Origin of the sequence: Psychrobacter sp. 78a-MNA-CIBAN-0178, from assembly GCF_040309625.1 — a bacterium.
In the GTDB taxonomy this organism is placed as follows: domain Bacteria; phylum Pseudomonadota; class Gammaproteobacteria; order Pseudomonadales; family Moraxellaceae; genus Psychrobacter; species Psychrobacter okhotskensis.
The window spans coordinates 1-115,343 of record NZ_JBEOOZ010000005.1; the positions used below are offsets into that span (position 1 = coordinate 1).

Consider the following 115,343-nt stretch of genomic DNA (forward strand, 5'->3'; position numbering starts at 1 on the left):
AAACACGTCGCTGGTGGAGCGGTGAATGCAAGCAGCACGGATGCGGTGAATGGCAGTCAGTTGCATGCCACTAATACAGAAGTGACTAATAACAGCACAGCCATTGGTTTAGGCCTAGACTTTACCGGTGACAACACAGCGACAACTGTCAACCGTCAATTGGGTCAGAAGCTTACCGTCAAAGGGGGTGCAACCACGGCATTATCGGACAACAACATCGGTGTTGTTGCAGATAACGTGAGTAACACCTTAACTGTCAAACTGGCGAAAAATATAGATCTAGGTGAGACAGGTAGTGTAAAAATGGGTTCGAGTTTTCCTATAGGGTTTGGTAATACTACGACACTTGATCGTTCTGGACTCACAACTGGCAATATACTGACGAAGACTACAGTCGATGGCTTAGGTGTTAGAACAGGCAACGCTCTAGTTAATACTACCGTTACTGGTGTAGGAATTGCTGTATCAAGCCCTCTGTCTACCACTCTCATATCTAGCAATGGTCTGAACATTCTAAATGGTCCAAGTATCACTAAGAGTGGTGTTAATGCCGGTAATAAAAAAGTCATCAATGTTTCTAATGGTACGGTTAGTCTAAATAGTCAAGACGCCATCAATGGTGGTCAGTTATTTAATACCAACCAACAAGTCACCAGCAATACTGGCAATATCTCGACCAATACCACCAATATTGGCACCAACGCTGACAATATTGCTAAAGGCATCAAATTTAATGTGAACGATGTAAGCAGCGGCGGCACGCTCAAAAAAACCTTTGCCTTAGGTGAAGAGATTAAACTTGATACGGACAGCAATTTAACGACCACAGCCTTGGCTAGTGGTGATGGTATAGCCCTCGGCTTGTCTCCAACTTTGACTGGACTCACCAGTGCAGACTTTGGCGGCGTTAATATCTCTATTACTGGCATCAATGCCAATGACACCCAGATCAAGGGAGTAAAAAGTGGTGGTGATACAGTAAGCAATGCGGCAAACATCGGTGATGTACAGATGGCTGCTGCAGGAGCGAGAACCAAAGTGGTTAAAGGAACGAATGTTGCCAGTGTTGATTTTTCAACCGATAGCGATACTGGACAGGACGTCTACACCGTCAATGCCAATGGCGCCAGTGTTTCTACTGCAGATGCAAATGCATTAACAGTAACCGCCAGTATCAAAGATCCTGATACCAATATCACTGATTACCAAGTGGATTTAAGCGAAGGCAGTAAAGCAAGCTTGGGCAAAGCCGATAGCGCGATGCAAACAGTAGTAACGCAAATCAATGGTTCTGATGTCAAAACTCTGAATAAGGACAATAACACAGCCAATTTTATTAGCGGTGACAATATTGTCTTAACCGCTGACGAAGGGGGTATTAAAGTTGCCACTGCTGCTAATTTAGTCTCAACCAGCTTGACCACAGGAACTACCGTTATTAACAATGACGGTGTCACCCTCACAGGCGGCAGTAACCAAACCGTCACGCTCAGTAATAACGGTCTAAATAATGGCGGCAACCAAATCACCAATGTCGCCGATGGATCACTAGATACTGATGCCGTTAATATTAGACAACTAAATGCAACGACTACAACGATAAATAAAGGTCTCGACTTCGATGGTGATACGGGTACTACCGTTAATCGTAAACTTGGTCAAAAACTCACAGTCAAAGGTGGGGATACTATCAATGCTGATCCAGCAACGAAAAACATTAGTGTCACCGCTAATGGAGATGATACCTTGACTGTTAAATTGGACAAAGATATTAATCTTGGTAATACAGGCAGCGTTACCACTGGAAATACTCAAGTTAATAATGCAGGTGTTACTTTATATAATGGTGATAATAACCAAGTAGCACTCACTAACAATGGTCTGAATAATGGCAACAACAAGATTACTAATGTCGCTGATGGATTGTTGAGCGCTACTAGTAGAGATGCGGTTAACGGTAGTCAGTTGTTTAAGACTAATGGTGAGATTGCCAAAGGCATCAAAATCGGTGATGGCAATAGTGCCAACGACCAGCAGTTTGCTTTAGGTGATACCATCAACGTCACGGGTGATAGCAATATTACGACGATGGCCTCGGCAACGGGTGTTCAAGTAAAACTGAATAACCAGCTGAACTTAGGCAATGAGGGTAGCATGCAGATTGGTGATAGCATTATGAACAGCAATGGCTTTACCTTTACTGACAATGGTCCCGGTAGAACGGTTAGACTGAGTAGTGGTGGTCTTGACAATGGTTTTAATAGAATCACCAATGTAGCTGCCGGTATGGCAGACACAGATGCGGCGACTGTGGGACAGTTGAACGCGACGACGTTTGCCTTAGACAGAGGTTGGGCATTAAGTGCACAAAGTGATACCGCTACCATGGTAAAACAGGGAAGCGCTGTTGATATGAACAGCAGAGATGGAAACATTACTATTTCTAGAACGTCGGCAAATGGTGGTGTAGCAAGTCAAGCTGGCCGAGCGGTAGACGCAAATGATATTAGCTTTGATTTAAACCCAGACCTAAACGTAGATAGCGTCACAGCGGGTGACACCGTTATTGACAATAATGGTCTGACTATCGCAGGCGGACCTAGTGTCACCAAAGCCGGTATCAATGCTGCCGATACTCAGATTACAAACGTGATGAATGGTGCTGTCTCTGAAGGTAGTAAAGATGCCATCAACGGTGGTCAGCTCTACGCTCAAGGCACTGGTATCAGTAGTATTATTGGAGGAGATACAGTCTACAATCCTGTAGATGGAACCTTTACGAACAATAATATTGGTGGTACTGGTCAAAATAGTATCGATGGTGCAATAGCTTCTATCAAGCAAGGTGAAGTTATAATCAATGAAAGCATCCAGACCAATACTACGAATATCCAAACCAATACCACGAACATTGCCACCAATACGGCCGATATCGTAACGAATACCACGAATATCGAAACCAACACGACCAACATTAAAGTGAATAAGGACAAAATAGATGCGGGTCTCAATTTTGGTGCAGATAGCGGCGCTACCATCAACAAACCAGTAGGCGATGACAGTATCCTCACCTTCACAGGTGGCAATAACATCAGCACTACAGCAGCAGGCAGTAGTATTAAGTTTGATCTAAACGGCAACATCAACGTAGATAGTGTCAAGACTGGCAATACATCCATTAATAACAATGGCGTCACGATTGTCGGCGGACCTAGTATGACTGCAAGCGGTATCAATGCAGGCGATAGCCGCATTACCGGGGTTGCCAATGCTACAGAAGCCACAGATGCCGTCAATTTCGGTCAATTAAGTGCACTTGATAGCAGGCTCAATAATAACATGAGCGATCTAGGCTACAAAATTGGTGAAGTCGAAGATGATGCAAACGCGGGTATCTCGGCAGCCATGGCCATGTCTTCATTACCACAAGCCTTTATTCCAGGTAAGTCATTAATCGGCGGTGGTATTGGTACTTATAACGGAGAAAGCGCAGTGGCGATTGGCTTCTCGAAATTGTCCAATGATGGTCGTTGGGTCATGAAGGTAAACGGCACCGCTGATACCCAAGGTAATGCTGGCGGCTCGATTGGTGCTGGTTTCCATTTTGATTAAAGAAATCAAGCGCAGTATCGAATAAAGCAATTCGTTAATCATAAAAAAGCAAGGCATTAGATGTCTTGCTTTTTTGCAACCTGAGAATTCATAAGTTTTTAGAGTGATGATTTGGTAGCCACTATATAATTTTTAACAATGATTTTTTTTCTTTGGCTGAATAGCAAAGCGATAAAAATCCCTCATTTTATGAGGGCTTGTCTATTATCATAAAAGCAATTTTATACTCTGAACATGGCGGCATTTGGGGTCAGTCCGACGTAAGCCATACCGGCTTGATCCATCCAATGTGGCTGAATAATCCCATGCTGTAAAATAGCATGAATGTCTCGATGCGCTCTCTCTATCCTATGTTTTTTATATAGCGAGACCGTACCAGCAACTGCGTAAATCTCCGATATCATGGCTCGGGCTTCTCGTGCTGCCTCACAGGCTGCTGCCCACACATCAGCCAGCTGTATATCGGTAAAGCTGTTTTGTTGCTGCGCTGCATCCCATATTACCTCGACACTATTGTGTAATTGCACGCGCCTAGAGGCCAAAAGTGTTTTGCTCTTAGCGATAGTCGCTTGTACCGCTGCTCGATCACGCAAATCTGGGCTTTTACCGGGCGTTACTTTCTCTAGGCAAATTTGGATTAACTCATCTGTCGCTGCTTTTAAGACGCCCAGTGCCATCGCTGCACAGCCAGCTGCATTAATACAACCAATCGGTAGGCGATTATAGGCGTTGTCGATGGCAACCGGACTATCAAATCCGACCGCATAGTCCGATTTTACAAAAGCGTTTTTAACGACGATATCGTGACTGCCTGTACCGTTTAGGCCGCCAACATGCCAAGTATCAATCACTTCAACATCTTCTTTTGGAATAAAGAACAGTTTTAAATTTGCGCCCGGCCCAAGGGTGGTGGGTGAGCCTTCGGAAATTACCAAGCAACGTAGCACAAACCAGTCGGCCAACTCACACCCTGATACTAATGTCCATTGACCTGAGACCGTATAGCCTTCTGCTGTTTGTTTAGCAACACCTTCAGGGCGAGCTGAGTTGGCATAGACATGAGAGGGGTCACTGTATATTTCCTGCATACTAGGCTCGTCCAAAAATCGTCCAAATGTGCAAGCCAAATGATTGTTCCAAACAATCCATGATACTGAGGCCTCAGCACTGGCCAGCGTCTCATAAGCTTTTAGCGTTTCTACAGGATTGCCTTGCCATCCTCCCAACGACTTTGGCAACCCCATTCTAAATAGTGATAGCGCTGACAGTTTTTTGACCACTATCGGTGCAATTTTTCTACAGGTTTCTGTTTCCTCTCTGGCCGATATGGCTAAATCATAAACATCTTCAGCGGCATCGGATGGTAGAGCGTCTTTATTATTATTTGATGAAGGTGTATCACTCATAATTTTCAACCTTATTTTAATGAATAAAACAGTATGTTGATTTAGAATTAATAAATAAAAATCAATTCTAAATTTGAGATATAACAATGCCTATACCAAGAATAGCCAACAGTTGACCGCTATACAACCAATAATTTGCATATATAAAATATTATAGTGAAATAAATGTTAGAAGCGATCCTGCGATGAAATATTTACAGCACATCGCTCAGTTGTATGTGTCATTGACAGCGCCTTAGCCTGTCATTTTATTTTTTAGTTACTTAGATTAACACATGAAGTGCAATACCAAATGTGAGGTGAAACTGATTTTAAAGTCTTTCTGGATAGAAATACGAATACTAAGAAGCTAGAACGGATGAGCATACTGCAGTGAGCGCTTTAAAATAGTAGTTTTTTAGCATTTAAATGGTCATCGATTGAATTAAAGATGTGCCCCAATGTTATCTAAGTGCAGATGCATTCATAAATGCAAAAAGCCGAGCAATGGCTCAGCTTTTTTAGTAAATAGTTCTATTAAAAATTTGGCTACCAAGCCTAATCGGTTGAGGTTTCTTGTAAGACCTCTACCATGGCATTGGCTACGTAATCAATGTTACTGACGTTTAAGCCTGCCACACACATACGTGAGTTAGAGACTAGGTAAATACCAAATTCGCTTTGTAAGCGCTCGATTTGCTCAACTGTTAAGCCGGTAAAGCTAAACATGCCGTTTTGACGAGTAATGTAATCAAAATTACGCTCAGGTAGTTTGGATTCTAATACCGATTTGAGCTTTAAGCGCATAGCTTTGATACGGTCGCGCATTCCATAAACTTCACCAACCCACTGCTGATATAGTTCCTCATCATTCATGACGATATCAACCACGCGGCCGCCATGGGAGGGTGGACTGGTATAGATACGACGAACAATAAAGTTCAACTGACCAAAGACGCGCTCAGTTTCGTCTACTGTCGGACAAACGACGGAAGGACCGCCAACACGCTCACCATACAGTGATAAGTTTTTGGAGTAGGAGTTACTCACGAACACCGTCAAATTCATCTCAACTGCTTTACGAATAGCATACGCGTCGCTGTCCATATCTTCGCCAAAGCCTTGATAAGCGATGTCCATAAATGGAATTAGCTCACGCTGCTTTATTACCTCTAGCACTTTATCCCATTGCTGCTTTGTCAAATCCATACCGGTTGGGTTATGGCAGCAAGGGTGCAACAACACCACATCGTGTTTATTCAAGGTTTCAAAAAAGCGGATCATCTCATCGAACTTGATGCTACTGCTGGCTTTATCGTAGTAAGGATAACTGCCAACCTCTACGTCACAACCTGCAAAAATAGCAATATGATTGCTCCATGTTGGGTCGCTGACGTAGCACTTCGACTGAGGTAGCCACTGATGTATAAATTCAGCACCAACTTTTAGTGCACCAGAACCCCCGAGAGTCGCTATCGTCGCCACACGGCCCTCAGTCAATACCTGAGCCCCTTTACCAAACAGTAAATTCTGACAAGCGCTACGATGTCCAGCCAGACCTGCCATCGGCAAATAAGGGCGCGGAGAGATTGAATCTGCAATCTGCTGTTCGGCAGTTTTGACGCAGTCTAATACGGGCAATACACCTTCTTCATCGTAATAGATACCGATGCCCAAATTGACTTTATCGGGATTGGGGTCAGCAAAAAACTGGTCCATCAATCCTAAAATAGGGTCACCAGCATAATACTCTACATGTCTAAACATTCTGTGTCCTTACAAAAATATGAGTCTTGCGGACAAAAAGCATAATCCAAATCAATAATTAACTCAACGCAAGATTTATTTTTAGCCCCTTTAGAGACAAGCGCTTGAATTGAGGACGCGCCCTAGAGTTGATAACGATTTAAGCAGCCTGCCAGTGGCTTATGTCAATCACTGTGAAAATTATCGAAATGATCATCAAAATACGACTGTAAAAACTGCTTAAAAGCAATGGTCACTTGTTCAATAAATAGCCCTTGTAAAGTAATAAGTGGAATGTCTACCAAATAAGGTTTGCCTCGCAATGATTTTGTCATGGCCGCGAAGACTGATAGCCTACTGGGTAAATGATGAGGGTAGCAATAATCATTGCAACTCATTAAACTTGTCCAACCCAAAGCCAACCCCAACGCCAGAATCCACTGGCAAGCTAAGGATGTGTGATGCCACCAAAAATACTCACCCAAATTTCACCGCAACTGGCGTTTATGATTTCTGCCATTGTCATCGCCATCATGGGCGTTACCATGATTGGCTTTGGCTGGGTGCCGCATTTATCATTGATACTCGCCATCTGTGTGCTACTAGCCATCGGTCTGTTCAAAGGTTTAAGCTTCGATGATATGCAAGCGCAAATGGCGTCTGGCGTCATGCGCGGTATCGGTGCGATTTATTTATTCTTTTTTATTGGTTTGATGATCGCCGCCTTGATGATGTCTGGTGCCATTCCGACGCTGATGTATTTTGGTTTTCAGCTGATATCGCCAGAGTATTATTATATCTCAGCCTTTGTGTTGACATCTATTATCGGTATTGCCTTGGGCAGTAGTTTGACCACGGCCGCCACCCTTGGCGTGGCTTTCATAGGGATGAGCAATGCCTTTGATGCCAATGTGGCGATTGCCGCTGGTGCGGTGGTATCTGGAGCATTTTTTGGTGATAAAATGTCGCCATTATCGGATACTTGTACCATTGCCTCATCGGTTGTCGGCATTGATTTGTTTGACCATATTCGCAATATGATGTATACCACTGTGCCGGCTTGGATAATGACGGTGATATTGTTTTGGTTCTTCTCTGGGCAAACGGCTGGCTCTGACTTAAGTCAAGTAAGAGTGCTGCAAGGACAGTTAATTGAAAGTGGCTTGGTACATGGTTACGCCGTATTGCCTTTCGTCGTGCTAGTAGGACTGGCGATATTCCGCGTCAATGCCATTTATACCATCATCTGTACCATCGCTGCGGCATTGATTATTACTTACTTACATAGCTCGCCAAGCTTTGGTCAGTTGGGTGGTTATCTGTTTGCAGGCTATGCCCCTGCTGAGTCATTAGAGTTGGGCGAGGTAGGCGGCATGCTATCGCGCGGCGGTGTCCAAAGCATGTTCTTTACCCAAGCGATTGTGATATTAGCGCTCAGTCTTGGTGGCTTGCTGACAGCATTGGGTATCTTGCCAGCATTATTATCAGGTATTAAAGACAATTTAACGACAGCAGGGCGTGCTATTTTTGCTGCTGCCATGTCGGCTTTAAGCATCAACGTACTTATTGGTGAGCAGTACTTGAGTATCTTATTATCAGGAACCGCCTTCCGACCAACGTTCGAGCGTTTAAACCTACACCCAAAAAACCTATCGCGTACGATTGAAGATGCCGGCACAGTTATCAATCCATTGGTACCTTGGAGTGTGTGCGGCGTGTTTATCAGCCAAGCGTTAGGCGTTCCCGTACTTGATTATCTGCCTTATGCGTTCTTCTGTTATTTGTCGCTACTGCTAACAATTCTGTTTGGCTTCACAGGGGTGACTATCAGTCGAATACAGCCCCATCAAACTCATAAGAAGACAGTGATGTCAGATTCTGCTCCTATGGGTTAAACGCTTATGCTTCTTTCCTATGATTTGATGGTATTTTTTTAACACTCTGTACAAATGCTATCTAATCCTAATTATTTTGATTCAAATAAAAGAAACCTCGTAGCGCAACGCTTACGTGGTTTTTTTAAATTCTGAGCAGTTGTATCGTGTTTAAGTGGTTGGTTGAGACTTAATAACAGCATTATGATTTGCTATTTATATCGAGATAAAAGCGTGGTGTAATTTATGAACATTATGTGGGTTTAACTTTTTTCTATATTTTATACGTTTCTTCCACTAGTTTAGTCTTGCGTACGCAGTGCCTAAAATCTCGTTTATGTTATCGAGGTTTAATGGTTTTGCTAGGGCTAGTGTGGTAAATTGCTAAAGTCGCTGAAATCAAAGCGCATGGTTTGTGGTAGTAAATAACCGTAAGTTAAAAGACCAATATCTTAATTTTTATGATAATAGATAGTTACTTCAGAAGATAATAGAGACATTACCCTCAAAGCAGTGTGACTGCTTTGCCAACTAATTTGATGAGAAGGTCAAGGATGACGATAGATAATAATGTATTACGTGAGCGCACGAGCTTATTAGGCTCTTTCTTAGGGGCTGCGATTTCTCGCCAGTCTGGTGAACAGACGGTACATACCATCGAAAAATTGCGTAAAGGTTTTATCCAACAACGCCGCGAGCCTAACGACGCACAAAAGCAGGAGCTTATTGACTTTATTGCCTCTTTAGACAATCAAGCATTGAAAAATGTCATACGTGGCTTTTCTATCTATTTTTTCTTAGCAAATTTAACGGAAGAAAATTACCTACGTGAGCAGCGTCATAACCTGCGTGCGCAGTCTGAGCAAAGCTGGGAAGGGTCGTTTCGTCGTACCCTGCTTGAGTGTCGTGAACGTAATATTGAACCTGCCCAAATGCAAGAGCTCATAGATCAACTCAAATTTATTCCTGTCTTTACCGCACACCCTACTGAAGCGCGTCGCCGCACGACGATGAATATCTTGCAAAGTCTATTTACTCATAGCGATGCCTTAAACAATCTTAATGAAGACAGTTTCGCCTACGAGCAAGCGAAAGAACAAACGGCGCAAACCATTGATTTGTTATGGTCATCTGATGAGGTGCGTACGCGTAAGCCTTTGGTTTATGACGAGATAAATAATGGTTTACACTATTTTAACGCCAGTTTATTTAATGCCATTCCCAAGGTTTATCGTAATATTAAAAAAGCCATTATCGATATCTACCCAGAGCTAGCGGACAACCCATTACCAGCGTTTATGAGCTTTGGCTCTTGGATCGGTGGTGACAGAGATGGTAATCCATTCGTGACTTTTGAGACCACAGAGCTTGCTGTATTAATGCATGCGGATACCGTGTTGCGTCACTATCAAGTACTGCTCAAAAAACTGCGCCGCCAGCTCATTCATAGTGATACTACGGTTCATGTTGCTCCTGAGGTCTACGCCAAAATCAAAAGTTACGATGAGCTCGATAGACGAGTATTTGATTATAATCTCGATGATTATGGCAATGAGCCTTATCGTAGATTGCTTTCTTTAATCCTTACTAAAGTCAACGCTACTAATCGCCTGATTCAAAGTAAAGGCAGTGATAGTGACGCTAAAAAAGATGCCTACGCCGACCCACAAGAGCTGTTAGAAGACCTGCGTATTATTCGTCAGAGCGTGAATGGCCATGATACTGCTCATGCAGAAGGCTTATTGCTTGACGTTATTCGTCTGGTGAAAACCTGTGGCTTTCATTTAGCCGCGCTGGATATCCGTCAAGAGTCGTCTTATCATAGTGAGGTGATTACCGATATTTTTGCCAGTGCCTCTAATCTGCCAGATTATCAAACTTTGAGTGAAAGCGAGCGCCAAGAGTGGCTGACTCGTTTGCTTGCAAAGCCTGGTACACCGCTCATTTATACTGATAACTTGACTGATAAAACACGTGAACAATTGGCATTGATGAACTCAGTGGCGACATTACGTAAGCTGGTAGGGCAAGAGACTTTTGGCAGTTATGTTATTTCGATGACTAATAATGCCAGTCAATTATTAGAAGTTTTATTATTGATGCGGTTTGCTGGCCTGTGCAGGGTTGATGAGGCAGGACAGTTATCTGCTGATTTGCCCGTTGCACCCTTGTTTGAGACCATTGAAGATCTTAAAAATATTGACAAGATTCTACCTGCCGTGTTGGATAATCCACTGTATCGAGGACTGCTTGCGCACTCAGATAACACCCAAGAAATCATGCTTGGCTATTCAGATTCATCAAAAGATGGCGGTATCATTACCTCTGCATGGCAGCTGTATAGCGCGCAGCAAACTATCAATCGTATCGCTGAAGAATACGGCATCAAAACGCGCTTGTTCCATGGTCGTGGTGGCTCAGTGAGTCGTGGTGGCGGATCAACGCATAACGCGATTGCCGCACAACCAGCGGGTACATTGCATGGAGAAATTAAAATCACTGAGCAAGGCGAAGTGCTTTACGCCAAGTATGCCAACACTGATACGGCTGTATTTGAGCTGACCATGGGCATCACTGGTACATTGAAAGCCTGCTCTACCAGATTCGTGGTGCAACCGCCTGAACTGCCAGATTATGAAGCACTCTTTGCGCGTTTGGCAGATGCTGGTGAGCAGCGTTATCGTCAACTGACTGATAATACTGAAGGGTTTTATCAGTTCTACTCACAGGTGACCCCTGTGCAAGAAATCTCTTTATTAAATATTGGCTCACGTCCCGCGCATCGCAAAAAAGGCTTGCCGAGCAAAACGACTTTACGGGCAATTCCTTGGGTATTTGGTTGGTCATTAGCGCGTTTCACCTTACCGGCTTGGTATGGCGTCGGCAGTGCGTTACAGAGCGTTAAAGCAGACGAAGACTTAATGAGGGAGATGAATAAACATTGGCCATTTTTTAGCGTATTTATCAGCAATATCGAAATGGCTTTTACCAAATCTGAGATGAATATCGCTCAGGCTTATAGCCAGTTATGTGACGATGAGGCGTTACGTGAAAAAATTATGCAGGCGGTCATCGATGAGCACCAGCTGACCTCTTCTGGTTTAAATTCCTTGCTTAACCAAACATCGTTATTAGAGCACCAGCAGAATCTTGCCGCCTCACTACAGTGGCGAAACGCTTATTTAGATCCGATTAATTATATACAAATCGAGCTGTTAAAACGTGCCAGACAAAAAGACGTTACAGGCGTCATCAATCATGATGAGCTTGATGTTGAGGATCCATTAATCCGTAGTATTAACGCTTTGGCAGCAGGTTTGCGCAATACAGGTTAATTATTAGAGCGGCATATTCTTCGGTTAAGATTAAATATATAGTCAAAATATCCTAAAAACATTAGGGCGTGTCCTCATTTTAAAAATGGTGATAAAAATGAGGTAAATTGCAGTCAAACAAGGAAAATAGTGCAGATAATATCGAGATATTACCTAGCTATTTGACGATGTTTGGCAAGATTTAACCATTTTTAGCCCATTTAGATTGCTATCGGTTGAATTGAGGACACGCTCTAGGGTATTGCTGATATTAATTTTTTGTCGCCTCTGTCTGCGCAGGCACAGCAAGCAAGAAAAATTGATATCAGCAGGGCGTCGTGTATCGATATTACTTTTCACTGACTATAGTTTCGTTGATTAAATATAATCAACCAGTACTGGATTAATAAAAAAATCTTCAAGCTATAGTATATAGAGCTTGAAGTTTTTTATTTTAAGGAGATGCTTTCACTGTTGTACTGAAATAGACAGACAGTCTATTATAAAAACGTGACAGCATTCATCTCGTTTGAAGTATCATATAGCCCTCTGCAATCAAACATGGGTACCACGAATAGGGTAGTCGTTTTTTCGAACAAAAGACAATCCGTTGGCAAGGGCTTCAAGCTCAGGTCTGGCAAATGGGGCATTAGAGATGTCAATGATTTGAATCTCTTCTTTAGCATTAATAACGAAGACACCAGGCTCTGCAAAAGGATGATCGGTTTCTTTTTCAGAACGTGGGTCAGAGATATAAAGCCCCAAGGTATTCATCTGCTCAACAGTCAAGCCATAAGCTATTGGAAAGCTGATATCCAGCTCTTCTAAATGCGCCTCTAGCTGCTGTTTACTATCACCTGATACAGCAATGATGTCGACGCCAGCATCAGCGAATGATGATTTTACCGTTTCTAATTGATTGAGATATTTAGTGCAGATCGGGCAATGTTTACCGCGATAAACCACCACTAACTTCCAATCGTGACCATTTTCAGGCTTGCCTAAGGTTTTCATTTCACCATCTAACATTGGTACTTGTATGTCAGGGAATTGACTACCGGCGCGGAGTTTTTGAGTATCTTTTGCTTGCATCATATTATCCTTTGAGGTGTTGTATTAATGTGAGTGATGAGGGTTAAAAAACTTATTTAATTATTGGGTAATGAGTGTTTGTGAATAAGTTAGCGTAAACCTTGCTAAGCATTCCATTAAAGGCTGGTTACGCCTACTTTAACTGGACTTGAGCAATCATTCAAGATAAAATTGGCTAATTACTCAAACGATACAGCCATGCTGACTTCATATAGAGGTCATGGCTTTGAGAGGTTGGAAGATATTATGTCACGTACCACACTATACAATCGTCACGAAGCCTTGGAGCGTGCTATACAGCTGTTCTGGCAAAAGGGCTTTCATGCCACTTCCTTAAAAGATATCGAACAAGCTCTCGATATGCGGCCGGGAAGTATCTATGCGGCGTTTGGTAATAAGGATGGGCTGTTTCAAGAAGCACTCGATCATTATGCTAACGCTTCGCTGACTGAGCTTGAACGCATATTCGCCAGCCACGAGTCCCCTTTATTAGGATTGGCGGCTTATATGCGTCAGCTTGGCGGTATCTGTGATCAAAAGATACCGAGTCGAGCTTGTATGTTGGTCAAAAGCTTACTCGAGCTTGGTGCTCGTGAGCAATCAGCGTTAGATAAAGTAGAAAAATTACTGGCTGGCATGGAAACACGTTTTACAAAGTGTTTCGTTGAGGCGCAGCGCCTAGGCGAGCTTGATAGTGATCTTGATGCGACTAGGCTGGGGCGACGCTTGCAGGCTGAAGTGATGGGCTTGCGTGCCTTTGCTCAGCGTGATGTTGATAGTGCAGCGGTGCAAGCATTGGCTGAAGATATGGCATTGTCTATAGAAAACATGCGTAATGGCGCGTTTGTTAATTAGACTGCTAACTGGTTTAGGCAAGAGTGATCTTTAGGATAATTAAAAGCTAAGCTGAGAACCAAGCAATATGCAATAAGGTCAATTATTGGTATGAATAAATGAGAAAAGGGCGGCTCAAATATTAAATTTTGAGTTGCCCTTTTTTATATCTGGATTTTAATAACTGATTTTGCCAAATCAATTTTGAAATAATCAAAAATGCGTCTTACTCTGGTAGTTCTGCTAAATGCTGCAAGATACTTTTGAAGTTCTCTACCCCTTGTGCACCGCTAACCAAGTGTTTTTGATTAAAGATAAAGGAGGGCACACTTTGGATACCTTGCTGCCGCCAGTGCTGCTGCGCTTGACGTACTATTTCGGCAAAGCGTTGATCCTCTAATACCGCGAGTGCTTCACTACGATCTAAGCCAATCTGTGCTGCAATATCTGCCAATACATCTCTTTTAGAGAGATCTTTAGCATAGGTGAAGTGAGCCGCGAATAACGCTTCTTTTAACTCATGCATATGCCCTTGCTGATCTGCCCAGTGCAGCAGTTGATGCATATCAAAAGTATTATAGGTGAGAGTCTCTTCAGTAAAGTTAAACTCAAATCCCACTTCTGCGCCCGCCTGAGTGATTCGGACGCGACTGCCATCAGACTCCTCTCTACTAGAGCCGTACTTTTTAGCAATATGCTCACGCCAATTTCTCCCTTCACTTGGCGTATCAGGGTTCAATTCGAACGGATGCCAATGAATCTCATGTTCAGTGTCCGTTTGCTTTAGTGCTTCAGCCAACTGTCCATAACCAACGGCGCACCAAGGACAAACCACGTCCGATATGATATCTATTCTAAGTGGAGTTTTTGAATTGGTCATAACGTATTCCTTCCTCATTATTGTGCAGGCTCTTTTATTCAACTGATACTAATCTTTGAATGACTTATTTATAAAGGCTTTACTTTTAAAAGGCATTACGAGCAATCCCCATAGCGAGGCGTTTTGTTTGGGTGATGGATATTCTTTTAGCCCGATATCTAGCTTTTCGTCAGGCTTCTGCGCAGCGTCTTTATAGCTACCAAAAATCCAATCCCACCAAATGACGCTAAAACCATAGTTTGAATTGGTTTCACTGCTGCGTTGGCTATGATGAATACGGTGCAGAATCTGTGTCATCAATATTAAGCGCAGTGGCTTTTCAAGGGCGGGTGGCAGACGAATATTAGCATGGTTAAACATCGCTAAGCCATTTAGAGCAATCTCAAAAATCAGTACTGCGATGGCAGGGATGCCCAATAAGCTGACGGCAACGAGCTTCACTAGAATGCTTAAAACGATTTCAATCGGATGAAACCTCAGACCTGTACTGGCATCAACATGCGCATCAGCGTGATGGACTTTATGCAAACGCCATAGAATAGGCACGCGATGGAATAATCGATGTTGCCAGTAAATAATGATGTCGAGCAATATTAAGCTTAATATGATGACAACAATGTTTGGTAAATTGACAGTATTGAATAGACCAATCCCATGCTGCTGATTATAAAGCGCCACAGCGGTTAGACCGACAGGCACGGCTAGACGAGCAATAACGGATGACGCAAACACCAAGCCAAAGTTAGCGAACCAGCGTTTGCTGCTTTTGATCGGCGCGGTGCGTGCAGGCATGCGCCATTCAATCAGCATCATGATGACTAAGATGCTAAAAAAGAACCCAAGCCGCCACCATACTTCGTTAGTCATTACTTACCTCTTGAGAGTTTAAACCAGCTGAGCTACTAACATTCGCCTCTAGCTGTTTAAGGGTATGATAGCCACCATGGATACGGGTAAAAATCGTAATCGCGCATGCCGTGGCAAAAATGCTAGCGAGTAGTACAAAGTGCTGTGGCCAAATGCAAAAGGCCACGAACAGCGCAATAGTCTCAGTACCTTCAGTCAAACCGTTTAAATAATAAAAACTTTTATATTTGAACTGTGGTTTATCCAGTTTAAACTTTTCCGCGGCGATGGCAAACGCCAAAAAGCTAGAGCCTGTGCCGATAAAGGTAGCAAGTAATAAAGCGCCAACAATAGCGTTCTGTTCAGGATTTGCCAAGATAAAACCCAGCGGCACTGCTGCATAAAAGATAAAATCAAGCGTAATATCTAAGTAGCCGCCTGCGCTTGAGCTTTGCTGTGCATAGCGGGCAAGCGCGCCATCAAGACCATCCAAAATGCGATTTAATACAATCACCGCAAGCGCGCCATACCACAATTCAAACGCCAGTAATGGTAAGGCTAACATGCCGATTAAAAAGCCCGCCACCGTGAGCTGATCAGCTGTAATACCACGCTTGTGCAATACAACGACCACAGGGGCTAGTATCGGCTTAATCATGGGCGTGAGAAATTTGTCTAGCATGCGCTTGCCTTTTATATGGTAAGTTCTAAATAAAATCGATACGCTAATATCTGCATGCTACCGGAATGAATTTTGCGCAGCCTCTGTCAGCGTAGACACAGCAAGCCAGTAAAAATTATTCCAGTAGCACCGTACCGGTTTTAAAGTGAATCAGCTATACTTTGTTTTGATTTTTAAGTTTTAAATCTAAAAGCATAGGCCTAAAACTATAGCTCTAAATGAATAACTTTACCCTTTGCGGCCTCAGCATCGCTATGATCGTGCGTGACCATGATGGCGGGGAGTTTATGAGTACGAATTTGCTCAAATATCAATTGGCGCGTATCTACTCGCAGCTGGGTATCGAGCTTGCTAAAAGGCTCATCGAGTAGTATCGCTTTTGGCTCGCTGAGCAAGGTGCGCAGTAGTGCCACTCGTGCTTGTTGTCCGCCCGATAGGTTGTCAGGATGGCGATTTCCCATGCCTGCTAATCCAACCTGTGCAAGCGCTTGTTCTATTTTTTCATGGCGCTGTTTTCTATCGCCCATTTTATTATTTTTAGGCATCGCAAAAGCAATATTACCCGCTACCGATAAATGCGAAAACAGTAGGGCGTCTTGATACAGTACCCCAATATGGCGCAGGTGCGTCGGCAGGTGGCTTACATTTTTATCATTTAGCCAGACCTCACCAGTAGCGGTAAAACCATTTGGTAAGGTACCTGTCAGCCAATTCAATAAGCTCGATTTACCACTGCCAGATGGGCCCATGACAGTCAATATTTCACCACCAGCAATCTGCTCGTCTAGGCTTAGTAATAGCTTGCCTTGTCGATATAACTGTAAGTTTTTTATCTGTAAAGATGATTGCATCAAGGACCCTTTTTTGTGTTTTTAACGACTGATATTTTCACAGCTACCTGACTCTTAACTTAGTATGGACGAACGTAGGCTGTGGCTTTAGCCCAGCATTTTGCTTTTGCAAAGATTTAAGCTGGGCTAAAGCCACAGCCTACGCCAACTGTTTCTTTAAAGTGGAGCGCTTATAGATGTTATTTCTAACGAGTGCCACTTTTAAAGAAATACTTCGGCAATACCCACGCCAATATAAAGCCAATTAACGGCAGTGCCATTTGGATGATGGCGTACACCGCACTGGTGCGCCTACTGGCACCATTTGCGAGAGTCACCGCTTCTGTGGTGATGGTGGCGATTCGTCCGCCGCCTGCTAATAATGTCGGCAAGTATTGACCAAAGCTAATCGCCAAACCAAGGGCGATAGCAATTAACAGCGGCGCAAATAATTGTGGCAATTTCACCTGCAAAAATACTTTTGCTGGGGTCGCACCAAGGCTTGCGGCTACATGAGCAAAACGAGGGTCTAGACGCCTGTAGCTACTGGCAAGCGATAAAAACACATAAGGCAGTACAAAAAGCAGATGGGTAAACGCCACATTAAAAAACGCCGTTTGGTTATTTACCAACTGCTGTAGCCATACCAAACCAAATAGAAAGGCAATGCTGGGCACTAACAGTGGTAAATAGATAATGAAACTGGTAAATGTTGAAAGTGGTTTTTTACTTAATTGTTCAGCTTCTAGACATAATAAAGTCAGCACAATGGCAAATACGGTGCTCACGATACCGATTGTGATGGTATTAAATAATGGCGTACCCATTTGCGTAAAGGCACTTTGAAAATGTAATAACACCAATTGCTCTGGCAATACGGCGGGAAAGCGCCAAAAACCAGCTACTGACCACATGACCAGACCAACGAGCGCCAGCAAGATAAAGCCAATCACCACAGTGGTCAACGCGGCGGTGATTTTTTGCCATAATGCATCGGCATAGTGGCGCTTGCCATTTATCAACGTGCTGTTAAAACAAGTTTTTATCGCTCTCTCGCTACCAAGCCACAAGGCGATTAAGCTACCCGTCAACGCCAGCTGTAATAACGCGCCCGCCGAGGCCTTTATACGTAAGTTTAAATCCACATCGTTAAACCATTGCATGATAGTAACCGCCAGTGTTGGCGGTGTGTTTGGACCCAATATCAATGGCATCTCTACGCTGGCACTGGCATAGGCCAGCACGGCTAAGATAGGCAAACGTAAAAAAGGATAGAGGACAGGGAGTACGGCTTTAAAAAAGGCAGTGATGGGATAATAACCGAGATTTAGCGCAACTTTATATTGCTGACGTAGCTTTTTACCAAGCTCTGGTTGCGCCAAAGCGCCTAGTGCCATGAGTAATAAAAACGGCAGCTCTTTTAACGTCAAACCTAAAATAATACTGATGCCGTACGGGTCATGTGGAAACATACCGCCTGGCGCCAACTCCCAGCCACTTAGCCACGGTGAAATAAGGCGCGAAAACATACCAGAAGGCGCAATCAAAAAGCCAACCGCGATGGCTGCCGCTGCATGAGGAATGACCAAGATTGGACTCAGCAAACGCTCAATACGGGTCAGCCAAATACTATTAAAAAATGCCGCCAATATCATTAAGGCCATGACAAAAGCGAATAGCGTGCTGATTAATCCAGTAGCGATGCTCAACGCTACCATTTGGATAAGACCAGGCGTCTGCCAAAGATCGTTAAAGCCTTGTAGACCAAAAGTCGTTTGCTCAAGTGCAGGCACCCAGCTAAAGGCAGGTAACAGCACGCTGAGTAAACCACCGAGTACCGGTAATATCAGTAGCAGCAGTAAAAATGTCGGACTCAAGGAGACGGTACGCGTAAATAGATCTGTTTTATAAGGCGCGGTTATGCCAGTGCTTGTTGCGGAATTGACGTTTTTCTTCTCCCTTTTATTATTAGAATCTTTACTCATGGGCTGACTCCATAACGTGTCTGCCAGCCTTGCATAATGGCATCAACCCAGCTCGGATGTGGTTCATTCACGGTACGTTTTATAGCGTCAACAGGTAGGGCGCTCGGATGCGGTTTGTTAGTCTTGAATAGCGCTTGTTGCTCAGGGTCGAGCGTCGATTGGACGAGTACGGTTTTATCACCCCACACAGCAGGCGTTTGCTTTCTAGCCTGTGCTTCTGGGCTTAGCAAGAAGTTTGCCACTAGCTGCGCGGCTTGTGGGTGGCTGGCGTTATAAGGAATCGCCACAAAATGGGTGTTGCTTAAGCTGCCATCGCTCATGGCATAGCTACGAATGCTCTTGGGTAAGTCATAACGCTGCACGGCCGCAGGAATTTCAGGCGCGGAAAAGCTAAAGGCTAAGCTAAGCTCGGTATCATCGACCAAACGCCGCATGTGCGCGCCCGTTTGCACAAATTGGTCACCCTTGCGCCATAAGGTGGGATGCAAATCATCTAAAAACGTCCATAAAGGGGCTAATATAATATCTGTATTTTGCTCAGTGGCTGGCAAGTTGAGCTGTGCTTTGATATTTTTGCCTGTATTCGCATCTTGCTGCTCGTGCAGCATGACTAAAGCGTATTTTAAAAAGCTCATGCCTAAAAAGTCAGGTGGCTTTGGATAGCTAAAACGCCCGGGGTTTTGCGCTGTCCAATTGACTAGCTCATTTAAAGTGGTTGGTGGCTTGTTAGTTGATAAGCTGTCGTAATAAAAGGTCAGCGAGGCTTGTCCCCATGGTGCTTCCATACCATTAGTCGGTACACCAAAATCAAAGTTAACGGCAGGATTATTCTCTGGATCGGTCAAGGCAAAGTTAGGCAGCTTGTTCGCCCATTGTTTCAGTAATAACGAATTCTCACTCATGGTGGCAAAGTTTGCGCCATTTATCCAGATGAGATCAACGCTGCCTTTATCATTGTTGTTGGCAGACTTTTCCGCGAGTACGCGACTAACGGCTTCACTGGTGTCGCTCAATTTGACATGAACCAAATTAATATTATATTTGTCATCCACTTCTTCAGCGGCCCACTGTAGATAGGCATTTATTTGCGGGTCACCGCCCCATGCATAGAAGTAAACGTCTTGGTTTTTACCTTGGGCTTCTATCTGCTGCCAAGATGATAAAGTTTGATTAAGGTCATCGGTAGTGGGTGAGGCAGTGCTTGCTGATATGCCAATGCAAACGCTAAGCACCATAGCATAGGTGCTATAGCGGCTTAGATGTTTTAGCGTTGGCAAAGCTAGTAAAGATTTAATAACGTACATTTATGTTCTCGTTATAACCCGTGTTAAACGTCATTCAGTCATATATTCTGAAGAGTGCTGTTGGGATAAATTTTTTGAAGCCTCTGGAGTGACGAAGTCACACAGCAAGCGAAGAAAATTTGTACCAACAGCACTTATTTCTAAAGCAAATCGATCGTCTAAAAGTTGATAAACTAATGAGTGCCAACAGCATTGAGTTTCACTGGAAAGCTAATCACCCTCGACGCCATGTATGATATTTCTCAAGCCAGTTTAATACCGTTTCAGGCGCATGATTGCGTTTCCATTCACCAGCCGCGTATTTATTACCCTCCGCCCATGTCGGGTACATATGAATGGTGCCGAGTATTTTATTCAGCCCTAAGCCATGCTTCATCGCTAATATAAATTCCGGCATGATGTCTCCAGCATGCTCAGCGACGATGGTCACGCCGAGTATTTTATCTTTGCCTTTCGGCGTAATGACTTTGATAAAGCCATCGTTGGCGCTTTCCGTCACCGCACGATCTAAATCTTTAAAGTCATAGCGAGTAATTTCAAAGTCGATGCCTTTTTCAATAGCCTCTTGCTCATTTAAGCCAACGCGTGCGACTTCTGGATCAATAAAAGTCGTCCACGGAATCACGCGGTAATCTACTTTAAACTTCTTTAGATGCCCAAACAAACCATTTACGGCGGCGTACCATGCCTGATGGGAGGCCACGTGAGTAAACTGATAAGGGCCAACGACATCACCAGCAGCGTAAATATTGGGGTAGAGGGTTTCTAAATAGTCATCGGTCTCGATGGTACGTTCAGTTTCAATCCCTAAGGTTTCTAGGCCATAGCCTTCTAAGCGCGCACTACGTCCAACGGCACAAAGCAATTCGTCATATTCAATAGCGATCTCTTGCTTATCTGTACCGCTTTTTTTAACTGTACTGTCGTCTTGCGCTTCAACGATAATAAATTTTTTACCATCGCGAGCTTCACAGCGAATCGCTTGATGCGAGGTTAAGACATTCACGCCACTCTCGACGAGTACTTTGTGTGCAAATTCAGAGACTTCCACGTCTTCTTTTTTCATGAGACGCGCGCCTCTTTCGATTTGGGTAACATTGGAGCCTAAGCGTGCAAAAGCTTGTGCTAGCTCAGAACCGATTGGCCCGCCGCCAAGTACCACTAGCTTTTTCGGTGCTTCTTCTAACTCGGTAAACTTGTTCCAAATAGTATCGCTGGTCACATAGCCGGTTTCTTCCAAACCCGGCAAATCTGGGATAAATGGACGCGCGCCAGTAGCGATAACAATGGAACGTGCGGTGAGTTTTTGCGTGCCGCCATCGTTTAGCGCAATCTCTACCGTCCACGGATCGATGAATTTGGCATAACCTTTTAGCACTTCGACACCCAATTCCGTATAACGCTCGACGCTATCGTTTGGCGCGATATCAGCGATGACTTTATGGATACGGCTCATGACGTTTTTGAATGAGAACTTTGGTGGTGTATTTTCTAAGCCGTAACGCTCAGCATTGCGCATCTGTTCTGCGACTTTTGCGCTTTTAATCAAAGCTTTACTCGGTACACAGCCATAATTTAAGCAGTCGCCACCCATTTCACCCGCTTCGATTAAAGTCACTTTTGCTCGGACGGTGGCTGCAATATAGCTGGTGACTAGCCCGCCAGCACCAGCGCCAATCACAATCATATTACGGTCGAATTGTTTAGGTTTGTTGTAGTTTTTATAGACGCGGCGTTTTTTTAGCATATTTAATATCCCTTTTGCTATTAATGGGAAGAAACCTAACAACGCAAATGAGACAATTAAATTAAACGATAAAATACCTGAAAGGCTATCGATTTTCCCCAACTGTGTACCTGCATTGACGTAAACCAAGGTGCCGGCGAGCATACCAACTTGGCTGACCCAGTAGAATGTCCTCGCTTTAATCGCAGTGACGCCCATGAGTAAATTAATCAAAAAGAACGGAAATATCGGCACTAAGCGCAGGGTAAATAAGTAAAACCCGCCTTCTTTTTCAACGCCAGAGTCAATGGCTGCTAAGCGTTCCGGAAAGCGCTGTTTAATCGTATCACGCAGTAAATAACGTGAGGTTAAAAAGGCCAGTGTCGCACCAATACTAGAGGCAAATGAGGCGACCAATAAGCCTTGCCATAAGCCAAATAACGCTCCAGCTGCTAAGGTTAAAATAGCTGCACCAGGTAAGGATAGGGCGGTGACGACGACATAAAGTAAAAAGAACCCACCGATAATTAATAGTGGTGATTGCGCTTTATAGTCGTTAAATTGCGCCATCGACCCTTTTAAGCCGTCAAGCGTCAATAGTTCGTTGAGGTCAAAGTAAAAAAAGCCAATGACTAACATCAATACGGCTAATATTAAAACTATCTTTTTAATCATGGATTATCCAGCTATATAGTCATGCAAAATAGTCATGCAAAGGGGCGGATGTGGATGACAGCATTTAAAAAAGTCTTACTTCTAGACGCATCGTTATGTCATCAGTCTTACTATAATCTACTTTTTTATTATTCGTCGTTGCATATGGTTTTTTAGTTTGTAGATCAAAATAACTACTCAGACTTACTAGCAGCTGTCTTAAGCTTGAGCTGATAAAGTCTTTTACCCAAACTTAAACCACTCGAATGCCTTATCAAAGATAGGGCAATACATGCAAACAATGTGGTTTAATTTGAGTGAATGCTCAAATGCAAATAAAATGGCTAATATAGGTCTGTTAGGCATTGTAAGGGTTATTGAATGGTTGTTCAAATTTATCTGACAGGTAACAGGTAACAGGTGACAGGTGACAGGTGACAGTTTTATAAAATAGCGATGAACATTTATTATAATTTTCTTAATTGCTCAATTAACCAGCGATGTATACCACTGTCATTAGTACGTGGATGCCAAGCGGCTATTACCTTAAAGGTGGGCGGTAAGGCTTCTACTTTAAGCTCTTTAACTTTATCGTTTGGCAGTAGTCGCGCAGGATAAAAGGCAATCATGTCGGTGGTATGCAGAATATCTGGCACGGCTGAAAAGCTAGGTACTGACATCACGATGTTTCGCTTAAGGCCTTTTTCAGCGAACCATTGGTCATGAGAGCCGCGCAAATTAGCACGCGAAGGCGATACCACCAGTTGCGGCTGTGCGGCGATTTGTGTCAGTGTTAGTGCCTCTGTTGCAAAGGTGTTTTTACAACCAGTAATGCATAAATGTTGCTCTTCAAGCAGCGTCACATACGATAAATTATCAGGAATAAATTCGGGAAAGGTAATGAGTAGATCAAGTTCACCTGCCGCAATCAGCTGATTGATGTTATCTGAAGCAAAGTCGCGCACTATCAACCTCAAATCAGGCGCTTCACGGCGCGTTATATTAAACAGTTGTGGTAATAATGCCTGCGTTGCATAGTCAGTTGCGCTAATCGTAAACACACCCTTATAGGTTTGCGGCGTAAACACCTCGGGCTCTAACAACATTTCTAACTGTTTTAATATATCGTCAATCGGTTGCCGCATCGACAGTGCTTTTGGCGTTGCCACCATACTATTACCTTGACGGATAAACAAACGATCATCAAACAAATCCCGTAGCTTACGCAACTGCTCACTGATCGCCTGTTGCGTCAGTCCCATTTTGCGTGCAACTTTTGAGAGATTTTTTAGATCAAATAGTGACTGAAGCACCCTAAGCTGCTTGATATCAAGCCGGTTCATACCATCCATAATTAATACCATTAATAATTGTATCTTAAACAAGAAACGGTTGTTTCTAATTGTACCTGCAAAACGCTATGCTGACCAACATTGCTTAAGTAGCCACTAAATGAGCTATTAAGCATTAAAACAGGCTCAATACATTCAATAATAAGCCATCAGCTGCTTTAAAAGAGATACTTATGACACAAACTATTCCAGATACAAAGACATTATTTTCCTCTGTAGCACTTGGGCCTTATACGCTCAACAACCGTATCGTAATGCCGCCATTGACACGCTCTCGTAGCACGCAACCTGACAATATCCCTAATGACTTAATGGCCAGCTATTATGCACAGCGTGCGTCAGCAGGCTTTATGGTGACGGAAGGTACGCAGATTGAGCCAAGAGGTCAAGGTTATGCTTGGACGCCAGGTATCCATTCATCAGCCCAAGTTGAAGGTTGGAAAAAAGTCACGCAAGCAGTACATGACAAAGGCGGTATTATTTTTGCTCAGCTTTGGCATGTAGGCCGTGTGTCGCACACCAGCTTGCAGCCTAATGGTGCTCAGCCGGTAGGGCCGTCTGATATTACCGCTGATAACGTCAAAGTATTTATTGAAACAGGTCCAGGTGCAGGTGCATTGGCTGATCCAAGTGAGCCACGCGCTCTCAGTACCGATGAAGTTGGTGAGTTGGTAACGATGTATGCGGCCGCTGCGCGCAATGCATTGGAGGCGGGTTTTGATGGGGTAGAGCTGCATTGTGCTAACGGTTATTTGGTCAATCAGTTTATCTCTGAGCACACCAATCACCGTGATGATCAATATGGTGGGTCGTTGACCAATCGTTTGCGCTTCTTAAAAGAAATCGTCGCTGCTGTCAGTGATGTGGTGGGTGCTGATCGTTTAGGCGTACGCTTTGCGCCATTATTTGCGAGTACGGATGAGACGCGCGTGTATTTAGGCTTGGTAGAGTCAGATCCCCATCATACCTATGTCGAAGCAGTCAAATTGCTTGAGCAAGCGGGTATTGCTTATTTGTCCATTGCAGAAGCTGATTGGGATAATGCGCCTGATTTACCAGACACTTTTTATCAAGCAGTCAGAGCTGAGTTTTCAGGACGTATTATTTATGCGGGTAAATACACTGTGCAGAAGTCGGTCGATATACTATCTAAAGGTTATGGGGATTTATTCGCGTTTGGTCGTCCTTTTATCGCCAATCCTGATCTGCCAGAGCGTATTGCCAATAACTGGCCGTTGAATGAAGTAGATCCTACCACGATGTATGGTGGTACTGATGTGGGCTACAGTGATTATCCTTACTATCAAGAATAGCAAAGTACATAAACAGTGACTGAGATAAGGCCATTAATACTAATGGCCTTATTTTCATTTATAAATTTGTGACTTGTTGGATATTCACAGACAGTCAATCTTTAAGCGACAATTATTGTTTTTGTCGCTTAAAGGTTTTTCTTTTATCGTTTTATCAATAGGTAGTAGGCAATGAATCAGAATTCCAAAGACAGGCTGATACGCATATTAATAGGGTATGTTGGACTTTATCCGACGCTCTTAATCGTATTAACGCTATTAAAGCCTGTGACCCAAGGTCTAAGTTTGCCCGTAGTGGTGTTGATTGAGACAATAATCCTCGTTCCGCTGACACAAATGGTGTCATTCCCACTAGCAGGCAGGCTTATTGAGCGTTTAAGAAGAGAAAAGTAGAGGTCTTAGGTTACTATTTGAATCACAACATTTTCATTACAATCATCGCCATGACGACGGATACAATATAACGCACTTCTAAAAATCAAATAACAACTTAGACCATAAGGACGGCTCATGACTAAAACTATTTTAATTACTGGCAGCACTGATGGTATTGGTAAACTTGCGGCTTTAAAGTTAGCAGAAGCGGGACATCGAGTGTATTTGCATGGCAGAGATGCTGACAAACTTAACAGGGTCATTACAGAAGTCAAAGCAGTGTCAAAAGGTGCAGCGGTAGATAATATTGATGGATTTGTGGCTGATTTTTCAGATTTAAATGCAGTACGTCATATGGCTGTAGAAGTAAGCGAAAAACTGTCAAAGCTTGATGTGCTGATTAACAACGCAGGGATTTATACCACTGCATCGGCCATGACCAAAGACGGATTAGACGTACGATTTGTGGTCAATTATTTAGCGCCTTACAAGCTGACCAACGCCTTGTTACCGCTACTCAAAAAATCTAATAAAGCGCGCATCGTCAATCTAAGTTCAGCAGCTCAAGCGCCGATATCCTATAAAGCATTTGCAGGAAACGAGCATCTCAATGATAAAGAGGCCTACGCGCAAAGTAAGCTGGCGCTCACGATGTGGAGTATGGACTTAGCCGATACCGTCGCAGGCAATAGTATCAGTGTGATTGCTGTCAATCCAGGCTCGTTACTCAATACCAAAATGGTCGATGCGGCTTACGGACAATATTGGTCCTCAGCAGATAAAGGGGCGAATATCCTAGCGGAGTTGGCTATCTCGGATGAGTTCTCTGATGATACGGGCAAATACTTTGATAATGATATTAAAGATGGGGCACATGGCGATGCTAGAGGCGAGTTCGGTCAACCGCATGCCGATGCTTTAAATAAAGAAGCCATTACAGCGCTTAAACGCCAAACTCAGGCAGTATTAAAATCGATTTCTACATAAGACTTATAGTCAGTCGGATCATTTATTGGATACCATAACAAAGTGAATGCACTCAAAATCATCATAGTATATAAACATAGGAAGCCATTATGAACACGCAAGCAAACCAAGCCATCACCCTCGTTGCCACTATTGAGATCAAACCTGAACACACTGAACAAGCCAAATCTGAGCTACTCAAGCTAACCAAAGCGTCACAGGCTGAAACAGGCTGTATTCAGTATAACCTACATCAAGACAATGCCAATCCTAATAATTTTGTCACTTATGAGGTTTGGGAAAATCAGGAGCTGATGGAGCAGCATGGACAAAGCGAGCATTTTCAAAACTTTGTTAAAGTGACAAAGGATATGATCGATAACTTTGTTATCACTGAGATGACCTTTATCGCGTAAATTTTACCTAGGGCGTGTCCTCATTTTAAAGATAAGGATAAAAGTACAGTCCTATAGACTTCAAAACTCCCACAGCTTTAGCTTTTATAAATAAGTGGTTGCAGAGTGGTATGCCATATTTATGCAGTGCAGCTACCACGCAACGAGCGTCAAAAAATATAGTACATGCATTGGTAGCTAATGACAAAGCTCAAAGCTCAAAGCTCAAAAGCCATTAGCTACCAATACTGCCTCTTCGCTAGCTTTCCAAAAGCAGACTGTCCTTTTATTCTCCTATAGTCAATCCCCTATAAAAAAGTTCCGACGTTAACCTCGCTTGAAGTATCACATATACATCGTCACTCAGTTGCTTTGTAGTACTTTTACATTGGATCAACTACAACAAATACGACATCAGCTTCCTCTGTTTGTAGTTGATGACGGCATTAATGACTATATAACCAAATCCATATAAACCCGATGTATTCTCGATAACCCTGCTAATGTATAGATTGCACTTGGTTTCCATGTATGAAAAATATTTGAATTCAACTATATATATCCTATCCTTCATTGTTCACTCCAACGCTGCGTATTAAAGTTTTATTACACCTCATTAAAAACTGAGTTTTTGATGGTGTGCGGCTGTATGAAATTTTTTTATTTTAATAAAGCCGCACTGACCTTTAAAATAATATTATAGTGATAAAGTAATATAAATTACCATTGTTAAAATATGAGTTGCAACCGCATACTTACTATTTTAGTATATCTAGCAGAGTAAGCAACTTTAAATGAATAGATAGTTTTATATTAAGGTAATTATAATTACCTATTCTACTATTATGGTTTTATACAATTCTAAATTAATGACTTTTCACCAAGTAATATCGTCAAGGAAAGACTATATGAGTATCGAAACCTTAGCCCCAAATTGGATGACTGAAGAGCGCAAAATGGTTTACGAGAGTGCGCTTAAAATGTTTAAAGGTTGGGAACCAAAAGATGAGCAATGGCGAAAGAACGGCATGATTGACCGCGAGGCTTGGGAAGAAGCCGGCGAAAATGGTTTTTTATGTGCCTCAATGCCTGAAGAATATGGCGGCGGTGGCGGCGATTTTCGTGATGAAGTCGCGATTATTTATGCGCAAGCAGAATCCAATCAGTCAGGCTTTGGCGGTATTGTGCATTCAGGAATTGTTGCTCCTTATATATTGAACCATGCAACCGAAGAGCAAAAGAAAGAGTGGTTGCCCAAAATGGCTAGTGGCGAATATATCGCGGCTATCGCTATGACTGAGCCGGGCACTGGCTCTGATTTACAAGCCCTGAAGACTTATGCGATAAAAGAGGGTGATGACTATATTATTAATGGTTCAAAAACCTTTATTACCAATGGTCAGCATGCCAATCTCATTCTGCTCGCTTGTAAGACAGATCGCGAAAAAGGCGCGCAAGGCGTCTCACTCATTGTAATAGAGACTGATGGTTTAGAAGGGTTTGCGCGCGGTCGTAATTTGGATAAAGTTGGCCTGACATCCCAAGATACCTCAGAGCTTTCTTTTAGTAATGTGCGCGTCCCGCAAAAGAATCTGCTTGGTCCGATAGAAGGGATGGGGTTTATTCAAATGATGCAAGAGCTACCTCGTGAGCGCTTATTAATCGCCTTGACAGGCATTGGCGCGATGAAATTGGCTATCAATTTGACGCTTGATTATGTCAAACAACGTGAAGCCTTTGGCAAGCCGGTTTGGAAATTCCAAAACACCAAATTCAAAATGGCAGAGTGTTATGCCAATTATCTAGCCGCTCATAGTATGTGTGACTTAGCGATAGATGCCATCATGGAAAAAAGGCTGTCTATTCCTCATGCCTCGTTAATCAAATATTGGGTCACTGAAAAGCAGTGCGAAGTGATCGATGAATGTGTGCAATTGTTCGGTGGCTATGGTTATATGAACGAGTATCCTATTGCGCGCCTATACGCTGATGCGCGGGTACAAAAAATCTATGGCGGTACCAACGAGATTATGAAAGAGCTTGCTGCTCGCTTTATGTAACTCGTTTTGTTCGAGAAGTGCTGCTGGATTTATTTATTGAAGTTTTGATCACTTATAATTCAGCCGACAATTTGATATTTATTAGCAATTATATTTGTTACCTATTTAAAAAAGTAAAAAGGGATTTTTATGACTGAGACCGCTTATATCTATGACAGCATCCGTACCCCACGTGGTAAAGGCAAAAAGGATGGTTCTTTATACCAAGCGTCGCCCATCTGGTTGGTGCGTGGTTTATTAAAAGAGATGGAGCAGCGCCATAACTTGGATACCAGCTTAGTAGATGACGTTGTCCTTGGCTGCGTCACTCCTGTAGGCGAGCAAGGTTCTGATATTGCTCGTATTGCGGTGCTTGATGCCGACTGGGATCAAAGTGTCGCTGGCGTCACGCTTTCTAGATATTGTGCGTCAGGGCTTGAATCCATCAATCTTGCGGCTGCCAAAGTCATGTCAGGTATGGAAGATTTGGTCGTCGCAGGCGGCGTCGAATCAATGAGCCGAGTACCAATGGGTTCTGACGGTGGCGCTTGGTACATGGATCCACGAGTTAACGCTGCAACTGCTTTTGTACCACAAGGGGTTGGCGCTGATACGATAGCCACACTCAAAGGCTTTAGTCGTACTGATGTTGACGAATTTGCTACTGAATCACATCGCCGCGCTGCCAACGCTTGGGAAAAAGGTTATTTTGATAAGTCAGTGGTGCCTGTCAAAGATCTTAATGGCATGCTGTTACTAGATAAAGATGAGACTATCCGTCCGAATACGACGGTTGAGACGTTAGCAGGATTGAATCCTTCTTTTGTGATGCCCGGTCAGATGGGATTTAATAGCGTTATTTTGGACAAATACACTACTATCGAAAAAGTGAATCATGTGCATCATGCGGGCAATTCATCGGGTATCGTTGATGGTGCCGCTCTATGCTTAGTGGGTAGCGCTGCTGCTGGGAAAAAAGCCGGTCTTAAACCGCGTGCCAAGATTACCATGGCCGCAGTTATCGGCTCAGAACCTGCCATTATGCTAACGGGTCCAACACCTGCCTGCAAAAAGGCCTTGGATAAAGCGGGTATGCAAGCCTCTGATATTGATCTTTGGGAAATTAACGAAGCCTTTGCCGCTGTTCCCATGAACACCGCTCATGATTTTGGTATTTCTCTTGATATTGTCAATGTAAACGGTGGCTCTATTGCTATGGGTCATCCGCTAGGAGCTACGGGCGCTATGCTAATGACTACCGTACTAGATGAGTTAGAGCGTCGTGATCTTAAAACCGCCATGCTGACGTTATGCGTCGGTGGTGGTATGGGAATTGCGACTATCATTGAGCGCGTATAAACCCTCTATTTAATGCATAAAAATGATAATTTTGAGATCATTTAAAGGATAAAAAATGACTACAAATACAGACAGCATCGATATTATTAATAATCTAGCAAACTTTTCAGCGCAACGTGATGATGACGGTATCGTCATGGTAACTATCGATCAAAGCGATCGAAAAATGAACGTTATTGGCGATGGTTTTACCGACGCTTTTGCCACTATGACGGACAGTTTTATTAATGATGAGTCTGCTAAAGGCTTGATCCTAACCTCAGCAAAAGACAGCTTCGTTGTGGGCGCTGATATTGATCAACTATCACGTATTGAGACCGCTGAACAAGCGTTTGATTTAGTCGAAGACTTAAAAGGTAGCCTACGTAAACTTGAAACTTCAGGTAAACCTGTAGTTGCCGCTATGACGGGAACGGCTTTAGGCGGCGGACTAGAGCTTGCATTAGCCTGTCACTATCGTATAGCGATTGACTCTCCAAAAACCAAACTTGGTCTACCAGAAGTTAAGTTGGGTCTATTGCCAGGTGGGGGCGGTACTCAACGTCTACCAAGACTTGTCGGCATTCAAAAAGCGCTTGAGCTGATGACGCAAGGAATTGAGCTACGTCCTAAAGCCGCCTTAGATATCGGTCTTATCGATGCTACTGCCTCTGATAATGATGATATGTTAGCGCAAGCGAAAGCGTGGATCGAAGCCAATCCGAAAGCGCAGCAACCTTGGGATAAAAAAGGCTTTAAAATCCCTGGCGGCAATAGTATGCATCCTAAAGTGGTGCAAGTATTCTCTATCGCGCCTGCGATGGCTAATCAAAAGTCGCACGGCAACTATCCAGCGATTACTCATATCATGTCTTGCGTCTTTGAAGGCTGTATCGTCGATATCGACACCGGTCTCGAGCTTGAGTCGCGTTTCTTTGCCGCTTGTGTGCTATCCCCTGAATCTAGAAACATGATTGGCACCCTTTGGACGCAACTGAATAGCATCAAAAAGGGCCAGTCACGCCCTGCTGGTTTTGAGCGCTATAAAACTAAAAAAGTGGGTATTTTAGGTGCGGGCATGATGGGTGCGGGAATCGCTTATGTCAGCGCAAAAGCAGGACTAGATGTGGTACTACTCGATACTGAATTGGCAGGTGCCGAAAAAGGCAAAGGGTATTCTACCAATCTTTTGGATAAAGCGATCACTCGTAAACGCTCTACCGAAGACAAGAAGCAAGCATTACTGGCACGTATTCACCCAACTGTCTCTTATGACGATCTAACAGATTGCGACTTAATCATCGAAGCCGTGTTCGAAAACCGTGAAATCAAAGCCAAGTGTACGCAGCAATCTGAAGCTGTGATTCCAGAATCAGCGGTTTACGCTTCTAATACGTCAACTTTGCCCATAACAGGACTGGCTGAAGCGAGCAAACGTCCGCAGCAATTTATTGGTCTCCATTTCTTCTCGCCAGTCGATAAGATGCCTTTGGTGGAAATCATTGTCGGTGAAAAAACTGACGACGAAACCTTAGCCAAAGCTTTTGATTACGTGCTGCAAATTGGTAAGACTCCTATTGTTGTCAATGACAGTCGCGGCTTTTATACCTCACGTGTATTCGGTACCTATGTATCAGAAGGCGTCGCCATGCTAGGTGAAGGTGTGCATCCACGTAGTATCGAAGTTGCTGGCATGAAAACCGGTATGCCTATGCCGCCGCTAGCGCTACAAGATGAGGTGTCATTGAGCTTAGCCTTGCATGTCATCGAGCAGCAGCAAAAGGATATGGAAGCCGAAGGCAAAACGATGGTGATGCCTCCTTCTTATAATATCCTTAGCGCTTTTGTTAAAGAGCACGATCGCGAAGGTAAAAAGAACGGCAAAGGCTTTTATGAGTATCCAGAAAAAGGCGACAAGCACTTATGGTCTGAGCTGGTGAACTTATACCCAACCACCGCTGAGCAACCATCGCAACAAGATCTTGTGGATCGTTTGATGTTTATTCAAGCCAACGAATCCGCTAAGTGTTTTGAAGAAAATGTTGTACGCTCAGTGGCCGATACCAATATTGGCTCTATCTTTGGTTGGGGGTTTACGCCACATCAAGGTGGTACGTTGCAGTTTATTAATTCTATGGGTGTAGAGCAGTTTGTCGCCCGTAGTCGCGAACTTGCCAAGCAATATGGCGAACGTTTTGAGCCGGCAAATATTCTAGTAGAGATGGCGTCAAGTGGTGAGGTTTTCTCTGATGACTGATTCGATGGCTAATTTAGCTAATGCTATGGATGGCATGAGCGACTGCTTACAAGGATTGCAGGTCATTGATTTGACCCGCAATCTACCAGGACCTTTTGCGACACGTTTGCTTGCTGATTTGGGCGCAGAAATCATAAAAATCGAGCCTAAAGGTGGCGATCCTGCTCGCGCTCTAGGTGGATTGTTCGATGCTTTAAATCATGGAAAAACGATTGAAAAGATAGATTTCCGTAATACTGCAGACATCGAGGCTATTAAGGAGCATCTTAAGAACGCCGATGTCATGCTCGACAGCTTCCGTCCAGAAGTGCTTGAGGGTATGGGACTGGACGCTAAGACCCTGCATGCGATTAATCCAAAGCTGGTCATGGTATCTATTACTGGTTATGGCACTGCTGATAGCGATAACATCACTCATGACTGGGCGGCTAAAGCGGGTCATGACATTAACTTTATGGCGATGAGTGGCGTACTTGACCAGCTCAAGACGGCTGATGGCGATCAGGCAATGCCTAATGTCCAGTTTGCAGACTTAGCAGGCGGTAGTGATACGGCTGTCATTGCCTTACTTGCAGCGGTCTTTGCTGCTCAGCGCACGGGCAAAGGTCGACATGTCGCAGTCAGCATGACGCATAGCTTATACAATCATATGATTATGCCTAAAGCTACGGGGACGCTCGTTAAGAGCTTCTCGGGTCAAAATCCGCCACCACACTATGACTTTTTAGGTGGGTTATTACCATGCTATCGCTTATACAAAACTTCAGATGATCGCTACATGGCGGTGGGTTCGCTTGAGCTGAAATTTTGGCAAGGATTATGTGAGGTTTTAGAGCTGCCGCAGTACAAAGATGCTCATTGGCAGCGCGGAGTTATGCCTAATCTGCCAGCTAGTCAAGAAGCTGCTAAAGCGGTTACTGATAAATTTGCCAGTCAGCCGCTTGATTTTTGGCAACAAGCATTTGAGGCTACAGACGTTTGCGCCACTCCTGTACTGACGTTAGAAGAGGCCAAAGCACATCCACTATTTGCCCATCAGGACGAGCATCACTCAACAATAGGATGGCAAGATATCAAAGAATAATTATCAAAGCTGAATTTTGAAATCATTTATTCTTTAAACTCATTACCAAGGAAGGTAAGTTATGGATAAGTTTTGGACACAGGGTTATCCAAAAGGGGTGAACGCCCAAATAGCCCCGCCGCACAGTACCGTGATTGATATAATCAATGATAAGTTAATAGAATATGCTGATCGAGAGTTCTCTAGCAATATGGGCGTTAGCTACTCTTATGCCCAAATTGACCAGATATCATTAACGATTGCCGCGTGGATTCAGAACTTAGGCTTAGCCAAAGGCTCAGTCATCGGTATTATGATGCCCAATGTTCATCAGTACTTGCCTATTGTTATAGGGATCGTTCGCGCAGGTATGGTGACGACCTTAATCAACCCACTATATAGTCCCCGCGAATTGAGACATCAGTTGATTGATTCTGATGCTGCGGCAATTTTTATCTTAGAGCCTTTCTGCAATACTTTAGAAAAAATAGTCAAAGATACTCCAGTCAAAACTGTTGTCATTAGCAAAATTGGCGACATGCTAGGTACAGCGAAAGGGACACTTGTAAACCTTGCCGCTAACTATGTCAAAAAAGCTATCCCTAGTTATCATTTAAAATCTAACGCTAATTATGAGGTCACTAGCTATAAGTCACTGTTAAAAAACGGCAAAAACTTGCCTTACTCTCGCCCTGCTATAAAACCTGATGACTTATTGATGTTGCAATATACAGGGGGCACTACGGGTGTCGCTAAGGGTATTTTGATTAGCAATAAAAACGTGGTGACGGCGACTTATCAGTTCGTTGAATGGTTTAAACCGGTTTATGCGGACGTTGCTGATAACATCCAGATGAATAGTATTATTGCCCTGCCGCTTTATCATATTTATGCCTTTATCTGCTCGATAGTAGGATTGAGCGTAGGTCAACATCTCACCTTAGTCACCAATCCACGTGATATTCCTGGCTTTATTAAGATTCTAGCTAAACGTCCTTTCCACTTTCTTCCTGGCGTCAATACTTTGTTTCAAGCTTTTGTCAATAATCCCGAATTTAGCAAATTAGATTTTTCAGAATGCAAATTGACCGTGGTTGGCGGTATGGCAGCAACCCCTGAGACAGCAAGGCGCTGGCTTGAAGTCACGGGCTTGCCTATTTTAGAGGGGTGGGGAATGTCTGAGACCCTAGGAGTTGGCACTGCCAATCCATTCGATGGCACCGAGTACACTGGCAATGTCGGCCTGCCACTACCCGGAGTCGATATTAGTATCCGTAATGAAGCAGGGGAAATTATCGAATTAGGTGAAGTGGGTGAGATGTGTATCAAAGGCGATAACGTCATCGCTAGTTATCATAATCTTGACAATGCTGGTTTTTTCACTGCTGATGGTTATCTAAAAACTGGCGATATCGCGTCTATGAACGAGCAGGGCGCTATCAAAATTTATGACCGTAAAAAAGACATGATTATTGTCAGCGGCTTTAATGTTTATCCTAACGAAGTCGAAAACATCATTGAAACTCATCCTAAAGTTGTCGAATGTTCTGTTGTTGGTATTGTTGATGAACGGCAAGGTGAATCGGTCAAAGCTTATGTTGTTAAAGCCGATCAGAGTTTGAATGAAAACGAGATAAAAGCGCTTTGTAAAGAAAATCTAGCAGGCTACAAATGCCCTCGCCATATTGAATTCATAACCGAGTTACCCAAATCTACCGTAGGTAAAACACTGCGCCATGAGCTTAGAAAATCAGCGAGTAGCGTTTAAATCCAGTTTTAATATTTGGTGGTGTATCAAAAAGTATGCTGGGGTAATAAAGGAAGGGTGACAGTCAAAGCAAGATGATATATTTGAGGTTATGAAGACACAAATACAGATCAATTGCCCCGACTGTCACAGTCTTAGTCTAAAGAAAAATGGTATAAAAAGCTATGGTAAGCAAAACTACCAGTGTAAGGACTGCAAACGACAATTTATTGGTGATCATGCTTTAACCTACCAAGGTTGTCACTCTCAAATAGAAGATAAAATACGGCTAATGACGGTTCATGGTTGCGGCGTTAGAGACATAGCGGTTATAGCCTCAGTCAGTATTGGTAAAGTATTGAGCACCATAGGCTCATCTGTTTATAAGATCGCGCCTAAGAAGCGCTACTATGAACGCTTAGAGGTTGATGAGTTCTGGACTTACGTGTATCGCAAGAAGCGTAAAGTCTGGCTCATCTACGCTTATGACCGTGCAACTAATGAGATTGTCGCTTATGTCTGGGGCAAACGTGACCTAAAAACGGCTAAGAAGTTAAGAGCGCGTCTTAAGCAGCTTACAGTCAGCTATGGCTCTATCAGTATGGACAACTGGGACAGTTTTATAACCGCCTTTAAAAGTGATAACAAACGAATTGGCAAACAACATACGGTAGGCATTGAAGGTAATAACTGCCGTCTTAGACACCGGTTAAGACGAGCGGTTAGAAAGACTTGTTGCTTCTCAAAAAAGCTTGATAATCACTTTAAAGTATTCGATCTGGTGTTCTTTTATGTCAATTATGGCTACGTCTAATGCCAGCATACTTTTTAGAACACTACCGAATCATGCATGGCGTTGACCGCTCCGCACGAAGCGGCAGTGGTAATCGTGGCAAACAATGACGTGGCAACAATGCCGAAACGCACTTCTTTGCCCTCCATGTTGCCGCTCACACTGGCATCGGTCAGACCTTGAACTTGTGACGCCAACCAAGGGTTGCCGGCAAGCTCGCTGCTGACGGTCAAAGAATACATCGCTATGAACAAGATCGTCATAGCACTTAAGATAGCGATACCTTGTTTGAGGTTGCCGCTTATTTTGCCAAGACAAAAACAAAGCGACGTTGGGATAAGGAAGATGGCCAACATTTGGATAAAATTAGAAAAGGGCGTGGGATTCTCAAACGGATGAGCAGAGTTAGTATTAAAAAATCCACCACCGTTGGTACCGAGCATCTTAATGGCTTCCTGCGAGGCAACAGGGCCCAAAGCAATCGTTTGCGATTCACCTTGTAGGGTCTGCACATCGGTATACATGGATAGCGTTTGTATGACGCCTTGGCTCATCAACAGCACGGCTATAATTACCGCTATCGGCAGCAAAATATAAAGATTACAGCGCCATAAATCTATCCAAGCATTACCCAAGTGCGTGGTTTTTTTAAATACTAGACCGCGCATTAAGGCAAAAGCCACTACGATACCGGTTGCGACTGATAAGAAGTTTTGCAACGACATACCCATCATTTGGGTCAGATAGCTCATGTTACTTTCGCCGCCGTAAGCCTGCCAATTGGTATTAGTGACAAAACTAATGGCGGTATTCATCGCCAAGTCCCATGTGACGCCTGACATATTGGCAGGGTTTAGCGGCAAGTGTCCTTGCACCAACTGCAACACAAATAACCCCAACAATCCAATGAGATTGAATAGCACAATGGCGAGCGCGTACTGTTTCCAATTCATACCAAAAGCAGGGTTGCCCTTGGTATCTTGACCGATCATACCTAGCGTCGTAAAAATACGGGATTCAAGCCGAGAAACAGGGGCTTGCATCCTTTGCAGCAGGTACCCTGATAGAAAATACCCTAAGGTAAATAGAACGATTAAATAAATAACCAGCTGTGAAAGCGCATATATGGTCATTAAAATGCCTCCGGTTTAATCAGTACATATAACAAATAGATGAATAAACCGAGGGCTAGAAACCCTGCAAAAACTTCCATGACACTCTCCAAAAACGCACAATGAACCATGAATAATGAAGATCAGCGATGGTTAGACTGATCTTTTATTACTTTTTTATTGCTTAGTTATTAATAGGAATAGTATGCCGAGAGAGGTATAAAAGTGTTGTCAAGATAACGCGGTGGGGTATAAAGAAAGTATAAAGATGGGTAATATTTTCCCCTACATTATCTTTATAAATACTAAGATAAATAAAAGGACTTAAATCAGGAGCTGAAATCATGAAAGCAATGACTATCGCCGCCATACTTACCGCAATGACAGTCACTAATATCGCCCGAGCCGAGATCTATAAATGGCAAGATGAGCTATGCGATATGCAGGGTAATTTTGACAATAAAAAATATACCGCCAAGCAAATCAAGAATTCACATTTCGTATTGGAGGGTTTAACGAGGGCAAATCTACAAAGCTTTTTTCCACCGATGAATATTAACGATATAGACAACGTATCGAAGACAGACATAACCAATTTAGATAAAGAGTATGAGTCACTCAAGCGTAAAGTTGAGCCATTAGAAGTCGTACCAGCAGCCCAGACGTATAAGCGTGAGCTACTAAAGTCTATTGAAGGCGAATACGTTCATGATAGATTGAGTATTTTGGCTTATATAGATCCTATACAAGCGATGAGATTGAGCCCGCCGATGTGCAAACAGTATCTTGAACCTTTCTTCAAAAACGAAACTGCCGTACAGCGTAAATGGCGGCAGTTCATTGAACAAAGAATTGAGCAGCAAGCCCTTATGCATAGTGATGGCGGTCAGTCATATCGCAAGTTTGCGACCGAGCGCTATGAGGAAGAAAAAGCCAGCGATCCTGCTAATTATGCCAAAATAAGTTTGTTAACCTTTGGTTTTGGTAACTGCGTCAATAATCAGATTTATCATGCTGACTCTCAAAAAGTCTTTAGTCATTATAATCAACTTAATAAAACCCTCTTTGGCAAAAGTATCAAGAGGGTTTGTGATGAGCCGTAAGCGCTTAACTTAAGCTTAGAAAGTTATAGAACGAAGTAGTAGCGGGTGAGGACTTTACGTATAAAAGCAAAGTTGATTTTATGAATACGATTTAGGATAAGCTCACAGAAAACGAGAGTAGCGCGCTCAAAAGTAGATGACTCGCCCTAACTTTTTATAGTAACTTAACTTTTCGACGAATATAAAATCGATGCTATGTTATTTAACAACCGTGTCGTGGTGCTGCTTGATGATCTTGTAATACGCGTGGCTACAGTATTGACTGCCTCATTCAGAATATGCAAGACAAGTAGCTAACAACCCTATACGTTATAAATTTTTTAATTGCTCAATTAACCAGCGATGTATACCACTGTCATTAGTACGTGGATGCCATGCGGCTATTACCTTAAAGGTTGGCGGTAAGGCTTCCACAGCAATCTCTTTAACCTTACTGTTTGGCAATAGTCGCGCAGGATAAAACGCAATCATATCGGTGGTGTGTAGAATATCTGGTACCGCTGAAAAGCTAGGGACTGACATCACGATGTTTCGCTTAAGGCCTTTTTCAGCGAACCATTGATCATGTGAGCCACGCAAGTTGGCACGCGAAGGCGATACCACCAGTTGCGGCTGTGCGGCGATTTGTGTCAGTGTTAGTGCCTCTGTTGCAAAGGTGTTTTTACAACCAGTAATGCATAAATGTTGCTCTTCAAGCAGCGTCACATACGATAAATTATCAGGAATAAATTCGGGAAAGGTAATGAGTAGATCAAGTTCACCTGCCGCAATCAGCTGATTGATGTTATCTGAAGCAAAGTCGCGCACTATCAACCTCAAATCAGGCGCTTCGCGGCGCGTTATATGAAACAATTGCGGCAATAATGCCTGCGTCGCATAGTCGGTCGCGCTAATCGTAAAGACGCCTTTATAGGTTTGCGGCGTAAATACCTCCGGCTCTAATAATACTTCCAACTGCTTTAATATCTCGTCAATAGGTTGTTGCAGCGATAGTGCCTTTGGCGTTGCCACCATGCTATTGCCTTGACGAATAAATAGACGGTCATCAAATAGATCGCGCAGCTTACGCAACTGCTCGCTAATCGCTTGTTGCGTCAGACCCATTTTGCGCGCGACTTGTGAGAGATTTTTTAGATCAAATAGTGACTGAAGCACCCTAAGCTGCTTAATATCAAGACGGTTCATACCATTCATAATCTGTACCATTAATAGTTGTATCTTAAACAACAATAGGTTGTTTCTAATTGTACCCGTAACGCTCTATGCTTACCAACATTGCTTAAGTCGCCAATCAAACCTGAAAACAGGGTGCTTGGCTCAAAGAATAAGCCTATCCGTTTGCTTCAAAAGAGAGTGTTATGAAACAATCTATACCAAATACCAGTACATTATTTTCGTCTGTAGCGCTTGGCCCTTATACGCTTAAAAACCGTATCGTGATGCCACCGTTGACACGCTCTCGTAGCACGCAACCAGATAATATTGCTAATGACTTAATGGCAAGCTATTATGCACAGCGCGCCTCGGCAGGCTTTATAGTGACTGAAGGTACGCAGATTGAGCCGAGAGGTCAAGGTTATGCGTGGACGCCAGGTATTCACTCACCAGCCCAAATCGAAGGCTGGAAAAAAGTCACGCAGGCGGTACATGCTAAAGGCAGTATTATTTTTGCGCAGCTTTGGCACGTTGGCCGTGTCTCTCATACCAGCTTACAACCGAACCAAGCTCAGCCTATCGGGCCATCTGCTATCACTGCTGACAATGTCAAAGTATTTATTGAAACGGGCCCAGGCGAGGGCGCTTTAGCCGACCCAAGTGCGCCACGCGCACTCAGTACAGAAGAGGTGGGCGAGTTGGTCGCGATGTATGCACAAGCTGCTCGCAACGCATTAAAAGCTGGATTTGACGGGGTAGAGCTGCATTGTGCCAATGGTTATTTAGTGAATCAATTCATCTCTGAGCATAGCAATACACGCGATGATCAGTACGGTGGTTCACTGTCTAATCGTCTGCGTTTTTTACAAGAAGTGGTCGCTGCCGTCAGTGAGGTGGTTGGTGCGGATCGTTTAGGCGTACGCTTTGCGCCATTATTTGCGAGTACGGATGAGACGCGCGTGTATTTAGGCTTGGTAGAGTCAGATCCCCATCATACCTATGTCGAAGCAGTCAAATTGCTTGAGCAAGCGGGTATTGCTTATTTGTCCATTGCAGAAGCTGATTGGGATAATGCGCCTGATTTACCAGACACTTTTTATCAAGCAGTCAGAGAAGAGTTTTCAGGCCGTATTATTTATGCTGGCAAGTACACGGTACAAAAAGCTGTGAACATTTTAGAAAAAGGCTACGGTGATTTATTCGCGTTTGGTCGTCCTTTTATCGCCAATCCTGATCTGCCAGAGCGTATTGCCAATAACTGGCCATTGAATGAAGTAGATCCTACCACGATGTATGGTGGTACTGATGTGGGCTACAGTGATTATCCTTATTACCAAAAATAAATTAGTGAAATAAGACCATTCGTGGTCTTATTTTTTTGCTTATAAACGTAAGTATTTTTATAAGGTGATATAAAGTGATGAGTAAAAATTTTAAAGACAGGCTGATACGCATATTAATAGGGTATGTTGGACTTTATCCGACGCTCTTAATCGTATTAACGCTATTAAAGCCTGTGACCCAAAGTCTAAGTTTGCCCGTAGTGGTGTTGATTGAGACAATAATCCTCGTTCCGCTGACACAAATGGTGTCATTCCCACTAGCAGGCAGGCTTATTGAGCGTTTAAGAAGAAATAAGTAATCGCTATGTATACCGTGATTTTGCCAAATAAGTCTCTATCAGACGACAATATCTTGAATTTGTATTTTATAACTTCATTCAAATACTCATGACAGTTGAAGGTATTGCCCTAGCGACTAAAGCGTCTTGTGTTGTTTGGTTTAATTGATGATACGCCCTAACTAAATAGTACAGCGCATAGACCGACAACCGCCATAACGCGTTGAATAATCAAGCTATCTTGCAGGTAATTGTTTAGATAAGTGGCCACGCCTTTGCCGACAGTATATAGGCCTAGCATAGCAACAATCATACCTGTAAAGAAGCCAGCGGTATTACTGTTTGCAGGCACTTCGATTGCATGAGCTGCACCGTGGAACATAGCAAGCGCACCAAAGCCAATGACTAAGAATTTATACACGGTTTTGACGGACATCTCGTGGCCTTGAGTCAATGCCACATTAAAGTAGCGGCTCATAAGTGCCATGGTCAGGAGTACGATAGAGAGTAAAATACCGTATTCAATAAACAGGCTATTCAAGCTCACACTTAAACTCAGTACAAATCCTGTTACTAGACCAATTAACAGTGCTACAAATCCTTTTTTAAAGCTGTGCATTTGAGTAAATAACATGCCCATACCCAGCGCTAACATAAGATGGTCTAACCCAGTTAAAGGGTGCAACATACCAGATAATATAGAAGTACTAAATGAGCCATCTGCTGCCATCAAGCCATGCCCAGGGTGAGCAAATGCGAGTGTTGGTAGTAATGATAGCAATGCTAAGCCACTGATTATGGTGGTTTTCTGGAAGAGGTTTTTGCGTATCATCGTTTTGGCTGTGTCTGTTGTCATGATAAATCCTTAATAAATAAACAAATCGATATAAAAACTGACTGATAATCCACTGATCCATCAGCGGTTTTTAGAGCACTTATTGATGCCATTACCTAAGGCATTCTACGCCACACTTAACATGCCTTTATCTAAGATAAAAGCAACAATGTCATCAAGACCTTCGCCTGTTTTCATGTTACTAAATACCACAGGCTTATCACCGCGCATTTTTTTGGCATCACGCGCCATTACCTCAAGTGACGCGCCTACGAAAGGGGCAAGGTCGGTTTTATTGATAATGAGCAAGTCAGATTTCATGATGCCAGGTCCGCCTTTACGAGGAATTTTATCGCCTGCAGACACGTCAATGACATATAGTGTCAAGTCGGACAATTCAGGGCTGAAAGTTGCTGCCAAATTATCACCACCAGACTCGATGATAATAAGCTCAAGACCTGCAAATTGCTGCTGTAATTCGGCGATGGCAGATAAGTTAATTGAGGCATCTTCACGGATGGCAGTATGCGGGCAGCCACCCGTTTCGACACCACGAATACGCTCAGCTGGCATGGCATTATTGCGGGTTAAAAATTCAGAGTCCTCTTTGGTATAAATGTCATTAGTCACCACTGCCATATCGACGTCATCACGCAAGCGTTGACATAATCTTAGTGTTAATGCCGTTTTTCCTGAACCAACGGGACCGCCAATACCTAGGCGTAGGGGAGACAGTGTCGTGTCTGAATGTTTGCTTTCGACTTTAGGTGTCAGTGCCATAAATAAATTTCCTTAAGAAGGGTTGTGTTGATTAGCGATTAAGAGCGAAATAAACGGCTGTATTGCCTTTCATGCTGACAAGACAGTATCGCTAAATTGGGTAAATTAGCGGACATGTGTAGCTGTTTATAAAGTAGATTTAGCTTTAATATACTTACATTAGGTGTGTTGAGCTCTAACGGCATGTCTTGAACTTGCAAAAAGCTTTGCTTGACGCTGGTAGCCAATGGATATACCTGCGTGCTTAATAACTGCTGTAATTGCCAAATGATTCGCTGTCCTGCCATTTGCCCAAGCGGTACCGTTTTAACCGCCGCCAGCACCATATTTTCTATTTGACCAAAGGCGTAAGTAGTCATAGCTTGTACAGGGTTAAATTGCCAATGTGAGCTGATATGGGCAAATAGTGGCAAAAACCCATGTGCGAGTAAGCTATCAGGCACGTTGAGCTCAAGAACATTGTCTAGCCATGCAGATAAAGACAGTGCCAATTGGCTCGACTCATAAACGAACTCTTTGCTTTCACGGCTGGCGTGGTAATCTGCACCTAAAGCATCAGCCAGCTCTACGTCATCAACCATAAGGGCTTCAATCATGAGCGCCAGTAGTGGTAGCTCATAACGACATAACGCCAGTTCCAAATAATCACTCATAAACTCTAAAGTACTGCTTTCGTTATGAATGAGACCTGACTCAATAGCGGGTTCTATGCCTTGCGAGTAGGTATAACTGCCAATAGGCAAGTTACTTGAAGCCAACATCAACAGCCGTCCGGTCACATCTGTATTATTCAAGTTGTTTGTACCTTGTGCTGTACTGGTAGTCTGCTGTGAAGGCGTGGCATGATTAGTCATGAGAGTGACCATGCCTGTGTGAATGATCATGACCATGAGAATGCCCGCCATGATTGCCTTTGTATGCACCAGTTTCTGGCTCAAACGGCGCTTGTACGGCTTGGGTACGTAGTCTAAGTTGATTTAACATTGCTTCTAAAACATGGTCAGGCTCAAAATATAGCGCCTTAGGTGTAATCATTAAAGGAACATGACGATTGCCTAAATGGTAAGCGCCCTTCATGAGATCAAAGCTATTATCGGCAGTCACTTCGATTAAGGCTTGCTTGGCAGCCATAATCTGTATTAAGTTGCCTTGATTATCCGCCAGTACACTGCCATTTTTAATGGTTTCCGTACGCGGTAGATCAACACCAACGGCTTCTTGATGTTGAGTTTCTGCTTTAAACCGGCTACGTTGACGAGTATCAAAATCTAGATATAAAAAGTTTTTTGCCTTTTTATGGCTATCAATCAAGGCTTGCTGTACAGCGTTTAGGTCTGATTTATCGAGGCGTTGCGTATAAATTTTCATAAGTATGTCTATAGTCAGTTAAAACCAATAATTTAAGGTTTTATGTTTGATTAGGGGTCATCACTACTAAAATAAAAAGCAGCTAGAATAAAAAATAGCGCTGTGCCATCGGTAGATATTCAGCAGGCTCACAGGTCAACAGTTCACCATCAGCATATACTTCATAAGTCTCGGGATTGACCTCCATCTGAGGACAGTAGCTGTTAAACTTCATGTCTTGTTTGCGTACTTGACGGATGTTGTGTACGGCTTTGATAACTTTTTCTAATCCTAATTGCTTGTCAACGCCCTTGTCTATAGCAGCGCTTGACATAAAGGTAATGCAAGTCTGCGCTACAGTTTTGGGGAAGCTACCAAACATGCTGCGATAGTGCACAGGCTGCGGAGTGGAAATGGAGGCATTGGGGTCGCCCATAGGCGCTGCTGCAATTAAACCCCCTTTAATGATTAGGTCAGGCTTTACTCCAAAAAATGCAGGCGACCATAACACTAAATCTGCCCATTTGCCTATTTCAAGTGACCCCACTTCATCACTAATGCCATGAGTGATTGCGGGATTGATGGTGTATTTTGCGAGGTAACGTTTGATACGAAAATTATCATTGCCGCTATCAGAGTCAGTAGGACTTAGCATGATATGCTCTGAAGATTGCTCGGTTTTAGCTGATTGATCTGGAGCAAGGTGGCCACGTTGGGCTTTCATCTTATCAGCCGTTTGCCACGTGCGAATAATGACTTCTCCCACGCGTCCCATCGCTTGCGAATCACTACTCATCATGGAGATGGCGCCCATATCTTGTAAGATATCTTCAGCGGCAATGGTTTCTTTACGAATGCGGCTTTCTGCAAAAGCCACATCTTCAGCAATGGCTGGGCTTAGATGGTGGCAAACCATGAGCATGTCGAGATGCTCGTCAATGGTATTAATAGTGAAAGGGCGCGTTGGGTTGGTTGATGACGGCAAAACGTTGGTTTCGCCAATAGCTTTTAAGATATCTGGGGCATGACCGCCACCGGCTCCTTCGGTATGGAAGGTATGAATACAGCGATCTTTAAACGCGCCTAGAGTGCTATCCAAATAGCCGCTTTCATTCAACGTATCGGTATGAATAGCCACTTGCACATCATATTCTTCAGCCACACTAAGGCAGTTATCAATGGCTTTGGGCGTGGAGCCCCAGTCTTCATGAAGTTTAAGACCAATAGCGCCTGCTTCAATCTGCTCCACAATAGGCGCAGGCAAACTAACATTGCCTTTACCTAAGAATCCGATATTCATCGCAATAGAATCAGTGGCTTTTAGCATACTATGAATATGATAAGCACCAGGCGTACAAGTAGTGGCTAGAGTACCTTCAGCAGGCCCCGTGCCACCGCCAAGCATCGTAGTCACACCAGACATCAATGCCGTTTCACACTGCTGCGGCGCGATAAAATGAATATGACTATCAATACCGCCAGCAGTCAAGATTTTACCTTCCCCTGCGATAATTTCGGTAGCCGCGCCAATAGGTAACGTCACGTTAGGCTGAATATCAGGGTTGCCAGCTTTACCAATACCACTGATACGACCCTCTTTGATAGCGATATCTGCTTTATAAATACCGCTATAGTCGACAATCAAAGCATTGGTAATAATAGTATCGGCAACTTGCTCACCTATTAGCTGTGACTGACCCATGCCATCGCGAATGACTTTACCGCCGCCAAACTTAACCTCTTCACCGATGCTAACAATATCAGTACTTTGGTCACTATGGTTAGTCAAATCATACTCGACCTCAAGCCATAAATGAGTATCTGCTAAGCGTACTTTGTCCCCTGTAGTAGGGCCAAAGTGCTCAGCATAAATACGTCTATCAATGCGTTTTTGCGAAGTGTCTTTGGTGGCTTTGACTTTGGCTAGTCCCATGACTTTTCCGGCAAAACCATAAATGTGATGTCTACCGGCGATAGCGACTAGCTCCACTTCACGCGTTTGCCCCGGCTCAAAGCGTACCGCAGTGCCAGATAGGATATTGAGTCGATAGCCAAGCGTCGACTCTCGATCAAAGCTCAGTGCCGCGTTTACCTCAAAGAAGTGATAGTGAGAACCGATTTGAATAGGGCGGTCGCCTGTATTGATTACCGCTACCGTTTGAACACAGCGATTAGCATTTAAAGCCATATCGCCTGCTTTAATCTTATATTCGCCTGCTTTCATCGTCATTTTTATTATCCTTAATTGTCTTACGGCAATGGCTTTATTCGCGTTCAATATCGTTTTATACGGTTTTATAGCAAACAAGCTATACGATGGGATTATGTACCGTCACCAGCTTAGTGCCATCGGGGAAAGTGGCTTCAACTTGGACATCCTGTATCATCTCTGCAATGCCTTCCATGACGTCATCGGTAGAGAGATAAGTGGCCCCTTCACTCATCAGCTGCGCCACGGTTTTGCCATCACGCGCACCTTCCATCAGTAACATGCTGATGTAGGCGATAGACTCAGGGTAATTTAGCTTGACGCCACGATTTTTACGACGTTCCGCCACCATACCGGCAGTAAATAGCAGGAGTTTATCTTTTTCGGTAGGGTTTAATTGCATAAAGCTTCCTCGATAATTATTTTACTTTAAAGGTTATTAACCGTTTTTAACCTTTATAAAGCAAATATTTTAAATAAAGTTATTTCGGTTTGACCAAGCGTAGTTTAAGGATGAGATTAAGTGGAAGCACATAATATTAGGTGTCCCAAATTCTCGGTCGATGAGGCTCAAGCGTGTACCATTTAGACCTGATAAGCTCGCGGACTTGGTAAAAAGATTCAAAGCAGGCGCGCACATCTGACCCCAAATAACGGCAATTAATACCTTGATAATTATGAGTACAGTGAATGGGTAGTGACTGCTGATCGATAAGATGGCGTATCTCGGTAATAGTGGTATCTAAATACTGACCAAGCTTGAGCGGATTATTCTGCAGCTCAGGCGCAATAATCTCTGTGCTAGGTATTGCCCAAAAAGAGCCATGAACATGATGATTGTTTAACCCAAGCGGTGAGGTAAACCAGCGCGTATTGGCTTGCTGGGAGGTGCACTCACTGACCAATAAATTGCCATCACGCCATATCTCTAAGCGGTTGGCATAATAACCATTAGCAAAAGTTTCTTGATACGCTTGCCGTCCGAACACCGCAATATCCCAAGTCAGCAAGCTTGCCGTCTTAGCTAAATAAAAGCGATTGTTGGCATTAGAGACGGAATGATCATAATAAATGCTTTCTTGGGGTAGCCATTCAAGAATAGCGTGGTCATCAAGGCGCGCGTCGATATGTTGTTCTGCGCTGACGGTATCGTTGAAAGTGTTGCTAATAGTATGAGAGCAGGAGCTATCATAAAGGGCATGGTCGGAGACGTTGTTTTTTGCTGATGAAGTACCGTTGGTAAATTTTGCGTTGGGTCTAGAGGATCGCAATGACTTGCGTTGTCCGTACCATTTGCCGGCTCCAGGGGTGGTAATCACCGCGTGACTATTAGAGTGTAGATTAAATGCTAACGTTAAGCGGTCATTATCGGCAATACCAGCAGGAGGATACAACACATAAATATGGCAAATCCCTGTTTGACTGTCAGGCTCAGGATAAAGCGCGCGCTGCACCATTAGCGCACCAGTATGGGCACGATGACACAGCCGAGTTTTAGTCTTATCCGCTAAATGGTCGAAATGGAGCTGTAGCGAGGATTGCCAAGTCAAAATATAATATCCTTAAAACTATGCTGTATGTTGTTAAACCCAATTTTGACTATAAGTTTAACTATAAGTTTAACTATAAGTTTGACTATCACAGCTAGTAAAAATATAGCATGTATTACCTTCTCGAAGCTTTATTTAATACGTAGAATCTAGTAGCTGCTCATTAGACTGCCACCAATTCTTGGATATTATTTTCTGCCATATCACATCCCGCTCCATGAGCAACGACTTGCCCTCGAGAAAGCACAGTATAGTTATCGGCAAGCTCTTCAGCAAAATCATAAAATTGCTCGACCAAAATGATGGCCATATCGCCTTTATCAGCAAGACTACGAATGACTCTACCGATGTCTTTAATAATTGACGGCTGAATGCCTTCGGTAGGCTCATCAAGTACCAGCACTTGAGGCTCAGAGGCCAGCGCACGCGCAATAGCTAACTGCTGCTGTTGACCGCCTGATAGATCGCCGCCGCGACGATGTTTCATCTCGTCCAGCACTGGAAATATATCATATAAGTGTTTGGGTACTTTACTTGCTTTTCGTTGAGAGAATTTAGCCATGCCAATTAGAATATTTTCTTCAACGGTCAAGGTGGAAAAGATATCACGGCCTTGCGGTACATAAGCGAGTCCTGCGCGTACACGCTGTTCAGGCGTCATCTTACTAATATCCTTACCGTTTAATAAAATTTCACCTGATTTGATGGGTAGGATACCCATCAAGCATTTAAGCAAAGTGGTTTTACCGACGCCATTACGACCCAGTACCACGCTACATTCTCCTACCGGGGCGGCGAGGGTGACATCACGTAAGATGTGACTGCCACCGTAATATTGATTTATGGCATTGACTTCTAACATATAAATACCTTTATTCTTTTTTAAGTCAAGTTTAAGAGCTACTATTTATTATCGACCTGAATGTATCATCGACCTAAATAGGTCTCGATAACGGCCTCATTGTTCTGTACTTCACTCAATGTCCCTTCAGCCAAAATAGCGCCATTTGCCAAAACTGTCACTTTCTCACTGATGGCATCAATAAAGGTCATATCATGTTCAACCACGATTAAGGTATGATTCTTTTTAAGGCGCAAACATAACTCAGCGGTATGTTCAGTTTCGGCATCGGTCATGCCTGCCACAGGCTCATCAAGTAAGATAAGCTTTGGTCTTTGCATCAGTAACATTCCAATCTCTAACCACTGCTTTTGACCATGAGATAACAGTCCGGCTGGCTTGTTGATCAGGTCTTTTAAGCGAATCTGCTGTAGCGTTGAGTCAAGTGTGTTTTTTGTGTCAGCATCAATTTTAGTAAACCAGCTTTTTGATACCCGCTTATCTTTGGGGGCCGCTAGCATTAAGTTATCAAGGACGGTAAAGTTTTCAAATACCGTTGGTTTTTGAAACTTACGACCAATGCCTGCTTCGGCAATCTCTTCGGTAGACAGCTTGGCCAAATTATGTACTTGACCAAAAAACGCGCTACCTTTGGTCGGACGCGTTTTACCAGTGATAACATCCATTAACGTGGTCTTACCTGCGCCATTGGGACCGATGATGCAGCGTAGCTCGCCCGTCTCAATGTATAAAGATAAGTCATTGAGTGCACGGAACGAGTCAAACCAGACGCTAACGTCTTCCAAATATAGCGCAATACCATGTCTCATATCTGGACCTGATTTAGGAACAGGATGCGCCAAGCCAGCACTATCTCCATAATCTTCAGCCAAAGTAGTGACTGGTCGGGTAGGTGTGGTTTCTGCAGTCGCTATGCTGTTAGCAGATTTAAGAGTCCTAGCTGGGGTATTTATACTACGGTCAGTTTCATTAGGTACTTTTGACATTATTCTTTTTCCTTCTTAAAACGATCGAGTACGCCAATAATCCCGTTAGGTAAAAACAAAGTAACCACCACGAATAGTCCACCTAGAATAAGCAACCAAAACTCAGGGTAGGCCACCGTAAAGTAAGTTTTAATAACATTCACGGCACCTGCGCCTACGATAGCACCGATGAGTGACCCTCTCCCTCCAGCAGCCACCCATACTGCCATCTCGATAGAGTTGACTGGGTTCATCTCGCCTGGGTTAATGATGCCAACTTGCGGTACATATAGAGCACCAGCGATACCAGCAATGACTGCAGACAATACCCAAGCCGAAAGCTTGTACCAAAGCGTGCGATAGCCTAAATACTGCAAGCGATTTTCACTATCACGAATGGCACCGAGCACGCGCCCGTAAGGCTGACTCATCAGATAGCGTAGGCCAAGATATGACACTAGCAGCGCCAAAGCAGTCGTAAAGCACAGCACAGCTCTCGTTGAAGCAGCAGTGATGTCATAGCCTAATAGCGTGGTAAAACCTGTGAAGCCATTATTACCACCGAAGCCTGTTTCGTTACGGAAGAATAATAAGGCGGCAGCGTAGGTCATGGCTTGAGTGATAATCGAAAAATAAACCCCTTTGATTTTTGAGCGAAAAGCAAAATAACCAAAGATAAAAGCGACCAAACCGGGAACTAACACCACTAGAGCCATCGCCCACCAAAAGTGTTGAGTGCCTGCCCAATACCACGGCAATTCGGTCCAACTTAAGAAGCGCATAAAGTCTGGGATACCAGCGCCAGCCGTTTCACGCGTCAAGTACATACCAAAGGCATAACCGCCCAAAGCAAAATAAAGACCATGTCCTAAGCTTAGAATGCCAGCGTAGCCCCAGACGAGATCTAGCGCCAGTGCTACCATAGCCAGTGCCATTATTTTACCGATGAGCGTTATCCAGTAAGCAGACAAATGAAAACTAGAGGTTTCAGGTAGTAGATGGAGCCAAGGCAATATCAGTAACACCAAAAAACATAAACCAATCAAAATGGCATTACGTGGGGAATCAGATAATAATTGAGTCAAACGCATTAGGTTCTCCTTAATCCACAAAACGGCCTTTGAGGGCAAATAAACCTTGTGGACGTTTTTGAATAAACAAAATCACAAGAACCAGTAACACAATCTTAGCCATCACAGCACCAATGCCAATCTCAAGCACCGTACCACTGACGCCAAGACCTAAAGATGCCAATACTGCACCCCATACTTGTCCAACACCGCCAACCACGACGACTAAAAACGCATCAATAATATAAGTCTGACCAAGATCAGGTCCGACGTTGCCTACTTGCGCTAACGCACAGCCAGCGAGACCTGCGAGACCCGAGCCAAGTCCAAAAGCCAACATATCGATACGGGCAGATGAGATACCAACCGCGCGCGCCATTTGCCGGTTTTGCGTCACAGCGCGCACAAATAGCCCGAAACGAGTCTTTTTAAGTAAGTACACTAGTAGCATAAGAATAATGATCGTAAAGCCGATAATAGCGATACGGTTGAAGGGGAGTACAAGGCTAGAGGACACTTGATAGGCACCGCTTAACCAGTCAACATTGCTGACTTCAACGTTTTGCGCGCCAAATATCATCCTTACCAACTGCATAAGAATCAGACTGACACCGAAGGTTGCCAGTAAGGTTTCAAGCTCCCGTCCATAAAGCGGTCGAATAACGATTCGTTCGATAATCATGCCGATAATGGCACTGACTAAAAAAGCAACGGGTATAGCGGCAACCAGATACCAACCTGCCATACCGGGAAAATACGCTTGAAATAAATTTTGCACCATATAAGTGGCGTAAGCACCAATCATAATCAGCTCACCGTGCGCCATATTGATGACACCCAGTAGCCCAAAGGTAATAGCAAGACCAAGTGCTGCTAATAACAAGATACTGGCGGTACTCATACCAGTAAAGAGATGTCCTATCCAAGTACTGATAGTAATACGTCGCTCGATACTCGTCTCAGCGTCTAACAGGGCAGATTTGAGCACAGGATCGATATCGTCCGCCGCCAATGCCCGTTTGACATCGACTAAGACTTGCGGGCTATCACTATCGGCAAGCACGGTAAGCGCGACAATTTGCTTAGCGACGTCGCCATCTCTAAAATCAATCCTCGCTTGTAAAGTGCTCAACGCCGTTTTGACGTCGACATCTTGCTCATTAGTGGCAGCAGTACTTATGAGCGCTGGATCTAGCTGCTCGATATTGTCCGCTAAGATGGCTACTGCCTGCATACGTTGCTTAGGATCGTCTGATTCAAGCTTAACTTTGGCTTGTCCAAACACCAAAGCTGAGCGCAGAGCATTGGTCAAAGTCACTTGCGCCAAGTCGCTGGGCCATTCGGTGGTTAGCTGCTTAGCAGGGTAAGTAAATAGCTCATCTTCGCTATTTAAGAGATACGTCTGACCGTCATTGCCTTGATATAACTCATCGTTTTTTATCAGCTCAATCAAAGTATCTAGACTCTCAACTGACCCTGGCCACTGATTGAGCATGGTTTGGCGCTTGCCAAAGTCTGCGGCGACAAATTGTTCAATAGCATCCTCTTTACTTATCGTCAGATCAGCTGGCGTAGTTAGAGACTTCTCGTTTTGAGCAAGCAAGCTATCGTCTTGAGCAAGCAAAGTCTTATCATTAACAGCATTGGATGTCGCAGCCACCGTATTAGTAGATACTGCCTCGTCATGACTGTGTGCTATTAGCGTCTCGTGAGCATAAACAGACGATGTGGTAGTGATCAGTAATAGTGCTAAAGATAATAGGGTAATGATAAAAGTCTTATTAGAATAATTGGCTGGCGCGTCACTTTTAGAATAGGAATAATAACGTGACATGATGGCTCCTTTTTTACAGTCAACACTCCTCTAACCTCTACTAAAAAAATGTTTTATCAGTAGAGGTGCTAAAGGGTTGCTGGTATTGATACCATTAAGGGACTAAGGATTAGGGGCTAAGGCTTGGGTGACCACAACCTTATTTAGGAATGTACTGACTCCATGGCTCAGCACGAATGACTTTTGGCGTTTTGCTGATCACATCGAACTGACCATCGGCACGGATTTGACCGATCATGACAGGCTTCCATAAGTGATGATTTTCTTCATCCATTTTCAAGGTATATCCTGATGGCGCGTCAAAAGTCTGACCTCCCATACTAATACGCACTTTATCGACATCAGTAGTACCCGCTTTTTCAACCGCTTGTTTCCACATATTGATACCGACGTAAGTGGCTTCCATAGGATCATTGGTCACAACCTTTTCAGCATTCGGTAGCTTATGATCTAGCGCATATTTCTTATACTTTTTGGTGAAGGCGCTGTTAACGGGATTCTTAACCGACATAAAATAATTCCATGACGCTAAATGCCCTTGTAACAAGCTGGTATCGATACCACGAAGCTCTTCTTCTCCTACTGAGAATGCCATGACTGGAATGTCAGAGGCTTTAATACCTTGGTTGGCAAGCTCACGATAAAATGGCACGTTTGAGTCGCCATTAATGGTAGAGATAACTGCCGTCTTTTTACCGGTAGAGAAGCTTTTAATATTGCTAACGATAGTCTGATAGTTGCTAAAGCCAAATGGAGTATATTCTTCCATGATGTCTTTTTCAGCGACGCCTTTAGACTTTAAGAAAGCCCGTAAAATCTGATTGGTAGTACGGGGGTAGACATAATCTGTCCCAAGCAGTACAAAGCGTTCTGCACTACCGCCCTCTGGACTCATTAAGTATTCAACGGCAGGAATGGCTTGCTGGTTGGGAGCCGCACCAGTGTAAAAAATGTTTTCTGACTGCTCTTGACCCTCGTACTGCACAGGGTAGAACATGAGGCCATTTAACTCTTCAACGACAGGCAGCACTGACTTACGTGACACCGATGTCCAGCCACCAAATATCACATCAACTTTGTCTTGGGTTAATAGCTGACGAGCTTTTTCAGCGAATAACGGCCAATCAGAAGCGGGATCTACAACGACGGGCTCTAGCTGCTTACCTAACACGCCGCCATTGGCATTTATTTCATCAATGGTCATGAGGGCAGTATCTTTTAATGACGTTTCAGAGATGGCCATCGTTCCAGACAAAGAATGTAAGATACCCACTTTGATCGTATCGCCATTTGCCGCAGGGGTAGCAGAAGTCGCAGTTGTTTCAGTTTTTGTTGCTGTAGAGTTGGTTTCAGTATTGGTTTCAGCAGGTTTTTGACAACCAATCAGGCTTAAACTTCCTATAATGGCGACTGCTAATACAGATAAACGTGATGTCAATTTTGAATCGATACGATAGTTTGTATTGATAGGAGTAACAGTGATAAGAGTGGGCAACAAAGACATATATTTCTCCAAAAGATAAAGTAGCAGCTTGGTTAGGCTGAATGAACAGCCCATTCCTAACTACTATTAATACCTCAATATTTGTGCCAACCTAAAGTATAATAATTTGCACCAAAATCGTTCTTAATTAGAGGATATGGTTCTTTTTTGCACCATAAGCGTCTGGTTTAGAGAACCAAAGCTGTGCATAAAAAACGATTAGAGGGAAAGTAATGTGCTATTAAGTTTAAAAAGTGTGAACGGATGAGACTTATGCTATCAATCCTATAGGCATTAACTTGGAATATTTCACCTTTAGTCAATACCCAACAAGCCCGCCAGCGTATGTAGATAAAGTGACTCTATCCAAAATACCGACTGCCTCTTTACAGTGCTGAAAACACTGCTCAGCCTTACTGATTAGGCGCAGTTTATATATTGATCGAATAAAAAATAAAGTATTAATATTGTTCTACAAGTATTTAATAGAGGCAATCATGATCGCTGGACAGAGATCCACATGACAGGCATAGGCATAGGCATAGGCAGATAAAGTGTTCATCCGTGCCATTTCTATGAAAATAGGTAAATCCTAAGTGCTTATGAAAATAATGTATCGGTACTGGTCGTTGGTGCAGCAAGCGGCGTGGGCTCAATATTGACGCAACTATTATCAGTACAGCTTAAAGAGATGAGAGCGTATAATGGCTTAAAGACTTGGGCGCGGATCATGTGATTAATTACCGTAATCCTTTATATGATGAGCTGCAAAAGACTGGCATTACTGAAGTAGATTACGTTGTCAGTCTTAATAATACGGAAAAGCATTATGAAGAGATTATTAAGTGCTTAAAGCCACAAGGAAAGCTTGGACTTATTGATGATCCAGTCACACTGGACGTCATACCGCTTAAAATGAAAAGCTTAAGTTTACATTGGGAATTCATGTTTACCCGCTCAATATTCCAAACGCCTGACATGATTAAACAGCATCGTTTATTGATAGATGTAGCAAAAATAATTGATGCTGGCGAGATTAAAACCACCATCGCCCATCATATTGGTACGATAACGGCTGAGCACTTACGAGACACGCATCAAATGTTAGAAAACAGCCAAGCATATGGTAAGGTTGTACTAGAAGGCTGGCCTGTATAAGTTCTTAAAAACAAATGTTTTATACCGTCTAAAACAATCCCAATATTTGAACATAGGAAGCATTTATGAACACACAAGCAAACAAACCACTGACTATCGTTGCCACTATTAAAGCTAAACCTGAGCATGCCGAGCAGGTCAAATCTGAGCTGCTGACACTAACCGCAGCATCACAAGCGGATCAAGGTTGTATTCAATATATCTTGCATCAAGATAATGCGAATATGACTGGTTTCATCGTTTATGAGATTTGGGAAAACAACGAGTCGTTGCAGCAGCATGTACAAAGTCCGCATTTCCAAAATTATGTAAAAGTGACAGATGGGATGGTCGATGAGTTTATCATTACTGAGATGACGGCGATTTCATAAATGTAGCTAATTTTAAGTTTTTAGACGCTACTCAAAATCCATGGTTTTGTTCGATTACATTCGAATCTGATAGAGCAAAATCATGAGATTGACTTATACATGGCTAAGCGAACTACAACATAAAACATTTTCAAACTACAGTACAAATCCGTAAATTTACCCTGCCTAAGTAAAATATTTATTCGCTTATTTGTATCAGTACCAGTAAAATGCGAGACTGTTTTCTACACTAGTTTATGAGTAACCAATGATACGTTTAACTGAAATTAAATTGCCGTTAAATCATGCACCTGAAGATCTAACGACTGCTATAACGACAAAACTTAAAATTTCTGCTGAGCAAATGGCGTCATTTGTGATGTTTAAACGTGGTTATGATGCTCGTAATAAAAGAAATATCCAATTAATTTATACGTTAGACATCACACTGACCGACTCGGAGTTAGCCAATGATTTACTGGTTCAATTTGAGTCAGACAACCATGTTAAAGCAACACCAGATACCAGCTACAAATATGTAGGTGAAGCGCCAGAGAATTTAACTGAGCGTCCGGTTATTATTGGTTTTGGTCCGTGTGGATTAATGGCTGGACTTACTCTTGCCCAAATGGGTTTCAAACCTATTATCATTGAACGCGGTAATGAAGTAAGACAACGCACCAAAGACACTTTTGGCTTTTGGCGTCAGCGTAAATTAAACACAGAATCAAACGTACAATTTGGTGAAGGTGGAGCAGGCACCTTTTCTGACGGCAAATTATATAGCCAAGTGAAAGATCCAAATCATTACGGCCGTAAAGTCATGACAGAATTCGTAAAAGCGGGCGCACCAGATGAGATTTTATTTGTTAGTAAACCGCACATAGGTACTTATAAGTTAGTCACTATGGTAGAAAAAATGCGTGCCGAGATCATAGCGCTCGGTGGTGAAGTCCGTTTTGCTACTCGCGTAGACGACTTGCATATCACTGATTCAAAAGTAACAGGCGTGACACTTAATAGTGGCGAGATCTTAAAAACCAATCATGTCATTCTTGCTGTTGGTCATAGCGCCCGAGATACTTTTGAAATGATCCATGATAAAGGCGTGTATGTTGAAGCAAAACCTTTCTCAATTGGCTTTAGAATAGAACATAAGCAGTCGGCCATAGACAAAGCACGCTTTGGTGACAATGCTGGAAACGAAATACTCGGCGCTGCGGATTACAAACTGGTTCATCATTGTAAAAATGGTCGTTCTGTTTATAGCTTCTGTATGTGTCCAGGCGGAACCGTTGTTGCCGCCGCATCAGAAGAAGGCCGTGTTGTCACTAACGGCATGAGCCAATATTCAAGAAACGAGCGTAACGCCAACAGTGCTATTGTTGTCGGCATTGACCCAGAGCGAGATTACCCAAATCACCCTCTTGCTGGTATCGATTTACAAAGACAACTAGAAACCTTAGCGTTTGAATTGGGCGGCAAAGACTACAGTGCACCAGCGCAAACCATTGGTGATTTCTTAAAAGGAAAGCCAGACTCAGAATTAGGCGATGTAAAACCCTCTTACACACCGGGTATTACCTTAACTGACTTAAGCAAAGCGTTACCTGACTTTGCGGTGGATGCCATACGTGAAGCCATTCCAGCATTTAATAAAAAAATTAAAGGATTTTCATCTGACGACGGTTTACTCACTGGCGTAGAAACCAGAACATCGTCACCAATCAGCATTAAACGCAATAAAGAATTCCAAAGCATTAATACCAAAGGATTATTCCCTGCAGGCGAAGGCGCTGGCTACGCAGGTGGCATATTATCAGCAGGGATTGATGGTATTAAAGTGGCTGAAGCTGTGGCAAAATCGATGTTGAACATAGAGTAAGAGCGGCTGTAAATTGTAAGCAAACCCCAATATTAAAACGCTTACTTAGATAAAGACATGTGATCGGTAAAGCCTTTCAAGCTATAAAATATAAAGCTTGAAAGGCTTTTTTTTGCTTTGAAGGTATGCTGTATGAAAATGCATCGTAAGTTATGCAATGTTATGTTGTGATATATTAAGACATTAAAAACCCCAGAGCGTATAGGCTATGGAGTTCTATGATTGCTTATAAGAATGTTTGTTGGTGCGCCCACCAAGACTCGAACTCGGATCGATCGCTTAGGAGGCAACTGCTCTATCCTGTTGAGCTATAGGCGCATTATGGAGGGACATTGTAGAAAAAAGTAGGCATAAAAGCAATCAACAAAAGATAAATAGAAGCAATTTATCCTTACTCGCCATTACTAAGTGCATCAGCGACATCTTCTCCATTGTCGCCTAATGGTTTTTTGGCTTGTGAGGTAGGCCTAAATAAATCGTCAACACTGTTTTTATAACCTTCGATATTGTAATAATCATATTTTTTTAATATGTCTTGCCCCGTACTTGAGAGCAAAAAGTTACGAAAATTAATCGCCACAGTATTATGCGTCAGGGTAACACCATCAAGCGCATGCTCATCTTTCAAGGCATAGCTAAAAGAACTCAGACGACGCGCTTCGGCATTGTCTGATGTATTTGTAGCAATGTCTGCTTCGCTAAACAGATCACTTACATTCAGGCTAGCATCACTATCTTGATTGGCATTATCAGTATCAATATTGCTCTGATTGCGCTTGTCTTGAGCATCTTTAAGCTTGGTTTGTAAGGGTAGTAGGTGCTCGCTTGGTAAGATATTATCAGCAATAATTATGTCGGCATGAGTGACAACAGGCGCACTCTCATTGCCATTATGATTGTTATTTGGCAAAGTTAATAGTGCTGTAGAATTGACATAATTTGTGAAAACTTGCACATGAGGATAGCGGGATTCGAAACTTGTGATCACATGGTCTAATGGTATTTGTAGACTGTCTTCTATTTGCAAATATAAGGTACGATCAGCGCTAGTATCTGCATCCTCATCAGTGCCTTCTGCTATCGTCTCACTCTCGCTTGCCAAAATAGGCAGTGGATCCATGTTTTTACGGTTGCTACTCCACAACCAAGTAAAAACGGCGATGAGTATCATCAGCAGTAGCAAAAGCAGGCCAGCCAATAGCAGTTTATAGTCTTTCATAGATTATCGTTCTTATTTTGGTGTATTTGATTTAGGCTTAAATGACCTATAGCACATAACTTTTCGGCTAACATTGCTGCTAAAAACTAAGCTATTTATACAATACTTCCTCGACCAAATCCGCTAGCATTTCAGCGAAAACATCCGTTTTTTCTGTTGCTTGAATGCTATCGTTTTGCTTACTTACTTTTTTAGATTCTTGAGTTTGCGTACCGCTGTTCTGCTCAGCGCTATTATCATTATTGGCTGAGGTTGATGTACTGTCTTGCGGCGCAATAGATCTGGTTTCGCTATTTGTAGTCGTGCTTGTCGTAGTATGCGCGGCTAATGGGGATTCACCTATTGTTAATTGGTCTTTTAACCAGTCAAAACCGTGGCTCTCCCACCATGCTTCGAAGCGTGGTAGTGTAATGCCGCGTACTGCCATAGGCAAGTTTAGTGTTCGCAGCTTTTGTGCCAACACTGGATCTTGGATAGCTTGATGACGACTTAGATACAAGGCATCGGGGGAACCTTGATAAGGTTGCCTACGCTGCCACGATAGCTCATCAATTTTCATACGAGGCAATTGCCATAATTCCCCTCGATAGTAGACTACATAGACACGTCGTTCAAGGTGGATAAAGAGGGCATCGATAGGGCGCAGGGGCATAAGATTAAGTTGTCTCGTCGTTAAGAAGCTCATTTAAAAAATCAGCGACATCCGTTGTCGTAGGCTATGTCATCCTTGGTTTATAAACTGGTAAACCACTGGGAACAGTGGCACACTAATCGGGTGATGCGATTGGTGGTTATATCAGCTATTAATTATAACTACTGTCAATGGATTTACTATGATTATGCTAGCAGAAATATTACTCAGTAACGACTGCCAAACATGGATTGATGAGTATCGTTTGTGGCATTGTTATTGTACTCAAAGCTTTTATCATTAACGTTGGTGCGCTATTTTAACCCTATGTTATCTATTAACCCCCTTATTCTTTTATCACTTCAATCAGATTGCCCTTCTATGTTTAAAATAATTCAGTCACACCGTACCGAAAACCTCGTTGATCAACTGCTTGTGCAATATCAGTCTAAGGATCAGCCTGTTTTTGAGCCTTTTATTGTCATTGTGCCTTCAATGGTATTGGGCGATTGGTTGGACAAAACCATTGCTAGCCGTGCTGGAATTAGCACGTTGGTGCGTACTAAGTTTTGGGGTCAGTATCAGTGGACACTCATGCAGGATGTGTTAACCCGTCATAATACGTATTTATTGGCTCAAAATCCTGAAGCGGCAACCTTGAATGTACCAGAAGTGGCGGTGCTGTCGCCCACAGTGATGCAATGGCGCTTGTTTGGCTATTTAACCTATTACCAAGAGGTGATTGTTGCCGATGAAAAGCATCCGGTTAACCCATTATTAGCGTCTTTGATTGATGAGCCGCATGAAGGTGCTCAACAAGGTAATTTAGGACAAGACAATTTAAAACAGAACATGACAAAAGACAAGGCGCAACAAGACGCCCGTATCTGGCAGCTGGCAAGTGATTTGGCAAGAGTGTTTAACCGCTACTTAACCCATCGTGAGGATTGGTTGGCGCTATGGTCGTATAACAAACCTCTGAATGTGGATGAATTAATAGCGGATAAAGATGCATTGTCACTACGCTTTGATAAATATGCGCGTGGCACGCCTGAATGGTTGGTTGAGCATTATGTTGAGTTGGAAGCTGCTCAGCGCTTCTTATGGTCGCATTTATTTGCTGATGTTCATCTACACCGTGTGGCACTTGAGGATGTCTTCTGGTCGGCTTTAGCAGCTAACACCGCGGATGAGCGCGCTCAGTTGCCCAAAGTACTGCGCATTTTTACCATTCAGCAACTGCCACAGACCGAGCTAGATTTTTTGCAGCGTTTATCGAAGTACATGAATATCACGCTATTGCATTACAACCCATCAAAGCTGTTTTGGGCCGATATCGTTGATAAATCTTGGTTACAGCGTCAACAAATTATCAACCCTGAAAGTGTGTTTTTACGGGATTATGGTCACAGTTTACTGTCGCGTTTGGGCAAGCAGTCGCGCGATACCTTTGCCATGCTTGCTAATTTGTCGGGCAATGAGCAGTACCAAGAAGAAATAGTAGAGTGGCAAGATAGCTTCGATGTTGGCGATATTAGCGATGATGGTTTAGATAATGATTGGAATGATGAGTTTGGGACTAGTGTTGATGACAGAGCCTATGAGGAGGCTAACAGTTCTCAAGCTACGCAAAATAGTCCAAGCTTATTAAGACGTTTGCAAAATGACGTTTTAATGCTTGATGAGCAATCGACCCAACAAGCAACGGCCGCTACAGTCTCGCAAGCAGTGAGTCAGCAAATAGCGTCGAGCCTTGATGGAGATAAACAAGAGACGGCTTGGTATGACGATGAGGCTTTGGAGAATAAGCGTTTTGAGAAGAATCGTTTTTGGGCAATCTCTTCGCAAGATAATAGCCTAAGCGTTCATTCGTGCCATAGTTTGCAGCGCCAGCTTGAAGTGTTGCGTATCATGATTGGGCGCTGGTTAAATGAACCTATCAAAGCGAGTGAGAAAAAACGCCATATATCTGACATTGTGGTGTTACTACCCGATGTTGAGCGTCATCATGCGCTGATTGGCTCTATCTTTGTCAATGGCAGAGGTCAAGATGGTTTGACCTTACCTGCTAAAGTCACTGGTGTTGTCGATGCTGATATTCGGCAGCTATGGGACGCGATTATTGGTTTTTATAAATTATTAGGCAGCCATAGTGCCCGTTTTGAAGCGGCTGAAGTCTTAGATTGGTTGATGCTGCCACCTTTGTTTGAAAGTTTTGGGCTGACTCATGAGCAGATGAGCCGTGGCTGTGATTTGTTGGTAGAGGCAGGCTTTATCCGCGGGTTTGATGAGCGGCATCTTAAGCAAACTTTGGATAGCAATGATTACGACTACCGCTTTAGCTTTGCGCAAGCGTTAGACAGATTAACATTAGGCTTAGTGATGCCAGAGGCTGAGTTGAGCGATTGTTTATACCCTTTAAATGAAGATGAATGGCCAAGTACTGCATTACCAGAAATGACCTTGCCATTGCCGCAAGTGAGCCTAAATGATGCGTTGATCGTTGAAGCGCTTTGCCGCATTTATACTGGCTTGGTCGCACGACGCAATGACCATACACAAAAAATGAAAGCGGAAGATTGGCTCGATCAGATTGAGAGACAAGTGATACATCGCTACTTTGGCGATGTGGATCAAACGCGTACCATGCGTGCTATCTACAACGCGATGAACGGCTTTAAATCTAGCTTGCGAGCCAATCGTCACTATAGACAGTACGCCAGTAGCGATAGCGACAATAGAGAAGTAGAGCAAAAGCTGGCAGGTGTGGAGCAGTTGCCACTAAAGCTGAGCTTTATGCTAGACAGTATTGAAAACGAGCTTGAAAGCCAGCAGGTCAGTGCGGAGCCGACTGGGGTGATTACTTTTGGTCGGTTTGGTGCGCTAAGAAACGTGCCGTTTGAGTTGGTGGTGATGCTCAATATGGATCTCTCTGAGTTTCCTGCGCGTGATCGTGATAACCGCTATGATTTGATGAAAGCGACCAATTCACGTCGCGGTGACAGAGTCAGCGAAGACGATGACAATGGTGCATTTTTAGATGCGCTGCTGTGTGCGCGTAGTGCTTGCTGGATGTTTTACAACGGTCAAAGTCTGACGGACACTCATGAGCACCTGCCAGCCAACCCAGTGAGCGAATTGCTACAGTTCTTGCAAGGTGAAGTACAGTGGCAGGTGAACTCGCTTGAAGACTTAGCAACATTATCAGAGAGTATTGATCCTACCACCGAGACTCTCAAGCGCTATTTGCCTAAATTGATTAAGCAATGGCTAGTGACTGAGCATCCTGCACTGCCTTTTCATGAGAGTCTGTTTGAAACAGAAATTGAAAGCAATGATATTTTTGAGCAAGCGTCTCCTGATATTGATGGCAATAACAATGCCAACGTCAATGCTCAGGATTCCAGCCCTGTCGATATGATTGATGAGCTGGATACTTTATTAAATAAAGCCATGCGCAAAACCAAACTGGCGCAAAAAAAGCAGTTTCCGCCTGCGCCGCTTTGGCAGTCAGTGTTTCATACTTTAAAAGGGCGAGTATCTAGTGAGCATGCGCAACTGGTGAGCTTACCCACAAAATCACAATATGAGTCAATCGCTAAGATACTTGGTCAAGGCTTGGGTCAGTTAGGTCGAGTAGACAATCAAACCTTGTCTGCATTGGCTGAAATGTTGGCGCTAGATACAGTTGTTGATGCTAGCGATGTCGGTAGCATGACGGAAGCGCTTACCCAAGCGGTATCTGATAGCATATTTAATATTGGAGAGATAGACATTGAAGGAGTATTGGCGTATCAAGTGCGCCATCCTGCCAAAGCGTTTTTGCGTACTCAAAAGGTGCATGTGGTGCAAGGTGAAGAAGCACTGTCGCAGCAAGAGCCGCTATTTTTAGACAGCTTGACGACCTATCAAATTAAAGCGCATTTGATTAAAGAGCTGGCGACCGATAATACTATTGCCAATACGACTGATGACAGCGCTAATCAAACCTTAATGTACCAAAAAATCATGCCAGCTGGTGTGGCTCGTCAAACCACGCTACCCAATCAACAACAAAAGCTGCAACAGCAATGTCTAGAGTTTAAAGAGCAGTTAATGGCTAATGGCTTTGATGAGAGTAGTATTATTAACGAAGGTGGAGCAGATAGCGCTACATTATTACAGCTACTGACACCAATCACCGAATATCCTGTTCAGATAGAGTTGGCAAAACTGTTCAATAGCACCAATAGCGAATCAAGCAACCAGACAGATATAGAGGGTATGGAAACACTGCTCAAGCTGTTGCCGAAAGTTATTAAGATAAAAGGCTCGGTGCCAATATTAGCATCAGTATCATTACCACCATCATCAGTGCCGCCAGATGCGCATGCCCGCCACACACATCTGCAGGCAGGTAAGACCTATGCTGAGCAATCACCCAAGCAATGGTTAAATATACTGCCCAACTCTGCTAGCCCTAGGCATTTACTCAAATTTTGGTTATCGCACTTGTATTGGCAGGTGGCCAGACGTACCACTGCTGAGCAAGTGGCTCTAAATGATGGTGTGAGTATTTGGCGCTTTAATAAGCCTAGCTCGCAAGTCAAAAAATATGACAAAATAATCGCCTTTAAACTAAGTCCCATTGTTTATGAAAACGCTGTGATAGAGCTGATGAAATGGGCGATTTTTGGCAAGCTAGTCGGTCAAGTGCCCATTACGTTATTGCCAGAATATGCACTCAATTACCTTGATAAGTACCTAAAGTTTGAAGCAAGTGAAGCCGGCAACTATTGGCCAAAACGTGCCGACTTCTCAGATTGGCTAAGACCTAACTATCAAGCAAACACGGTATACGATACGTGCTCTCAGCATGCCATTTGGCAGTACGTACTGCGTGATCAAGATGCGTTCAAAGCATTATCAGCAGCGTTGACTACCTTGGCACGACCATTGTATGAGCCAATGTTTACCGCGTTAATTGACTTAGACGGCTAATTAGAGCGTGTCTTCAATTCATTCTAGTCATTTAGAATCATTAATTTTTGCTCTCTTGCTCTAATAGATAATAATTAAAAGTATCCGCCCTTATGACAGACTTTACCGACCCAACCAGTATCAGTGACCTTTCTACACAGTCTACGCAACCACATTTATTCGATGAGTACTCGGATGAGCTGCCTCACGCCAATCCTATATCTGATCAAAAAGCGGATGTAATACCAGCAGTTGATGTTGCTCTAACAGGCAAGCATTTAATTGAAGCCTCAGCTGGTACTGGCAAAACGTGGACATTAACTGGTATCGTGCTGCGTCTGCTGATTGAAGCGCGGCGTGCGCCAGAGCAAATCATCGCCACGACCTTTACTCGCGCTGCCGCAGCTGAAATGCGTCAGCGTATTCATGACCGTTTGGTAGATTTCTATCAATTATTACAATGGGTCAATAGCCTAAGTGCTGATACTAGCAATAAAGAGCGTTTATACCCCAATATATTGCAAGTTATGCCTGAGGGTAATAAAGACGCACAAGTAGGCAGTAGTTCAGATGTAGATGCAAACGCTGAGACAGGTATTGACGATTTAAATCAAGACCTTGCTGCTGATAAGCAAGCGGCAGCAGAGAAACGTAAACAGGCAAAGAAAGACCGCGAAGATTGGCTGGTTAATCAGGCCAAATATGTGCGTTTAGATGGCATTATGCAAGATCCTATTAACTTGCATCTCGTCGGTTATTTGCTAGATCACGTGTACAGTTACCCTATGGCGGAAGCTATCAGGCGTACCGCATTGGTACTCACCACATTAGATAAGCTGTTCGTAGGCACGCTTGATAGCTTGGCGCAAAAATGGCTGACGGAATATAGTAGCGAGACGGGTCATCAGCAAGGCATGGGTATTATTGAAGACAGCAGTATTGAGCAGGTGACTGACAGTATCATTCATGATGAGCTGCGTCAGTTCCAAAGCAGGTTGTATCACGAGGAGCCAAAGCTGTATGCATTGATGGATCAGCAAGGCAAATTGACTGCCGTTAGTGATCATAAGAAGTATGTGACTCGCTCGCTTAACTTTATTTCAGCACCTATTGATGAGATAAGACATGAGAAAAGCTTTGACTTTGTTGCATATGAAAAGCTAATCAAGGAGTTTTCTCAGCTAGATTTAGCAGATATCCAGCCTTATTTAAATCCTGATTATAGAAAAGCTCAAGGGTTTAATGGGCGTTCTAACTTAACCAACCAATTTGATGCCCTTATTGAGGTGCATCAAAAGATAATAGAACATCAGCTGGCATTTACCAATTATTTAAATGAACGTGAAAACAAGATTCTTACCGCATTGCAGGATTCCAGATATCCTAATGAAGACGGCAAGATTAAGAATTTTAATAAAAATAAAGAAAAAGAGCATCAGACCCTATTTGAGCTAGAGACCATTAGTAAATTAATGGCTCTTTTAGATATGGTTGACGGCTTAAATCAGCATATTTTATTGGTATTATCCAATCTTAACCGCCATATCGTGCTGGCGGTACGTGACAGATTGCCCGTTATTTTAGAAGAGCGCGGCGAGACCACCTTTAGTCTGCAAATGGTACGCTTAAACCAAGCATTAACTGGTCGGCAAGGAGAGAAGCTGGCACGTTATATTCGTCACCACTATCCTGTGGCATTGATTGATGAATCGCAAGATATCAATGGCGAGCAAGCCATTATGATTGAAAGTATTTATTTGCCAAAGAACAAACGTAAACAATCTAGCACTAAAAAATCCAGTCAGGAGTTTTTGCTATTGGTTGGTGACCCCAAGCAAGCTATTTATGGGTTTCGTGGTGGCGATGTGGCCAACTATAACTATATGAAAGCTCAGTTTGATAAAAGTGCCCTATGGACGCTTGATATCAACCGTCGTTCAAATGCGGGTGTGATTAACGCACTAAACTGTTGGTTTGGCATGGCTGATGCAACCACTGGCGAGAATACGTTAGCTCAATTAGGCACAGGTATTTATTACCAGCACATCAAAGCTGAAAAAATGGACAATCAGCTGTCTTGGTTTAATGAGTCAGATAAGCTGGACAACGTGTTGGTCACAGAGGTGCTCTCTGCTCAGCCAGTGAGTGTGTTGCACCTGCCTTATGATAAGGACAAAGAGCTTGAGTACGATGAGCATGAAATCACTGCGCGCCATATAGCCACTTTGCTTAACAGTGGTCAGACATTAAAAGGCAAACCGATTCAGCCGAGCGATATCGGCGTGCTGGCACGTGCCAAAAAAGATTTAAAACGGGTGGAAGACGAGCTAGTAAAGCTCAATGTGCCGACCTTGACCACCAGTGATGTCAGCATCTTTGAGACGATTATGGCAGAAGATGTGGCAGCACTACTAAGCGCCATGTTATATCCCTATCGTCATGACATGATTAATCGGGTGTTGACCAGTCATCTGTATGGTCTGAGTATTAAAACTATCAAAGCCATGATGACGGATCATGAGTCAGGAATAGTCGAGGGCAGCAATACCGCGCTAAGCTCCGATTCAAATAGCTTTAATTCTAAAAATACAGCAGCTACTGATAATAAAAAAAGCTATCAAGACTTTATTACTTATCTAAAGGAAGGCGCTCAGCGTTGGCAGCACTTTGGCATATTATCGGCACTACATTACTTGTTAGATAAGAATCCAATGCAGCCGCAAGGCGTTTGGCAAGCGTTGGCTGCTCATCCAGAAGGCGATCGTCATATCATGGATTTGCGTCATGTGATGGATATTATGGCGCAGTATGGTATTGGCATGGGTGAGCATGAGCTATTGGCATGGTTTAGACAACACATAGATGCAGCGCCCAGTAGTGATTGGGCCAAGCAATATCCGCTACCGACAGAATCTGGCGTGCAGCTGATGACCATTCATAAGTCAAAAGGGCTCGAGTTCCCCATTGTCTATGTGCTAGGTATGGGCGATGCCAGTAGGAAGTCAGGCAATAAGGAAGACTATGGGCTGTATCTGTATAACGCGCAACAAGCGCCTTCAGCGTTAGTGCAGCAGTCGATAGATAATCAAGCAATGGGAAATCAGCGCCGTTTCTCACCATTGCAAGGCTCTGCCACTGTCGAGGATTACTATACCAATATCGAGACGCAAGAAGGTTTTGATGAGATACGGCGGCTTGGCTATGTGGCATTTACTCGGGCCAGTGAGCAGCTTTATGTCGTGCTACGAGATCCTAGTAATAAAACAGGGTTTGAGTTAAAGCCAGTGTTTTATTGGTTTGACTCCGAAGAGCCAAAGTTTGAATTGCCTGATAGACTCAAAGGTATCATAGGTATGCTCAGAGGGCATGAAGTTAATGAGTTCTATAACAATAACCGTGCTACCGCTAAAGCAGGCGCATTAACGGAAAATGAATCGCCTAATTTGATTAGACCTAAAACAGAGCCTATTAAGTATGATGATTTTTCAGAAGTTATGAAAACCAACTATTTTTATGGGTGGGCCAAGACCAGCTTTACCGCTTTGGCGCGTCAGCTAGATGAATCAACACAGACAATGGCGGTGATGGATGAGCGTATTGATGATGCGATAGACATCGATATGCCAGAAGCTTCAATTTCGGCTGTACCATCACTGCATAATAACGACTCTCTTGAACAAGCCGGTGAGCTAAATCTCAAGTCAGAAGATGATATCCGTTTTACTTTTGTCAAAGGCGCTAATGCCGGTACATTTTTGCATGAGATATTTGAAAAAATTGATTTCAACAATAAAGCGCAGTGGTCTCAAGTTATCGATAGAGCCATCAGTAGTTATCAGCTGCCGCTGGTGTATAGCAGTGCTGAAACCCAAAGCCGTCGATTGCAAGCAAAGACGCAAGAGCAAGGTAATGACGTTAATACTGATTCATTTAATCTTAACTCAGTAGACGCTAGCAAACATGAGGCGTTGATGGACTGGATTGAAGAGGTCTTAGATGCGCCATTATTGGCCTCCAAGCAACCTTTGCGCTCTATTGATGCAGGTCAACGATTTGCTGAATTAGAGTTTAATATGGGGCTATCAGAGAACTTTAAGGCACAAGATATTACTAGACTCTTTCAGCAGTATTTGCCTGATGAGACCGACAAACATGTCACGCTGGTTGCGCAAAACAAAGCGTATTTGTATCGTTATCTACGCGGTGAAATTGACTTGGTGTATGAGCATGCTGGCATGTATTACGTCGTCGATTACAAGAGTAATTTTTTAGGAAATAGCCTAAGTGATTATGATGAAAACACGCTCAAGCAAGCAATGTCCAAGGCGGGATATTGGTTACAAGCAGCGATTTACCAAGTGGCTTTGCATCGATTCCTAGCTATGCGAATCAGTAATTATGCAGGCAATGAAGATAAATACTTGGGTGCTGTTGAATATGTCTTTTTACGCGGCGTATATGATCCGAACGTTAAAGCCGCCTCGAATGAGTCACAAAATGCTAATAAGTCGGACGGTAGCGAATTAAAGATTAACAGCTCCTATGGATTAGTCACTTGGGATATACCCATCGATTTTATTAAAGCACTAGATACGTTGTTTGGCAGACCAGATTGACAGATTTTGAGTAATGATTGACTGCATGAACATTGTTATACCTTTTAACCAAATCTAAAAAGAGACAAGCATACGATGAGCAATAATCTATGAATAATAATAAGAGCAGGGCGGATATAAGCTTACAAGAGAGCTGGGCTAGTAACCTCAGTAATTATATTTTGCTACGCCGTCAGCAGACGCAGGTAGCCTATAACACAATCGATGATAATTCTGATACTGATGATGGTAGCGCCAAAATAGACAAAACTGAAGACAGTGGGTTATTTAGCGCCTTATTCGTTATGTTGGCGACTCATTTGGAAGAAGGGCATACCGTTTTAACCATTGAATCGGCTGCGAATGAAACACCGCGACAAGGTCATATCAATGGCGAGTTAGTGACGCTACATGTGTGGCAGCAGCAATTGTTAGAGGTGTTAGCAATGCCAATCCTTGCGCTAATCGATACTCAAGTAGACAGCCAATCAGAAGATGATGCTACACCTGAGACGTCGCTATTTGTCTTGTTAGAAACTCTGTTTAACAAGCAATCTCAACTATGGGCACAGCTAACACTCAGTAATCATGAAAAAGAGGTGTTAGATAAACGCTTTGATATGGTGACTACGCTATATCAGTTGTTGAAAAATAGCGACTTTGAATCTTTCGTTCAGTCACTTCATAAGCATACGTTATTCGCCGATGTTGACACCAATACTCAGTGTAACACTAATAAAAATAGCCTAAGCAAAAGTAATCAACCTATTATTTATCGGCTTATTAATAACCAAGAGGCTGATGAGCAAAATACCTCCATCACTTTTTGGTTGCATCGAGCTTGGCAAGCCGAGTTCAACTTAGCAAAAAATATCAATAACATTCTGAATCAGCAAGTCAGCCCTTTACAAATAGCAATACCTGAAAACCTTCATGAGCACCAAGTGAAGGCGATTAATGTCGCTAATAACAACGCCTTTAGTATTATTACAGGTGGTCCCGGCACAGGTAAAACCTATACCGTTGCTCAGTTAGTCATCGCGCTGCAACAGGCCGCAGAGAGTAGGGATGGTGAACATAAAAGTATTAGATTCAGCACTGATAGCGCCAGTCTAGCGTTAGCCGCGCCAACGGGTAAGGCAGCACAGCGCATGCAAGAGTCGCTGCAGGCGGCGTTAGACACAGCTGGTGTTGAGCTACAGTTGCAAGAAGCAAAAACGATACATCGCTTGTTAGGTATTGGTCGGACGGGTAGACCGCGTTACGATGCCCATAACCCGCTTGGCGAAGATATTATAATCGTTGATGAGGCATCAATGCTTGGGGTGGAGCTAGCGAATTATCTTGTCAGTGCGGTAAAGCCTGGTGCAAGGTTGATATTATTAGGCGATGCGAACCAGTTAGCAGCGGTCGATGCAGGCGCTGTATTGGCGGATTTATGCCGTATTCCACTATTGCAATCCATTCATGCAGAGCTGACAGAGAGCCGTCGATTTACGGCAGACTCGGGGATTGGCAAGCTTGCTTATCAAATTAATAAAACAGAGACAGATACCCAAGTTATTTGGCAGTTATTAAATCAAGATAACGCGCTAAGTTTTCAGTATGTTAATAACGTAAACACCCTACAAACAGAAGTGCTTCAAAACAGCAAGACAAAAAATAGCCTAAGCAATAATAAAATTATCTCAGAACTAAATTTGAATTACCAAACATACCAGAACAAAGTAAGAACTCTGTTAGAAAGTCCGATCGAAAAATCCATGCCAGAAACCGTTAAAAACACCATTGCTTCATTAATGAAAATATTCAACCAATTTAGAATATTAACTGCTGGTCATAATGGTGAGTGGGGCGATCACTACATTAATAATATTCTCACTCAATGGCATCTTGCTGAGCTCAAGTTACCACTGGGTCAAAACACATGGTTCCATGGTCGTCCTGTTATGGTGCTGCAAAATAACTATGAGCTTGGATTGTTTAATGGTGATATTGGTTTTTGCTTGCAGACAAGCGATGAAAGAAGTCGATTAGAGGTTTTCTTTGAAAATAAAACGCAGGGGATTGCGGTCAATTTGTTAAATGAAGAAGTGATTGCCACAGCTTATGCGATGACCATTCATAAATCACAAGGCTCTGAGTTTGATCATGTGGCTATTACTTTTGACAATAGTCATGCAAGATTGCTGAGTAAAGAACTTATCTATACGGCAGTGACCCGTGCTAAAGAAAAGGTAACCATTTATAGTACCAAACACGCTTTTGAGAAAGCCGTTCAAACACCCACTGAGCGCCACACGGGTTTGGCATTACAGTTTTAGTTGCCTCGTATAGATAATCAAAATATACTAAAAACGCTATGGTATTGCTGATATCAATTTTTTGTCGCCTCTGTCTGCGCAGGCACAGCAAGCAAGAAAAATTGATATCAGCAGTGCGTGATGGTTCGATATTACTTTTCACTGACTATATTTAACAAACAGTATAGTTAGGCATTAAAAAAGCATCCAAATCGGATGCTTTTTTAAAATTCAAATACGAAGATTTAGACTTTGTCTTCTTTAATGGCGTAGATACCCGGTAGATGACGCAGGTAACCATGAAAATCCATACCACAACCGTAGACATAACGGTCCGCGACATCAATACCAACAAAATCAACGTCAAAACCTTCTACTTTGCGATCATGTTGTTTATTAAGTAGTACGCAAGACTCGATAGAGAGAGGCTTTTCTTTACTCAATTCTTCAACCACTGCTTTTAGAGTAATACCTTCGTCAAAAATATCATCGATCAACAAGACGTGCTCGCCCCCAATGCTGACATCAGGCTTAAACTTCCAATCAAGCTCGTTGGTCCCTTCATTATCACGATAGCGCGAAGCGTGGATATAGTGCATACGATGATAAAAAGTCAGGTGAGTGAGTAGTTGACCGGCTGGGATAAGACCACCGTTCATAACCACCATCACGATTGGGTTTAGACCAGCATAGTGTAGGTTGAGTTGGGCGGCAAGACGCTCATAAGCAGCGGCTACTTCGATACTGCTGATAAGGCACTCTGAGTTGCGCAGGGTTTTTTCGATTTCTTGATTACTAATTTGGGTCATGAGTTGCGCCTTCGATAAAAGTGCCGCCTATTTTAGCAAATTTTAGCAAATTTGCCCAACACTACCGCCTTAATAAAAACATAATAGTTTCTAATGTAGCCGTTATTCAGGCTTTTTTACGATGAATGGGCGATAATAGTCAGCCAAACGGTTTAATGAGGTATCAGGTAGGTCTGGCAATAGCTTGTTCAATGCCATACTCATGCCTTTGTCGATGGCGGCTTTAGCAACTGGCACGGACTTACGTTTAATCATGCCAAGCTTTAGCGTTTCTGCGTAGCGGCTGACAAAATGAGTCAACGTCTCTTCGTTGACCGTTTCAAGCGCAGTTTTAAAGGTCGGTCTATCAACGTGTTCAGGTGTAATGGCGGCAAAACCCTCAGTAATGGTTTTTGCATCGGCATCCGATAATTTAAAGCCAATACGCTTCACGCCTTCATTATCAATAAAGGTGGCCCGATCTCTTAAAAAATGAAAACTGGGCAATACCTCTTCATTGTTTTCTTTACCCAATAAAATATTGAGTAGGGTGTCTGCTGCACGCTCAATGGTTCCAACGATTTTACGCATGGATGCTTGACGCTCAGGGTTTGGAATAATATCTACCAAGCCAACCAATAAGTTATCAATCAAGTCTCGGGCGGTTTGATGGCTTAGGGCATCGCGATAAGGGTAATAATCTACCTGTGCATCAGTAGCGATAACTTGTTCTGCCTCTTCGATCAGCGCTTTGAGTTTAGGTGAAGGTACGAATCCAAAATAGTGTGTCATTATAACTCCTTTATTTGTTGTTTTTAACGTCTTACCAACGTTACATCCCTTGTCAAATCAGTTACTATTTAAACCTCATGCTAAGCAAAGATTCATCACACTATATGTTGACTAGTGGCGTGTTCTAACTTTACAATGCAAGGTTTTTTTTAGCTAGGGTGTGTCCTCATTCTAAAAATGGTAATAAAAATGAGGACACACCCTAGTAATGATCTGACGGGAGTGCTGTTATTTCCCTAATAACGGGTGATCTGAGTCACTCACCGCCCACTAATCTAGCATATTTTTTATACTTTGCTTTAAAAAGCTTGAACTCATAAGGCTATCTACTACTTGTCTAGGGAGAGATAAGATGAATAGTGCTATTGTACTGTTAGTTGGTGTCGCCGCAATGCTCTGCGGTTATGTATTTTATTCGAAGTTTATCGCCACCAAGATTTTGGCATTGGACAACAGTCGTCCCACGCCAGCGCATACGATGAAGGATGGGGTAGATTATATTCCCACCAACAAGTATGTATTATGGGGACATCATTTTACATCGGTGGCAGGGGCTGCTCCAATCATTGGTCCTGCGATTGCGGTTATTTGGGGCTGGGTACCGGCCATTATTTGGGTGGTTTTGGGTACTATTTTTATGGCAGGCGTACATGATATGTCGGCCATTTGGGCCAGTATGCGCAATAGAGGTCAATCGATTGGCTCTATTGCCGGTACCGTCATGGGTACACGTGTACGTAGCTTGATGATGGTCGTTATCTTTTTATTATTATTGATGGTGAATGCTGTATTTGGCGTCGCTATTGCTAATATGATGATCAAAACGCCCTCTGCCGTATTACCGGTTTGGGGCGCGTTGATAGTGGCCTTTATCATCGGGCAGTGTATTTATCGCTACAAGATGAATTTGGTTTGGGTCTCCATCATTGGGGTCAGTGCTTTATACGGGCTGATCTATCTTGGTCCTATGTTCCCCATTGTATTACCTGAGACTTTTTTAGGTCTGCCTGATAATGCGCTATGGATTATTATTTTATTTGCTTATGCAGCCATCGCTTCTTTATTGCCGGTATGGATGCTGCTACAACCACGTGATTATATTAATGGTTTGCAGTTATTTGTCGGTTTGATTTTATTGTACGCCGCGATTTTTATTGCGACCCCCAACATTGTCGCGCCAGCCATAAACACGGCGCTACCAGTTGGCACACCTTCCTTGATGCCATTATTGTTTGTCACGATTGCCTGTGGCGCCATCTCAGGCTTCCATGGATTGGTAGCTACGGGAACTACCTCAAAACAGATTGATAAAGAAGAGGATGTGCGCTTCGTTGGTTACTTCGGTGCATTTGGTGAGGGCATGCTTGCCCTAGGAGCCATTCTCGCAGCCACAGCAGGTTTTGCGACTCTAGGAGATTGGGAAGCGGTTTATCAAAAATTTGGCGACGGTTCTATCGGTGCCTTTATTGATGGTGGCGCGACCATCTTAAATGCCGGTGTGGGCATTGACATGGTGCTATCTCAGACCATGCTGACTGTCATGGCAGCCTTGTTCGCAGGGACGACTATGGATACTGGGGTGCGCTTACAACGTTATATTTTCCAAGAATTTGGTGAATTTTATAACATCCCCGTTCTTAATAAGAGCGTAGTAGCTACGTTGCTCGCTGTCGGAAGCTGTCTACTGTTGGCATTTGGCGCGGGTGGTATCGACGGTGCTGGCGGTATGATTATTTGGCCATTGTTTGGGACAACAAACCAACTTATGGCGGCTTTAACCCTCATGATCGTTACTGTCATTTTATTACGTAAAGGTAAGCCAGTTTGGTACACCTTGGCGCCATTGTCATTCTTGTTAGTGATGACGGTTTTTGCCTTATTGATTCAGCTCAAAACCTTTTACGTTGATGGTAATTGGCTGCTTATCATTATGGACATCATCATTCTAGTCGCAACGATTTTAGTGACGTTTGAGAGTCTATCGGTATTGCGTAAAGAGTGGACCTTGCATAAAGGTAAAAGCAATATTGAAAAGTAATATCTAGATATAACGTCTAATCACTATTGGAATAGATATACAAAAAAACGCTAGCAGCAACTGCTGGCGTTTTTTGTATGAAATAGGCATGATAGATATAGTTAAAATATCCTAAAATGGCGACGTTATGGCTGATATCAGCAGTGCGTAAGGTATTGATATTACTTTTCACTGATTATAATAAGAAAGACTCACAATACGAGCAATCATTTAAGAAAACGCTGAAAAACAAAAATCTAGTAAATGGGACGATAATGACGACAGATAATATAGAAAACACTCAGCCATGGTGGCAGCGGTTCGTGGCAGGGCTGAATGAGTTTTATCATGCGCCTTATCGCCAGACGATGGCACGTGCTGCACGTGATGAAGAAGATTTCTTTATGCTGCTGATGTTCGCTGAGAGCTTAGGCATTGATAATCCTGCCAGCTTTTATACGTTAGAGCTACAACCATTATTTTTAGAAAACTTCCATGAGTGGCATACCCGCATGGGTATGGATAGATGTCCCTTTGACCACGTTGGTTGCTGCTAGTCATAGCCGTTTTTTAGTTATATCTATTTAGATTAAAGATTCTATTGATTAACAATTAACAATTAATAATTGAGACATGAGTATGGCTTTACACCCTCTACACGGATTAGTAGAACAACTGGCGACGCAACCGATTATATTCGTCGGTGGCAAGGGCGGTGTGGGCAAAACCACGACGGCCGCTGCACTTGCCAGCTATTATGCTGGCCAACAACAAAAAACATTGATTGTCTCAACCGATCCAGCGCATAGCTTGGGTGATGTGTTAAAGGTACGGCTCAATAATGAAAAAACTGCCATCACGCCGTATCTGGACGCCATTGAGCTAAATCCTGATGTCATCGTCGATGCGCATTTTGCTCAAGTTGAGCGCACGATTACCGCCTACGCCAATCCAGACATGATGCCCAAAATTCGTGAGCATCTCAGGCTATCAAAATCTGCCCCTGGTGCCCAAGAAGCCGCTATGCTCGAATCGATGTGTCAGCATTTGGTCGCGGCAGCAGATGCCAATTATGAGCATATTATTTTTGATACCGCTCCAACTGGACATACTTTGCGATTGCTGGTACTACCAGAGATGATGGGCGCGTGGACAGATGGATTACTGTCACAGCAACGGCGACAGGCGAAACTGCGCTCGGTAGCGACACATTTGGACCGTCACAATCAAAAAGACAGCAGCCAGAAAAAAGATAAAACTCAGCCAAATAATATAGCAAATCCATTTGCAGAAAAGAAGTCTGACCGCTGGGAGCAAGCAGTATCCGTGCTGGAGAAACGTAAAGAGCTGTTTCGTCAGGCGGGAGCACTGCTGCATGACCGTCAGCAGACTGCTATTGTATTGGTCATGACCGCCGATGTATTACCATTGGCTGAGACCAAACGTGCTATCGAACAGTTAGAAGACAGCAAACTCACGCCAGCAGCGATAGTCATCAATCAGCTCATAGCACCGGCCCAGTCTGATGAGTTTTGGCGCCATCGTGCTGAGCGCCAGCAGCAGCTGATGTATGATATCGACAAGAGCTTTACTAGTTATCCGCTTTATCCCATTTATCTGCAGCAAACCGACGTACGTGGTACTGAGGCATTAAGTGCATTGTTGCAGCCATTGTCGTAAATGCAACTTTGAAAAACCAAATACATGTTTTATTCAAGCAGAGTTGTCTAACTACTCACGCCTATGTGATTGCAACTTCCCAGAAAGTGACCATGCCATATCGAGTCGCAAACTTTGGGCAAGCTCTGCTTTACCACTACTGAGCGATGACCATTGTGGTTTGCCTCGTGCTTTTTTAAGCTCGCTTGGTAGTTTGTTGGTTGACCATGGCGTCACAGCGTTGTCTACTTCACTGTTATTTTCAGCTGATGGGTCGCTGCCGTCATTCTCACCTTTGTATAATAGTTGCGTGGCATCAGTCGCAGCGTGACCGCGATGGCGTAGGGCAGTGAGTAAGTCTATCGCACGAGTGGCGAGCAAGGTTAAGGTAGCAGGGTCAATGTATAAGCGTTTTACCCCAGTAATCCGGTCAGCAATGCTACTGGTATTCGATAATAACCCACCTGCGATACCGCCTATTGCCGCACCCAAACCCAACGTCGTGCCCAATGCGGCCGCATCAATGCCCAATCCTAATAACGCGCCAGCTGCCGCGCCCGATGTCGTACGAATCCCATAGCTTTTTAGCAATTCAGGGTCAAACGGATCTTGCTGATAGGCTTGTAACTCAAGCGGCGTTGCTGCCACCGCATTATCATAAAATTTATATAAATTAAGCAAATTATGCTGCATCGCGCGCTCACTTTGCCGAACGGCTTCTTGCATCTGCTGCAATACTGGCATCGGGTCATCATCATCACTAATCTCACGCACAAAAGCGGCAACATTCAATAAAAAATCCGCGATGATAATATTGGCCTCATCGTATAGCTGTGCCCAGTCTTCTGTGCGTCTCTGCATGAGCTGTTCTAGCATTTCTGAATGGGTAAGCATGGTCGCAAGATTTTGCCATAAATGCATTTCATCTTCGAACTCAAAAGCGACCGAATCAAAACGGGTAGAGATATGCAGATTGCGTCTTGCCAGCATGGTCTGCCATTCATCAATATTGGCATTTTGGCTATCAGTAAAATTAAACACCGGCATAACAGGTATCGCTGCCCACGATAAAATGGCCAACTCATCTTTGTATTTACCCAATACTGGCTCACGCGCATCGACAACATAAACTGCCATATCACTTGCCAGCAATTGGCGGATAACTTTGGCTTCTTGGCTATAGTCCTCATTGCTACTTAACGCATCACCACCTTGAGCGATATCAGCTGCCAAAAATTGCTGTAGACGTTCAATACCATCGCGACGACTGGCGGTATTGTCCTCCAACCAATCCATCAATCCCGATGCGTCCTCTAAACCGGGCGTATCATATAACGCCACCAGTACTTCGCCGGTCTGACTATCGGTCAGTTGGGCGCGTTCGACATGGCGTGTCGTCGCGGCTTCGTTTTTGACTTCACCAAAATACACGTCACGTAATAAGGTACGCAAAATAGAGGTCTTACCCGTATTGGTATGACCGACCACCGCCAGTTTTAATGGCTCACCGCTGGCTATCGTAGTTTTCTTACTCTCGCGAGTTGTCGAATCTTCAGCCTCATCCATAGTATTAGAATTGGTATCGATGGAAGTGGCGACGCCGGTTATATTGTTAGCACTGGATTTATTAATGTTAATAGGCTGGGTAAGTGCTGTCTTTGAATTTTCTACGTTGATAGGCTCATCTTTTAAGGCCTTGTCGGCGAAGAGACCAACAGGCTCATTCTTCGTTTTATTATTATCCATCATCTGATCCCGTATTATATTTATTAGAGTCTGGTGAAAATTTGAAAAAGTTATTATCATTTTTTATTAAGCAGTATAAGTACTTACCAAGCCAATCTTTCGTGCTGATAGAGCCGTTTGCCATTGTTGATATCGCACATTGTGTTGCAAGTCGTCAGTAGTGTCAGCGTCATCATTAAGTAGCTGCACAATCAGTCCGTCTTTAGCATGAGCCGAAATTTTATCAAGCTTGCGTAGCGTGCCACGGTCAGGCAGTGCTTTGCTATGAATACCGAGCAAGACTTGTACTGGATGGGTCTTTAAATACACTGTTAATCGATCCATATCATCACGGTCATCAACGATGCCAAAATTCTCTATCTCACTACTCTCATTAGTATTGGCATCAAGACCTTTTTGCCACCAGTTATCTTGCTCTGACGGATATTCAAGTAGCGCAACCAGCTTTTTTCCAGCGCTTACAGTTGCCTTTGGAGCGATAGGCGCCGCTACCTCAGTAAAATCGTCGGCATCAACCACATGACGCTGCCAAAAATTTAGAATTTTTTGATAATAAGGCAGCTTGATATCCAAACGCATTTTTTTACGACGGAACATGAAGGCACAAAACGCCCACGCTATCGCTCGTGGTACGATACCGTACATCAGCAAACTACCAATTAACAAGCTTGCCCATTGCCGCGCCACAGACAATGGCATGGCATCTGTCACCAGTCGGCTCTGTACGATAGCGGCATTGTCAGGTACGCCAAATCCGACCATACTGGGCAGCCAGCCAAGCACTTGGGTGAGGGTAATCAGTGCCTGATCGGATAGCAGCGTCGACTCCCAACTAAAGCTATATTGGCGTACAATTAATAAGAATATAATCGCAAAGAGCATACCGGTTAAGGTAGCAAGCCATAGCTGATGGCTAAAACGACCCAAATACCAGCGCATACCACTGTGCTGTAATTGGCGCTCGTACAAGTCGACTGCCGCCTTGGTGACATCGTCCTTACCACGGATAAGATAACTGGGGCTAACAAAACTCGCAAACCAGCTGGGCGACTGACGACCTTGGTTAAGCAAGGTCATGACTAGCCAGCCAGCTAGCATAAGGGTATGAAACCCAAGTAAACAGACCAAGACATAAAAGAAATTGACGACATTGGCTTGTAGTAAGGTAAATAATCCTAAAAACCCCGAGATGCACCACACCACACTCATGATCACCATGATGCCTTTTATGCGTCCATCAATCTTGCCCAATACTCGTGCCAGCGCGCCGTTACTATCGATACGTGAGGCACGGCGATGCAGTTTTTGGACGGGTTTTCCATCCTCATTTTGCAGCTTTTCCGTGATGAGTAGCGGGTCAGTGGCAAAGACATGCTGCTGCGTCTCAAGCGTGCGTACCAGCTCAGTCAATTGATCTTGTGGTGAGAGCATAAAGTGATAATATCCGTATAAAAGCGTTCATTTAGAAGACAATTTTTGATTATTGTAGCGTATATATAATAGCGATTACTGCTGTTATTTTGCAGCGTCACAAACCAATGATAACTAAATAAGCCATTATTCAGCATTTTTGTCATGGTAAAGGTGATAAAAATCAGCCAGAATGCATGAATGAATGATAGACAGGATAGTCATAACCATAAAGATAAGCCATACACTAGGCATGTCCTCATTTTAGAAATACAAAAAAAGGAATCGTTATGAGTACCAAAACTTATCTAATCATCGGCGGTACAGGTGGCATTGGCAGAGCCATGGTGGAGCAATTGGTAGAAAGCACGGCTAATAGTGATAGCCAAGACAGTCTACGTGTCTTTGCGACTTATCATAAAAGCGTTCCTGATTTTGAAGCAGACAATCTCTATTGGCTGCCCATGAACATCTGCGACGAACAGAGTATCAAACAAGCTGCTGATGTCATTAGTCAACAAACCGACCACATTGATTGGCTCATCAACTGTGCAGGACTCCTACATACTGCGACGCAGCAACCCGAAAAATCACTACGTCAGATTGAGACGGATTTTTTCTTAATAAATATGCAGGTCAATGCCTTAGCCGGTCTGCTTATTGCTAAGCATTTTAAATCCTTATTAGCCAAATCTGAACGTAGTAATGACAGTCCTGCTGTTTTTGCCACCATTTCTGCACGAGTCGGTAGTATCAGCGACAATCAGTTGGGCGGTTGGTATAGCTATAGGATGAGCAAGGCGGCGCTCAATATGGGCATGAAAAACTTAAGTATCGAATGGGGAAGGTCGCTCAAAGATGTGTGCGTGGTCGTCATGCAGCCCGGAACCGTCAACACGCAACTGTCAGCGCCTTTTCAAGGCAATGTGGCTGATGGGCAATTATTCTCGCCAGCTTATAGTGCAGAATGCTTATTAGAAGTGCTAAGCCGCATGACGGCTGCGCAATCTGGCAGCTTTGTTGATTGGGCAGGGGAATCTATACCTTGGTAGCGCCAAACGATTGAATATTAAAATTGATTCAATTCAATAGAACAAAATAGGGCGTGTCGTTATCATAATATTAACGGCACGCCCTATTTTGTTGATAAGACAAGGATAAATTAAGCGTAAATCTCTAGGTGAGCAAATGCTTAGTTCGCCATAAACAAGTCCATAAACTCATGCACGGGTGTTTGCTCCAAGCGTTTTTGGTCGCTGCATAACGCAAAAATAGCCTCGCAGCGACTGTCAATAAAACGCGTCGCCAGACTGGCTCGAAACTTGGCTTCTAATACAGGCAAACCTTCTTCACGGCGGCGTTTGTGACCGATAGGATATTCTACAGCGACCTTATCGGTACTGGTGCCATCTTTAAAGAACACTTGAATGGCATTGGCAATCGAACGTTTGCTTGGGTCATGATAGTCTTTTGAATACCGCGGATCTTCCTCTACCACCATCTTGCTGCGCAACTCATCGATCAATATATGATGCTGCTCATGATAATCGTCTTCATAGTTTTCTGCCATCAGATCTCCTGTGAGCAACGGCACAGCCACCATGTATTGCAAGCAATGATCCCTGTCAGCAGGATTGGCAAGCTCGCCTTGTTTTGAGATGATCCGAATCGCTGAATCATGCGTCGTCAAAACGATTTTTTCGATTTCATCAATTCTATCTTCGATACGTGGGTACAAAATAACGGCCGCCTCGCATGCCGTCTGCGCATGAAACTCAGCGGGGAAGCTTATTTTAAATAAGATGTTTTCCATCACATAACTGCCAAAGTCACGCTGGAAGGTAAAGTGGCGCTCGCTTTCGGGTTTAGTGGCTAAGTCTTTATTGGTGTGGCTGAACAACACATCATAAAAACCCCATTGCGGTGCGGTTAATGCACCAGGGATACCCATCTCACCGCGTCTGGTAATATCTACCAAGCGTACGGCACGGCTGGTCGCATCACCTGCAGCCCAAGATTTACGGCTTCCGGCATTGGGAGCATGACGATAGGTGCGTAGTGCTTGGCCATCGACGAGGGCTTGTGAGATAGCCGCCATGATACGCTCGCGCGGTAGGTTATAGAGCTTGGCGACGACCGCAGTTGAGGCCAATTTTACTAAGAATACATGGTCAAGCCCAACGCGATTAAAAGAATTATCTAACGCCAATACGCCTTGAATTTCGTGCGCCATAATCATCGATTCGAGCACGTCTCTCATGGTGAGCGGTGCGCGACCTTGGCTGACGTTTTGCTGACTGAGATAATCTGCGACTGCCAAAATGCCACCGAGATTGTCTGACGGATGTCCCCATTCAGCAGCCAGCCACGTATCGTTATAGTCTAGCCAGCGTACGATGCAGCCTATGTCAAAGGCGGCTTTAATAGGGTCGAGGCGATAATTCGTGCCGGGCACACGCGCACCATTTGGGGTAATTTGATCGGGGCAATCGGGGCCCAAGTGCTTGGTGCATTCAGGGAAACGTAGCGCCAGTAAACCGCAGCCCAGTGTATCCATCAAACAATAACGAGCAGTACTCCAAGCGTCATCACTGTTTTTGGAGTCTTTATCGATAGAGTAATTTAAAACATAGTCGGCAATTTTTTGAATTTCATCGTCATATTCTGGACGGACATTGCTTTCGACATTAGACATAATCGTCACCTCTTCCTTAAGTTAGCTACTTTGTTGACCATTGAGCGTTTACCACGGCCATGGTCATGACTCAAAAGTAGCACAGTCAATATGGAACTGCCAGATTGAATTATGTTAAGAATTTAGCAAAGGTTGACGATAAGTTGTGCTATGTCATTAGATAAATTAAGCCGGCGATAAACATTAGACCTAATATCAATAGCAATAAACTCAAAAACTTAGTGACAATTCCTGAGCCTGATCCTTCAGTGTGCTGTCTTTTTACTTTGCCTTTTTTAAGCAGAGGCAAGGTCATTTTGATATGTTCAATGCCATCTTCAAGATAATGCTCGCCTTCAGGAATGAAGCCTAACGACTCGTAGAAGCTGAGCAAATACGCCTGTGCGGAGATGACGATGGTCTTCTTTGCGTATTTTTTATGACAATATTTAATCGCTTGCGTCATGATTTGACGCGCGACGCCATTGTCACGATGTTCCGCCAGTACCAGCACTCTACCGATAGCGGGCATAGAGCTGGCGGTTTTGCCCGCCGGATGGGCGACAGAAAGATTGGCTTGCAAGGTATTAAACTCAGGCGGGATAATTCTGCAATAGCCAATCAGCGCCTCATTTTGATGGGCGACTAAGTGCAAACAATCAAAATCCACTTCGTCCATGTCTTGATAGGCACAGTTTTGCTCGACGACGAACACCTGCGCGCGTGCTTTTAAAATATGATAAAGATCAACTGAGGTCAGCTCATCAAAGGTTTTTATAGAGAATTCACAAGTCATAGTTTACTGGCTTTTGGCAAATTGTTGGTTAGTAAGTAGAAGATAAAAAGTGTCGCGTATTATACCGCTTTAATCTTATTCTGCATTAACCGTTCAAGGTTTGACTGATCTTATCCAAATTTAAACTATCAGACATGGCGCTAAATATCTCGAAGTACTTGCCATGTTTCTCATACAGCGCTTCGTGAGTGCCTGTTTCGACCACGCGGCCATCTTCTATCACGACCAAGTCATCCGCATCGATAATTTGGGCGATATTGTGTGACACCATAATCACCGTACGGTCTTTTTTGATGAGATCTAGGCTTTTTTTCACTTGTTGACTGGCAATCGCATCAAGGCTGGCGGTTGGCTCATCCAAAAATACAATGGGGGGATCTTTTAAGAACATCCGTGCCAGCGCGATACGCTGCTGTTGGCCACCTGATAATGATTTAGCCGTACTTTCATAGCCCTCTGATAACGATATGATTTGCTCATGAATCGAGGCTTTCTTTGCGGCGACGATAATATCTTCATCAGTAGCATTCATATCGCCATAGCGAATATTTTCACTAATCGTACCTGAAAAGATATGATTGCTTTGCAGCACCAGACCGATATTTTGACGCAATTCATGGGTATCGCAGTCGGCCAAATCATGCCCATCTAAACATATCGTGCCAGCATCTGGCGCGTAAAACTTCACCAATAGATTGATAATGGTGCTCTTGCCAGCGCCGCTTAAGCCCACCAGTGCCGTAATGCGATTGGGTTTAATAATAAAGCTGATATCTTTTAGTGCTTGCGTGCCATTAGGATAAGTAAAATCAACGTTTTTTAGCTCAATGTGACCTTTTAGATTTTTGGTACTCATTCCTGATATGTTTTCGACTTGCTGGTCATCCTCTAATATCTCAAAGAAGCCTTCAGCATAGGTCAGGGCATTATTGATTTGATCATAAATACGATGTAATTGACGGATAGGGGCGGCGACGTTTTGAAACAGCATGACATGGAATAAAATCATCCCGATGGTCATCTGGCCTTTTAATACAAAATAGGACGTCAGCACGATAATCACCACCACGCCTATTTGTTCAATAAAAGTCTTTATCGCGTCATAAATAAAACCAATACTACGAATACGCAGCTGATTGTCAGTCATGTCTTTTTGAATGGTTAAGTGCTTCTCAGCTTCTATCTTCTCTCGCACAAAGGATTTTACTACGCTGATAGAGTTAATCAGCGAAATAACCAAACCACTTTTGGCTTCTCTATAGCCACGCATCTGCCGACGGAAGCCTTGCAGACGCCGAGCTTGTTTTTGGCTAATAAAAAAGTAAATCGGGATAATAATAAGACCGACCAAGCCGATCCAAAAATTGGTCGAAAACATAATAATGAGTGAGACAATCGCACTGGCAAACAGCGGCAGCATATCGATAAAGAAATTTTGCACTAGGCTGGTTAGACTGCTAACGCCATAATCGATACGGGTTTGTAATTTACCGCTGTCATTTTCGCTACTGGTATAAAACGCCATGCGATAGGTCAAGATACGCTCAATGATTTTTTGTGATAAATCACGCGACAGATTGATACGAATCTTTTCACCATAAAAGCGCTGACCAAACGAGATGAATATCGATAACACCTCTTTGGTCAATAGCACCGCACTAATAATACCTAGCATTCGCCAACCCGCGTCCCAAGGATCGGCAAGGGTAGCAATTTCGGTCAAAGTATCAACCGCATAGCGCAGCACAAAGGCATTGACCTGTGCGGTAAAGGAACCAAGTACCGTTAATATCAGTGTTGCAATGATTAAGATTTTATAAGGCGCGGCAAAGACAGCAAGCTTTTTGAGAATATCCCACAATAATGCCCGCCGCTCCGTTTTTTTAAGTGGCGGTTTTTTATCTAATTGCAAATGGCGTGATTGCGGAGGTGTTGGCATAAACGCTTAACTCATGGGTATTAATATTTCACTAAATCTTATTTATATTAAATAATTGAAATAAAGTTTAGTATTATTTAGTATTGTATAGAGACATTTTTTATTTCATTTTGGGGCAGTCATTTGAAAATACTTCCTTACGTCTTAATCAGCCTTTTAGGTGGTGCTATTGTTCCGCTGCAACTGGCCATCGTCAATGCTTTTCGAGAAAGTACACAAGCCTCTCAAATACAATCTACCTTTTATTTATACTTAGGAGGTGCATTAGCTTCTTTAGTGCTGTCGTATGTGATGAGTGGCGGTATCAAGCCGCCAATGATTGAAAACGCGACGTGGTGGATGTGGTTGCCAGGATTTTTGGGCAGCTTTTATATCTTATTCATGTTTATCGCTGCGCCAAAGATAGGCGCAGGTAATACACTGCTTTGGGTGTTTCTTGGACAAATGTATTTTGCCCTTATTCTAAGCCAAACGGGCTTGTTTGGCTTAGCGGTTAAAGCGATAGATATCTATAAAATCGCTGGCTTAGCCTTAGTCACTATAGGCGGGATGTTAATGATATATGGTGAGACGAGAGTTAACGGTTAAAAACAATCCGCTGGTACAAACACTTCACCGACCATGATACGGCGCGCTGAGCGGCTCATCGATACTTTTTTGGCTTGCCAGCGACCATCGACTTGTTCTGTTTTTCCGCCTACGAGTAACGTTCCTGAAGGATGACCAAAGCGCACTTCCATCAATTCGCCTGCACCTGCCGCTTGGTTAACTAGAGTCCCTCGCGTCGTCGCTGCTGCTGCTATGGCAACCGCTGCTGTGCCCATCATGGCATGATGCAATTGTCCCATACTCATCGCTCGTACGACTAAATCAATATCATTAGCATCAACGGCCTTGCCACTAGAAGCAGTATAGCTTTGCGCAGGAGCAACCCAAGCAATCTTTGGAATATGTTGACTGCTTTGTGCTTCATTGACGTTTTTAAACAATCCCATCGCCACGCCACCTTTGGCACGGATTTTCTCAAGCTTCGCCAAGGTTTCGCTATTACTGTTGATATCACCTTGCAGTTCGGTACCCGTAAACCCAAAATCTTCTGCTTTCATAAAAATAGTTGGAATACCGGCACTGATAAAAGTTGCCTTGACGCTATCAGTATTTAAACCACAGCTAGAGACATCAAAATCATCAACTAGGTTGCCAGTGGGGAACATATCGCTTGATGAGTCAACAGGATCAATAAATTCAATTTTGACCTCAGCGGCAGGGAAGGTCACACCATCTAATTCAAAATCGCCGGTTTCTTGGACTTGTACCTTGCCTTGTTCGTCCATGTAAACAGGCACATGGGCGATGATGGTTTTACCGATATTCTCTTGCCAAATGCGTACTTCGCAAATGCCACTCTCACTATCGTCATCAATACTATTAGCAATTTTATCAGCGTCAACTAAACCCATGTTAATCGCACAAGCACCAACGGCAGCGGTTAAATTGCCACAGTTACCTGCCCAATCAATCATTGGCTTGGCGATATTCACTTGCCCAAACAGATAATTGACATCGTGATCGTCACTAGATGATGGTGATAAAATAACGGTCTTAGAGGTGCTAGAGCTACCATTGCCTAAGCCGTCGATTTGCTTACCATAAGGGTCAGGACTGCCGATGACACGCAATAAAAAGTTATCACGCGACTTGCCAGCGACTTGGCAACGCTCTGGTAGGTCGGATAGTTTAAAGAAAGTGCCTTTTGACGTGCCACCGCGCATGTAGGTGGCTGGGACGGAGATTTGCGGGGCGAAAAATGAAGTTGGTTGGGTCATTGCTAGAAGTCCTTTTTGTATTGTTATAAGATTGGGTATGGCGGCGTCATCAAGTAAACACGAACGAATGGACATGCTCGTTAATAATGATAGCGACACGAAATAATCGTCAAATAGTTATCATCAACGGCGTACACCAACCGATTGGCATCATCGATGCGTCTTGACCAAAATCCGGATAAGTTTTCTTTTAAAGGTTCAGGTTTGCCAATGCCTTCAAACGGATTACGCTTACATTCGGTAATGAGCTTGTTGATGCGCTTGAGTGTTTTTTTATCTTGTGTTTGCCAGTATAGATAGTCCTTCCACGCAGCATCTGTCCATGCTAATTGTTCACTCATGATCAGATCTTTTACGTTTATGAAAGCCTTTGAGATCAAGCATTCTCAATATCACTATCTGTAAGCTCATTGTCATCGCTACTACCGTCACTTTTACCACTGCCTTCTGCTGTATCAATTAGTTCACGCGTAACAGTCTTGCCAGCTTTATATTGGGCAATAGAGTCCGCTAAGTGCGCCGCATTGGCAGGTGATTTTAATAAATAAACCGTTTCCATTAGGCTATTATAATAATCGAGAGACATCACTACCGCATCATCCGCATCACGGCGAGTCACGATAGTGGCATTGGCATCGTCATTTACCGTATCTAAAACAGACTTTAAATGCTTTCTCGCTTCTGAAAAACTGATTACTCTCATGAGAGACTCCTATACATGTACAATACATTGTACATGTTACGCTATTGATCAGTAGAACTCAACCCATCCTGATTGGGTGAAGCTATTGTGATCACGAATTTTAAAGTTTGGACTCTTTCTTAAGTTTAAACGAATCTTCGTGTGGCTCAATACTCATACGGAAGGACTGCTTTCCGGTAAAAAAAGCAACCATCCAATTCCAAGTCGTCGCCAAACGATTTTTGGCGGTGCTAAGCGACAAGATATGAATGACAACCCAAGCAAACCACGCAATAAAGCCCTTCAAATGCGATCCGTTAATATCAGCAACCGCAGTGAGACGTCCAATCATCGCCATATCACCGCTATGTTTATAATGAAATGCTTTATCAGTTTTACCGCTTAAATACTTACCGAGATAGGTGCCCTGACTGCTCGCCACTTGACCTAACTGGGGATGACCTTTCGGGTACGCTTCATCATGAGTGGCCAGTGCAATATCGCCAAGTGCGTATATGTCGTTATGATTTATCAAACTCAAATGACTGTCAACCAGTAAGCGCTTACCTTGACCATAATCCTCTGTATCGAGCCCTTGTATAAAATCACAAGTGACGCCTGCCGTCCAGATAAGGTTGTGTGTGTGCAGAGTCTGCCCACTTTGTAGGGTAACCATATGACCATCGTAACTTTTTACAGGATCACTAAAGATCAGATCAACTCTGAATTTCTCCATTTGTAGCTTGGTATACTGTTGTGATGATTCACTCATTGGCGCGAGCAACACAGGATCGGCCGTCACTAACGTTATACCGCCGATATTATCTAATAACTCTGGATACTCTTTATGAAGGGTATATCTACGAATTTCAGACATCACGCCTGCCAGCTCAACACCACTAGGACCACCACCAGCGATGACGATGGACAAGTAGGGCTCACGCTCGGCAACGGGCAATGAAGCCGCATAATTAAACTGTGACAGCATGTGGTTGCGGATACTGAGTGCGTCTTTTATGGTTTTCATTGGCAACGCATGCATGGCTAACTCTTGATTGCCAAAATAATTGGTCTCTGCACCCTTTGCAATAATCAAACGGTCGTAAGAAATCTCACCGGTGTCCAGAGTGATGGTTTTATCTTTAGGATTGATGCTTAAGAGCGTACCTTGACGATAGCGGACATTGTCATAATTTGAGATGTATCGACGTAGCGGATAACTGATATCTGATGACGCTAAAAATCCAGCAGAGACTTGATAGATCAGCGGTGGGAAAAAGTGATAGTCATTACGGTCAACTAAGGTGATACGGTCAGCGCTATATTTGGCCAATTGCTCAAGACAACGAATACCGGCAAAGCCTGCACCAATTAAGACGATATGACGGCGGTTATCTGCTTCTGTAGGTGATTTTTCAGGTAACTGCGCAGATAGCTTTGAGGATAATGATGCTTGGTGACTGCTCAATGGCTGGTTGTTTTTATTCAGCTTGATTTCATTGTCTACGATAAGAGTGCTCATTATATTTCCTTTTTGTCTTTACAGTAATTTGTGAAATAACAGAAGCTGATGGGGGTCAATAAAATAAGGTAATGATTAGGACAATACGTTGTGAACCAAACCAGTATATTATAAATCAACGGGGTTTGAAACCTATAGCAAGAGAACAAAGGCTGAATTTTGTTCATTAATTTAGCGAAAATAAAAAAAGAGCCACTTTCAAAGTAGCTCTTTTTGTACTTAACGTTTTAAAAGATGTAAATCAAAGGCAAACATCTACGCAATATCTAACGTGCCATCGATAAACTCTTTGGCAAAGCGTTGTAGCATACCGCCGGCGTTATACATTTTGACTTCATCAGCGGTATCTAAACGACAGATAATAGGGGTTTCAGTTTTGCTGCCGTCGGTACGATTAATGACTAGGGTCATCAGCCCGCCAGCGGAGACGTCACCCGTTACATCAAAGGTTTCCGTACCATCAATGTTTAGGGTATGGCGATCTGTGCCTTTTTCGAACTGTAACGGTAGCGCGCCCATGCCCACTAAGTTTTGACGATGGATACGTTCAAAGTCTTCAGCGACGACGGCTTCCACGCCAGCTAAACGCACACCTTTTGCCGCCCAGTCACGGCTTGAGCCTTGACCATAGCCATCACCTGCGATGATGATGAGCGGCTGCTCACGGTTCATATAGGTCTCAATCGCTTCCCACATGCGCATAATTTGACCTTGTGGTTCCACACGGGCCAGTGAGCCTTGAATAACATTGCCTGCTTCATCACGTACCATCTCGTTCAATAATTTTGGATTGGCAAAGGTCGCACGTTGCGCGGTCAAATGGTCACCGCGATGCGTTGCATAAGAATTATAGTCCTCGCTTGGTAAGCCCATGGTATCGAGGTACTCGCCAGCGGCCGAGTCACCCATAATGGCATTAGACGGTGACATATGGTCGGTGGTGATATTGTCACCCAATACAGCCAATGGACGCATGCCTTTTAGCTTATTCATCGCGGCCATTTTACCTTCCCAATAGGGCGGACGGCGAATATAAGTGGTCATCTCGCGCCAATCGTATAAGGGGCTTAGTGCCTTGCCTGTATCTTTTTTGGCTTCATCAAACATCGGAATATAAACGGCATTGAATTGCTCAGGCTTCACAGCTTTGGCGACGATGGCATCGACTTCTTCGTCATCAAACCAGATGTCTTTTAGATAAACGTCGTTGCCGTTTTGATCCTTACCTAATGAATCTTTTTCGATATCGAAACGAATATTACCCGCGATGGCATAAGCGATAACCAATGGTGGTGACGCTAAGAAGGCTTGCTTAGCATAAGGATGGATACGACCGTCAAAGTTACGGTTACCAGAAAGTACCGCCGTGCTGAATAGGTCGCGGTCGATGATTTCTTTTTCGATCTCAGGGTCTAATGCACCGCTCATACCATTACAAGTCGTACAAGCAAAACCAACCACATCAAAGCCGATTTTTTGTAGATCAGGCATAAGTCCCGCTTCTTCTAGGTACATTTTTACCGTTTTTGAGCCTGGAGCTAATGATGATTTTACCCAAGGTTTGCGTAGTAGGCCTTTAGCATTAGCATTACGAGCGACAAGACCAGCAGCAACCATGTTGCGAGGGTTAGAGGTATTGGTACAGCTGGTAATGGCAGCGATAATTACTGCGCCATCTGGCATGAGGCCATCTTCTGGTTGAGGGAGTTTGTCACCCTCACCGTGAGCAATACCTTTAGCAACCAAATCCGTGGTTGAAACGCGAGCATGCGGACGTGAAGGGCCTGCCATATTACGGACAACTGCTGACAAGTCAAATTCAAGCACGCGGTCGTAAACGGCATTTTCCATGCCATCTGCCCATAGACCGGTCTGCTTCGCATATTGCTCGACCAGTTTGATTTGTGCTTCACTACGACCTGTTAGGCGTAAATAGTCGATGGTTTGCTCATCGATATAGAACATCGCAGCCGTCGCGCCATATTCAGGCGTCATATTGGAGATAGACGCACGATCACCAACGGTAAGCGCGCGCGCACCTTCGCCGAAGAACTCAATATAGGTAGAGACCACGCCGGCATCACGTAAAAACTCGGTCATAGCCAGTACCAAATCGGTACCAGTAATACCTTTTTGCAATTTTCCGGTTAATTTAACACCAACGTAATCCGGCAAGCGCATATACGATGGGTTGCCTAGCATGACACTTTCGGCCTCTAATCCACCGACACCGATTGAGATAACACCCAACGCATCAACCATTGGCGTATGGCTGTCGGTACCGACCAAAGTATCGGCAAAGGCTACTTGTTCACCGGCTTTATTGTGTACGACTTGGACGACTGGCGACATTTTTTCTAAATTAATCTGATGCATGATGCCGTTACCCGGTGGTACGACGTTGACGTTATCAAAGGCATACTGACACCAGTTGATAAAGTGGAAACGGTCATCATTACGGCGCTCTTCGATAGCACGGTTTTTCTCAAAAGCGTTTTCTTCAAAGCCTGCATGCTCAACGGCTAGTGAATGGTCAACAATCAACTGCGTTGGGACGATTGGGTTCACTTTTGAAGGGTCACCGCCTTGCTCAGCGATGGCGTCACGGAGACCTGCCAAATCAACAAACGCAGTCTGACCTAGGATGTCATGACAAACGACGCGAGCAGGGTACCATGGAAAATCTAGGTCTTGCTTACCTTCGATATGTTGCTTAAGTGCAGCGGTCAAATCCTCAGGTGGGCAACGACGCACTAAATTTTCACACAATACTTTTGAGCAGAACGGTAGCTTGTCATAAGCGCCAGCTTCAATGCTCTCAATCGCTTCACGAGTGTCAAAGTAATACAGGTCGGTGCCGGGTAATGGCTTTTTAAAGGGTTCATTCATCGGTTGTACGAGGGCGTTGTCCATAAGTCACCTTTGGCTGTTGGCTGGTTGGAATGAGGGCTAAAAAAGAATAGTTCTTTTAGCAAAATCATCAAGATAAAAGCAGAGTTTGCTAAAAAAACTTTTAAAGCGTTAGAGGTAAGTATTTGTAGGGTGTGATTCATACATAGTTTTAAAACACGTAAGGAAGACACACCCTGCAAATCATCTATATCAAGAAAAATTAACGCGCACTCATCTCTGGTACTGGACGCAATTCTTCACCGGTATATTCTGCACTTGGGCGAATGATACGGTTATTGGCACGTTGCTCAAACACGTGTGCTGCCCAGCCGGTTAGACGCGAACACACAAAGATTGGCGTGAATAACTTGGTTGGAATACCCATAAAGTGATAGGCAGATGCATGGAAGAAATCGGCGTTACAGAACAGTTTCTTTTCACGCCACATGACTTCTTCACAGCGAACTGAAACAGGATAAAGCACTTCATCACCAACGTCAGCGGCTAGCTTCTCAGCCCAACCTTTAATGACGACGTTACGTGGATCTGACTCGCTATAGATCGCATGACCAAAGCCCATGATTTTGTCTTTACGCGCCAGCATACCCATCATTTCTTCTTCAGCGTCATCAGGTGAGCTAAAGCCTTCAATCATATCCATCGCTGCTTCGTTCGCGCCGCCATGGAGAGGGCCACGCAGTGAGCCAATCGCGCCGGTAATGCAAGAATGGATATCAGATAGAGTAGACGCACAGACACGCGCGGTAAAGGTCGAAGCGTTAAACTCATGCTCTGCATACAAGATAAGTGAGACGTTCATTACTTTTTCGTGTAGCTCGTTTGGCTTTTCACCTTTGAGCAGATGCAAGAAGTGACCACCAATCGTCTCATCATCGGTGTCGGTTTCGATACGCACATTGTCATGAGTAAAGCGATACCAGTAGTTGATGATTGATGGGAATGTCGCCAGCATACGATCGGTTTGATCGTTCTCTTGCGAGAAATCAGTTTCCGTCTCTAGGTTGCCGAGCATAGAGCAACCAGTACGCAGTACATCCATTGGATGGGCGTCAGCTGGAATGCGTTCGAGTACGTCTTTTAGGGCTTGCGGCAGACCACGCAGTTTTTTGAGTTTGGCTTGATAAGCCTCTAGCTCGCTCTGGGTTGGCAAATTGCCATAAAGTAGCAAGTAAGCCACTTCTTCAAAAATACATTTATCTGCCAGTTCTGACACATCATAACCGCGATAGGTCAAACCTGAGCCTGATTTACCAACAGTTGATAAAGCTGTTTTACCTGCGACTTGACCGCGTAGACCTGCGCCTGACAATACTTTTGTTGATGGGTTTTGTGCTGCCATGATGAAATTCCTTTTGTTGGTAGCTTTTTTGGGTTGGAAAGGGAGTGTTTATTACAGTTAATTTATAGTTCACTATATAGCTGAGCGCTACATAGGCTCTGAGGCATCTAAATCGACATTACAACGCTCAAATTCAGCATTAATGGGTACGTTTAATACCTCCATAGCGCTGCCTTCACCCTCAGCATTGTTGATCTTCATATACTTGACACCGAGCGGCGATTCCATAAACGTCTGAATCTTAGTCATCTCTTCTGGTGTAGGGTCAGCCATCGGCGTGGCGATTTCTTCGCCGTTCATAGCCCGCAATTGCTCATTACCAAAAGCAATTAGCTTTTTGCCCACATCTGAAGAATAAAATTCGTTTAGCTCATTTAACTCTGCAGCAGTAAACTGGCTCTTATAAAAAGCATCCATTTCAGCCTTGCCCAAGTCTTTGTCGCGCGACTCAAGACAGCTTACTTGTTCGTCATTGAGCGCACCGCTATTAATAATCGGCGTGAATAGTAGGCTGTTGACAGTATCTAGCGTAATCGTTGTCATGACCAAGTCATCTTGAGTGGCAGGTGCGGTAGCATCAACTTCAGCAGTGCTTGCACCACTGGTGGTGTCGTCGGCGGTTTCTGGTGTTTTATCACAGCCCGTCATGAATAATAGCGCCGCAAGCGTGCTACTCAGTAGTGACGTTTTAAGAGCAGTATTAGCAGTAAAAAATGGCATAAATAACCTAAAAGTAGAAGACGGATTTCGAAAAGATAACACACTCAAAGGTGAGCTATCTTTTCAGTGTTGCCAATAACTAACTCTTAACTACTTATTAGCAAATAGCTTGTCTAGCGTCTGCTCAAACTCATGATAATTTAAGAAATCATACAGCTCCATGCGGGTTTGCATGGTATCAACAACTTTTTCTTGTGTGCCATCAGTTAATAGATGCTGATAAACGTTTAATGCCGCTTTGTTCATCGCACGGAATGCTGATAGTGGGTACAACACCATCTCGACACCCACGCCATATAGCTGGTCAGTGGTGTAAAGGTCGGTCTGACCAAACTCTGTCATGTTGGCGAGTACTGGAATATCTAGTACATCTGTGAACTTACGATACATTTCGATATCGGTTAAGGCTTCAGCAAAAATCATGTCTGCGCCTGCTTCTTGGAAGGCAACAGCGCGCTCTACAGCGGCATCAAGTCCTTCAACAGAAAGTGCATCAGTACGTGCCATAATGACAAAGTCGCTATCAGTTTTGGCATCAAGCGCCGCCTTCAAGCGATCGACCATTTCTGAGATACTGACGATTTCTTTGTTAGGGCGATGACCACAACGCTTTTGGGCGATTTGATCTTCGATATGTACGGCGGCCACACCAGCTCTTTCCATCTTTTTAATCGTTTGTGCGATGTTAAAAGCACCGCCAAAACCGGTATCGATATCGACCAATAGCGGTGTTTCTACAGCGTCAGTAATACGGCGCGCATCTTCTAGGACATTATCAAGGCTCGTCATACCTAGGTCAGGTAGACCAAATGATGCATTTGCCACGCCCGCGCCAGACAGATATAGTGCTTGGTGACCGACTTGGGTCGCCATCATCGCCGTATAAGCATTGATTGTACCTACGATCTGTAGCGGTTGATTGTTATCATTTTTTTGTTTCATGGCACTGCGGAAGCGGGCACCAGCGGATGATGAAGTCATGTCGTAGTCCTTACGTGGAGGGGTAATCTTATCGTTGTTGCCTTTGATTATACCCAATTATTCAAGCCCAAAAAGCAGTGTTTTACGATAATCGTTTAATTTTTATAAATATATAAATTAGTTAAATTAAACCTATTTATTAAATGAATAGCATTATCTATTTTTATGCGGTTGAGGAAGACTATTATTCATAAACCTCAAAAATTGAATTAGGACAGCTGAGGTGTTTTACATTTAGTTACAATTAACTTTGTTTTACTATAACAACGAAAAAGCCCTAGTAGCTGAGCTAAAAGGGCTTTTTTATTAGCTAAAAGCGGCGTTTCAGCCATTCGCTAAATCTTAAAAACCAGTTAACCAAGCATACCTGCGAGGTTGGCTAAGAATAATAAGGCGACACCGCCTAAGAACAGTAAACTTATAATCGAATAAATATTCATACCTGCTGATAGTTTTTGATGGTTTTTCACTAAAGAGTAGTTCAACCAGCCAAAAATAGGCGCAGATACAAAGGCAGATATCATAGCGAACTTCAACATCGCGCCTAACTGTCCGGCGAAGAAGCTGATAATAATTAAGCCACCGCCAATGGCATAGGTCGTCCAAAAAGCAATCTGCTTCCTATTAATCTCGTGTTCACCTTTTAGCAAACGCCAGCACTCAGCATTGGCACGACCGTAACCATCCGCACAAGTAATGGTAGTCCCAAACATGCACATAAAGGCGACGAAGGCGACTAGCAGTCTTGACCATTCACCGATAGTGGCAGTATACATATTGATAAGCTGATCAATATAAGCAACGCCAGCGGTTTGAATCTCTTGACCGGAGCCATACTGAACGAAAACACCCAATGCTAAAAAGAACAACGCTAAAATAGCAGAAACCAAAAAGCCCACATTAAAATCAAGCAAACCTTGTTTATGAGTGGTGTTGTCCGCTTTTCTCTTTGCCGATGTCCACATCGAGGTGATAGCAGCGAACTCAAGCGGCGCTGGCATCCAACCCATCAATGCTACGATAAATCCTAATGTCGCTAAATTCCAAGGAGACGTCGGGATAAAATCAGGCGTCATCACCGTCGGCTTGCCAGCAGCAATCAGGACCGCTAATACGGTTGCGGAGACCAGAGCAATCATAATCCATTTGGTGACCCCATCAAGCAACTTATAATGACCGGCAATCAGAAAAAACCAGGATACCGCAACGATTATGACCGCTAAACTGATACTAGACAGTCCCACGGAAGCTGGCAGCATAAAGCCCAATATTACCGCCGCAAGTAGTGTCACAGCACCGGTACTAATCACCGCAGATAGGATAGATAAGACAAAATAAATCCATAGATAGGCTTTTGAGCGCTTAGCATAACCGGCGATTAAGCTCTCGCCAGTATCATAGACATAATCTGTACCGAAGCGAAAAAACGGATATTTGAAGACGTTGGCCAAAATAATCATAATGGCCAGCTGCCAGCCATATATGGCACCTGCTTGGGTGGATGAAATCAAATGCGAGCCGCCAATAGCCGCTGTCGCCATTAGAATACCGGGACCAAAGATGCGCCAGCTAAATCCTTCTTGCTGGGCAGCAAGGGTATCTTCAGCGCCTTTATTAGGGGTGCTAGGGTTATGGAATGGTGGTGTGGACATGAATACCTCGAGATGGTTAATACGGCAAATCATCACTTTCCTGTGTCAGTTTGCCAGTGATCATTAGAGAAGCGCTTTATACCATTTGCACAGCGCTTATGTTAAAACGCTAAATATAAAACGATTCATTTTGTATCGACTTTAGCATAACGATGCCGTACAGGAGAATGGTTATTAAAATTATTATTACTATTTGTTTGCATGTCCATTCTAGATAGTTAGCATAATAAGCGATTACTATCAAGTGTCAGGACTGATTATTTTTTGCGGTTCTTTATACCATAATAACTGGCTAATATCTGATAATTTCAGGCTATTCTTATCATTTACGGCATTGAGGTAAATTTTTGCTGCCGATAAGTGATACCGCGCTGCTCATAAACCTGATAGATAGCGCTTAACAGATCTGGGATTTTAGGATGTACAAAGTCTTTTAGCGTATGTAAATAGATAGGAGAGGTGACATTTTCGTGAATCAACCGCTGATAGCTGATTTGTTCCGTCCGCACTGTCTGTAGGCTAGCCGGCACTAAAGTAATGCCTTCACCAGCAGCAACCAAACCAAGAGCGACTTGCAAATCACTCACGGTGGTGGTCATAAAGGGAGAGATGCCATATTGAGCAAATAAATGCAGCAAAGGTTCGGTGATTGGCTCATTTATCAGTGAATGCTCGCTGTTAGGAATAGCGTGTGCTGCGCTACTTTTTGCATCAGTTGTGAACGTCGCTGCCGTCGATGTGCGTGATGTTTTGTTTGAGGTTACTAGGGTTTTGGCGACGGGCAAATGCGTTTGGTGATATAGAATCAAGCGATTATTTGCCAAATCTATCAGGCGCTGTTCACGCACATGCGCTAACGGATGCGCTTTAGGCAGCGCCACCACATAGCGCTCATGACGCAAGAGTATCTGTTGAATCCAAGGATCTTGATGCGCAAAACGACCAAACCCCACATCAATCTCACCATGCTTTAGCGCATCCATTTGCTGATACGAGCTGATATCTTTTAGATTAACCTCGATATCAGGGTTGGACTGTTTGAGGGTGGCGATTACTTCGGGTAGTAGACCATATAGCACCGAGGGTACAAAACCAATATTCAATGCTGCGCTCGGCGCTGATAAGCGCTGGGTCATACTGGTAACGGTATCAATCTCTGTCAATATGGCACTGATTTTATCGTAAAAAAACGCACCGGCTTCGGTCAAGTGTAGTGGTCTGTGATAACGATCTACCAATACCACGCCCATGTCTGTCTCAAGTTGCTTGATGACTCGGCTCAGACTGGGTTGCGATAGTCCTGTCTTGGCGGCAGCGGCGCTAAAACTGCGCAAATCGGCGATAGCAATAAAGGCGTTGAGCTGCTTTAGATCCATGTTGTTATACCTATTACTTTTTTACTCATTGTCTTATTTCTGTATTCATCAGCTACTTAAGAGAAAATAATACGCTATTGGCTATGTTTTGTACCAATAATACGCTCACCTAGCCAAATTATGTTTGAAGCTAAGTAAATGACTAACTATATTAGTGGTTAACGATAGTGTTACAATTTAGCAAGCAATTAGTATCACCCCCTTAATTCTAGCAGTTATCCCATATCAGTAGTATAAACGGGCTTGGTATCATTCTATGAACGACAAAAATAATGACAATAGTGCTGACCTTGAAGAAAAATTGGCTAAAATTGCTAATACCAAGTCACGTAAGCACAAACGCAGCAATAATATCTACGAGCGCTTCATCAATCGTGTTGGCAGTACAGATGAATGTAGTCAGACTGAGGGTAAATCCGACCAATTAACGGCATGGGAAAAAACGCAAAAATCCTCTAGCTATGAGCCTTTAAGTGCAGAAGAGTTACAGTTATTTGCCAGCTCAGAGGCTGAGCAAGAGATAAATGTTGCAGCCTCAAATACCACAACTACAGATATCAGTTTTGATTTTAGTAACGAAGAGTATATCTTTAACAATAACTCTCCGCTAGAACATAATCAGCAATCATCAAATACAGACTCGTTCAATAACTATCATAGCTATAATTTGAATGAAGATTTGAATGAAGACTTAAACCTCGAACTAGACAGTAATCATATTGAACATACTAATGAGGTAATTGACTTAACATCTACTGATGATACAAGTGCTAATCCAGCTCATGGCGATGACACAATCCTTGAAAATAAGGGCATCGAAAATACAGTCGCTCCCGTTATTGAAGCGATTACAAAACCGCAGGGTAAGCTGGCAAGCAATAAAAAGCCGCTCATTATTGGTGTCGCTCTCGGCACATTATTGGCCGCAATTATTGTGCTCACTTTGAATGCTAGCGGCATTTTATCTGCCTTGACAGAAACGCCTGCTACTGATGCCTCTAAAAATATGGCGAGCGATGTCGAGGACAAAATAAATAATGACATTAATAGCAATGCTCAATCAGCAGCTCAGGCTAAAACTACCTTAAACAAGGCCGCAGTGGTTGATGCTGAGCAATCAACAGCTAGCAATGGCAATCAAACCGCCGCACCGCAAACAAATGCCGCCGCTAATAAAAATAGCAGTACAGAGGAAGAGACAGAGCAGTCAATAGACGCATCTGCTGATGGCTCAAGTGGCGATCCAGCCATTACTTATGAGGACTTTAGGAAAGAGTCGCAACGTACATTATACCGTGAGGCCAATGATTGATAATTTTGAATCATTGGTTGGTTACTGTACTTACCCAAGATTTAGAATGTTCAAAACGCCCTAGCTTAAATAAAATTTTATCAGATATTAAAAAATAAACTTCCGTTTATATAAATTCAATATTTCGTACCGTTTGTCAGTCAGTTATAGCGCTCATACCAAAACAACTTGCATAGCATCAATACATTTGTATTATTGAATGTATTGATGCGGTTATATACCGTTGTTGACAAGGATTGACTTGGTATTGAGCTATGGAAAGTACAGACAAAAAACACGATTTTGATGACAGTTTTAATGAAGGTGTAGAGCTCAGCGAACACCCTGAACACCCTGATAGTGAGCTCAATATCAATACACGCTCGCGTAGTGTTTACGAACAATATTTGAAAAAAACCATGCAAGACATGGTACATGAACCAGAGTATTGCTCAGAAAACCCACCATCAAAAACAGCAGATTGTGATACTTATACTTATCATCCCAATATAACAGCTATAGAGGCCGAGTCTGAGCAAACAACGACTTTTCCACCAATTCTCAATAAAACTCAATCATCCGTAGCAAGCACTACAAAATCAAGTACTACAAAACAACCAATAGGCAAGTCTCACAGCAACGTTAAGCTGGTCATTTTGACGGCGGTATCCAGCGCGGTCATTATTGCTGTTACCGTTGTGATGCTTGATATGAATGGCAGCTTAGTGTCTGCCTTTGATCGTGTAACGTCACTCAGTAAACAAACATCAATGACGAGCGCCAATGCGCCAGTCGTTGAGGCTGAGCCAATGGTAAAGACTCAAGAAAATAAGCATGGCAATAAAAAAGAGATAGACAAACAAAGTATCAAACCGAATACAGCAGTAAAAAATGAATCTGCCAGCACTGAGCCAGCGATTACCTATGAGGACTTTAGGGAAGAGGCAAAAAATACCTTATACCGTGACAGTAAAGAGTAAATCCACTTTTCATACTTACCGTATAGATGCACTTCTATCTTAGTTTGGTATTTGAGTGATAAAGTATTGACTATCATTAGTATAAGAAAATCCCCTTCACCTCTTAGGTGTAAGGGGCTGCAGAGAGTGAGTTTTAATGACCTTTAGTGACGTTATTATTTTATATCAATGGACGCTAAACTAAAAAGGCGCAAAGTCTATCGTTAGGCCATATCAATTTCTATGGTTGTCAGGCTTGAATCTTCTGATAATTGGTAAGTTACCACCACATCATCTTCATCACGCTCTACCTGATAAGTCGCAAGCTTTACCTCTGTATCATCCAAGCATTGACCAGTCACAAGATCAAAGCGCTGCTTATAAATCGGCGAGGCGACATAAAGTATCGACTCTCTAATACCGTCGTCGCTCGTCAGCGTCGTACCGCCGATCAGTCCTCTAGATAGAACGTTTGCTCGACTAAAAGGGTCGTAGTTATCAATGGCGAATAACTTGCCTTCTTTGGTACGAAAAATGGCAATTTGCTTGCCGTCAATAAGCGCGCAAACGCCAGTCTCAGGGAGGATGTCTTGCAGTTTACAAACGGTATGCTGGGTCATGGGATTATCCTTAGCGTTTGACTATGAGTAAATAGAAATCAGACTCTAAACACAGCCAGTTCTAAAAAGTGCTAGCGCTGTGTTTAAAGAAGACAGTAGAGCGTTTAAGCCAATTCGGTCACTTGGATTTTGACTTTTTCAATATCCGTTGCGGGGCGAATCTGCGCGCGTTCATTGACAAAGACCACGTTATCATCTCCTTGTTCACTATTGACAAAATGACGGAAGCGTTTGAGCTTTTCGCTATCGGTAATGGTGGCTTGCCATTCGCAGACATAATTATCGACTAGCAGCTGCATTTGTGCTTCAAGCTCGTCCGCTATGCCTAAGCTGTCCTCAATAATGACCGCTTGTAGATACTCAAGTCCGCCTTCCAAACTTTCACGCCATTTTGAGGTGCGCTGCAGCTTATCGGCAGTTTTGATATAGAACATGATAATACGGTCGATATATTTGACTATCGTCTCGGTATCGAGGTCGGTGGCGAACAGCTCGCCATGGCGCGGGGTAATACCACCGTTACCGCAGACGAATAAGTTCCAGCCGTTTTCGGTGGCGATCATGCCAAAGTCTTTGCTTTGCGCCTCGGCACACTCGCGCATACAGCCTGACACACCCATTTTTATCTTGTGCGGCGAGCGCACGCCTTTGTAGCGATCCTCGAGCCTAATCGCCAGACCCATACTGTCATCCACCCCGTATCGGCACCAGTCATTACCGACACAAGACTTGACGGTACGTAGCGACTTACCATAGGCATGACCGGTCTCAAAGCCAGCGGCTACCAGTTGTGTCCAGATATCAGGCAACTGCTCCATACGCGCGCCAAATAAGTCCACGCGTTGACCGCCGGTGATTTTGGTATATAAGTTAAACTCTTTGGCGACTTGTCCGAGAATGATAAGCTTATCGGCGGTAATCTCGCCGCCCGGTACTCTTGGCACCACTGAATAGGTGCCGTCTTTTTGGATATTACCCAGATAATAGTCATTGCTGTCTTGTAGCGGGGTCAGCTCAGGTTTGAGTACGTAATCATTCCAGCATGACGACAAAATAGAGGCGACGGTTGGTTTGCAAATCTCGCAGCCATGACCACTGCCATGTTCGGTGAGTAGCGCATCAAAGGTTCGAATACCATGCACCCGAATTAAGCTATATAACTCCTGACGGGAGTAGGCAAAATGCTCGCACAAGTCGTTATTGACCTCAAAGCCTAAGGTAGTTAATTGGTAGCCTAAAGTGTCCTTAACCATGGGCGCACAGCCACCGCAGCCCGTGCCAGCATTAGTGACCGCTTTGACATCGCCAATCGAGTAGGCACCATTGTCGACTGCAGCGCAGATAGCGCCTTTGGTGACGTTATAACAAGAGCAAATCGTTGCCGTATCAGGCAGGTTTTCTATACCCATCGTCGGTTTTTCGACATTGGGTAGTATCAAACTCTCAGGATGAGCGGGCAAGTCGATATCATTGAGATACAGCTGCAATAGGTTATTATAATCCTCAGTATCACCAACCAATACCGCACCAAGCAGGCGTTTGTTATCAGCGGTCGTGACCAGCTTTTTGTAGATACCTGTCGCGGGGTTTTGATATAAATAGCTCAGACTATCTACAGCTTTTCCATGCGCATCGCCAATACTACCAACATCGACGCCCATGAGTTTGAGCTTGGTACTCATATCAGCGCCTATAAATACCTGCTCGCTATGACCTGCGATTTGCGCCGCGCAAATGCTCGCCATACTGTAGCCGGGCGCGACTAAGCCAAACACTTTATTGTCCCATACCGCGCATTCGCCAATGGCATAAACGTGCTCAGCATTGGTGCGACAGTGCTCATCAATTAAGATACCACCGCGTGCGCCCATCTCAATACCGCAATCAGGGTTGCTCTTTATAATATCGTCTTGCGGACGAATACCTGCGCTAAAGACAATCATATCGGTATCGAGCGAGGTATCATCGGTGAATTGCATGGTGAGATGACACGCATCAGCGCCGTCAGTATTTGGATTGGCTATTATCTCTTTGGTGTTTTTACCTGTCAAAACCGTGACACCGAGCGCTTCGATTTTACGTTTTAAAATATCACCACCAGCGGCATCAAGCTGAACACCCATCAGCTGCGGCGCAAATTCTACAACATACGTCTCTAGTCCTAAGGTAACCAAGGCTTTGGCTGCCTCTAAACCAAGTAGACCACCGCCCACAACCACGCCTTTTTTGACTGAGGGTTGCTCGGCGATGGCAAGGATGTCGTCCAAATCCGCAATAGTGCGATAAACGTGGCAGTGCGGATGATCGCGTCCTGTAATAGGCGGCACAAATGGGTAGGAGCCTGTGGCCAGTACCAGCTCGCTGTAGTCAATCTGCTCACCATCTTCTGTGGTAATAGATTGGGCGCTTGAGTCAATATTAACAATGCGTTGATTGAGATGCAGTTCGATATTTGATGACTTATAAGCGCTAAGATCAACTAAATTGAGCTTGCCAGCATCTTTGTGCTCAAAATAGCTGGATAGATAAACGCGGTCATAAGCAGGGCGATCCTCTTCAGCGAATACATGAATCTCAAAACGCTCATGTAGGCCTTGTTCTATGGCGCGTTCAACGAAATGGTGCCCGACCATACCGTTACCGATGACGACTAGCTTAGGCTTACTGGTTGTATTCATTGCTGTGTTACTCATACATTTATCCTCAATAAAGGGTTGTCTAAATATTGCGGTCTAACGGTTGTGACGAAGAGTAATATTTAGTGCCTACCTCCATTACTGATTCAATAACTGTGCCAAGCACCAAAGGTGCGCGCAGCTTCTTCCCTTTATGAGTCGCTAATAATGTGAGGATGAGTGCAGTGCACCTAGTCTGTTTATAAGTAATCAAAGCGCTAAAAGCCCTAAAAGAGATTGGGATAATAAAGAGTGGCTAAAAACGACTACGCTTTAAAAAGTGGCAACAGCGTTCAGTTATGCACCAAAATAGATGACGTGATGCACCATATTGATTACTAATGGCGCTATTAGTATTTTTTATTGATATAACCAAATCAAGACAGTTTTTATTATTAATGAAATATAGTTAATCTTTTCATTAAGGCTTGAATGTCTTTGATAGCAAGGCGTAGACCCTTTTATTGATAATTAGGATATATAACGATAATCACCACTAAGTCTTCTACTGGCACAGCCATTGCACCGCCCTAAGTGTTCTAACTGATAAGTTTTTTCACCATTACTTATTATGACAACTGTAAAGTTAGCCCCTTAAGGAACTCGTTTATGTCATCATCGCCAACCTCTAAATCTGCTGCGCCAACACAAGATAAGCTCAATATTTTCTCCTTTAAAGATAAAAATAAGATTCTACATTTAGGCTGGATCGCTTTTTTCTTAACCTTTTTTGTCTGGTTCAACCACGCGCCTTTTTTGTCTGCCATTGGTGAGACCTTGAATTTGAGCAAAGATCAAATCAAAACTTTGCTGATATTGAACGTCGCGCTCACCATACCTGCCCGCGTCATTATCGGTATGCTGACTGATCGCTTTGGGCCACGACTCATCTACACCGCCATTTTAGCTATTGGCGCGATTCCCTGTTTTACCTTTGCTTTTGCGCAAGATTACAACACCCTTGCCTTGTCTCGATTCTTGCTAGGCTTCGTTGGGGCAGGCTTTGTAGTGGGTATTCGCTTGATGAGCGATTGGTTCCCTGCCAGTGAGCTGGGGACGGCTGAAGGCATTTATGGCGGCTGGGGTAACTTTGGTTCCGCTGCGGCTGCATTGCTACTACCAACGGTTGCTATTGCTGCCGCTGCTATATTAGGCGGTGATGAAGGCTGGCGTTATGCGACGGCCACCTCGGGGGTGGTGATGATGCTGTATAGCGTGATTTTTTATAAGATGGTGCGTGATACGCCCAAGGGTGCCACCTATTTTAAACCCAAAAAATCTGGCGCGATGATGGTGACCTCAACCGGCGATTTTTGGCTGATGATGACCTTTAAGCTACCGATGTATTTGGCATTAGCACTCTTAGCGTGGAAGCTATCACCAGAGGGTGTCAGCTTACTCAGTCAGGCGACTGTGAACATAGTCTATATCGGTCTGACCCTGCTATTTATTTATGAGTTTGTCAGCAGTTACCGCTTTAATAAAGAGGTATTTACGACGCCGGTGCCAAAAGCGCAGCGTTATGATTTCAAGCAAGTGGGTATTTTAAACATTTTATACTTTGCCACCTTTGGCTCGGAGCTGGCGGTGGTGTCTATGTTGCCGCTGTTTTATCAAGAGACCTTTAATCTATCGATTGTCATGGCAGGGGTGCTCGCCTCAAGTTACGCCTTTATGAATCTGATGTCGCGTCCGGGCGGTGGCTGGCTAAGTGATAAGTTTGGGCGCAAGATTACCCTACTGATTTTGACCGCAGGACTAGCAGTCGGCTATGTACTGATGGGTATTGTCGACTCGACGTGGCCGATTGCACTGGCGCTACTCATCACCATGTTTTGCTCGTTCTTTGTACAAGCCGGCGAGGGCGCAGTCTTTGCGGTCATTCCGCTGATCAAGCGCAGTATGACCGGACAATTCGCGGGCATGACAGGGGCATATGGCAATGTCGGCTCAGTGGTTTATCTGACCGTACTCAGCCTCGTCTCCTACCAAGCGTTCTTCTTTGTCATTGCGGCAACCGCCGTGGTTGGATTCATAGCGCTATTCTTTTTAAAAGAACCTGAAGGCGTGATTGTTGAAGAAATGCCTGACGGTAGTTTTGCGCAGATTCAGGTAAGCTAACTATGCAAAAAGATACAACGCTAAACGCTCAAAGTATAGATACAACGAGCCATGACGGTGCGCATGAAGCACTGTGGTGGCTGGATTTTTATACGACAAAAGGACGCAGAGCTGAAAACCAAGACAGCTTGCTGGTGACCACTTGTCTGCCATATCGCAAGATAGCTGAGACTATTGGTATCAATAACCAGCATTATCACGCCCCTTTATTGGTATTGATAGCCGATGGCGTTAGCGCTTGTCAGTTTCCCAAACAGGCCAGTCGATTGGTGGTTAATACGGTGGCTCATCACCTGACTTTAGCGCTTGAAAACACGCTGCTTGATAAAACAGCATCGACAAGCTTTGATGATCATCAAATCGCTAGCCTAATTAAAATAGCGGTGAACAAAGCCAACGATGCGCTGTATTTCCCGCAGGTTTATCAGCGCGTACCGCCTTTGTTGTCCACTTTGTCAGGTCTGCTATGCATCGGCGATCGCATCCATTTATTCCATACGGGAGATTCGCGCATTTATCGTATCGATATCAATAGCTCGACAGTGCTGACCAAAGACCACCGTGTCCATCGTGGTCAAGATAAAGGGGCGCTGTCTGCGGCTATCGGCGCAGATATGTACATTGAGCTGCAGCAGTCGGTGTTTACCTTGCATCAAGAGGAATGTCTGGCACTAATGACCGATGGCGTCTATGAGTCTATTAACGCCGCAGAGCTTGAGTTTGAGCTGTGTACAGCAGCACGAGCGCTAGGTACATCAATGGAGACGTCAAAGCTGGCGAATGATATTTCTATCAGTCAAAACCTATGCGAGCAGGCGTTTAATGAGGGCAGTCATGACAATTTAACGATGATAATACTCGGTATAAAGACGCAATTACTCCATAAAAAAAAGACAGGCGACGGTGATCATACTAACGACAGTAGTGACAATGTAAATAATGACAATGGTAATAATGACCCGTTTGCCCTTCACGATATCTATCGTTATCAGTTATTAACGGGCTTAGACGTTGGCGCACGGATCGATGGCTTCACAGTCGTTGAGGTGATAGCGCGTACGGCTCGTAGCGAAGTGTATTTAGTCGAGGACGAGTATAAACGGACATTCGTTATCAAGTCCCCAAGCCTAAATACTGTAGCAGATGGCAATTATCTACGCGAGTTTTTAAAGGAGCGCAGCATAGGGCTTAGCCTATCCAAACATAAGCGAGCAGGCGAGAGCGCTTATAATCAAGCTGACCCTAATACCTTTACAGACACGCATAGCGCATCAAATTACAAAGCCGGTTTAAGCAAAAACCTAGCACATAGTGTGTCAGGCTTGCTTCGCTATTATCCTGTGCCTGCCAGCAGTCACTATCTGTATCACTTGACTGAATACATTGAAGGCGAGAGTCTAAGAGCTTTTATTGATCGTCACGCACCGTGTGATGTGTGGCAAACTTATGATTTACTCACCAAGATCGGTATGGCAGTGCGAGTGATGCATCGGCACTACCTGTTGCATCAAGATATCAAACCTGAAAACATCCTAATAAGCGCTGATGGTGCGATCAAACTGATTGATTTTGGTTCGGCAAGCTCCTCAATACTCAAAGACAGCACCAGACCTCCCAACGGCGATCTACATTACGCTGCACCAGAATATTACAGCGATGCACCAAAAGGAGTGCACTCTGATCTATTCTCTATAGCGGTGATTGGTTACGAGCTGCTAACTGGCACTCGTCCTTTTAGCTCGCAAGCACTCATGAATGCGACTCAAACCAACCAGACCTTAATCCTGCCGACCGAACGTTTACGCAAGTACCGTGTACCCGCTGCTAGCCAGCAAGCGTTATTGCGTGCGCTGCATCCTAATACCCAAGCTCGCTACCAAGCGATTGGCGAATTCCTACAGGATTTTAACCCTGATAATGCTAGCAATACTAGTGAGCCTGAACCGCTTATTGTCCGCCGTCCACTACTGGTATGGCATAGCATTTGCTTTATTGAGTTTGTACTCATTTTATCGCTGTTGGCTTATTTCACATAAGGTGAGCTTTAACCAAAAATGATATGACACGCTATATATTTACTACTGTACATTGCAGCTAAGGAATACTCTTATGATGTCGTCATTGGTATCAAATGATCAAGCACCACTTACAACTAAGAACTGCCAGAAGTCCAAAACCACACTACATGCTAGTGCTGACAGTACAGGCATCGTCATCATTGGTGCGGGTATGGCAGGCAGCCGTTTTGCTATTGAGCTGGCGCGCGCCCGGCTGCAAACGGCGTCGGAAAATTCAAGCTCTTTACCGATAACGCTTATCAGCAAAGAGCAACACGTAGGCTACAATCGTATTATGCTGTCCCCTGTACTAGCAGGCGATACCGTGTTTGAGGATACTTATCTTTACGACCAAGCAGAGTATGAGCAGCTTGGTATCACTGTGCTTGCAGGTGTCAGCGTCGATGCGATTGATAGCGCTCAGCAGTTAATAGAATTGGATAATGGGCAGACGCTAACTTATGCCAAGCTAGTACTAGCAACAGGTTCGAGCGCGCGTGTTATTCCTTTTCCCAATCATGATGCTATAGGCGTTCACGTCTTTCGTGAGGTCGCCGATGTTAAGGCGCTCAGCCAGTATGCGCGTCAAGCTAAGATAGGGATCGTCATTGGTGGCGGAGTCTTAGGGCTGGAGGCGGCTTGTGCATTAACCGCACAGGGGGCGTCGATGACCGTTGTACACATGGATGACTATGTACTTAACCGTCAACTTGATTTGCCTGCTGCTACCTTATTGCAAGCAGAACTGGTCTCTCGCGGTATCAGGCTAGAAGTCTCGGCTATTACCGAACGTATAGTGACGACAGCCAGCAAGGTCTGCGGGTTATTGCTACAAGACGGGCGCACCTTGCCTGCTGACTTTATCGTAATGGCAGTAGGCGTCGTGCCAAATGTAGCACTGGCAAAGGGCAGTGATCTTGAGGTCAATCGCGGCATTATCGTTGATAATTATATGCGCACTAGTTGCCCCAATGTTTATGCTATTGGCGAATGTGTGGAGCTGGACGGTGAGCTGTTTGGGATGGTCGCGCCCGTCAATCAGCAAGTCGATACTTTGGTTTCTGTATTAAAGGGCGCTTTATTAAAAGATACTGTATTAGAAAAAACCCTATCAAAAAATACTGTGCTTAAGGACTCTGTGTTAAAAGACGAAGGGATAGTAGTTAACAGCTCAGAGCCCAAAAAAAACTGGCAGCCCTTTATTAGCAAACCTTTATCATTAAAACTAAAGGTATCTGGTATCAGTGCTTTTTCAGCAGGACAAGTTGATTTTGATGAAAGTGATGCCTTAAATATAGAAACCATCACCTATCAGCAAACCAGCATCAACCACTATCACCGCCTCTACTTGCGAGACAACAAGCTCGTCGGCGCGGTACTCTACGGTGAGGTAAATGAAGGCGGTTTTTACAGTGAACTGGTTAACAGTAGCACTGATATTACAGCGATAAGAGAGCATTTAATCTATGGTGCGGCCTACTGTGATTTGAATACCCTAAATTCAAGCAATATAGCAAAGGATGCAGTAGAGGAAGTCTTATGAATGACAACCTCAGCGAAAAGACTCTAAAGGTTTCTAAAAATACCCAAAACATGACAAGCCAAGTCATTGCGACGCAAGATATAAGTGCAACCACAAACCCTACTCAAATAACGCCACTAGGCGCTTTAAACAACCATTCGGTAACGACCATTCGTACCACTTGTCCTTATTGCGGCGTCGGCTGCGGGGTTTTAGCTCAGGTTGATACAGCTGGCACTATCAGTGTAACAGGCGACCCTGAGCATCCTGCCAATTTTGGCAAACTGTGCTCAAAGGGCAGTGCGCTGGCACAAACGCTGGGAGTTGAGCGCCGATTGACTGAGCCTTATTATCAAAACAAGCTGATGTCTATGCAACGACAACAGGCTATACCAATAGCGCCATTAGATATAGCTTCTAGTAATAAAGCTATAAACGCATCTGCGACAAAAGCGCTCATAGAAAATACGGATTGGGACACGGTATTAGAAGATATTGCTCATCGCCTAAATGACACCATTGCCAAGCATGGTCGCGACAGCATTATGTTCTATGTCTCAGGGCAGCTATTGACTGAAGATTATTATGTCGCCAATAAATTTATCAAGGGCTTTATCGGTAATAACAATATCGATTCTAACTCCCGTCTATGTATGTCATCAGCGGTGGCAGGACACAAACGTGCGTTTGGCGCTGATATCGTCCCCAGTAACTACGAGGATTTGGAAGCTTGCGATTTATTGGTGCTAGTCGGCTCCAATATGGCTTGGTGTCACCCTATATTGTTCGGGCGTTTCCTTACTGCCAAAAAAGCGGATGCTCATAAAAAACTTATAGTCATTGACCCGCGCCGTACTGACTCTTGCGAGTTTGCAGATTTACATTTGCCTATCGCTGCGGGCACCGATACGCATTTATACAATGGACTACTGCATTATCTTAGCGAGCAAGAATGCGCAGATGAGGCTTATCTTGAGTATGCGAGCGGTGTTGATGACGCTTTGAGTGCGGCTAAAACATGGAGCATTGAGAAAGTGGCAAGCGCTTGCCAAGTCAGTATCCAAAGTATTCGCCAGTTCTATCAGCTAGTCGCTAGCCATGATAAGACAGTGACCGCGTTTAGTATGGGCGTCAACCAGTCCAAAAGCGGCACTGACAAGGTCAATGCCATTATCAATACCCATCTACTGACAGGGCGGGTCGGCAAAGTAGGGGCTAGTCCGTTTTCACTTACTGGTCAGCCAAACGCCATGGGCGGGCGTGAGGTCGGTGCGCTATCCAATCTATTAGCCGCGCATCTAGAGTTGAATAACAGCGTACATCGGCAATGGGTAGCTGACTTTTGGCAAACGCCGCAGCCTATAGCACCAACAGCGGGTATCCAAGCTTGCGATGCTGAAGAGGCGATTTTGGATGGACGTATCAAAGCCATTTGGATTATGGCGACCAATCCTGTGGTGAGCTTACCTGAAGCCGACAGATTTCGCCAAGCGCTCGCTCACTGCGATTTGGTTATTGTGTCTGATTGCTCGGTAGACAGTGATACGGTGCACTGCGCGGATATTGTCTTGCCAGCGCAAGGTTGGGGTGAGAAATCAGGTACAGTGAGCAACTCTGAGCGGCGTATCTCACGCCAACGCACCTTGATGCCTGCGCTCGGTCTTGCCAAGCCCGACTGGTGGATACTCTCGAAAGTCGCTACGCGTATGGGGCTGGCAGGCTTTAATTATCAGCATCCTAGCGAGATATTCAATGAGCATATAGCCCTGACTGCCTTTAAGAATGATTTTAGCCAGCCTGCATCTTCAACCAATCAACCGCGCTATCTGAATGTAGCAAAAGATTTGTCAGTGATGCATGTTAGCTCAAAGCTAGATAGTCATCATAAGAGCCAAAAGACCATCTTACCTTTCTTAAGTCATGACGACTATGAAACCATGACGCCCTTTCAATGGGGCGGTGCGCGCATCGTGCCCCTGCAAGCCAACCTTATCGCTATCACGCCAGCCGCCAAGGCCAGCTTGCCCAATCTGCATCAGTATCGCTCAAAATCAAAAGTGAATAATAAGAAAAGCGATAACAGGAGCGCTACTTCTGAGTCTGATAGTGATAAATTACTGACGGTACCTCTACGACTAATTACCGGCAGACTACGCGATCAGTGGCATACCATGACGCGTACGGGACTGGCGTCGCAGCTCAATCAGCATGAGTCAGTACCGACGCTAACCCTGCATCCCGATGATGCCAAAAAACTCAGTATCGATAAGGATGATTATGTGCAGTTGCATCCTCGCTATGAAAGTAGGGAAAAAGATAGTGAGTCGATTGATGCAAATGAGCATGCTAAGGTACTGGCACAAGTCGCCATCAGCGATAGTATGCGCATCGGTGATGGCTTTATGCCGATGCACTGGAGCGATGCTTTTGCTAGCTTTGCCCGCGTAGGTACGCTCATTCCAACCGTAGTCGATCCGCATTCAGGGCAGCCTGAGCTTAAAAACTCAGCCATTTTTATCAGTCGCGTACCGATGCAGACGCTTGGCAAGATTTTGGTGCATCCTAATCTCCAAGACGCCATGCTGGTGCACTTGCAGGCTATAAACAGTCGTCTTGCGCAACAACAGCGAGCCCAATTATCAGAGCAAGCATCGTTTTCAAATTTAAATACAGAGAATGATTCGTCCTATTTAGTATTGCCAGCGCTGACATGGAGTATCAGTCGGCAAGTAAATAGTGTCTTAATTACTTTAGCTAGTCCAATTAATAACGTTGTCGAACAATTACTCGACCCTAACTTTTGGCAACAGTTTATCGACACCTATCAACATGATCTAACAGATAAATTGTTGCTTAATAGCGCTTTTACCCTTAATCAATTGGCAGGACAACTGCGCTTTATCTCAACGCAATCGGATACGAATGGTGTAGAGATAGATGGTCACGCATCAGATATTACAAGCGCTACGAAAGATAACGTCCAACTACTGCTCGCGGTTTACTTCGCTCCAGAAGTGACTCAACTACCGAGCAGTCATTGGCTCGATAGCTGCTTTGCCAGTACCGAGGCGATACCCGTTGATCAGCGCTATAAGTGGCTGCTCGCAGGTCGTCCAGCCACAGGTTATATCGACCCAGGTCCATTGGTATGCTCGTGTATGGCAGTCGGAGAAAACATCATTATTAATGCAATTACCAATGAGCAGTGTCGTAGCGCGCAAGCGGTTGGCAACGCTTGCCGAGCGGGTACCAACTGTGGCTCATGTATCGGTCAGATTAATGAATTGATCGCACAGTACGCGCATAGTACGCGCCACTTATGCAAACTTAGAGAGGCAAATGGCACATCACTTGCAACTGATAAGTACTACTAATGGTAAGTCAGTTACCGTTTAAAAGGACTGTTATCAGGGCAACCAAGTCATTCAAGTTATTTGTTCGTCAAGTATTCACTTTGCTGTATTCATACTGTTATTAGGAGCTATCGCCATGAGTCATTCATCTGTATTTGTTCCAAACCTTGCAACCCATAATTTGGCGAATCAAAATTGTGCTCAAAATGCTAATTCATTAAATAGACAAGACTCTGTATGTACAGGCGTAGTCTATTTAGTTGGCGCAGGCTCGGGTGATCCTGAGCTATTAACGCTAAAAGCCTTGCGTGTGATGCAGCGGGCAGACGTCGTGCTCTATGATAGTTTAGTCTCGGAGGATATTTTAGATATGTGCGCGCCGAGCGCCGAAAAGATATTCGTCGGTAAACGCAGATCCAATCATGCCTTACCGCAAGAAGGCATCAACGAGCTACTCGTTAAGCATGCGCTGGCAGGCAAAACAGTCGTCAGACTCAAAGGCGGCGACCCTTTTATCTTTGGGCGCGGCGGTGAGGAGCTCCAAGAAGTCGTGCGCCACGGCATTCGCTTTGAGTCTATCCCCGGCATCACGGCCGCCAGTGCCGCTGCGAGCCGAGCAGGTATCCCATTGACCCATCGCGATCATGCGCAGTCTGTCAAGTTTGTCACTGCTTGCAAAAAGGCAGGCGCGCCTAACAACGACTATCATGAGCATCTAGATAGCACGCAAACGGTGGTGTTTTATATGGGTTTGCATCGGTTAGATGAGATGACTCAGGGATTGATGGCTGCAGGTCGCGACAGCGAGACGCCTTTTGCTATTATTAGCCATGCCAGCTTACCCACGCAGCAGTTACTTATCGGCACGCTTGGCAATATTTCTAGTCAGCAAGCGAGCGCGAATTTGCCAACCCCTGCGCTTTTAATTATGGGCGATGTGGTGACCTTATATCATGAGTTTGCCGCCTACAATCTTGGCGCTTTGGGTAAAAGTGTATTTGCTAACATTGAAAACACTGTAACGACTAAAATTACGGAGGTAACTTAATCAGCTGTCCTGCACGAAAACAGTGCGTAGACAAAAGATAATAATAGTATCGGCATTCATGATTTTTTATTAATAGTGGCTTAAGTTTTAGCAGCTTTTCTTCCCAGTCCCATCTTCACATTTGCCAATATCAGTCCGGATAAAATGAGCGTCATCGCCAGCATTTTCCACCACGTTACTATCTCTCCTGTGAACAGCACTGAAGTTGCCATACCGAATACAGGCACCAGTAGGGCAAAGGGCATAACCTTAGAGGCTATATTTTGCGCCAGTAGATGCGCCCATAGTCCAAAGCCAATCAGGGTTGAGATATAGACAATAAACCCAAGCGATAGCCAAGACTTAATCGATGCCTGCGTAAATGTCGCAAGCTGCCATGCTTCGGTCTCGAATAGTAGAGATGATAACGTCAAAATCACACAAGCGATCAGACCGCCCCATACTACCAGTGCTAGCGCAGACAGTGCCGATGTCTTATTTGAAGCTTTATTATTGCTATTAATAGGCGAGGTAGTAGAGGTGTTACTAATGCTTTGCTGTGTTGAGGCTTGTTTTGAAGCAATATTGCCAAAGCTCCAACCTATGGCCGCAATCAAGATACAGATAAAACCAATCAAAGGCATATCACCGCCGAGATTGAGTGCAATGACACCCAGTCCTAGCACACCGACCACCATACCGATGATTTGCATGCGACTCACCGCTTCACCCAGTATGACAAAAGCCAGTAATACGGTGATAAAAATCTGAACCTGTAGCAATAACGCCGTCAATCCTGCCGATGCACCCAAATGCATGGCGGTGAATACAAAGGCATATTGCATGACAAAGGTACCGATGGCATAAATAAATAGCGTACGGTTGAATTTAGGTGGCTTGAGGAACAAAACCAACGGCACGGCAGTAAAGAAAAAGCGTAGGGCAGTGAGCATTAGTGGTGGAAAGCTTTCAAGCGCCCATGCAATAAAGGTAAAATTCACACCCCATATAAAGGTAACCAATACGGCTAAGGCAATGTGGATTGGGGTCATCAGATTATCCTAAATAATGATTATTAATTGACACTAAATTGTTGAGTTTGGGCGTGATGGAATTGACCAGTACAAATACAGCCTATGCCGTATGCTGCCGTCAAAGTTTACAGTTAAACACACTAATCCTTGTTTAGACTCTAAATCGCAATCAATCGATTATACTCAAACTAGGGCGTGTCCTTATTTTAAAAATGGTGATAAAAATGAGGTAAATTGCAGTCAAACAAGGAAAATAGTGCAGATAATATCGAGATATTACCTAGCTATTTGACGATGTTTGGCAAGATTTAACCATTTTTATCACCATTTAGATTGCTATCGGTTGAACTGAGGACACGCCCTAGAGCGACTTAAGAGCTTATCACTTCCCTTAATAGTCAATAAAAAAGCAGACATCATAATC

General features: G+C 43.8%; 82 protein-coding genes, 1 tRNA gene and 1 pseudogene. 35 read left to right on the forward strand and 49 right to left on the reverse strand.

Annotated elements, in window-relative coordinates:
* Positions 1-3,612: YadA-like family protein (locus AAEY80_RS04855; protein WP_350587953.1), on the forward strand; the 3,612-nt coding region annotated here is incomplete at its 5' end.
* A 221-nt stretch (positions 3,613-3,833) separates the two neighbouring features.
* Here the strand turns inward: AAEY80_RS04855 and AAEY80_RS04860 are convergent.
* Complete coding sequence (locus AAEY80_RS04860; RefSeq protein ID WP_201577838.1) at positions 3,834-5,018, reverse strand: acyl-CoA dehydrogenase family protein; 1,185 nt, start codon at positions 5,016-5,018, stop codon at positions 3,834-3,836.
* A gap of 537 nt (positions 5,019-5,555) precedes the next feature.
* Complete coding sequence (locus AAEY80_RS04865; RefSeq protein WP_350587954.1) at positions 5,556-6,764, reverse strand: amino acid aminotransferase; 1,209 nt, start codon at positions 6,762-6,764, stop codon at positions 5,556-5,558.
* Between the two features lie 440 nt (positions 6,765-7,204).
* Between AAEY80_RS04865 and nhaC the strand changes: the two genes are divergently transcribed.
* Positions 7,205-8,638: a Na+/H+ antiporter NhaC gene (nhaC, locus tag AAEY80_RS04870; protein ID WP_350587956.1), complete on the forward strand. Its 1,434-nt coding sequence runs from the start codon at positions 7,205-7,207 to the stop codon at positions 8,636-8,638.
* A gap of 533 nt (positions 8,639-9,171) precedes the next feature.
* Complete coding sequence (gene ppc / locus AAEY80_RS04875; protein WP_350587957.1) at positions 9,172-11,952, forward strand: phosphoenolpyruvate carboxylase; 2,781 nt, start codon at positions 9,172-9,174, stop codon at positions 11,950-11,952.
* Positions 11,953-12,486: 534 nt separating this feature from the next.
* On the opposite strand, the gene AAEY80_RS04880 is transcribed toward ppc, so the two are convergent.
* Complete coding sequence (locus tag AAEY80_RS04880; RefSeq protein ID WP_240990889.1) at positions 12,487-13,026, reverse strand: peroxiredoxin-like family protein; 540 nt, start codon at positions 13,024-13,026, stop codon at positions 12,487-12,489.
* A 243-nt stretch (positions 13,027-13,269) separates the two neighbouring features.
* Here AAEY80_RS04880 and AAEY80_RS04885 point away from each other — a divergent pair, with 243 nt between their 5' ends.
* A complete protein-coding gene (locus tag AAEY80_RS04885; RefSeq protein ID WP_025652901.1) occupies positions 13,270-13,878 on the forward strand; it encodes a TetR/AcrR family transcriptional regulator in 609 nt (202 codons plus the stop codon).
* Positions 13,879-14,083: 205 nt separating this feature from the next.
* Here AAEY80_RS04885 and AAEY80_RS04890 read toward each other — a convergent pair whose 3' ends face one another.
* The 8 genes from AAEY80_RS04890 to AAEY80_RS04925 form a co-directional block, all read right to left on the reverse strand.
* A complete protein-coding gene (locus tag AAEY80_RS04890; RefSeq protein WP_350587958.1) occupies positions 14,084-14,737 on the reverse strand; it encodes a DsbA family oxidoreductase in 654 nt (217 codons plus the stop codon).
* 48 nt (positions 14,738-14,785) lie between these two features.
* Complete coding sequence (locus AAEY80_RS04895) at positions 14,786-15,604, reverse strand: sterol desaturase family protein (protein WP_350587959.1); 819 nt, start codon at positions 15,602-15,604, stop codon at positions 14,786-14,788.
* Entirely contained in the window at positions 15,597-16,265 is a 669-nt protein-coding gene (locus AAEY80_RS04900; protein ID WP_025652898.1) for a CDP-alcohol phosphatidyltransferase family protein, read from the reverse strand. Before AAEY80_RS04900 ends, AAEY80_RS04895 begins: the two co-directional genes overlap by 8 nt.
* Before the next feature lie 206 nt (positions 16,266-16,471).
* On the reverse strand, positions 16,472-17,116 hold the full coding sequence (locus tag AAEY80_RS04905; RefSeq protein WP_350587960.1) for an ATP-binding cassette domain-containing protein: 645 nt from the start codon (positions 17,114-17,116) through the stop codon (positions 16,472-16,474).
* A gap of 185 nt (positions 17,117-17,301) precedes the next feature.
* Positions 17,302-19,080, reverse strand: coding sequence for an ABC transporter permease (locus tag AAEY80_RS04910; RefSeq protein ID WP_350587961.1), 1,779 nt, complete (start codon positions 19,078-19,080; stop codon positions 17,302-17,304).
* Entirely contained in the window at positions 19,077-20,384 is a 1,308-nt protein-coding gene (locus AAEY80_RS04915; protein WP_350587962.1) for an ABC transporter substrate-binding protein, read from the reverse strand. Before AAEY80_RS04915 ends, AAEY80_RS04910 begins: the two co-directional genes overlap by 4 nt.
* A 214-nt stretch (positions 20,385-20,598) precedes the next feature.
* Entirely contained in the window at positions 20,599-22,785 is a 2,187-nt protein-coding gene (locus AAEY80_RS04920; protein WP_350587963.1) for a dihydrolipoyl dehydrogenase family protein, read from the reverse strand.
* A 446-nt stretch (positions 22,786-23,231) separates the two neighbouring features.
* Entirely contained in the window at positions 23,232-24,116 is an 885-nt protein-coding gene (locus AAEY80_RS04925) for a LysR substrate-binding domain-containing protein (RefSeq protein ID WP_350587964.1), read from the reverse strand.
* A gap of 185 nt (positions 24,117-24,301) precedes the next feature.
* Between AAEY80_RS04925 and AAEY80_RS04930 the strand changes: the two genes are divergently transcribed.
* The 10 genes from AAEY80_RS04930 (at position 24,302) to AAEY80_RS04975 (ending at position 36,423) form a co-directional block, all read left to right on the forward strand.
* Complete coding sequence (locus tag AAEY80_RS04930; RefSeq protein ID WP_350588005.1) at positions 24,302-25,429, forward strand: alkene reductase; 1,128 nt, start codon at positions 24,302-24,304, stop codon at positions 25,427-25,429.
* 171 nt (positions 25,430-25,600) lie between these two features.
* Positions 25,601-25,822: a putative antibiotic biosynthesis monooxygenase gene (locus tag AAEY80_RS04935; RefSeq protein ID WP_350587965.1), complete on the forward strand. Its 222-nt coding sequence runs from the start codon at positions 25,601-25,603 to the stop codon at positions 25,820-25,822.
* 117 nt (positions 25,823-25,939) lie between these two features.
* On the forward strand, positions 25,940-26,791 hold the full coding sequence (locus tag AAEY80_RS04940) for an SDR family NAD(P)-dependent oxidoreductase (protein WP_350587967.1): 852 nt from the start codon (positions 25,940-25,942) through the stop codon (positions 26,789-26,791).
* An 89-nt stretch (positions 26,792-26,880) separates the two neighbouring features.
* Positions 26,881-27,186 (forward strand): putative quinol monooxygenase, encoded by a 306-nt coding sequence (locus AAEY80_RS04945; protein ID WP_025652889.1) that lies wholly within the window; start codon positions 26,881-26,883, stop codon positions 27,184-27,186.
* An 887-nt stretch (positions 27,187-28,073) separates the two neighbouring features.
* Positions 28,074-29,225 carry an acyl-CoA dehydrogenase family protein gene (locus AAEY80_RS04950; protein ID WP_101211050.1) on the forward strand — a complete coding sequence of 384 codons (1,152 nt, stop codon included), beginning with the start codon at positions 28,074-28,076 and terminating at the stop codon, positions 29,223-29,225.
* 129 nt (positions 29,226-29,354) lie between these two features.
* Positions 29,355-30,563 carry an acetyl-CoA C-acetyltransferase gene (locus AAEY80_RS04955; RefSeq protein ID WP_201567495.1) on the forward strand — a complete coding sequence of 403 codons (1,209 nt, stop codon included), beginning with the start codon at positions 29,355-29,357 and terminating at the stop codon, positions 30,561-30,563.
* Positions 30,564-30,618: 55 nt separating this feature from the next.
* Positions 30,619-32,799, forward strand: coding sequence for a 3-hydroxyacyl-CoA dehydrogenase NAD-binding domain-containing protein (locus AAEY80_RS04960; protein ID WP_350587968.1), 2,181 nt, complete (start codon positions 30,619-30,621; stop codon positions 32,797-32,799).
* Positions 32,792-33,883, forward strand: coding sequence for a CaiB/BaiF CoA transferase family protein (locus AAEY80_RS04965; RefSeq protein WP_350587969.1), 1,092 nt, complete (start codon positions 32,792-32,794; stop codon positions 33,881-33,883). The genes AAEY80_RS04960 and AAEY80_RS04965 overlap by 8 nt, the downstream gene beginning before the upstream one ends.
* Positions 33,884-33,944: 61 nt before the next feature.
* Positions 33,945-35,630, forward strand: coding sequence for an AMP-binding protein (locus AAEY80_RS04970; protein ID WP_025652884.1), 1,686 nt, complete (start codon positions 33,945-33,947; stop codon positions 35,628-35,630).
* Between the two features lie 91 nt (positions 35,631-35,721).
* Complete coding sequence (locus tag AAEY80_RS04975; protein ID WP_025652883.1) at positions 35,722-36,423, forward strand: IS1 family transposase; 702 nt, start codon at positions 35,722-35,724, stop codon at positions 36,421-36,423.
* A gap of 14 nt (positions 36,424-36,437) precedes the next feature.
* Here AAEY80_RS04975 and kdpA read toward each other — a convergent pair whose 3' ends face one another.
* Both kdpA and kdpF read right to left on the reverse strand, forming a co-directional pair.
* Complete coding sequence (gene kdpA, locus AAEY80_RS04980) at positions 36,438-37,535, reverse strand: potassium-transporting ATPase subunit KdpA (RefSeq protein WP_227502382.1); 1,098 nt, start codon at positions 37,533-37,535, stop codon at positions 36,438-36,440.
* Positions 37,535-37,645: a K(+)-transporting ATPase subunit F gene (gene kdpF / locus AAEY80_RS04985; RefSeq protein WP_084212332.1), complete on the reverse strand. Its 111-nt coding sequence runs from the start codon at positions 37,643-37,645 to the stop codon at positions 37,535-37,537. Before kdpF ends, kdpA begins: the two co-directional genes overlap by 1 nt.
* Before the next feature lie 213 nt (positions 37,646-37,858).
* Here kdpF and AAEY80_RS04990 point away from each other — a divergent pair, with 213 nt between their 5' ends.
* Positions 37,859-38,617 (forward strand): hypothetical protein, encoded by a 759-nt coding sequence (locus AAEY80_RS04990; protein ID WP_025652882.1) that lies wholly within the window; start codon positions 37,859-37,861, stop codon positions 38,615-38,617.
* Positions 38,618-38,926: 309 nt separating this feature from the next.
* On the opposite strand, the gene AAEY80_RS04995 is transcribed toward AAEY80_RS04990, so the two are convergent.
* Positions 38,927-39,811: a LysR substrate-binding domain-containing protein gene (locus AAEY80_RS04995; RefSeq protein WP_350587970.1), complete on the reverse strand. Its 885-nt coding sequence runs from the start codon at positions 39,809-39,811 to the stop codon at positions 38,927-38,929.
* 164 nt (positions 39,812-39,975) lie between these two features.
* Between AAEY80_RS04995 and AAEY80_RS05000 the strand changes: the two genes are divergently transcribed.
* A complete protein-coding gene (locus AAEY80_RS05000; protein ID WP_350587971.1) occupies positions 39,976-41,115 on the forward strand; it encodes an alkene reductase in 1,140 nt (379 codons plus the stop codon).
* Between the two features lie 77 nt (positions 41,116-41,192).
* On the forward strand, positions 41,193-41,414 hold the full coding sequence (locus tag AAEY80_RS05005; protein ID WP_350587972.1) for a putative antibiotic biosynthesis monooxygenase: 222 nt from the start codon (positions 41,193-41,195) through the stop codon (positions 41,412-41,414).
* A 157-nt stretch (positions 41,415-41,571) separates the two neighbouring features.
* Here AAEY80_RS05005 and AAEY80_RS05010 read toward each other — a convergent pair whose 3' ends face one another.
* The 12 genes from AAEY80_RS05010 to urtA all read right to left on the reverse strand — a co-directional run bounded on the left by AAEY80_RS05010 (position 41,572) and on the right by urtA (position 54,295).
* A complete protein-coding gene (locus AAEY80_RS05010) occupies positions 41,572-42,249 on the reverse strand; it encodes a HupE/UreJ family protein (protein ID WP_350587973.1) in 678 nt (225 codons plus the stop codon).
* A gap of 105 nt (positions 42,250-42,354) precedes the next feature.
* Positions 42,355-43,008: an urease accessory protein UreG gene (gene ureG, locus AAEY80_RS05015; protein ID WP_350587974.1), complete on the reverse strand. Its 654-nt coding sequence runs from the start codon at positions 43,006-43,008 to the stop codon at positions 42,355-42,357.
* Positions 43,009-43,046: 38 nt separating this feature from the next.
* A complete protein-coding gene (locus AAEY80_RS05020) occupies positions 43,047-43,862 on the reverse strand; it encodes an urease accessory protein UreF (RefSeq protein WP_025652877.1) in 816 nt (271 codons plus the stop codon).
* Entirely contained in the window at positions 43,855-44,376 is a 522-nt protein-coding gene (gene ureE, locus AAEY80_RS05025; protein ID WP_101211059.1) for an urease accessory protein UreE, read from the reverse strand. The genes AAEY80_RS05020 and ureE overlap by 8 nt, the downstream gene beginning before the upstream one ends.
* A gap of 82 nt (positions 44,377-44,458) precedes the next feature.
* On the reverse strand, positions 44,459-46,585 hold the full coding sequence (gene ureC / locus AAEY80_RS05030) for an urease subunit alpha (protein ID WP_101211060.1): 2,127 nt from the start codon (positions 46,583-46,585) through the stop codon (positions 44,459-44,461).
* Between the two features lie 79 nt (positions 46,586-46,664).
* Positions 46,665-46,967 (reverse strand): urease subunit gamma, encoded by a 303-nt coding sequence (gene ureA / locus AAEY80_RS05035; protein WP_025652874.1) that lies wholly within the window; start codon positions 46,965-46,967, stop codon positions 46,665-46,667.
* Positions 46,968-47,103: 136 nt separating this feature from the next.
* The gene (locus AAEY80_RS05040) at positions 47,104-48,114 is read right to left on the reverse strand and encodes an urease accessory protein UreD (protein WP_101211061.1); all 1,011 of its coding nucleotides are present in this window, start codon (positions 48,112-48,114) and stop codon (positions 47,104-47,106) included.
* Positions 48,115-48,277: 163 nt separating this feature from the next.
* Complete coding sequence (gene urtE, locus AAEY80_RS05045) at positions 48,278-48,976, reverse strand: urea ABC transporter ATP-binding subunit UrtE (RefSeq protein WP_350587975.1); 699 nt, start codon at positions 48,974-48,976, stop codon at positions 48,278-48,280.
* A 65-nt stretch (positions 48,977-49,041) separates the two neighbouring features.
* Positions 49,042-49,848 carry an urea ABC transporter ATP-binding protein UrtD gene (urtD, locus tag AAEY80_RS05050; RefSeq protein ID WP_051395057.1) on the reverse strand — a complete coding sequence of 269 codons (807 nt, stop codon included), beginning with the start codon at positions 49,846-49,848 and terminating at the stop codon, positions 49,042-49,044.
* 113 nt (positions 49,849-49,961) lie between these two features.
* Positions 49,962-51,032, reverse strand: coding sequence for an urea ABC transporter permease subunit UrtC (gene urtC / locus AAEY80_RS05055; protein ID WP_025652870.1), 1,071 nt, complete (start codon positions 51,030-51,032; stop codon positions 49,962-49,964).
* A gap of 10 nt (positions 51,033-51,042) precedes the next feature.
* Positions 51,043-52,845, reverse strand: a complete 1,803-nt coding sequence (urtB, locus tag AAEY80_RS05060) for an urea ABC transporter permease subunit UrtB (RefSeq protein ID WP_350587976.1) — start codon at positions 52,843-52,845, stop codon at positions 51,043-51,045.
* 139 nt (positions 52,846-52,984) lie between these two features.
* Positions 52,985-54,295 carry an urea ABC transporter substrate-binding protein gene (gene urtA, locus AAEY80_RS05065; protein WP_201576477.1) on the reverse strand — a complete coding sequence of 437 codons (1,311 nt, stop codon included), beginning with the start codon at positions 54,293-54,295 and terminating at the stop codon, positions 52,985-52,987.
* A gap of 750 nt (positions 54,296-55,045) precedes the next feature.
* Here urtA and AAEY80_RS05070 point away from each other — a divergent pair.
* The 3 genes from AAEY80_RS05070 to AAEY80_RS05080 all read left to right on the forward strand — a co-directional run bounded on the left by AAEY80_RS05070 (position 55,046) and on the right by AAEY80_RS05080 (position 57,721).
* Complete coding sequence (locus AAEY80_RS05070) at positions 55,046-55,486, forward strand: zinc-binding dehydrogenase (protein ID WP_265088730.1); 441 nt, start codon at positions 55,046-55,048, stop codon at positions 55,484-55,486.
* 65 nt (positions 55,487-55,551) lie between these two features.
* Complete coding sequence (locus AAEY80_RS05075) at positions 55,552-55,857, forward strand: putative quinol monooxygenase (protein WP_025652866.1); 306 nt, start codon at positions 55,552-55,554, stop codon at positions 55,855-55,857.
* 247 nt (positions 55,858-56,104) lie between these two features.
* On the forward strand, positions 56,105-57,721 hold the full coding sequence (locus tag AAEY80_RS05080; RefSeq protein ID WP_350587977.1) for an NAD(P)/FAD-dependent oxidoreductase: 1,617 nt from the start codon (positions 56,105-56,107) through the stop codon (positions 57,719-57,721).
* A 242-nt stretch (positions 57,722-57,963) separates the two neighbouring features.
* Here AAEY80_RS05080 and AAEY80_RS05085 read toward each other — a convergent pair.
* From AAEY80_RS05085 to AAEY80_RS05095, 3 genes are all read right to left on the reverse strand, one after another.
* Positions 57,964-58,039 (reverse strand) — tRNA-Arg (locus tag AAEY80_RS05085).
* Positions 58,040-58,112: 73 nt separating this feature from the next.
* Positions 58,113-58,940, reverse strand: coding sequence for a hypothetical protein (locus AAEY80_RS05090; protein ID WP_201616607.1), 828 nt, complete (start codon positions 58,938-58,940; stop codon positions 58,113-58,115).
* Between the two features lie 91 nt (positions 58,941-59,031).
* Complete coding sequence (locus AAEY80_RS05095) at positions 59,032-59,592, reverse strand: hypothetical protein (protein WP_173239764.1); 561 nt, start codon at positions 59,590-59,592, stop codon at positions 59,032-59,034.
* 360 nt (positions 59,593-59,952) lie between these two features.
* Between AAEY80_RS05095 and AAEY80_RS05100 the strand changes: the two genes are divergently transcribed.
* The 3 genes from AAEY80_RS05100 (at position 59,953) to recD (ending at position 71,449) form a co-directional block, all read left to right on the forward strand.
* Positions 59,953-64,551, forward strand: a complete 4,599-nt coding sequence (locus tag AAEY80_RS05100; protein WP_350587978.1) for an exodeoxyribonuclease V subunit gamma — start codon at positions 59,953-59,955, stop codon at positions 64,549-64,551.
* A 92-nt stretch (positions 64,552-64,643) separates the two neighbouring features.
* Positions 64,644-69,146 carry a UvrD-helicase domain-containing protein gene (locus tag AAEY80_RS05105; RefSeq protein WP_350587979.1) on the forward strand — a complete coding sequence of 1,501 codons (4,503 nt, stop codon included), beginning with the start codon at positions 64,644-64,646 and terminating at the stop codon, positions 69,144-69,146.
* Between the two features lie 89 nt (positions 69,147-69,235).
* Positions 69,236-71,449 (forward strand): exodeoxyribonuclease V subunit alpha, encoded by a 2,214-nt coding sequence (gene recD / locus AAEY80_RS05110; protein WP_350587980.1) that lies wholly within the window; start codon positions 69,236-69,238, stop codon positions 71,447-71,449.
* Between the two features lie 224 nt (positions 71,450-71,673).
* On the opposite strand, the gene AAEY80_RS05115 is transcribed toward recD, so the two are convergent.
* On the reverse strand, positions 71,674-72,237 hold the full coding sequence (locus tag AAEY80_RS05115) for a hypoxanthine-guanine phosphoribosyltransferase (RefSeq protein ID WP_201616603.1): 564 nt from the start codon (positions 72,235-72,237) through the stop codon (positions 71,674-71,676).
* A gap of 102 nt (positions 72,238-72,339) precedes the next feature.
* Positions 72,340-73,008 carry a hypothetical protein gene (locus AAEY80_RS05120; RefSeq protein ID WP_101211089.1) on the reverse strand — a complete coding sequence of 223 codons (669 nt, stop codon included), beginning with the start codon at positions 73,006-73,008 and terminating at the stop codon, positions 72,340-72,342.
* A gap of 352 nt (positions 73,009-73,360) precedes the next feature.
* Here AAEY80_RS05120 and AAEY80_RS05125 point away from each other — a divergent pair, with 352 nt between their 5' ends.
* The 3 genes from AAEY80_RS05125 to AAEY80_RS05135 all read left to right on the forward strand — a co-directional run bounded on the left by AAEY80_RS05125 (position 73,361) and on the right by AAEY80_RS05135 (position 76,705).
* A complete protein-coding gene (locus AAEY80_RS05125) occupies positions 73,361-75,046 on the forward strand; it encodes a carbon starvation CstA family protein (protein ID WP_025652694.1) in 1,686 nt (561 codons plus the stop codon).
* 254 nt (positions 75,047-75,300) lie between these two features.
* Positions 75,301-75,582 (forward strand): cory-CC-star protein, encoded by a 282-nt coding sequence (locus AAEY80_RS05130; RefSeq protein WP_051395134.1) that lies wholly within the window; start codon positions 75,301-75,303, stop codon positions 75,580-75,582.
* Between the two features lie 82 nt (positions 75,583-75,664).
* The gene (locus AAEY80_RS05135) at positions 75,665-76,705 is read left to right on the forward strand and encodes an ArsA family ATPase (RefSeq protein ID WP_350587982.1); all 1,041 of its coding nucleotides are present in this window, start codon (positions 75,665-75,667) and stop codon (positions 76,703-76,705) included.
* 51 nt (positions 76,706-76,756) lie between these two features.
* Here the strand turns inward: AAEY80_RS05135 and AAEY80_RS05140 are convergent, their stop codons facing one another.
* On the reverse strand, positions 76,757-78,430 hold the full coding sequence (locus AAEY80_RS05140; RefSeq protein ID WP_350587983.1) for a GTPase/DUF3482 domain-containing protein: 1,674 nt from the start codon (positions 78,428-78,430) through the stop codon (positions 76,757-76,759).
* A 66-nt stretch (positions 78,431-78,496) separates the two neighbouring features.
* Positions 78,497-79,861, reverse strand: coding sequence for a DUF2868 domain-containing protein (locus AAEY80_RS05145; protein WP_350587984.1), 1,365 nt, complete (start codon positions 79,859-79,861; stop codon positions 78,497-78,499).
* Positions 79,862-80,130: 269 nt separating this feature from the next.
* Here AAEY80_RS05145 and AAEY80_RS05150 point away from each other — a divergent pair, with 269 nt between their 5' ends.
* Entirely contained in the window at positions 80,131-80,892 is a 762-nt protein-coding gene (locus tag AAEY80_RS05150; RefSeq protein WP_201566801.1) for an SDR family oxidoreductase, read from the forward strand.
* A 140-nt stretch (positions 80,893-81,032) separates the two neighbouring features.
* On the opposite strand, the gene AAEY80_RS05155 is transcribed toward AAEY80_RS05150, so the two are convergent.
* From AAEY80_RS05155 to AAEY80_RS05165, 3 genes are all read right to left on the reverse strand, one after another.
* Positions 81,033-82,535, reverse strand: a complete 1,503-nt coding sequence (locus tag AAEY80_RS05155) for a bifunctional 2-methylcitrate dehydratase/aconitate hydratase (RefSeq protein WP_201566803.1) — start codon at positions 82,533-82,535, stop codon at positions 81,033-81,035.
* Between the two features lie 148 nt (positions 82,536-82,683).
* Positions 82,684-83,310 carry a GNAT family N-acetyltransferase gene (locus AAEY80_RS05160; protein ID WP_101211096.1) on the reverse strand — a complete coding sequence of 209 codons (627 nt, stop codon included), beginning with the start codon at positions 83,308-83,310 and terminating at the stop codon, positions 82,684-82,686.
* Positions 83,311-83,395: 85 nt separating this feature from the next.
* The gene (locus AAEY80_RS05165) at positions 83,396-85,249 is read right to left on the reverse strand and encodes an ABC transporter ATP-binding protein (RefSeq protein WP_350587985.1); all 1,854 of its coding nucleotides are present in this window, start codon (positions 85,247-85,249) and stop codon (positions 83,396-83,398) included.
* A 123-nt stretch (positions 85,250-85,372) separates the two neighbouring features.
* Here AAEY80_RS05165 and AAEY80_RS05170 point away from each other — a divergent pair, with 123 nt between their 5' ends.
* A complete protein-coding gene (locus AAEY80_RS05170; protein ID WP_101211098.1) occupies positions 85,373-85,837 on the forward strand; it encodes a DMT family transporter in 465 nt (154 codons plus the stop codon).
* Here AAEY80_RS05170 and prpF read toward each other — a convergent pair.
* From prpF to AAEY80_RS05220, 10 genes and pseudogenes are all read right to left on the reverse strand, one after another.
* Positions 85,834-87,075: a 2-methylaconitate cis-trans isomerase PrpF gene (gene prpF, locus AAEY80_RS05175; RefSeq protein WP_350587986.1), complete on the reverse strand. Its 1,242-nt coding sequence runs from the start codon at positions 87,073-87,075 to the stop codon at positions 85,834-85,836. The genes AAEY80_RS05170 and prpF overlap by 4 nt on opposite strands.
* Positions 87,076-87,155: 80 nt before the next feature.
* Positions 87,156-87,416, reverse strand: coding sequence for a Txe/YoeB family addiction module toxin (locus AAEY80_RS05180; protein WP_037025847.1), 261 nt, complete (start codon positions 87,414-87,416; stop codon positions 87,156-87,158).
* Between the two features lie 104 nt (positions 87,417-87,520).
* Positions 87,521-87,778: pseudogene (locus AAEY80_RS05185) on the reverse strand (type II toxin-antitoxin system Phd/YefM family antitoxin); the annotation flags it as partial.
* Positions 87,779-87,878: 100 nt separating this feature from the next.
* Positions 87,879-89,279 carry an NAD(P)/FAD-dependent oxidoreductase gene (locus AAEY80_RS05190; protein ID WP_101211342.1) on the reverse strand — a complete coding sequence of 467 codons (1,401 nt, stop codon included), beginning with the start codon at positions 89,277-89,279 and terminating at the stop codon, positions 87,879-87,881.
* A gap of 255 nt (positions 89,280-89,534) precedes the next feature.
* Entirely contained in the window at positions 89,535-92,192 is a 2,658-nt protein-coding gene (acnD, locus tag AAEY80_RS05195) for a Fe/S-dependent 2-methylisocitrate dehydratase AcnD (RefSeq protein WP_350587987.1), read from the reverse strand.
* Positions 92,193-92,391: 199 nt separating this feature from the next.
* Positions 92,392-93,531 (reverse strand): bifunctional 2-methylcitrate synthase/citrate synthase, encoded by a 1,140-nt coding sequence (prpC, locus tag AAEY80_RS05200; RefSeq protein WP_025652712.1) that lies wholly within the window; start codon positions 93,529-93,531, stop codon positions 92,392-92,394.
* 87 nt (positions 93,532-93,618) lie between these two features.
* A complete protein-coding gene (locus tag AAEY80_RS05205) occupies positions 93,619-94,251 on the reverse strand; it encodes a DUF2059 domain-containing protein (RefSeq protein ID WP_025652713.1) in 633 nt (210 codons plus the stop codon).
* 90 nt (positions 94,252-94,341) lie between these two features.
* Positions 94,342-95,232 carry a methylisocitrate lyase gene (prpB, locus tag AAEY80_RS05210; protein ID WP_025652714.1) on the reverse strand — a complete coding sequence of 297 codons (891 nt, stop codon included), beginning with the start codon at positions 95,230-95,232 and terminating at the stop codon, positions 94,342-94,344.
* 353 nt (positions 95,233-95,585) lie between these two features.
* Complete coding sequence (locus AAEY80_RS05215) at positions 95,586-96,884, reverse strand: NRAMP family divalent metal transporter (protein ID WP_025652715.1); 1,299 nt, start codon at positions 96,882-96,884, stop codon at positions 95,586-95,588.
* A gap of 326 nt (positions 96,885-97,210) precedes the next feature.
* Positions 97,211-98,260 (reverse strand): LysR family transcriptional regulator, encoded by a 1,050-nt coding sequence (locus AAEY80_RS05220; protein WP_025652716.1) that lies wholly within the window; start codon positions 98,258-98,260, stop codon positions 97,211-97,213.
* 256 nt (positions 98,261-98,516) lie between these two features.
* Here AAEY80_RS05220 and AAEY80_RS05225 point away from each other — a divergent pair, with 256 nt between their 5' ends.
* On the forward strand, positions 98,517-99,572 hold the full coding sequence (locus tag AAEY80_RS05225; RefSeq protein ID WP_350587988.1) for a hypothetical protein: 1,056 nt from the start codon (positions 98,517-98,519) through the stop codon (positions 99,570-99,572).
* A gap of 254 nt (positions 99,573-99,826) precedes the next feature.
* Positions 99,827-100,531: a hypothetical protein gene (locus AAEY80_RS05230; protein ID WP_201577198.1), complete on the forward strand. Its 705-nt coding sequence runs from the start codon at positions 99,827-99,829 to the stop codon at positions 100,529-100,531.
* Between the two features lie 203 nt (positions 100,532-100,734).
* Here the strand turns inward: AAEY80_RS05230 and nirD are convergent, their stop codons facing one another.
* Positions 100,735-101,130 (reverse strand): nitrite reductase small subunit NirD, encoded by a 396-nt coding sequence (gene nirD, locus AAEY80_RS05235; protein WP_025652719.1) that lies wholly within the window; start codon positions 101,128-101,130, stop codon positions 100,735-100,737.
* A 104-nt stretch (positions 101,131-101,234) separates the two neighbouring features.
* Complete coding sequence (gene nirB, locus AAEY80_RS05240) at positions 101,235-103,823, reverse strand: nitrite reductase large subunit NirB (RefSeq protein WP_025652720.1); 2,589 nt, start codon at positions 103,821-103,823, stop codon at positions 101,235-101,237.
* A 591-nt stretch (positions 103,824-104,414) separates the two neighbouring features.
* Between nirB and AAEY80_RS05245 the strand changes: the two genes are divergently transcribed.
* The 5 genes from AAEY80_RS05245 (at position 104,415) to cobA (ending at position 113,906) form a co-directional block, all read left to right on the forward strand.
* Entirely contained in the window at positions 104,415-105,926 is a 1,512-nt protein-coding gene (locus AAEY80_RS05245; protein ID WP_025652721.1) for a NarK family nitrate/nitrite MFS transporter, read from the forward strand.
* Between the two features lie 2 nt (positions 105,927-105,928).
* A complete protein-coding gene (locus AAEY80_RS05250) occupies positions 105,929-107,962 on the forward strand; it encodes a bifunctional protein-serine/threonine kinase/phosphatase (RefSeq protein ID WP_025652722.1) in 2,034 nt (677 codons plus the stop codon).
* 73 nt (positions 107,963-108,035) lie between these two features.
* Positions 108,036-109,526, forward strand: a complete 1,491-nt coding sequence (locus AAEY80_RS05255) for an NAD(P)/FAD-dependent oxidoreductase (RefSeq protein ID WP_025652723.1) — start codon at positions 108,036-108,038, stop codon at positions 109,524-109,526.
* Positions 109,523-112,879, forward strand: coding sequence for a nitrate reductase (locus AAEY80_RS05260; RefSeq protein WP_350587989.1), 3,357 nt, complete (start codon positions 109,523-109,525; stop codon positions 112,877-112,879). The genes AAEY80_RS05255 and AAEY80_RS05260 overlap by 4 nt, the downstream gene beginning before the upstream one ends.
* Before the next feature lie 115 nt (positions 112,880-112,994).
* Positions 112,995-113,906: a uroporphyrinogen-III C-methyltransferase gene (gene cobA, locus AAEY80_RS05265; protein WP_025652725.1), complete on the forward strand. Its 912-nt coding sequence runs from the start codon at positions 112,995-112,997 to the stop codon at positions 113,904-113,906.
* Positions 113,907-113,986: 80 nt separating this feature from the next.
* Here cobA and AAEY80_RS05270 read toward each other — a convergent pair whose 3' ends face one another.
* Positions 113,987-114,937 carry an EamA family transporter gene (locus tag AAEY80_RS05270; RefSeq protein ID WP_025652726.1) on the reverse strand — a complete coding sequence of 317 codons (951 nt, stop codon included), beginning with the start codon at positions 114,935-114,937 and terminating at the stop codon, positions 113,987-113,989.
* Positions 114,938-115,343: the final 406 nt, after the last annotated feature.

What these genes read in the sequence shown, in the direction of transcription:
- ureA (WP_025652874.1), bottom strand. Translation starts at nt 46,967, where the DNA reads ATGCAATTAAACCCTACCGAAAAAGATAAACTCCTGCTATTTACTGCC.
- AAEY80_RS05255 (WP_025652723.1), top strand. Translation starts at nt 108,036, where the DNA reads ATGATGTCGTCATTGGTATCAAATGATCAAGCACCACTTACAACTAAG.
- AAEY80_RS05220 (WP_025652716.1), bottom strand. Translation starts at nt 98,260, where the DNA reads ATGGATCTAAAGCAGCTCAACGCCTTTATTGCTATCGCCGATTTGCGC.
- ureE (WP_101211059.1), bottom strand. Translation starts at nt 44,376, where the DNA reads ATGAAAATTTATACGCAACGCCTCGATAAATCAGACCTAAACGCTGTA.
- AAEY80_RS05230 (WP_201577198.1), top strand. Translation starts at nt 99,827, where the DNA reads ATGGAAAGTACAGACAAAAAACACGATTTTGATGACAGTTTTAATGAA.
- AAEY80_RS04965 (WP_350587969.1), top strand. Translation starts at nt 32,792, where the DNA reads ATGACTGATTCGATGGCTAATTTAGCTAATGCTATGGATGGCATGAGC.
- AAEY80_RS04995 (WP_350587970.1), bottom strand. Translation starts at nt 39,811, where the DNA reads ATGAATGGTATGAACCGTCTTGATATTAAGCAGCTTAGGGTGCTTCAG.
- urtE (WP_350587975.1), bottom strand. Translation starts at nt 48,976, where the DNA reads ATGTTAGAAGTCAATGCCATAAATCAATATTACGGTGGCAGTCACATC.
- urtB (WP_350587976.1), bottom strand. Translation starts at nt 52,845, where the DNA reads ATGTCACGTTATTATTCCTATTCTAAAAGTGACGCGCCAGCCAATTAT.
- recD (WP_350587980.1), top strand. Translation starts at nt 69,236, where the DNA reads ATGAATAATAATAAGAGCAGGGCGGATATAAGCTTACAAGAGAGCTGG.
- AAEY80_RS04975 (WP_025652883.1), top strand. Translation starts at nt 35,722, where the DNA reads ATGAAGACACAAATACAGATCAATTGCCCCGACTGTCACAGTCTTAGT.
- AAEY80_RS05090 (WP_201616607.1), bottom strand. Translation starts at nt 58,940, where the DNA reads ATGAAAGACTATAAACTGCTATTGGCTGGCCTGCTTTTGCTACTGCTG.
- AAEY80_RS05270 (WP_025652726.1), bottom strand. Translation starts at nt 114,937, where the DNA reads ATGACCCCAATCCACATTGCCTTAGCCGTATTGGTTACCTTTATATGG.
- AAEY80_RS05010 (WP_350587973.1), bottom strand. Translation starts at nt 42,249, where the DNA reads ATGACAACAGACACAGCCAAAACGATGATACGCAAAAACCTCTTCCAG.
- AAEY80_RS04945 (WP_025652889.1), top strand. Translation starts at nt 26,881, where the DNA reads ATGAACACGCAAGCAAACCAAGCCATCACCCTCGTTGCCACTATTGAG.
- ppc (WP_350587957.1), top strand. Translation starts at nt 9,172, where the DNA reads ATGACGATAGATAATAATGTATTACGTGAGCGCACGAGCTTATTAGGC.
- AAEY80_RS05260 (WP_350587989.1), top strand. Translation starts at nt 109,523, where the DNA reads ATGAATGACAACCTCAGCGAAAAGACTCTAAAGGTTTCTAAAAATACC.
- AAEY80_RS05115 (WP_201616603.1), bottom strand. Translation starts at nt 72,237, where the DNA reads ATGACCCAAATTAGTAATCAAGAAATCGAAAAAACCCTGCGCAACTCA.
- AAEY80_RS04915 (WP_350587962.1), bottom strand. Translation starts at nt 20,384, where the DNA reads ATGTACGTTATTAAATCTTTACTAGCTTTGCCAACGCTAAAACATCTA.
- AAEY80_RS05130 (WP_051395134.1), top strand. Translation starts at nt 75,301, where the DNA reads ATGACGACAGATAATATAGAAAACACTCAGCCATGGTGGCAGCGGTTC.
- AAEY80_RS05020 (WP_025652877.1), bottom strand. Translation starts at nt 43,862, where the DNA reads ATGACTAATCATGCCACGCCTTCACAGCAGACTACCAGTACAGCACAA.
- AAEY80_RS05095 (WP_173239764.1), bottom strand. Translation starts at nt 59,592, where the DNA reads ATGCCCCTGCGCCCTATCGATGCCCTCTTTATCCACCTTGAACGACGT.
- AAEY80_RS05080 (WP_350587977.1), top strand. Translation starts at nt 56,105, where the DNA reads ATGATACGTTTAACTGAAATTAAATTGCCGTTAAATCATGCACCTGAA.
- urtC (WP_025652870.1), bottom strand. Translation starts at nt 51,032, where the DNA reads ATGCGTTTGACTCAATTATTATCTGATTCCCCACGTAATGCCATTTTG.
- AAEY80_RS04925 (WP_350587964.1), bottom strand. Translation starts at nt 24,116, where the DNA reads ATGGATGGTATGAACCGGCTTGATATCAAGCAGCTTAGGGTGCTTCAG.
- prpB (WP_025652714.1), bottom strand. Translation starts at nt 95,232, where the DNA reads ATGACTTCATCATCCGCTGGTGCCCGCTTCCGCAGTGCCATGAAACAA.
- nirD (WP_025652719.1), bottom strand. Translation starts at nt 101,130, where the DNA reads ATGACCCAGCATACCGTTTGTAAACTGCAAGACATCCTCCCTGAGACT.
- prpC (WP_025652712.1), bottom strand. Translation starts at nt 93,531, where the DNA reads ATGGCAGCACAAAACCCATCAACAAAAGTATTGTCAGGCGCAGGTCTA.
- nirB (WP_025652720.1), bottom strand. Translation starts at nt 103,823, where the DNA reads ATGAGTAACACAGCAATGAATACAACCAGTAAGCCTAAGCTAGTCGTC.
- AAEY80_RS05140 (WP_350587983.1), bottom strand. Translation starts at nt 78,430, where the DNA reads ATGGATAATAATAAAACGAAGAATGAGCCTGTTGGTCTCTTCGCCGAC.
- AAEY80_RS04955 (WP_201567495.1), top strand. Translation starts at nt 29,355, where the DNA reads ATGACTGAGACCGCTTATATCTATGACAGCATCCGTACCCCACGTGGT.
- AAEY80_RS05215 (WP_025652715.1), bottom strand. Translation starts at nt 96,884, where the DNA reads ATGTCCACACCACCATTCCATAACCCTAGCACCCCTAATAAAGGCGCT.
- AAEY80_RS05180 (WP_037025847.1), bottom strand. Translation starts at nt 87,416, where the DNA reads ATGAGTGAACAATTAGCATGGACAGATGCTGCGTGGAAGGACTATCTA.
- AAEY80_RS04885 (WP_025652901.1), top strand. Translation starts at nt 13,270, where the DNA reads ATGTCACGTACCACACTATACAATCGTCACGAAGCCTTGGAGCGTGCT.
- AAEY80_RS05160 (WP_101211096.1), bottom strand. Translation starts at nt 83,310, where the DNA reads ATGACTTGTGAATTCTCTATAAAAACCTTTGATGAGCTGACCTCAGTT.
- AAEY80_RS05165 (WP_350587985.1), bottom strand. Translation starts at nt 85,249, where the DNA reads ATGCCAACACCTCCGCAATCACGCCATTTGCAATTAGATAAAAAACCG.
- kdpF (WP_084212332.1), bottom strand. Translation starts at nt 37,645, where the DNA reads ATGGTTCATTGTGCGTTTTTGGAGAGTGTCATGGAAGTTTTTGCAGGG.
- AAEY80_RS04990 (WP_025652882.1), top strand. Translation starts at nt 37,859, where the DNA reads ATGAAAGCAATGACTATCGCCGCCATACTTACCGCAATGACAGTCACT.
- AAEY80_RS04865 (WP_350587954.1), bottom strand. Translation starts at nt 6,764, where the DNA reads ATGTTTAGACATGTAGAGTATTATGCTGGTGACCCTATTTTAGGATTG.
- ureG (WP_350587974.1), bottom strand. Translation starts at nt 43,008, where the DNA reads ATGGCACTGACACCTAAAGTCGAAAGCAAACATTCAGACACGACACTG.
- AAEY80_RS05105 (WP_350587979.1), top strand. Translation starts at nt 64,644, where the DNA reads ATGACAGACTTTACCGACCCAACCAGTATCAGTGACCTTTCTACACAG.
- AAEY80_RS05245 (WP_025652721.1), top strand. Translation starts at nt 104,415, where the DNA reads ATGTCATCATCGCCAACCTCTAAATCTGCTGCGCCAACACAAGATAAG.
- AAEY80_RS04905 (WP_350587960.1), bottom strand. Translation starts at nt 17,116, where the DNA reads ATGCAATCATCTTTACAGATAAAAAACTTACAGTTATATCGACAAGGC.
- AAEY80_RS05190 (WP_101211342.1), bottom strand. Translation starts at nt 89,279, where the DNA reads ATGAGCACTCTTATCGTAGACAATGAAATCAAGCTGAATAAAAACAAC.
- ureC (WP_101211060.1), bottom strand. Translation starts at nt 46,585, where the DNA reads ATGACGATGAAAGCAGGCGAATATAAGATTAAAGCAGGCGATATGGCT.
- AAEY80_RS05150 (WP_201566801.1), top strand. Translation starts at nt 80,131, where the DNA reads ATGAGTACCAAAACTTATCTAATCATCGGCGGTACAGGTGGCATTGGC.
- AAEY80_RS04970 (WP_025652884.1), top strand. Translation starts at nt 33,945, where the DNA reads ATGGATAAGTTTTGGACACAGGGTTATCCAAAAGGGGTGAACGCCCAA.
- AAEY80_RS05155 (WP_201566803.1), bottom strand. Translation starts at nt 82,535, where the DNA reads ATGTCTAATGTCGAAAGCAATGTCCGTCCAGAATATGACGATGAAATT.
- AAEY80_RS04880 (WP_240990889.1), bottom strand. Translation starts at nt 13,026, where the DNA reads ATGATGCAAGCAAAAGATACTCAAAAACTCCGCGCCGGTAGTCAATTC.
- AAEY80_RS05250 (WP_025652722.1), top strand. Translation starts at nt 105,929, where the DNA reads ATGCAAAAAGATACAACGCTAAACGCTCAAAGTATAGATACAACGAGC.
- AAEY80_RS05100 (WP_350587978.1), top strand. Translation starts at nt 59,953, where the DNA reads ATGTTTAAAATAATTCAGTCACACCGTACCGAAAACCTCGTTGATCAA.
- AAEY80_RS04900 (WP_025652898.1), bottom strand. Translation starts at nt 16,265, where the DNA reads ATGCTAGACAAATTTCTCACGCCCATGATTAAGCCGATACTAGCCCCT.
- AAEY80_RS04950 (WP_101211050.1), top strand. Translation starts at nt 28,074, where the DNA reads ATGAGTATCGAAACCTTAGCCCCAAATTGGATGACTGAAGAGCGCAAA.
- AAEY80_RS04940 (WP_350587967.1), top strand. Translation starts at nt 25,940, where the DNA reads ATGACTAAAACTATTTTAATTACTGGCAGCACTGATGGTATTGGTAAA.
- nhaC (WP_350587956.1), top strand. Translation starts at nt 7,205, where the DNA reads ATGCCACCAAAAATACTCACCCAAATTTCACCGCAACTGGCGTTTATG.
- acnD (WP_350587987.1), bottom strand. Translation starts at nt 92,192, where the DNA reads ATGGACAACGCCCTCGTACAACCGATGAATGAACCCTTTAAAAAGCCA.
- AAEY80_RS05225 (WP_350587988.1), top strand. Translation starts at nt 98,517, where the DNA reads ATGAACGACAAAAATAATGACAATAGTGCTGACCTTGAAGAAAAATTG.
- AAEY80_RS05075 (WP_025652866.1), top strand. Translation starts at nt 55,552, where the DNA reads ATGAACACACAAGCAAACAAACCACTGACTATCGTTGCCACTATTAAA.
- AAEY80_RS05125 (WP_025652694.1), top strand. Translation starts at nt 73,361, where the DNA reads ATGAATAGTGCTATTGTACTGTTAGTTGGTGTCGCCGCAATGCTCTGC.
- AAEY80_RS04920 (WP_350587963.1), bottom strand. Translation starts at nt 22,785, where the DNA reads ATGATTAAAAAGATAGTTTTAATATTAGCCGTATTGATGTTAGTCATT.
- AAEY80_RS05205 (WP_025652713.1), bottom strand. Translation starts at nt 94,251, where the DNA reads ATGCCATTTTTTACTGCTAATACTGCTCTTAAAACGTCACTACTGAGT.
- AAEY80_RS04935 (WP_350587965.1), top strand. Translation starts at nt 25,601, where the DNA reads ATGAATCAGAATTCCAAAGACAGGCTGATACGCATATTAATAGGGTAT.
- AAEY80_RS05120 (WP_101211089.1), bottom strand. Translation starts at nt 73,008, where the DNA reads ATGACACACTATTTTGGATTCGTACCTTCACCTAAACTCAAAGCGCTG.
- AAEY80_RS04860 (WP_201577838.1), bottom strand. Translation starts at nt 5,018, where the DNA reads ATGAGTGATACACCTTCATCAAATAATAATAAAGACGCTCTACCATCC.
- AAEY80_RS04895 (WP_350587959.1), bottom strand. Translation starts at nt 15,604, where the DNA reads ATGACTAACGAAGTATGGTGGCGGCTTGGGTTCTTTTTTAGCATCTTA.
- AAEY80_RS05000 (WP_350587971.1), top strand. Translation starts at nt 39,976, where the DNA reads ATGAAACAATCTATACCAAATACCAGTACATTATTTTCGTCTGTAGCG.
- AAEY80_RS05145 (WP_350587984.1), bottom strand. Translation starts at nt 79,861, where the DNA reads ATGCTCTCACCACAAGATCAATTGACTGAGCTGGTACGCACGCTTGAG.
- cobA (WP_025652725.1), top strand. Translation starts at nt 112,995, where the DNA reads ATGAGTCATTCATCTGTATTTGTTCCAAACCTTGCAACCCATAATTTG.
- prpF (WP_350587986.1), bottom strand. Translation starts at nt 87,075, where the DNA reads ATGACCCAACCAACTTCATTTTTCGCCCCGCAAATCTCCGTCCCAGCC.
- AAEY80_RS05005 (WP_350587972.1), top strand. Translation starts at nt 41,193, where the DNA reads ATGAGTAAAAATTTTAAAGACAGGCTGATACGCATATTAATAGGGTAT.
- AAEY80_RS04890 (WP_350587958.1), bottom strand. Translation starts at nt 14,737, where the DNA reads ATGACCAATTCAAAAACTCCACTTAGAATAGATATCATATCGGACGTG.
- AAEY80_RS05135 (WP_350587982.1), top strand. Translation starts at nt 75,665, where the DNA reads ATGGCTTTACACCCTCTACACGGATTAGTAGAACAACTGGCGACGCAA.
- kdpA (WP_227502382.1), bottom strand. Translation starts at nt 37,535, where the DNA reads ATGACCATATATGCGCTTTCACAGCTGGTTATTTATTTAATCGTTCTA.
- AAEY80_RS04960 (WP_350587968.1), top strand. Translation starts at nt 30,619, where the DNA reads ATGACTACAAATACAGACAGCATCGATATTATTAATAATCTAGCAAAC.
- AAEY80_RS04910 (WP_350587961.1), bottom strand. Translation starts at nt 19,080, where the DNA reads ATGAGTAAAGATTCTAATAATAAAAGGGAGAAGAAAAACGTCAATTCC.